This window comes from Pseudomonas sp. FP1154, assembly GCF_030687245.1.
GTDB classification, from domain to species: Bacteria; Pseudomonadota; Gammaproteobacteria; order Pseudomonadales; family Pseudomonadaceae; genus Aquipseudomonas; species Aquipseudomonas rhizophila.
Genome location: NZ_CP117465.1, coordinates 2,697,447 through 2,812,789, shown reverse-complemented (window position 1 = coordinate 2,812,789; position 115,343 = coordinate 2,697,447). Strand labels below are relative to the sequence as shown.

Annotated in this window: 94 protein-coding genes, 1 tRNA gene and 2 pseudogenes (2 of these 97 cut by a window edge); 55 read left to right on the top strand and 42 right to left on the bottom strand. The window is 60.9% G+C overall.

The annotated features are described in order from the left end of the window. The 3 genes from PSH91_RS12750 to pssA form a co-directional block, all read right to left on the bottom strand. A protein-coding gene (locus tag PSH91_RS12750; protein WP_305468385.1) for an AMP-binding protein crosses the window boundary here: on the bottom strand, positions 1-305 show its start. It extends 1,360 nt beyond the left edge of the window; 305 of the gene's 1,665 nt are visible here — the first part of the coding sequence; the start codon lies at positions 303-305; the stop codon falls past the left edge of the window. Positions 306-555: 250 nt separating this feature from the next. After that, complete coding sequence (locus tag PSH91_RS12745; RefSeq protein WP_047226499.1) at positions 556-1,572, bottom strand: AraC family transcriptional regulator; 1,017 nt, start codon at positions 1,570-1,572, stop codon at positions 556-558. A gap of 11 nt (positions 1,573-1,583) precedes the next feature. Next, positions 1,584-2,927, bottom strand: a complete 1,344-nt coding sequence (gene pssA, locus PSH91_RS12740; RefSeq protein ID WP_188251705.1) for a CDP-diacylglycerol--serine O-phosphatidyltransferase — start codon at positions 2,925-2,927, stop codon at positions 1,584-1,586. A 122-nt stretch (positions 2,928-3,049) separates the two neighbouring features. Between pssA and PSH91_RS12735 the strand changes: the two genes are divergently transcribed. The 3 genes from PSH91_RS12735 (at position 3,050) to PSH91_RS12725 (ending at position 4,828) form a co-directional block, all read left to right on the top strand. Further along, positions 3,050-3,619 (top strand): TetR/AcrR family transcriptional regulator, encoded by a 570-nt coding sequence (locus PSH91_RS12735; protein ID WP_160892677.1) that lies wholly within the window; start codon positions 3,050-3,052, stop codon positions 3,617-3,619. A gap of 54 nt (positions 3,620-3,673) precedes the next feature. After that, the gene (locus PSH91_RS12730) at positions 3,674-4,153 is read left to right on the top strand and encodes a nuclear transport factor 2 family protein (protein ID WP_047226502.1); all 480 of its coding nucleotides are present in this window, start codon (positions 3,674-3,676) and stop codon (positions 4,151-4,153) included. 273 nt (positions 4,154-4,426) lie between these two features. Continuing rightward, the gene (locus PSH91_RS12725) at positions 4,427-4,828 is read left to right on the top strand and encodes a hypothetical protein (RefSeq protein ID WP_076384918.1); all 402 of its coding nucleotides are present in this window, start codon (positions 4,427-4,429) and stop codon (positions 4,826-4,828) included. A gap of 33 nt (positions 4,829-4,861) precedes the next feature. Here the strand turns inward: PSH91_RS12725 and PSH91_RS12720 are convergent, their stop codons facing one another. The 4 genes from PSH91_RS12720 to PSH91_RS12705 form a co-directional block, all read right to left on the bottom strand. Further along, positions 4,862-7,285 carry a TonB-dependent receptor gene (locus tag PSH91_RS12720; RefSeq protein ID WP_305468382.1) on the bottom strand — a complete coding sequence of 808 codons (2,424 nt, stop codon included), beginning with the start codon at positions 7,283-7,285 and terminating at the stop codon, positions 4,862-4,864. 67 nt (positions 7,286-7,352) lie between these two features. After that, positions 7,353-8,297, bottom strand: a complete 945-nt coding sequence (locus tag PSH91_RS12715; protein ID WP_305468381.1) for a FecR domain-containing protein — start codon at positions 8,295-8,297, stop codon at positions 7,353-7,355. After that, positions 8,297-8,806, bottom strand: coding sequence for a sigma-70 family RNA polymerase sigma factor (locus PSH91_RS12710; protein ID WP_076384924.1), 510 nt, complete (start codon positions 8,804-8,806; stop codon positions 8,297-8,299). Before PSH91_RS12710 ends, PSH91_RS12715 begins: the two co-directional genes overlap by 1 nt. 185 nt (positions 8,807-8,991) lie before the next feature. Continuing rightward, positions 8,992-9,513, bottom strand: coding sequence for an SgcJ/EcaC family oxidoreductase (locus PSH91_RS12705; RefSeq protein ID WP_047226507.1), 522 nt, complete (start codon positions 9,511-9,513; stop codon positions 8,992-8,994). 167 nt (positions 9,514-9,680) lie between these two features. On the opposite strand from PSH91_RS12705, the gene PSH91_RS12700 reads away from it, so the two are divergent. The 4 genes from PSH91_RS12700 to PSH91_RS12685 are packed head-to-tail and all read left to right on the top strand — an operon-like array spanning position 9,681 to position 14,303. After that, positions 9,681-10,865 (top strand): sensor histidine kinase, encoded by a 1,185-nt coding sequence (locus tag PSH91_RS12700; protein ID WP_047226508.1) that lies wholly within the window; start codon positions 9,681-9,683, stop codon positions 10,863-10,865. Then, entirely contained in the window at positions 10,862-11,530 is a 669-nt protein-coding gene (locus PSH91_RS12695; protein WP_047226509.1) for a response regulator transcription factor, read from the top strand. Before PSH91_RS12700 ends, PSH91_RS12695 begins: the two co-directional genes overlap by 4 nt. Continuing rightward, entirely contained in the window at positions 11,527-13,839 is a 2,313-nt protein-coding gene (locus tag PSH91_RS12690) for an ATP-binding protein (protein WP_047226510.1), read from the top strand. Before PSH91_RS12695 ends, PSH91_RS12690 begins: the two co-directional genes overlap by 4 nt. After that, positions 13,836-14,303 (top strand): response regulator, encoded by a 468-nt coding sequence (locus PSH91_RS12685; protein ID WP_047226511.1) that lies wholly within the window; start codon positions 13,836-13,838, stop codon positions 14,301-14,303. Before PSH91_RS12690 ends, PSH91_RS12685 begins: the two co-directional genes overlap by 4 nt. 33 nt (positions 14,304-14,336) lie before the next feature. Here the strand turns inward: PSH91_RS12685 and PSH91_RS12680 are convergent, their stop codons facing one another. The 5 genes from PSH91_RS12680 to PSH91_RS12660 all read right to left on the bottom strand — a co-directional run bounded on the left by PSH91_RS12680 (position 14,337) and on the right by PSH91_RS12660 (position 20,953). Continuing rightward, positions 14,337-15,182 carry an energy transducer TonB gene (locus PSH91_RS12680; RefSeq protein ID WP_305468378.1) on the bottom strand — a complete coding sequence of 282 codons (846 nt, stop codon included), beginning with the start codon at positions 15,180-15,182 and terminating at the stop codon, positions 14,337-14,339. Beyond that, positions 15,179-15,625 carry a protein TolR gene (gene tolR / locus PSH91_RS12675; RefSeq protein ID WP_047226513.1) on the bottom strand — a complete coding sequence of 149 codons (447 nt, stop codon included), beginning with the start codon at positions 15,623-15,625 and terminating at the stop codon, positions 15,179-15,181. Before tolR ends, PSH91_RS12680 begins: the two co-directional genes overlap by 4 nt. A 13-nt stretch (positions 15,626-15,638) precedes the next feature. After that, the gene (gene tolQ, locus PSH91_RS12670) at positions 15,639-16,346 is read right to left on the bottom strand and encodes a protein TolQ (RefSeq protein ID WP_047226514.1); all 708 of its coding nucleotides are present in this window, start codon (positions 16,344-16,346) and stop codon (positions 15,639-15,641) included. Positions 16,347-16,410: 64 nt separating this feature from the next. Continuing rightward, entirely contained in the window at positions 16,411-18,348 is a 1,938-nt protein-coding gene (locus tag PSH91_RS12665; RefSeq protein WP_305468377.1) for a phytase, read from the bottom strand. An 82-nt stretch (positions 18,349-18,430) separates the two neighbouring features. Beyond that, positions 18,431-20,953: a TonB-dependent receptor gene (locus tag PSH91_RS12660; protein ID WP_288910758.1), complete on the bottom strand. Its 2,523-nt coding sequence runs from the start codon at positions 20,951-20,953 to the stop codon at positions 18,431-18,433. Positions 20,954-21,429: 476 nt separating this feature from the next. Here PSH91_RS12660 and PSH91_RS12655 point away from each other — a divergent pair, with 476 nt between their 5' ends. Both PSH91_RS12655 and PSH91_RS12650 read left to right on the top strand, forming a co-directional pair. Further along, complete coding sequence (locus tag PSH91_RS12655; RefSeq protein ID WP_160892667.1) at positions 21,430-22,341, top strand: GGDEF domain-containing protein; 912 nt, start codon at positions 21,430-21,432, stop codon at positions 22,339-22,341. 9 nt (positions 22,342-22,350) lie between these two features. Then, positions 22,351-23,388 carry an AraC family transcriptional regulator gene (locus tag PSH91_RS12650; protein ID WP_047226519.1) on the top strand — a complete coding sequence of 346 codons (1,038 nt, stop codon included), beginning with the start codon at positions 22,351-22,353 and terminating at the stop codon, positions 23,386-23,388. Between the two features lie 69 nt (positions 23,389-23,457). Here the strand turns inward: PSH91_RS12650 and PSH91_RS12645 are convergent, their stop codons facing one another. The 4 genes from PSH91_RS12645 to PSH91_RS12630 all read right to left on the bottom strand — a co-directional run bounded on the left by PSH91_RS12645 (position 23,458) and on the right by PSH91_RS12630 (position 28,069). After that, positions 23,458-23,898: a CBS domain-containing protein gene (locus PSH91_RS12645; RefSeq protein ID WP_274090412.1), complete on the bottom strand. Its 441-nt coding sequence runs from the start codon at positions 23,896-23,898 to the stop codon at positions 23,458-23,460. A gap of 81 nt (positions 23,899-23,979) precedes the next feature. After that, positions 23,980-24,366 carry a nitrite reductase small subunit NirD gene (gene nirD / locus PSH91_RS12640; protein ID WP_160892665.1) on the bottom strand — a complete coding sequence of 129 codons (387 nt, stop codon included), beginning with the start codon at positions 24,364-24,366 and terminating at the stop codon, positions 23,980-23,982. After that, positions 24,366-26,927: a nitrite reductase large subunit NirB gene (gene nirB, locus PSH91_RS12635; protein ID WP_107322504.1), complete on the bottom strand. Its 2,562-nt coding sequence runs from the start codon at positions 26,925-26,927 to the stop codon at positions 24,366-24,368. The genes nirD and nirB overlap by 1 nt, the downstream gene beginning before the upstream one ends. Positions 26,928-27,439: 512 nt before the next feature. Then, positions 27,440-28,069: a TetR/AcrR family transcriptional regulator gene (locus tag PSH91_RS12630; protein WP_305468373.1), complete on the bottom strand. Its 630-nt coding sequence runs from the start codon at positions 28,067-28,069 to the stop codon at positions 27,440-27,442. An 86-nt stretch (positions 28,070-28,155) separates the two neighbouring features. Between PSH91_RS12630 and PSH91_RS12625 the strand changes: the two genes are divergently transcribed. Continuing rightward, positions 28,156-28,788, top strand: a complete 633-nt coding sequence (locus PSH91_RS12625) for an NAD(P)H-dependent oxidoreductase (protein WP_305468372.1) — start codon at positions 28,156-28,158, stop codon at positions 28,786-28,788. Positions 28,789-28,794: 6 nt separating this feature from the next. Here the strand turns inward: PSH91_RS12625 and PSH91_RS12620 are convergent, their stop codons facing one another. Further along, complete coding sequence (locus PSH91_RS12620; protein ID WP_305468370.1) at positions 28,795-30,357, bottom strand: murein L,D-transpeptidase; 1,563 nt, start codon at positions 30,355-30,357, stop codon at positions 28,795-28,797. 180 nt (positions 30,358-30,537) lie between these two features. Between PSH91_RS12620 and PSH91_RS12615 the strand changes: the two genes are divergently transcribed. Together PSH91_RS12615 and PSH91_RS12610 are read left to right on the top strand one after the other, a co-directional pair. Further along, on the top strand, positions 30,538-31,200 hold the full coding sequence (locus PSH91_RS12615; protein ID WP_305468532.1) for a murein L,D-transpeptidase catalytic domain family protein: 663 nt from the start codon (positions 30,538-30,540) through the stop codon (positions 31,198-31,200). Between the two features lie 198 nt (positions 31,201-31,398). Beyond that, positions 31,399-32,353 (top strand): annotated as a pseudogene (locus PSH91_RS12610) (class I SAM-dependent methyltransferase). Positions 32,354-32,441: 88 nt separating this feature from the next. Here PSH91_RS12610 and PSH91_RS12605 read toward each other — a convergent pair. The 3 genes from PSH91_RS12605 to PSH91_RS12595 form a co-directional block, all read right to left on the bottom strand. Then, entirely contained in the window at positions 32,442-37,544 is a 5,103-nt protein-coding gene (locus tag PSH91_RS12605) for a dermonecrotic toxin domain-containing protein (RefSeq protein WP_305468369.1), read from the bottom strand. A gap of 180 nt (positions 37,545-37,724) precedes the next feature. Further along, the gene (locus PSH91_RS12600) at positions 37,725-38,327 is read right to left on the bottom strand and encodes a LysE family translocator (protein WP_076384952.1); all 603 of its coding nucleotides are present in this window, start codon (positions 38,325-38,327) and stop codon (positions 37,725-37,727) included. Between the two features lie 53 nt (positions 38,328-38,380). Further along, entirely contained in the window at positions 38,381-39,217 is an 837-nt protein-coding gene (locus tag PSH91_RS12595; RefSeq protein ID WP_076384954.1) for an AraC family transcriptional regulator, read from the bottom strand. A 216-nt stretch (positions 39,218-39,433) separates the two neighbouring features. On the opposite strand from PSH91_RS12595, the gene PSH91_RS12590 reads away from it, so the two are divergent. Together PSH91_RS12590 and PSH91_RS12585 are read left to right on the top strand one after the other, a co-directional pair. After that, positions 39,434-40,510 carry an aromatic ring-hydroxylating dioxygenase subunit alpha gene (locus PSH91_RS12590; protein ID WP_076384955.1) on the top strand — a complete coding sequence of 359 codons (1,077 nt, stop codon included), beginning with the start codon at positions 39,434-39,436 and terminating at the stop codon, positions 40,508-40,510. Continuing rightward, the gene (locus PSH91_RS12585; protein WP_076384957.1) at positions 40,507-41,457 is read left to right on the top strand and encodes a PDR/VanB family oxidoreductase; all 951 of its coding nucleotides are present in this window, start codon (positions 40,507-40,509) and stop codon (positions 41,455-41,457) included. Before PSH91_RS12590 ends, PSH91_RS12585 begins: the two co-directional genes overlap by 4 nt. A 127-nt stretch (positions 41,458-41,584) precedes the next feature. On the opposite strand, the gene PSH91_RS12580 is transcribed toward PSH91_RS12585, so the two are convergent. From PSH91_RS12580 to PSH91_RS12565, 4 genes are all read right to left on the bottom strand, one after another. Next, the gene (locus PSH91_RS12580; RefSeq protein ID WP_047226532.1) at positions 41,585-42,298 is read right to left on the bottom strand and encodes a GntR family transcriptional regulator; all 714 of its coding nucleotides are present in this window, start codon (positions 42,296-42,298) and stop codon (positions 41,585-41,587) included. 256 nt (positions 42,299-42,554) lie between these two features. After that, positions 42,555-44,423, bottom strand: coding sequence for a feruloyl-CoA synthase (locus PSH91_RS12575; RefSeq protein WP_305468368.1), 1,869 nt, complete (start codon positions 44,421-44,423; stop codon positions 42,555-42,557). A 142-nt stretch (positions 44,424-44,565) separates the two neighbouring features. Further along, positions 44,566-46,014, bottom strand: coding sequence for an aldehyde dehydrogenase (locus PSH91_RS12570; protein WP_047226533.1), 1,449 nt, complete (start codon positions 46,012-46,014; stop codon positions 44,566-44,568). A gap of 106 nt (positions 46,015-46,120) precedes the next feature. Further along, entirely contained in the window at positions 46,121-46,951 is an 831-nt protein-coding gene (locus tag PSH91_RS12565) for a p-hydroxycinnamoyl CoA hydratase/lyase (protein ID WP_003202420.1), read from the bottom strand. Positions 46,952-47,166: 215 nt separating this feature from the next. On the opposite strand from PSH91_RS12565, the gene PSH91_RS12560 reads away from it, so the two are divergent. The 9 genes from PSH91_RS12560 (at position 47,167) to PSH91_RS12520 (ending at position 54,042) form a co-directional block, all read left to right on the top strand. Then, complete coding sequence (locus tag PSH91_RS12560) at positions 47,167-47,655, top strand: MarR family winged helix-turn-helix transcriptional regulator (RefSeq protein ID WP_047226534.1); 489 nt, start codon at positions 47,167-47,169, stop codon at positions 47,653-47,655. 57 nt (positions 47,656-47,712) lie between these two features. Beyond that, the gene (gene pnuC, locus PSH91_RS12555; RefSeq protein WP_047226535.1) at positions 47,713-48,276 is read left to right on the top strand and encodes a nicotinamide riboside transporter PnuC; all 564 of its coding nucleotides are present in this window, start codon (positions 47,713-47,715) and stop codon (positions 48,274-48,276) included. Further along, positions 48,273-48,797, top strand: coding sequence for an AAA family ATPase (locus PSH91_RS12550; RefSeq protein WP_047226536.1), 525 nt, complete (start codon positions 48,273-48,275; stop codon positions 48,795-48,797). The genes pnuC and PSH91_RS12550 overlap by 4 nt, the downstream gene beginning before the upstream one ends. Positions 48,798-49,117: 320 nt before the next feature. After that, a complete protein-coding gene (locus PSH91_RS12545) occupies positions 49,118-49,567 on the top strand; it encodes a hypothetical protein (protein WP_076384961.1) in 450 nt (149 codons plus the stop codon). Between the two features lies 1 nt (position 49,568). After that, positions 49,569-50,147, top strand: a complete 579-nt coding sequence (locus PSH91_RS12540; RefSeq protein WP_139050352.1) for an adhesin — start codon at positions 49,569-49,571, stop codon at positions 50,145-50,147. Positions 50,148-50,210: 63 nt separating this feature from the next. Continuing rightward, on the top strand, positions 50,211-51,182 hold the full coding sequence (locus tag PSH91_RS12535) for a hypothetical protein (protein WP_047226539.1): 972 nt from the start codon (positions 50,211-50,213) through the stop codon (positions 51,180-51,182). A 65-nt stretch (positions 51,183-51,247) separates the two neighbouring features. Continuing rightward, positions 51,248-51,928, top strand: a complete 681-nt coding sequence (locus PSH91_RS12530) for a C39 family peptidase (protein ID WP_092397940.1) — start codon at positions 51,248-51,250, stop codon at positions 51,926-51,928. 58 nt (positions 51,929-51,986) lie between these two features. Continuing rightward, a complete protein-coding gene (locus PSH91_RS12525; protein ID WP_076384967.1) occupies positions 51,987-52,733 on the top strand; it encodes a hypothetical protein in 747 nt (248 codons plus the stop codon). 46 nt (positions 52,734-52,779) lie between these two features. After that, a complete protein-coding gene (locus tag PSH91_RS12520; RefSeq protein ID WP_047226542.1) occupies positions 52,780-54,042 on the top strand; it encodes a transporter in 1,263 nt (420 codons plus the stop codon). A gap of 119 nt (positions 54,043-54,161) precedes the next feature. Here the strand turns inward: PSH91_RS12520 and PSH91_RS12515 are convergent, their stop codons facing one another. Further along, positions 54,162-55,487 (bottom strand): sigma-54 dependent transcriptional regulator, encoded by a 1,326-nt coding sequence (locus tag PSH91_RS12515; protein WP_047226543.1) that lies wholly within the window; start codon positions 55,485-55,487, stop codon positions 54,162-54,164. A gap of 340 nt (positions 55,488-55,827) precedes the next feature. Here PSH91_RS12515 and PSH91_RS12510 point away from each other — a divergent pair, with 340 nt between their 5' ends. Together PSH91_RS12510 and PSH91_RS12505 are read left to right on the top strand one after the other, a co-directional pair. Further along, positions 55,828-56,094 carry a hypothetical protein gene (locus tag PSH91_RS12510; RefSeq protein ID WP_047226544.1) on the top strand — a complete coding sequence of 89 codons (267 nt, stop codon included), beginning with the start codon at positions 55,828-55,830 and terminating at the stop codon, positions 56,092-56,094. A gap of 187 nt (positions 56,095-56,281) precedes the next feature. Next, positions 56,282-57,571 (top strand): hypothetical protein, encoded by a 1,290-nt coding sequence (locus tag PSH91_RS12505; protein ID WP_076384971.1) that lies wholly within the window; start codon positions 56,282-56,284, stop codon positions 57,569-57,571. Between the two features lie 13 nt (positions 57,572-57,584). On the opposite strand, the pseudogene PSH91_RS12500 reads toward PSH91_RS12505, so the two are convergent. The 3 genes and pseudogenes from PSH91_RS12500 to gnd form a co-directional block, all read right to left on the bottom strand. After that, positions 57,585-58,404: pseudogene (locus PSH91_RS12500) on the bottom strand (HAD family hydrolase). Beyond that, positions 58,397-59,920 carry a glucose-6-phosphate dehydrogenase gene (zwf, locus tag PSH91_RS12495; protein ID WP_076384973.1) on the bottom strand — a complete coding sequence of 508 codons (1,524 nt, stop codon included), beginning with the start codon at positions 59,918-59,920 and terminating at the stop codon, positions 58,397-58,399. The pseudogene PSH91_RS12500 and the gene zwf overlap by 8 nt, the downstream one beginning before the upstream one ends. Next, positions 59,917-60,897 carry a phosphogluconate dehydrogenase (NAD(+)-dependent, decarboxylating) gene (gnd, locus tag PSH91_RS12490; protein ID WP_047226547.1) on the bottom strand — a complete coding sequence of 327 codons (981 nt, stop codon included), beginning with the start codon at positions 60,895-60,897 and terminating at the stop codon, positions 59,917-59,919. Before gnd ends, zwf begins: the two co-directional genes overlap by 4 nt. A 274-nt stretch (positions 60,898-61,171) precedes the next feature. Here gnd and PSH91_RS12485 point away from each other — a divergent pair, with 274 nt between their 5' ends. Together PSH91_RS12485 and PSH91_RS12480 are read left to right on the top strand one after the other, a co-directional pair. Then, positions 61,172-61,345: a DUF6026 family protein gene (locus tag PSH91_RS12485; RefSeq protein ID WP_171061379.1), complete on the top strand. Its 174-nt coding sequence runs from the start codon at positions 61,172-61,174 to the stop codon at positions 61,343-61,345. A gap of 347 nt (positions 61,346-61,692) precedes the next feature. Beyond that, positions 61,693-63,432, top strand: a complete 1,740-nt coding sequence (locus tag PSH91_RS12480) for a phosphoethanolamine transferase CptA (protein ID WP_107322513.1) — start codon at positions 61,693-61,695, stop codon at positions 63,430-63,432. Positions 63,433-63,468: 36 nt separating this feature from the next. Here PSH91_RS12480 and PSH91_RS12475 read toward each other — a convergent pair whose 3' ends face one another. The 4 genes from PSH91_RS12475 to PSH91_RS12460 form a co-directional block, all read right to left on the bottom strand. Then, a complete protein-coding gene (locus PSH91_RS12475) occupies positions 63,469-63,963 on the bottom strand; it encodes a GNAT family N-acetyltransferase (protein WP_047226549.1) in 495 nt (164 codons plus the stop codon). Positions 63,964-64,020: 57 nt separating this feature from the next. After that, positions 64,021-65,142 (bottom strand): cell division protein ZapE, encoded by a 1,122-nt coding sequence (zapE, locus tag PSH91_RS12470; protein ID WP_305468362.1) that lies wholly within the window; start codon positions 65,140-65,142, stop codon positions 64,021-64,023. Positions 65,143-65,293: 151 nt separating this feature from the next. Further along, positions 65,294-65,635, bottom strand: coding sequence for a nuclear transport factor 2 family protein (locus PSH91_RS12465; protein WP_047226551.1), 342 nt, complete (start codon positions 65,633-65,635; stop codon positions 65,294-65,296). A gap of 51 nt (positions 65,636-65,686) precedes the next feature. Beyond that, positions 65,687-66,403 (bottom strand): YafY family protein, encoded by a 717-nt coding sequence (locus PSH91_RS12460; RefSeq protein ID WP_047226552.1) that lies wholly within the window; start codon positions 66,401-66,403, stop codon positions 65,687-65,689. Positions 66,404-66,594: 191 nt separating this feature from the next. Here PSH91_RS12460 and PSH91_RS12455 point away from each other — a divergent pair, with 191 nt between their 5' ends. Next, positions 66,595-67,065: an LEA type 2 family protein gene (locus PSH91_RS12455; RefSeq protein WP_305468360.1), complete on the top strand. Its 471-nt coding sequence runs from the start codon at positions 66,595-66,597 to the stop codon at positions 67,063-67,065. Position 67,066: 1 nt separating this feature from the next. Here PSH91_RS12455 and PSH91_RS12450 read toward each other — a convergent pair whose 3' ends face one another. After that, positions 67,067-67,990 (bottom strand): carbon-nitrogen hydrolase family protein, encoded by a 924-nt coding sequence (locus tag PSH91_RS12450; protein ID WP_076386674.1) that lies wholly within the window; start codon positions 67,988-67,990, stop codon positions 67,067-67,069. Positions 67,991-68,084: 94 nt separating this feature from the next. Here PSH91_RS12450 and PSH91_RS12445 point away from each other — a divergent pair, with 94 nt between their 5' ends. Continuing rightward, complete coding sequence (locus tag PSH91_RS12445; protein ID WP_172833799.1) at positions 68,085-68,984, top strand: LysR family transcriptional regulator; 900 nt, start codon at positions 68,085-68,087, stop codon at positions 68,982-68,984. A 3-nt stretch (positions 68,985-68,987) separates the two neighbouring features. On the opposite strand, the gene PSH91_RS12440 is transcribed toward PSH91_RS12445, so the two are convergent. Beyond that, positions 68,988-69,242 carry a hypothetical protein gene (locus tag PSH91_RS12440; protein ID WP_076384979.1) on the bottom strand — a complete coding sequence of 85 codons (255 nt, stop codon included), beginning with the start codon at positions 69,240-69,242 and terminating at the stop codon, positions 68,988-68,990. 160 nt (positions 69,243-69,402) lie between these two features. Here PSH91_RS12440 and PSH91_RS12435 point away from each other — a divergent pair, with 160 nt between their 5' ends. Then, complete coding sequence (locus PSH91_RS12435) at positions 69,403-69,720, top strand: YqjD family protein (protein WP_047226556.1); 318 nt, start codon at positions 69,403-69,405, stop codon at positions 69,718-69,720. 104 nt (positions 69,721-69,824) lie between these two features. Here the strand turns inward: PSH91_RS12435 and PSH91_RS12430 are convergent, their stop codons facing one another. After that, the gene (locus PSH91_RS12430; RefSeq protein WP_076384981.1) at positions 69,825-70,856 is read right to left on the bottom strand and encodes an Ldh family oxidoreductase; all 1,032 of its coding nucleotides are present in this window, start codon (positions 70,854-70,856) and stop codon (positions 69,825-69,827) included. Positions 70,857-71,145: 289 nt separating this feature from the next. Here PSH91_RS12430 and PSH91_RS12425 point away from each other — a divergent pair, with 289 nt between their 5' ends. Together PSH91_RS12425 and PSH91_RS12420 are read left to right on the top strand one after the other, a co-directional pair. Continuing rightward, entirely contained in the window at positions 71,146-75,921 is a 4,776-nt protein-coding gene (locus PSH91_RS12425; RefSeq protein WP_305468358.1) for a dermonecrotic toxin domain-containing protein, read from the top strand. Between the two features lie 196 nt (positions 75,922-76,117). Continuing rightward, positions 76,118-77,119, top strand: coding sequence for a FecR family protein (locus tag PSH91_RS12420; RefSeq protein WP_305468357.1), 1,002 nt, complete (start codon positions 76,118-76,120; stop codon positions 77,117-77,119). A 49-nt stretch (positions 77,120-77,168) separates the two neighbouring features. Here PSH91_RS12420 and PSH91_RS12415 read toward each other — a convergent pair whose 3' ends face one another. Then, a complete protein-coding gene (locus tag PSH91_RS12415; RefSeq protein ID WP_107322517.1) occupies positions 77,169-79,517 on the bottom strand; it encodes an acylase in 2,349 nt (782 codons plus the stop codon). A 267-nt stretch (positions 79,518-79,784) separates the two neighbouring features. Here PSH91_RS12415 and PSH91_RS12410 point away from each other — a divergent pair, with 267 nt between their 5' ends. Further along, the gene (locus tag PSH91_RS12410) at positions 79,785-80,165 is read left to right on the top strand and encodes a fe2+ zn2+ uptake regulation protein (RefSeq protein WP_047226560.1); all 381 of its coding nucleotides are present in this window, start codon (positions 79,785-79,787) and stop codon (positions 80,163-80,165) included. 9 nt (positions 80,166-80,174) lie between these two features. Here PSH91_RS12410 and PSH91_RS12405 read toward each other — a convergent pair whose 3' ends face one another. After that, entirely contained in the window at positions 80,175-80,363 is a 189-nt protein-coding gene (locus tag PSH91_RS12405) for a hypothetical protein (RefSeq protein WP_047226561.1), read from the bottom strand. A gap of 308 nt (positions 80,364-80,671) precedes the next feature. On the opposite strand from PSH91_RS12405, the gene PSH91_RS12400 reads away from it, so the two are divergent. From PSH91_RS12400 to PSH91_RS12310, 19 genes are all read left to right on the top strand, one after another. Then, positions 80,672-81,907 (top strand): MFS transporter, encoded by a 1,236-nt coding sequence (locus PSH91_RS12400; protein WP_305468354.1) that lies wholly within the window; start codon positions 80,672-80,674, stop codon positions 81,905-81,907. 27 nt (positions 81,908-81,934) lie between these two features. After that, the gene (locus PSH91_RS12395) at positions 81,935-83,062 is read left to right on the top strand and encodes an acyl-protein synthase (protein WP_305468353.1); all 1,128 of its coding nucleotides are present in this window, start codon (positions 81,935-81,937) and stop codon (positions 83,060-83,062) included. Between the two features lies 1 nt (position 83,063). Next, a complete protein-coding gene (locus tag PSH91_RS12390) occupies positions 83,064-85,475 on the top strand; it encodes an acyl-CoA reductase (RefSeq protein ID WP_305468351.1) in 2,412 nt (803 codons plus the stop codon). Between the two features lie 52 nt (positions 85,476-85,527). Further along, positions 85,528-86,802 carry a phenylacetate--CoA ligase family protein gene (locus PSH91_RS12385; protein WP_305468350.1) on the top strand — a complete coding sequence of 425 codons (1,275 nt, stop codon included), beginning with the start codon at positions 85,528-85,530 and terminating at the stop codon, positions 86,800-86,802. Then, a complete protein-coding gene (locus tag PSH91_RS12380) occupies positions 86,799-87,743 on the top strand; it encodes a GNAT family N-acetyltransferase (protein ID WP_160892630.1) in 945 nt (314 codons plus the stop codon). The genes PSH91_RS12385 and PSH91_RS12380 overlap by 4 nt, the downstream gene beginning before the upstream one ends. A gap of 286 nt (positions 87,744-88,029) precedes the next feature. Beyond that, the gene (locus PSH91_RS12375) at positions 88,030-88,476 is read left to right on the top strand and encodes a DUF411 domain-containing protein (RefSeq protein WP_076385001.1); all 447 of its coding nucleotides are present in this window, start codon (positions 88,030-88,032) and stop codon (positions 88,474-88,476) included. Further along, positions 88,476-88,910 (top strand): YqaA family protein, encoded by a 435-nt coding sequence (locus PSH91_RS12370; protein ID WP_305468348.1) that lies wholly within the window; start codon positions 88,476-88,478, stop codon positions 88,908-88,910. Before PSH91_RS12375 ends, PSH91_RS12370 begins: the two co-directional genes overlap by 1 nt. Before the next feature lie 86 nt (positions 88,911-88,996). After that, a complete protein-coding gene (locus PSH91_RS12365) occupies positions 88,997-90,028 on the top strand; it encodes an alpha/beta fold hydrolase (RefSeq protein ID WP_281459269.1) in 1,032 nt (343 codons plus the stop codon). Positions 90,029-90,039: 11 nt separating this feature from the next. Further along, the gene (locus tag PSH91_RS12360; RefSeq protein WP_305468347.1) at positions 90,040-91,005 is read left to right on the top strand and encodes a D-2-hydroxyacid dehydrogenase family protein; all 966 of its coding nucleotides are present in this window, start codon (positions 90,040-90,042) and stop codon (positions 91,003-91,005) included. 577 nt (positions 91,006-91,582) lie between these two features. Continuing rightward, positions 91,583-93,154, top strand: coding sequence for a glycogen synthase GlgA (gene glgA / locus PSH91_RS12355; protein WP_305468346.1), 1,572 nt, complete (start codon positions 91,583-91,585; stop codon positions 93,152-93,154). Positions 93,155-93,161: 7 nt separating this feature from the next. Then, complete coding sequence (gene treZ / locus PSH91_RS12350) at positions 93,162-94,964, top strand: malto-oligosyltrehalose trehalohydrolase (RefSeq protein ID WP_305468344.1); 1,803 nt, start codon at positions 93,162-93,164, stop codon at positions 94,962-94,964. After that, a complete protein-coding gene (gene malQ, locus PSH91_RS12345) occupies positions 94,961-97,039 on the top strand; it encodes a 4-alpha-glucanotransferase (RefSeq protein WP_305468343.1) in 2,079 nt (692 codons plus the stop codon). Before treZ ends, malQ begins: the two co-directional genes overlap by 4 nt. Continuing rightward, entirely contained in the window at positions 97,036-99,822 is a 2,787-nt protein-coding gene (locus PSH91_RS12340) for a malto-oligosyltrehalose synthase (protein WP_305468342.1), read from the top strand. The genes malQ and PSH91_RS12340 overlap by 4 nt, the downstream gene beginning before the upstream one ends. 20 nt (positions 99,823-99,842) lie before the next feature. Next, on the top strand, positions 99,843-100,169 hold the full coding sequence (locus PSH91_RS12335) for a DUF2934 domain-containing protein (protein ID WP_107322529.1): 327 nt from the start codon (positions 99,843-99,845) through the stop codon (positions 100,167-100,169). A gap of 209 nt (positions 100,170-100,378) precedes the next feature. Beyond that, complete coding sequence (glgX, locus tag PSH91_RS12330; protein WP_047226577.1) at positions 100,379-102,538, top strand: glycogen debranching protein GlgX; 2,160 nt, start codon at positions 100,379-100,381, stop codon at positions 102,536-102,538. A 248-nt stretch (positions 102,539-102,786) separates the two neighbouring features. Continuing rightward, positions 102,787-103,551, top strand: coding sequence for a PIG-L deacetylase family protein (locus PSH91_RS12325; protein WP_305468341.1), 765 nt, complete (start codon positions 102,787-102,789; stop codon positions 103,549-103,551). 182 nt (positions 103,552-103,733) lie between these two features. Beyond that, complete coding sequence (locus tag PSH91_RS12320) at positions 103,734-104,534, top strand: endonuclease/exonuclease/phosphatase family protein (RefSeq protein ID WP_047226579.1); 801 nt, start codon at positions 103,734-103,736, stop codon at positions 104,532-104,534. Between the two features lie 347 nt (positions 104,535-104,881). After that, the gene (locus PSH91_RS12315) at positions 104,882-105,796 is read left to right on the top strand and encodes an autotransporter outer membrane beta-barrel domain-containing protein (RefSeq protein ID WP_305468339.1); all 915 of its coding nucleotides are present in this window, start codon (positions 104,882-104,884) and stop codon (positions 105,794-105,796) included. Positions 105,797-106,017: 221 nt separating this feature from the next. Next, positions 106,018-107,643 (top strand): NADP-dependent glyceraldehyde-3-phosphate dehydrogenase, encoded by a 1,626-nt coding sequence (locus PSH91_RS12310; RefSeq protein ID WP_047226581.1) that lies wholly within the window; start codon positions 106,018-106,020, stop codon positions 107,641-107,643. Positions 107,644-107,661: 18 nt separating this feature from the next. Here PSH91_RS12310 and PSH91_RS12305 read toward each other — a convergent pair whose 3' ends face one another. Then, complete coding sequence (locus PSH91_RS12305) at positions 107,662-108,555, bottom strand: DMT family transporter (RefSeq protein ID WP_305468337.1); 894 nt, start codon at positions 108,553-108,555, stop codon at positions 107,662-107,664. A 134-nt stretch (positions 108,556-108,689) separates the two neighbouring features. Between PSH91_RS12305 and PSH91_RS12300 the strand changes: the two genes are divergently transcribed. After that, positions 108,690-109,127 (top strand): Lrp/AsnC family transcriptional regulator, encoded by a 438-nt coding sequence (locus tag PSH91_RS12300; protein ID WP_076385016.1) that lies wholly within the window; start codon positions 108,690-108,692, stop codon positions 109,125-109,127. A gap of 41 nt (positions 109,128-109,168) precedes the next feature. Here the strand turns inward: PSH91_RS12300 and PSH91_RS12295 are convergent, their stop codons facing one another. Both PSH91_RS12295 and PSH91_RS12290 read right to left on the bottom strand, forming a co-directional pair. After that, a complete protein-coding gene (locus PSH91_RS12295; protein WP_160892614.1) occupies positions 109,169-110,512 on the bottom strand; it encodes a hypothetical protein in 1,344 nt (447 codons plus the stop codon). A 403-nt stretch (positions 110,513-110,915) separates the two neighbouring features. Further along, positions 110,916-111,587 (bottom strand): Bax inhibitor-1/YccA family protein, encoded by a 672-nt coding sequence (locus tag PSH91_RS12290; RefSeq protein WP_039588756.1) that lies wholly within the window; start codon positions 111,585-111,587, stop codon positions 110,916-110,918. A gap of 124 nt (positions 111,588-111,711) precedes the next feature. On the opposite strand from PSH91_RS12290, the gene PSH91_RS12285 reads away from it, so the two are divergent. Then, a tRNA-Ser gene (locus PSH91_RS12285) sits at positions 111,712-111,799 on the top strand. A 111-nt stretch (positions 111,800-111,910) separates the two neighbouring features. Here the strand turns inward: PSH91_RS12285 and PSH91_RS12280 are convergent. Next, positions 111,911-112,828 (bottom strand): LysR family transcriptional regulator, encoded by a 918-nt coding sequence (locus PSH91_RS12280; RefSeq protein ID WP_274090387.1) that lies wholly within the window; start codon positions 112,826-112,828, stop codon positions 111,911-111,913. 100 nt (positions 112,829-112,928) lie between these two features. Further along, positions 112,929-114,128 (bottom strand): MFS transporter, encoded by a 1,200-nt coding sequence (locus tag PSH91_RS12275; protein ID WP_160892612.1) that lies wholly within the window; start codon positions 114,126-114,128, stop codon positions 112,929-112,931. Positions 114,129-114,426: 298 nt separating this feature from the next. Between PSH91_RS12275 and PSH91_RS12270 the strand changes: the two genes are divergently transcribed. Then, positions 114,427-115,343: the 5' portion of a cytochrome c gene (locus tag PSH91_RS12270; RefSeq protein ID WP_160892610.1), read on the top strand. 364 nt of this gene lie beyond the right edge of the window; 917 of the gene's 1,281 nt are visible here — the first part of the coding sequence; its start codon is at positions 114,427-114,429; its stop codon lies off the right edge, out of view.

The following is a 115,343-nucleotide window of genomic DNA, read 5'->3' as shown; positions in this document are numbered from 1 at the left end:
GTGGCGAGTACCACGATCAGCAATTCAGCGGTACGTGGCAGCAGGCCGGCCACCTTGTCACCCTTGCCCACGCCTTGAGCCAGGAGGAAATTGGCAAAACGCGCGGCGTTGTCCTGCAGGTCACGGTAAGTCCAGGTCGCGTCGTTGCCGTCGCGCCCCTCCCAGAACAAGGCAATACGCCCCGGCAACGCATGCCGGTCGCAACACTCGACACAGGCGTTCAATGCCTCGAGCGAGCCGTGCAGTGCGGTGTTGACGGTGTGCAGGTAATCGAACTGTGACGTGGCGGACGAGTAATCGCGCATGACCAGAATCCCTCTGTACTTTTTATTGGTTGGGGGAACCGTAAACAGCAGGGAAATACTCGCGCCGAAGGGCTTGGGCGGCAATGGTCAAAGCCATCAAGTTGCTTGACTGGTTTGGCCATGGTTGGGTGATGTGGCGTCTGGGAGGCCGTTATCGCGAGCAGACTCGCTCCCACCGGGGCAATGCGAACCTTATGTGGGAGCAAGGCTTGCCCGCGATAGCGCAAGCCCAGTCAACCCACATCCCAAATCAGCCAGGATCGTTGAGAATCAGGCTGCGATAATGTCCCGGATTGGACCCGGACCACTTGCGAAACGCCTTGTAGAAGGAGCTGGCATCGGCAAATCCCAGGCGCGCGGCGATTTCCACGAAGCTGATGGAAGGTTCGGCCAGCCAGTTGATGGCCAACTCCTTGCGCACACTGTCCTTGAGCCCTTGATACGTCTGGCCCTCCTCCGCCAAGCGGCGGCGCAGGGTCGAGGCCGAAACGCACAACTGCTGGGCCAGAGCCTCGGTCTCCGGCCACTGCTCGGGTGGCAATTGGCGCAGGTCGTGTCTGATGCGGCTGGCGAGGCTTTGCGGGTCGCGATATTTGACCAGGATGTTGGCCGGTGCCTGGGCCAGAAAGCGGTTGAGTTCCTCGGCGCTGCGTCGGATGGGCAGGTCCAGGCATTCGGCGGAGAAGATCATCCGGGTGCGGGGCCGGTCAAAGCGCAGGTTCCGGGAGAACATCACACGATAGTCGTCGCAGAAGTCCGGTTCCGGGCAACGCAACTCGATGGAAAGAATCGGAATACGCCGCCCGGCCAGCCAACAGGCCACGCCATGAACAATCATCCAGTAGGTAAAATAGGTGAAGGCCCGTCGCGGATCCTGATCGTCCTCCAGCAGGACGATTTCCGCCAGGCTCTGCTGGCGGACCCATTGGGCCGGCAACTGTTCGAACATCAGCGAGAGGAACCCCAGCCCCGCCGTCAGGCCGCTCGCCAGCGTGGGTTGGGCCATGGCGCACTGGCAGAGAAACGCCAGGCTACCCGACTTGAGCTTGCGCGGGTCCATGCCAAAAAACTCGTCATCCAGGCGTCGGGCGAGCAAACGCCAGAGCCGCGCATAAGCATGGGCCGGGACCCGCGCCTGGGAGTCGTCGAGCAACGCAGGGTCTATGCCGACCTTGCTCAGAACCTCATCGGTGGCCGCTCCGGGAGCGCAGCTTTGCAGCAGCGCCTCACGTACCAACTGGATGGAGATGGTGTCTTTTTCCGACATGGCACGAGCTTTCACAGGATCCGGTAAAGCAGCCGCTCGATCCGCACCCGGCTGACCCGTTTCAGAAACCTGGCGACTGCGGCGGGATAGTCCGGCAGGGTTTCCAGGTCCAGATATCGATCGATGCGCCGGGTGTGTTGGTAAATCTGCTCAAGCTCGGCCTGACGCGGCCCCAGCAGTTCGCCCTTGGGGTCATCCAGCAACAAAGCGTTTTCCAGGTCCAGGCGAAACGCCCGTGGATTGAGGTTATTGCCGGTCAGCAAGGTGTAGCGCTCGTCGATCCACATGCCCTTGAGGTGATAGGTATTGTCACCGTCACGCCACAGGTGCAGGTTCAGTTGGCCGCTGTCGATGTAACGCTGATGCCGCTTGGCGAAGCGGCGCAGGCTGATTTCGTAGAGATAGGGCAGCGCGGCGATGATCTTGAACGGCTCGCTGGGCGGCATGTAGAAGTCGTTGGCGGTTTTGTCGCCGACGATAATGTCGATCCTGACCCCGCGAGCCAGCGCGCGATTGATTTCCCGGGTCACCCCCAGGGGCAGATTGAAATACGGCGTGCAGATGGTCAGTTGCCGGCGACTGCTGGCAATCAACTCGCCAATTACCCGGCTCAACGGATTGTTCTTGCCCACGCCCAGCAACGGGCTCACCGACAGGCCGCTCTTGTCGAGGTTGCCGGCCTGCGTGTCATACGCGGCGTACTTGAGCCGGCTGCGCAGATCGCCGATGTCCTTGCGCAGGCTGCGAGTGCTGGGCAGGTTCGGCAAATCCAGACGATGCACGGCGCTGGAGGCAATCAAGCCATGCTGTACCAGGTGCTGCATCGAGTCGGCCAGAGCCTCGTTGCGCAACAGGTGGTAGCGGTCGTAGCGGTATTTGTCGAATTTGTGCAGGTAGACGTTATTGAGGCTGGCACCGCTGTAAAGCACGCAGTCGTCGATCACGAAGCCTTTGAGGTGCAGCACGCCGAACAACTCGCGGGTCTGCACCGGCACGCCGTAGATCGGCACTTCGCTGGCGTGAGTGCGGGTCTGCTCCTGATACCACGCCGAATTGCCCGGCTGCTTCTTGGCGCCGATCAGCCCGCGCTGGGCCCGCAGCCAATCCACCACCACGACCACGTCCAGTTCCGGACGCTTGGCCTTGGCGGCGTGCAAGGCATCGAGGATTTCCTGCCCGGCCTCGTCCTCTTGCAGGTACAGGGCGACGATGTAGATGCGCTGGGTGGCCTGGGCGATTTGCTCCAGCAGGCAACGGCGGAACTCGGCGGCGCCATCGAGGATGGTCACGGCATCGGCGGTCAGTGCAAAGCTGCGCAGCTTAGGCAGCAAGGGGCGTTTGAAAAGCGACGGCATAGGGCTCGCAAAAGGTCGAATCCGAAGAGTGGTTGAGCTTACACCATCGATGGGTTCGGGTCTTCAGGGCGTCATGAAAAAACAATTTGACCAAGGAGAACGATCGTTCTACTGTTAGCGCCATGAACGAAATCAATAGCAATGAGACCCGAGACATTATTCTCGATGTCGCCGAAAAGTTAATCTATAAAAGTGGCATCGCGGCCACCGGCATGGATCGGCTGGTGAAAACCGCCGGCGTCTCCAGAAAGAGCATTTATCGCTACTTTGCCAACAAGGACGATCTGATCGTGGCCGCACTCCAGCGGCGCGACGAACGCTGGATGCACTGGTTCAGCAGTGAGGTCGACAAGGCCCCTACTCCGCGCGCCCGGCTGCTCAACCTGTTTACCGTGCTCAAAACCTGGTTCGACAGCGAAGGTTTCCGTGGCTGTGCGTTCATCAACACCAGTGGCGAAACCGGCGACCCACAGAACCCGGTCCGCCAGGTCGCCAAACTGCATAAACAGAAGTTGCTCGACTATGTAACCCGGCTGTGCACAGAACAAGGCGTCGAGAGCCCGGATGCCTTGGCCCGGCAGTTACTGATCCTGATCGATGGCGCCATTACCGTCGCACTGGTCATGGGCGATCACAGCGCCGCCGACCAGGCCCAAAACATACTGAAGTCCTTATTGGCTGAAACTGAATAACCCGTTCCCGTAAACCGCTGTGCCACTTGCTCGATCACTCACTGGAGATCTGCCATGTCATCCACTGCTGAAGTTCGTCCGCCGCTGCCGCCTTTCACCCGTGAATCGGCCATTGAAAAAGTCCGTCTGGCCGAAGACGGCTGGAACTCCCGCGACCCACAACGGGTGTCCCTGGCCTATACGCTGGACACTCAATGGCGCAACCGTGCCGAATTCGCCCATAACCGCGAAGAGGCCAAGGCCTTCCTGACCCGTAAATGGGCCAAGGAACTGGACTACCGGCTGATCAAGGAACTGTGGGCCTTCACCGGTAACCGTATCGCCGTGCGCTACGCCTACGAATGGCACGACGATTCGGGCAACTGGTTCCGTTCCTACGGCAATGAAAACTGGGAGTTTGACGAGCAAGGGTTGATGTCCAACCGCTACGCCTGCATCAACGACATGCCGATCCAGGAAAGCGAACGCAAATTCCATTGGCCGCTGGGTCGCCGGCCGGATGATCATCCGGGGCTGTCTGACTTGGGGCTGTAGGCGCACGGCATTTGTATAAGCAACAGAAACCTTGTGGGAGCGGGCTTGCTCGCGAAGGCGGTGCGTCAGCAGGTAGCAATGCTGGACGAACAACCGTCTTCGCGAGCAAGCCCGCTCCCACATTGCTACTGCGGGCTCGGCCCAGCGCCCGCTCGCAACGGCGCTAGACAAGCGGCCACTCACCAGGGTTGACCGGCATGCCGTCAGGCATCACATTGCCTGGACCGCCGATACACTCAGAGGCGATTTGCTCGTTGCTGACCTGTGGAGCCCATGACCGCGTCGATTCCGATCCGTCCCCCCTGCCCGCCTGGTATCTGTGACTGCGGGCGTGATGCGTTGCTGCAAACCCCGGGCAGTGACCTGCGCATTCTTTGCTTGAACCGTCAGGAAGAAAAACGCCTGCTCGAACGGCTGGAAAATATCCAGAGCCTGGACGAACTCCAACGGTTGCAGCAGCGTATGTACGAGAACCTCGGAATCCGCCTGAGCGTCGAACCCGGCTACAACGAAGTGCGCACCATGCGCGGCATCGCCATCGAGTTCCAGGAGCAGCCCGGCCTGTGCCGCAAGATTCGTCAGTCGATCCCCACCGCCATTCGACGCGGGTTGGAAAAACGTCCCGAAATCGCCTGGCGACTGCTGGATGCCCACGACCTGTTCCGTGACACCTGAGAAACAGCTTCATCCCTGAAGCTGCACATCGGTCTAGAAGTCCACGGTGGCCGAAAGCAGGTAAGTGCGCGGCGTTGCCAGGGTCAAGCCTGCCTCGCTGTCATCCGAGGCGCCGGCTGAACTCCAGTAGCGCTTGTCCGCGACGTTCTCGACATTGGCACGCAGGGTGATGTTCTTCTGGTCCACCTTGAACGCGTAGCGCGCGCCTACATCCACACGCTCCCAGGAATCGATTTCCTTGGTGTTGGACTGGTCCAGGTACTGCGAGCTGGAATGGATGGCGCGGCTGGTCAGGGTCAGGCCCTGCACGGTCGGCACATCCCACTCGGCGCCCAGGTTGACATTGTATTTGGGCGTGGCCGGTGCCCGATTACCATCAAAGGCGCCATCGGTGGTATCGGTCAAATCGCTGTCGATGTACATGACCCCGCCGAGCAAACGCAACCCCTTGAGCGGCTCACCGAACACGCTCATCTCAACCCCGGTGTTCTCGCGTTTGCCGTTCGGGCCGAAGACACGCGTCGTGGCATCGGTGGCGTAGGCAGGCTGCTTGATCCGGAAGACGGCGGCGGTGACGGCGAGCGCACCCGCGTCATATTTGGCTCCCACCTCGACCTGACGACTGATGAACGGCGGGAATATTTCGTCCTCGTTGATCGAGGTCGATGGCGCGATCTTGCCCTGGCTCAAACCTTCCATGTAGTTGGCATACAACGACAGCTTATCGGTTGCCTTGAACAGGATTCCGCCCGACGGCGACATCTTTTCCTCGTCGTACGCGGTGGCGCCTTTGACGTTATCCGTCCAGTCGTCAACCTTGATCCGCTGCCAGCGGGTGCCGAGGGTCAGCAGCAGCCGGTCATCGAAGAAACCCAGAGTGTCGGACAGCGCCACGCCGGTGGAGCGGTTTTCGGTATAGACCTTGCTGTCCTGGCGCGTGGGGTCGCTCGGAGTCGGCGTTTGCACCGGGTCATACAGGTTGCTCGGGGACGAAGCATAACGAGCGCCGCCATTGGTGAAATCCATGTAGAAGTAGCTGGCGGCCAGGTTGATCTCATGGCTCACCGGGCCGGTATGGAACCAGTTGCGCACCCCGGCCGTGGCCGTGCGGACATTTTCATCGCGGGTAAAGTCGCGGGGTTGAACGCTGAAATCGCCAGCGTCGTTGCTGACCGAAACGTTGTGCCGCAGGAAGTCATGATCACTTTTGCGCGCCCCTGCACTGCCGTACAACATCACGGAATCGTTGACATCGTATTGCGCGTTCACCGCGCCGAAAGTGTCCTTGGTGCGCGCCTTGCTCCAGCGCTGAGCGTAGTTGCGGCGCACATCGCTGGCGTGCGGGACCTGTGCGTTGGCCCCTACCAGCACGCGCTCCTGCGGCGCGTCGGTATCGCGCTCGGTGCGCCCGATATCCGTCGAGAGGCGTAGACGCTCGCCACGAAAATCCAGGCCCAGCACGGCCATGTCACGGTCGACACTCTGGTGATCCCATTCAGTGTCGCCGGACTGCTTCACGCCGTTGAAACGAACGCCGAACTGGTTGTCTTCACCAAAACGCCGGGCGACATCCACAGCGCCGCCGAGCTGGTTGTTGGAGGCGTAGCTGCCCGTGAACGAAGTGATGGGTTTGTCGGTGGCCCGCTTGGGCACCACATTGATCCCGCCACCCACGCTGCCACGTGGCGAGACGCCGTTGATGAGCTGGGTCGGGCCCTTGATGATGTCGACGCGGTCGGCCATCTCCATGTCGATCGAATAGGTCGGCAGGATGCCGTAGAGACCGTTGTAGTCGACATCACTGTTGAACAGGCTGAAACCGCGAATGGTGAACTGCTCGAAACGCCCGCCTGCCGGATTGGTGGCGCGAACCGAAGGGTCGCTGGCAATCAGGTCGCCCAGGGTCCGAGCCTGCTGGTTCTTGACCACTTCGCTGGTATAGGTGGTCATGCTGAACGGGGTTTCCATGAAGTCTCGCGACCCGAGCAAGCCTTGCGAGCCGCGGCGCGCGACCTGGCCACCGGCATAAGGCTCGCCCTGCGCCAGGCTCGTGGCCCCCATGATCGAGGTGGGCGCCAGTTGCAAGCTGCTGCCTTCCGGCGCCGGGGTCAGGATGTAAGCCTGCTCGCCCACCGGCTGCAGTTGCAGACCCGAGCCCTGCAACAGCCGGGCAAAGCCCTCCTCCACGGCATACTCCCCCGACAGACCGGGGCTGTTATGCCCGCTCACCAGGGCCGGGTCGACCGACAGGTTGACCCCCGCCAGGCCGGCGAACCGGGTCAGCGCGGCGCTGAGGCTGCCGGCCGGCACCTGATAGCTGCGTCGGGCAGCTTCTTCGGCTTGGCTGGAGGACATGAACAATGGGCTGGCGCTCAGGCTGAGCACGAGGCTCAGGTTCAACAGCGGACGCCAGCCGGCAAGGGCCGGGCGAAAACGCAAAGGTACTACTGCGGACATTGGGGGGAGCTCTCGTTTTTGTTCAGTTGCCTTGAATGACAAGCGAGACAAAAAAAGGGGACAGGCGTCAGACAGTATTTTTGCGCAGCGTCAATGTGACCCAGTATCGGGTGCGCGTTTGCACGTGCAGCGGCAGGCTGGCCGAGAGCAACGCGAGGATTCGATCGGTGTTTTCCAGACGGAAGCTGCCGGTCACCCGCAGCGACTCCAGGGCGGGGTCCCAACGCAAAAAACCTGAGCGATAACGGCCCAGTTCACGGAGAAAATCCCCCAACGGCTGGTTCTGCGCCACAAGTACACCGTCACGCCAACCCAACTGCGCTACGTCGAACGCCCCCACCGGTCCGGCGCCCGAGGCCAAGAGGTTGACCTGCTCGCCTTCCTTCAGTGTCAGCATTGGCCCGCGCAACGGTTGCAGTTGCACCGAACCACTGAGGACCGACACCCGGCAACTGCGCTCATTCAGGCGTACGCAGACCTCGCTACGGCTGACGGAGATCAGGCCGAACGGTGCCTGAATGGCCAATGGCGCAGGCCCCTGGACATTGAGGGCCATCTCCCCTTGCACCAGCACCAGGCGTCGAGCCTTGAGGTCCAGGTCCAGGGCGCTGTCGGTATTCAACTGCAAGGCGCTGCCGTCGGCCAGCGACCAGCGCCGCTGTTCGCCCGTGGCCGTGTGCAGGTCGGCGCGCCAGACCTCCAGCGGCAGCTCTCGCCCCAGCCACCAGGCCGTGGGCACCAACGCGGCGACGCCGAGCGCACGCTTGAGCACCGCCCGACGGGGCAATGCCGGGCGATCCAGGGTCGCCATACCCAATGAAGTCGGCACCCCGGCGAAACGCTGGCGCAATCGCTGGGCTTTTTGCCAGGCGGCCTCGTGGTGGGCGCTGCTGTCGCGCCAGCGTTGCAGCGCGGCGCAATCGAAGTCATCCCCGCCAGACTCCATCATGGCAAGCCAGCGAGCCGCCGCCCGGGCGACTTCGCGAGCTTCAGGCGAAGGGGCCTGGCGCATCAAAACTCCACCAACAGGCAATGCTCATAAGCCTGGGCCATATAGCGCTTGATGGTGCGCTCCGACACCTGCATGCGCTCGGCGATTTCACGGTAGCCCAGGCCTTCGAGCTGGCTCCACAAAAAAGCCCGCCGCACCAGAGCCGGCAGGCCATCGAGCAATTCATCCAGGGCTTGCAACGTTTCCAGCAGCAGCCAGCGCTGCTCCGGGGACGGTACGCACGCTGGCGGCAAGCTCGCCAAGGCGTCGAGGTAAGCCTGCTCCAGGTTGCGGCGCGCGTAAAAGTTGCTCAACAGACGCTTGCCGACTGTCAGCAGATAAGCGCGGGGTTCGTGCAGATCGGCCAATGGCTGAGCGCTGGACAGTACCCGCAGGAACGTGTCCTGGCGCAGGTCCGCGGCATCCCAGGCATTGCCCATGCGTCGTCTCAACCAGCCTTCCAGCCAGCCACCGTGGTCTCGGTACAGCGCGTGCAAGGAACGCTCCGTTGGCGTAGCTGCATCAGACATGTCAAGAAGCCTTGTGCAAGGAATACATTAAATGAGAGTGATTCTAATTAATGTTCCCACACGAATCCAACTTCTTTATCGAACCGCTCTGTTAATGACACTGGCCTATCGTTTTTTGCCAGCCTGCCAAACGGGTGGTTCGCCCCCCAACGCAGCCAGGGACGAACTCATTTGTTCAAACGGCCTCAGTGGCTGGCATGCAGTTGCTTCTGGACTTGCGGCATGGCCGAGGAGTGGTGGTTAAGGATCTTCCACTGACCGTCAATGCGTTCATAGATAAAGGTGTAGCGCGCCTGAACCTCGCGCTTGGAGCCGTCGGCGTTGGTCAGGGCAAAGGTATAGACACCACTGTCCATCGCCGCGTCAGGTCCCAGGTGACGGATTTCCCGGTAGTTGATCTGCCCCACCGGCTTGCCGGCCAGGAAGTGTTCAAAGTAATCCTGAATCAGTGCCGCCGTGTTGCGCACCTGGTTGGATACGGTGGGCTGCAATATCGCATCCGGCGCATACAGGCTGGTTACTGCAGCAGCGTTGCCGGTTTTGAGGGCCGCGTTCCAGCGGTCGAACAATGCGGCGATTTCACGGTCATTCTGATTCTGTGGCTGCTCGGCTACGGTGCGATAAACGTATGGCGTTGTTTCAAGTGCCAGGGCCAAGGGTGTGGTCAGCATGAAAAAAGCGGCAGCGGCGAAGGTTTTCAGTTTCATCGTAACGTTCCTGTGGGTTTCAATGAGCCGACTTTGCCGGGCCTGGCGGCCTTCGCCATCGGCCAACCGGTGCCGATTGCCTATGCCGTTCGGCAGATAGGCCCGGTGCTGATGACACGCTCTAATACCGCCACGCCGACCGGTCCCATCCACGCTGGAGCCCTATCATGCAAAGCCCACCCCATGACCCCGGCAGTGCCCTGGCCATCCGAACCCAATATCGCCAGTCGCAAAGTCGTGCCGCACGCCTGCGCCTGCTGTTGGGCACCGGCCATGAACTGACGCAATTGCCCCTGTCGGCGATGCGCCAGCGCGCAGTGCAACGAGCGTGCGCATTCATGGCCATGGATCATGGCCTGCTGCTGGAGTGGGCAGCGGACACCACGTTTCGCACCATCGCCAGCCATGGCAGCCAAGAACGGCTCGATCTGCTTGCCAACCTGGCTCAGCCGCCGTCAGCCGAGCCACAATGGCTGGAGTACCCTGGCAGCGCCCTGCCCCAGGTCTTGCGCGTTCCGTTGCGTGGCTCCGACGGTGTGGTGTTCGGGGCTTTATTGCTGGGCAACGGCGTAGCCCTCGGCACGCCGGACAACGAGGATATTGAGTCACTGCAATTGCTGGCGACCCTGCTGGCTGCCCATTTGGAGAACAGTCGTCTGCTCGAAGCGTTGCAGGCCCGCGAACGCACCATGTCCGAGCTGGTCCATCGACTGTTCAGCGCCCAGGAAGACGAACGCAAGCGTGTGGCCTACGACCTGCATGATGGCCTGGCACAGAACCTGGCCGGCCTGCATCAGCGCCTGCAGGGGTTCGCCGGTCGCTGCCCGCCTCTGCCGCCGGCCCTGGCGAACGACTTGCAGGCCATCCTCGATCTCGCCCGGGGTTGTGTCGGCGAAGGCCGGCAGTTGATCGGCGGTCTGCGTCCCCATGCGCTGGATGACTTCGGTCTGTACAAAGCCGTCGACAAGGAAGCCGACCGCCTGCGGGATGCAGGCCTGTCGGTGGACTGGGCCGAGCACAGCGCCGCTCGCCTGCCGGGCAACACCGAAATCGCCTTGTTCCGCATTGCCCAGGAAGGCATCAACAACATTCTCAAGCACGCCCGGGCCAGCCATGTACGCCTGGGATTGATGGTGAGCGACGACCGGGCCTCGCTGCGGGTCGAAGACAATGGCCGTGGTTTTGCTCTGGAACAACCCATCGAGACCAATGGCACCTGCCATCTGGGCCTGGCGGCCATGCAGGAACGTGCCAGCCTGCTGGGCGGCCACCTGAGCTGTTTCAGCCAGCCCGATGGTGGCACCCGTTTGCTGGCCAGCGTCCCCCTACCCACCCACGGAACACACTCATGACGTCCCCTTTACGCCTGCTTTTGGCCGATGATCACGAAGTGACCCGCACCGGTTTTATCAGCATGCTGGCCGGCAGCCCGGGGTTCGAAGTCGTCGGCCAGGCCAGCGACGGCCAGGAAGCCCTCGATCTGTGCGAGCGGCTGCAACCGGACATCGCCATTCTCGACATTCGCATGCCGGTGCTCAATGGTCTGGGGGCGGCGCGTATCCTGCAGCAGCGCCAGCCGGGGATCAAAGTGGTGATCTTCACCATGGACGACAGCCCTGATCACCTTGAAGCCGCCATCGGCGCGGGCGCGGTCGGTTATCTGCTCAAGGATGCCAGCCGCGATGAAGTGCTGGACGCCCTCAAACGGGTCGCCCAGGGCGAAGAGGCCCTGAACAGTTCGGTCAGTGCGCGCCTGCTGCGGCGCATGGCCGAGCGCGGTGCCAGTGGCGCTACCCCGGTCCAGGCCCTGACAGCCCGCGAGCGTCAGGTGCTGGGGCTGGTGGCCGGCGGCTTCAGCAACCGTGAAATCGGCGAAAAACTCGGCATCGCCCCCGGCACCGCCAAGGCCCACGTGGAGCGCGTCATCGGCAAGTTGGGAGCCGCCGATCGAACCCAGGCCGCCGTGCGCGGTGTTGCCCTGGGGTTGGTGGCACAACCCAGCGGGCAATGGCCATGAGATTCCTCGCCGCCCGCCGCTGGGCCAACCTGCCATTGCGGGGCAAGGCATTGGTGGTCATTTCCCTGCCCCTGGTGGTGCTGTTGCTGTCGCTGGTGCTGATCTACATCACCGAACGCCAGACCGCCCGGGCCGAAGAAGACGTGCGCCGGGTGCTGCTGGTCCAGGGCGATATCCAGACGGTGCATACCCTGCTGGCCGAAGCCGCAGCCAGCGTGCGCGGTTACCTGCTGACCCGGCGCGAAGACTTCCTGCCCAGCTACGAACAGGCCACGCCGCTGATCAAGGCCGCGTTGCAACGGTTGGACCACAACATCCGCGATGCCCGGATGCGTGAGCGCCTCAAGACCATCACCCCACTGATCGCAGAAAAACTCGATGGGCTGGATGCCTTGCGCAACGGCAAGGCCGATGACACAGCGGCCATCACGACGATTCTGATCGAAAACAAACACGTCCTGGACGTGCTGCGCGAGCAGATCAACGCCATGCGTATACGTGAGGACGCCCTGCTCGCCGACCGCAGTGCCGCCGCCTCGGCCACGCGCATGCGCCTGTTGTTCGCCACGCTACTGGCGGCGCTGTGCGGGCTGCTTGGCGCCATCGTGGCGGTGCTGTTCCTGTCCAAGGGCATTGTCGCCCGCGTGCAACAGGTGCAAGGCAACGCTCAGCGCCTGGCCTTGGGTCAACCGTTGCTGCCGCAACCGCCGGAGCAGGACGAAATCGGCCAGTTGGGCACTCGTCTGGTAGAGGCCGGGCAGTTGCTTGCCGAACGCGAGCGGGCTCTGCGGGATAACGAAGAACGCTTGCGACTGATCATCGATGGGGTGAAGGACTACGGCATCTTTGCGCTGGACGCTCAAGGCCATGTCATTACCTGGAACGCCGGCGCCGAACGGATCAAGGGTTACACCGAACAGGAAATCCTCGGCCGGCATTTTTCGTTGTTCTATCTGAGCGAAGAATGCCCGGCGCACCCGGACATGGCGCTGCACGAAGCGGCCCGTGACGGTCATTACATGGAAGAAGGCTGGCGCTGTCGCAAGGACGGCAGCCGCTTCTGGGCCAGTGTGGTCATCACTGCCCAGTACGACAGTACCGGCACCCTGCGCGGGTTTTCCAAGATCACCCGCGACATCACTGACCGCCGCGCCGCCGAGATCGCCCTGCGCACCGCCCGTGAAGAAGCCGAAAGCGCCAGCCGCGCCAAGAGCGAATTTCTTTCGCGCATGAGCCACGAACTGCGCACCCCCCTGAACGCCATACTCGGCTTCGCGCAACTGCTGGACATGGACTCCAGCGCCGGCCAGCGCCCACAGGTCAGTCACATCCTGCGCGCCGGTCAGCATCTGCTGGCGTTGATCAACGAGGTGCTGGACATTGCCCGGATCGAGGCCGGTCGTCTGCCGCTGAACATTGAGCCGATTGCCTTGACGACGGTGTTGCATGAAGCCCTGACGCTGGTTTCCCCCATGGCGGCCGACGCCGGGATTCAGTTGGCCGAGCTGGCGCCGTTACCCGACAGCAGCGGTGTGCTGGCCGACCGTCAACGCCTGGTGCAGGTGCTGCTCAATCTATTGTCCAACGCCATCAAGTACAACCGGCCCGGCGGTGAAGTGCGCATTGAGGTGACCACCCAGGGGCCGCGAGTCAGCATTGCTGTCAGCGACACCGGGCATGGCATTGCCCCTGAGCAGCTTGACCGGTTGTTCAAGCCGTTCGAGCGCCTGGGTGCCGATCCACAGGTCGAGGGCACCGGTCTTGGGCTGTCCTTGAGCAAGAGCCTGCTGGAAATGATGCAAGGCAGCCTGCAGGTCCACAGCGAGCCGGGGCAAGGTTGTTGTTTTACCCTGCAATTGCCCGGTGCCCGGGTGGAACACGCCCGCTTGCCCCCCATCGTCGCGCTGAAGGCACCGCGTCCGTCAGTCGAATATCACGGCAAGATACTGTGCATCGAAGACAACCTGTCGAGCCTGGCGCTGATCGAGACCCTGATGCAGCGACGTCCGGGTATTCAACTGCTGTCGAGCATGCAAGGCCAGTTGGGCCTGGACCTGGCTCGCCAGCACGCCCCGCAGTTGATCCTGCTGGACGTGACCCTGCCGGACCTGACAGGCCTGGAGGTGCTGCGCCGCTTGCGGCAATCGGCGGCTACGGCGTCCACACCGGTACTGATGATCACCGCCGATGCCAGCGACCTGACCCACCGTGCCCTGCACGAAGCCGGGGCCACAGCGATCCTGACCAAACCCATTCATATCCAGGCCTTTCTCGGCCACCTTGAACGTTATTTACCGGAGCCCGCATGAATCGCGATTTGCGCATCCTGATCGTTGACGATCAGCGCCCCAACCTGGACCTGATGGAGCAGTTGCTGGCTCGCGAAGGGCTGCACAACGTACTGAGCAGCACCGAGCCTTTGCGCACCCTCGACCTGTTCAACAGTTTTGAGCCTGACCTGGTGATCCTGGACCTGCACATGCCGGCATTCGATGGCTTCGCCGTGCTGGAGCAGCTCAACCGGCGCATCCCGGCAAACGACTACCTGCCGATCCTGGTGCTGACCGCCGACGCCACCCGCGACACCCGCCTGCGCGCCCTGGCGCTGGGCGCCCGGGACTTCATCAGCAAACCCCTGGATGCGCTGGAAACCATGCTGCGCATCTGGAATCTGCTGGAAACACGGGCGCTCTATAAGGCGTTGCGCGAGCTGGTTCCATCGCAGCAGATCGAACTGTTGCGCCAGCACCGGCCGGCCGCCGGCGCGGTTTAGTCCGATTACGCCGGGCCGCAACAGGCTCGGGTTCTATTCGATGCGGTAGTGAAAGGTATTGCGCACCGCCGGCACTGTCACGGCCTGGCCGTCGACGATCCGCGGCTGATAACGGAAGGTCTGGGCCGCAGTCAGCGAGGGTCGGATGAACAACGGATGGCAGCCATCCAGCACCTTGGGGTTGTCGATTCGCCCGTCCGGCTTGACGCTGTACTCCACCGTGCAATCGCCTTCCAACCCTTTGTCCAAAGCCCGTTGCGGATAATCCGGGGCCTCTTTGCTCAGGGGTTGATAGTGGCGACTGTCGGCGGAGGCCAGACGCGCCTGTTCGGCTTGGCGTTGCCGGGCGAGCGCCTGGGCCTGTTGAGCCGCTTGGCGCTGTCGTTCGGCGGCCTGTTGCTCGGCTTCCTGCTGACGTCGCTGGTTCTCCTGACGCTCGCGCTGCTGCTGGGCATGTTGCTCGGCCTGCCGCTGGGCCTGTTGCTCGCGCTTTTGCTCCTCGACCCGTTTGCGCGCCAGGGTTGCCTGCTCCAGTTTCTGCGCTTGGAGCCTTGGATCAACCGCAGGTTTGCTCGGCGCCGGGCGTGGCGCTTGCACGGGAGCCGGCGTGGCTTCGACCGGTTCTGGGGCGACCTCTGCCACGGCGGTCGGCGCAGGCGCTTCAGGCACCGGCAGCGGTGGCAACATCACCAATTGCGTGCGCAGCACCCGGGGCGCTTCGACGGTCGGTTTCTCTACGGTCCAGCCCAGCACCAGCAATGCCGCGACAACCGCGTGCAAGGCCACGGCGAGTCCCGCTGCCAGGCTGTTCCTCCAGAAACCACTGCCGGACACCGTGGGTAAACCCAAGGATGGACTGTGCATGATCATCGCCGTCATCGGGGTGCCTCGGTCACCAGGCCAAGGTTGCTCACTCCGCCCTGCTGCAAGGCGGCCATGGCGGCCACGACACGACCGTAGTCGGCGTGGTCGTCGGCACGGATATACACCTGGGTATCGCTGCGCTCGGCGACAACCTGGGCCACTTTGGCGCGCATCTGATCCAGGTCCACGGCGCTGTCGGTCTGGCTTTGGGTGTCCAGTTCAGCACCCAGGTTCCAGTAGTAACCGCCCTCGGCCTTAACAGACAGGGTCAGGATCTGTTGGCGGCTATCGTTGGCCAATGCCTGGCTGGCGACCTTGGGCAGCTCGATTTTCACGCCTTGGGTCAGCATGGGTGCCGTGACCATGAAGATCACCAGCAGCACCAGCATCACATCGATGTAAGGCACCACGTTCATTTCGGCCTTGGGCCCGTGCTTGCGTTGCGGCTTGACTAGCATCTGCCCTCTCCTCTCAAGCGGCCGCGGCCAGGTTCACCGGGGCGCCGTGCAGCTTGCGATGCAGGCGTGCCTGCAGCTCGTTGCCGAACGCGTAGTAGCGTGTCAGCAAGGTCTGGCCGCGGGCGGAAAAGCGGTTGTAGGCGATCACCGCGGGAATCGCCGCGAACAGGCCGATGGCGGTGGCGATCAACGCCTCGGCGATGCCCGGCGCCACGGTGGAGAGGCTGGCCTGTTGCACCTGGGACAACCCCAGGAAGGCATTCATGATCCCCCAGACCGTGCCGAACAAACCGATGTAAGGGCTGACCGAACCGACCGTGGCGAGAAACTGCAAGCCTTTCTCCAACTGCACCTCCTGCTCGCTGATTGCCACTTGCAGCGAACGCTCCACCCCTTCAAGCACCACCTGTGGGCTGCCGGAGGGCACGTTGAGCTGGGTGAAAGCCTGGAAGCCGGCGTGAAAGATCGGCTCCACGCCGCCCTCTTCCTCGCGCACCTGGGCGGTCTCGCGCAGCAGCGCTGGCAAATCGCTGGTGCTGCGAAAACGCTGCATGAAACCCTTGAACTGGCGCTCGGTGCGGCGCAGCACGGCGCTGCGCTGGATGATCAGGTACCAGCTCAGCAGCGAGGCCAGCAGCAGTGTGAGCATAACGGCCTTGACCAGAAGACTCGCATCGCTGATCAGGCCCCAGATTGTCATATGTTCCAGCGTGGCTTGCATGGGTAGAGCTCCTGTCTGGCTGCTATTCGATGAAATGTTCATGACCGGTTGATGACAGCGCCGCTCAAGGCAGGCGCAAGGCTTTCGCGACTTCGTTCCAGGGCACGAACTTGAAGTTCTGGGTCTGCTCGGGCATCCGTTTGCGGCCGTCCTGGACCACCAGCATGCCGTCGCTCCAGGGACCGCCAAGGTTGGCCGAAGTGACTTCCAGGCCATCGGTTTCCGAGGCGCCGTCGATGCCCGCGGCGCCGTTCAGGCCGACACGGAACGCACCGCGCACGGCATAAGGCGGTTCGGCATCAAGTAGCACATAGCTGTCGTTGCCCTGGCTTGAGATCACCAGGTAATCGTGGCCGGCGCCTTGGTACAGGGCGATGCCCTCGACGTCGGCATGCAACTGAGGTCCGACCTTGATCACGTTGTCCAATGTCGCCGGTCGGTCGGCCCGGGCATCCACCGCCCAGACTCCGACGTCTTCTTCACCGAGAAACAGCCGCTGGCGCCGGTCATCGGCGACGCAACCTTCAGGCTGGCTGTCGACGCTGAACTGGCGCACCAACTCACCTTTCACCACACCGTCCGGGGCGCTGAGGCGGTACTGCAAATAGCGCCCGTCCTTGCCATTGGCGAAGGCATACAGTTCGCCCTCAACCGGCTGGAACAGGCAGATGCCGTAGATTTCCTTGAGTGGCGTGGGGATCTCGCCGGCCTCGCGCAGTTCGCCGCTGACCCGGTCGATGCTGAACAGGCTGAGACTGTTGCGGTCGCGGTTGCTGGCGACTGCCAGATCGACGGTTTGCGTGCCCAGCTTGAAGTTGCCGCGCACATCGACGTTGTTGAGGCGGCCCACCGCCAGCTCCTGCAGCAGCTTGCCGTGCAGGTCATACGTCAGCAGGCCTTGCTTCTTGTTGGTGCCTAGCACCCGGCTCAAGGCAGGTGTCGTGGGATGAACCCAGATCGCCGGATCATCCGCCGCGTCGCCCTGGCGCGCCACCGGCTCGCTCTGGCCAACGGCAGCCACTGTAGGCAGCACCGGCGGCAGGGACACAGGGGTGGGTTGCCAATTGATTTGGCCCTGATACAGGCGTGCGCTGTCATCGTCGCGCAACAACAGTTCAAGGCCGTTTTTCGTCGCCCGTACCGCCAGATTTTCCGGCTCGTTCAGGCCCGGCAGCGCCAGACGGGCTGTCGAGGTCCAGCCCTGGCCGTCTTGCTGATACAGATGCAGCTGTCGCGCTTGTGGGTCCAGGCCCAGCAACCCGCCTGGTAACGCCGCCAGGTCCCCAGCAGCCTGCTGGATGTCACCGAACGGCGTGCGCATCGCCACGGGTACACGCACGGCATCGGCCTCGGAGGATGCCGGGTAGGCCCACCAGCCGACTTGTTCCTCGTTGACGAACAGTTGATTGGCGCTGTCTTGCACCTGACAGGTCTGGGCATCGGGCGGCAGTGGCAAGCCGCGTACGCGCTGTGCACTGGCGCTCAGGTGCTCGCCGTTGCCCACCAGCCATTGCTCCCCCTTGCCTTCTTCACCCACCAGAAACACAAACAGGTTGCTCGCTTCATCGCGGTACAGGCACAGCCCGTTCACCGGGAAATCTCGCGCAGGAAGGTACAGCGGCGTCCCCCACTGACGTTTATCCGGATCGAGGCTGACCAACAGTGCTTGCTGACGAGTGCTGTCGAGGCTGGCCACCAGAACGTTCGCCCCGAGGGCACGGCTGTCGAGACCTTCGAAGGAGCCCTCCAGGCGTGACAGTTCGCGGCCTTGGGCATCCAGCAACAGCAAGCCTTCACGGGCGCTGGCCAGTCGTTCGCTGGTCCAATGGCCGGGCACGAATCCCAGGGCATTGATCGAGCGTTCCTGTGCCTGAGGCCAGGGTTGCAGCTTCAGGGTTGGGGAAGCCGCCAACGCTGGAACGCTTGCCAGGCTGATGAGCATTGCCAACAGGTACTGCTTGGGTAAAAACAAAGCTGTGTTCAACGGAAAAATCCTTGTCATTGAGCCGGGTTCAAACGGGTCTTTTGTCCACCTGCAGGGCGAGGGGATTTTTCCCCTCGCCCTGACGGATCGGCGTCGCGATCTAGAAATGGGTGAAGGTCAGCCCCAGCTTGTAGGTCGGGCCGTATTCTTCGTATTGACCGTTGTAGGCGCGGTGGCCGGTGTAGACGAAATACGACTCGTCGGTGAGGTTCTGGGCTTCCAGGCTCACTTGCAGGTTTTTGGTCAGGGAGTAGCGGGCGCTGAAGTCGACAAAGGTCTGGGCGTCAACGTGCAGGTCATGGTCGCGGTCGCTGATGGACGCCAGCTCATACAGGTAGGCCGACTTGTAATTGGCCGACAGGCGCAAGCTCAGCTTGTCGTTTTCCCAGCCCAGCATCAGGTTACCCACGGTGTCCGACTGGTTCGGCAGGTCGATGCTGCGCTTGCGTTGTGTTCCGCTGGCCTGATCGAACCCTTCGATCTCGGCGTCCGAGCGACTGAAGGTGGTGTTGGCCCCCAGAAGCAATCCATTCCAGGGGGCTGGCAGCCAGTCGAATTTTTGTGAGTAGGCCAGTTCCAGGCCATAGAGCTTGGCGCTGTCACCATTGGCAAAGCTATGGGCTTCGGAGAAGTCGGCCCAGGCGCCCGTGCCCGCCAGGTCGGTGTTGTAGACGAAGTTCTTGATGTCTTTGTAGAACACGAAAGCCGACACAGTGCCGGCCCGGCCCATGAAATGTTCAATGCCCAGGTCCAGGTTGCTCGACTCCAGGGGTTTGAGGTCCGGGTTGCCGAAGGTCGCCTCGTCATCGTCAATGACAAAACCCGGGGCCAGTTGCCCGAAGGTCGGGCGCACCACGGACTTGGTCCAGGCCGCACGCACCTGGGTGTTCTTGTCCAACTGGTAACGCGCGTGCAGGCCCGGCAGCCAGTGGTGATATTTGCGCCGGGTTTGGGTGTCGGTGAACACGCCGTCGGTAACGCCGCTGCCTTTGGCTTCGAACTCCGTGCCTTCATAACGCATGCCGGCGATCAAGCGCCAATCGTCGATGTCCACCGTGTTCATCAGGTAGGCGGCGTTGATGTCTTCGCTCATCTGGAAGTCATTGACCCGCGACTCTTGCGCATCAAAGAAGGCGTCGCGGTCCAGACCACCCAACAATTGTTCAATGGCTCCGGCACTGATGCCTGGACCGTAACGGCCGAGACTGTAATCCACGTTGCCCTTCTGGAATTGTCCGAGGTTCAACTGCTCGTCGGTGAACCCCAGGTCGCCGAAATCCTCATAGACCCAGGCGTCGAGGTCGTTGTCCTTGTCGCGGCGGCTGACTTTGCCGCCGAATTTGACCTGGGAGGCGTAGCCACTGACGTCATAGTCTCTGGCCAGGTCCAGGCGCAGGTTTTTCTCGGTGTCGGTGGTGTTCTGCTGTTCCCAGTCCACCTTGTCCAGGCTGAAGTTGGCCGGATCATAGAACCCCGAACCAATGATCGGCCGCGGCTTGTCGTTGCCGTAGAAGCCCCCCTCGAAACTATCGATGCCTTCGAATGTGGCACCGGCGATATGACCGGGGCTGTCCTCGCTGGACTTGCTGTAGCCGCCCTGGCCGCTGAGAGTCCAGAGACCGAACATGCGCTCCCCGCCCAGTACATAGGATTGGATCTCCTGGGTTTCTTCACGCTGCTTGATCTTGCGCTCGCCTTCTGCGGCACCCAGCTCGCCGGCCGCTTGTGGATCCTCGAAAGCCAGGCTGGCGGCATTGCGGGTTTCGCTGTCTTTGTAACGACTGTAAAGCGTGCGCAGGTAGTAGCTGCTCAGATCATCAGGCTTGTAGTCGAAGTTCAGCCCGCCGCCGGCGCGCTCCCGACGGATGTCATAGTCGCGTTGTTCGAACTCTTCCAGTCGTGAGCCTTGCTCGAAATCCCAGGCGCCGCCGGTTTCAACGTTGTCCGAGCCAAAATCGCGCTTCTGCCAGCTCAGCGCTGCTGCAACGCCGAAGTTATCGATGCCGTCGCCCAGGCTGAAACGGTCGCTGATAGCGCCAGAGAATTTCGGACTCGTCTGGCCGGTATTCTTGTCGTAGCTGGCTTCGCTGCTGCCGGTGTAGAACAAGCCCTTGTGGTCGAACGCCGAGAGGCTTTTCACGTCGACCGTGCCGCCCAGTGAGTTGGCGTCCATATCCGGCGTCAGGGTCTTGATCACCGACAGCGACTGCACCAGCTCCGCGGGCAGCACGTCCAGGGCAACGGCCCGGCGCTCGCTTTCCGGTGCCGGTACCAGCGTGCCGTTGATGGTCACGCTGTTGAGGTCTGGCCCCAGGCCCCGCACGCTGACAAAACGACCTTCGCCCTGGTCACGTTCGACGCTGATGCCCGGCAGGCGCTGAACGGCTTCGGCGACGTTTTCATCCGGCAACTGCGCCACGCCGTCGGCATGCACCACGCTCTTGATGCTGTCGGCGCTGCGCTGCTCCTTCAGGGCCTGATCGATGCTGGCCGCCTGACCGACCACTTGGACGTGTTCAGTGGTCGTCTGCTCGGCAGCGCTCAGCCGTTCACTGGCAATGGCCATCGCCAACGCGGTGAACGTAAAACCGACGAGCCCGGCAGTGCTTGTGCGGTGATGCATGGTGGTCTCCCCCAGGAATCCGAAAATCCGCCAGGCAACGGCCCGGCAACTGGGAGGGCACGCTAGGGGTGGGGGGTGACGGTTCTGTGACAGCGTTTGCCCGCAGGGCCTAAAACACACTGATGTGAGGGGGTTGGCGGACCAGAATGAGCTGAAATGACCTGTTTCCGAGCCGCACAGGCCTTCAGCAGCCGATCACTTTTTGCGAAACGTCGCTCCACACCGCTGTGGGAGCAAAGCTTGCTCGCGATGCAGGCGCCTCGACCCCCTGAAAAACCGCGTCGTCTTCGTCGCGAGCAAGCTTTGCTCCCACAAAATCCCCTCGCCACAATGAGATAAGGGCGATCTCATGCATAAAAATCCGGACAACCAATGAGCTGATTCGACCTCCCCCACCCATTCACCCACCGTCACCGCACTGTCACATCCATCTGCTGTGCTGAGCCGCATTCCGCTTCTGGCAAAGGATTCCGGCCATGTTCTCCGTGCTGCGCCCGCACCGCCTCAAACTCACCCTGCTTCTGCTGGCGGCCAACCTCGGGCTGATGCTCCACCTGGCCAACGGTGAGCTCAAACCGCTGAGTGAGTGGGTCTGGCTGGATATCCTTGGCGAAGGCGGCTCGGCCTTGCTGGCGCTGGTCTGGCTCGGCCTGGTGCTCAAGAGTCGCCCGGCCGGTCGGGTGACCAACTACCTCGTATGGGGCCTGGGTTGCATCTTTTTTTCCTGGTGGATCGACAGCCTCGACGAGTTCATCCGTTTGCCCGACAGCATCACCTGGGACCACTGGCTGGAGTCCGGGCCGATGCCGGTGGGCATGATTCTGCTGACCCTCGGCATCTATCACTGGCACCGGGAACAACTGGCGATCAACGGACAAATGGAGAAGCGTGAACGGTTGTTCCGCGAGCACCGCCTGTTCGACAAACTCACGCCGCTGGGAGGCGCGGACTTTTTCAGACATGAACTGACGAGCAGCCTGGAGGACAGCCGACGCCGCCAGCAGCCCTTGTCATTGCTGGCCCTGGACCTGGACAACTTCACCGCCATCAATCAGCGCTTCGGTCACGGCGAGGGTGATGCGGTGCTGCAAGCCGTCAGCCAGTTGCTGGTGCTGAACCTGCGCCGTCAGGATCTGCTTTGTCGCCTGGCCGGTGATCGCTTTGTGGTCCTGCTGCCCGACACAGGCGAGAGCCAGGCCCGGTATCTGGCCGCAGAACTGGCCCACGCGGTTGGCAGCCTGGCCCACAAGACCCGGCAACACGGCGAGCGCTTGCAACTGGCCGCCAGCACCGCCGTGGTGATGGCATTTGACGAGTCGCCGGAGGCCTTGCTCAAACGCCTCAACCTGACGCTGGCCCGATCCCGTTCCACGTTGAAAAGCGCCTGAGGCCGGCCCATGACCCTCAAGACCTGCTGGTATGAAACCGACAGCCGCTTCATTCCGGGGCACTATCAGCCTGCCGCGCTGATCGATCTGGCACTGTCGCGTGACATCGACAGCCACCGCCTGCTGCGTGGCACAGGGCTGTTCCACGACGATATCCTCGCTGGCCAGAGCCGCATCAGCCCGCAACAGTTTCTTGGCCTGATCGACAACAGCCGACGCCTGCTCGATGCCAGTGACAGCAGTTTCCTGTTTGGCCAGCGGCTGCTGCCGGGACATTACGGGCCAGCCAGTCATGCGCTACGCCACGCGCAGAATCTGCATCAGGCCCTGGAAACCCTGATTGACCAGCAAGCACTGCTCAGCCCCCTGGCCGCGCCGCGCCTGTTGTTGGACGAGCACTATGCCTACATCCATTGGCTGGACAGTTGCGGTGCGGATGAACAATGGCGCTTCATACTGGAAGCCAGCATGACTTCGATGGTTGCCATGAGTGCATGGCTGAGCGGCGAACGCCTGCCCTGGCAATGCAGCTTTCGCCATGAGGAGCCGCGTTACGTCGAACAGTACTGGGTGCACCTGGGTGAGCAGACGCAATTCAATCGGCCGCTGGACCTGATGCGCCTGCCCCGCCACTGCCTGGCCCAGCCCTGGCCCAACGTGTCGGCCACCGCCGGCCAGGTGGCGCGGATCGAAGCCCGAGACCAACTCGATCAACTGGGTTTCGCGGCAAGCTTTCTGGACTGCGTCTACGACTACCTGCACAGCCATGTGCAGCAGACGCCCAGCCTGGAACAGATCGCCCAGGCTTTCGCCATGAGCCCGGCGACGCTCAAGCGCAAGCTGCACAAGCACCATACCGGGTTCCAGCAACAGGTGGACCGGGTGCACACCCATGTGGCGTTGTACTTGTACCAGGTCAAGGGGTTCAGCAACGAGGAAGTGGCGCAGTACCTGAACTTCAACGACACAGCGAATTTTCGCCGCTCGTTCAAGCGCTGGACCGGCAGTACGCCGAATCTGATCCGGCAGTTGCTGATGTTGGGGTGAGGAAATTTAGCGAAACTTCGCAGCATTGTGGGAGCAAGGCTTGCTCCCACAGATAAATTCCCTGTGGGTTCAGTGCCCGCGAATGTAATGCTCCAGCTGCCGGATCAAATCCGCCTGCTCGACAATCGCCTCTTTCACCAGATCGCCAATGGACAACAACCCCATCAACTGGCCGTTATCCAGCACCGGCAAGTGTCGCAGGTGGCTGTCGGTCATGACTTCCATGCAGCGGTCGATGCTCTGCTGGCTATCGGCGGTGACCACGGGAGCACTCATGACGGTGCGTACCGAAGTGCCCACCGAGGAGCGTCCCTGCAACACCAGCTTGCGCGCATAGTCACGCTCGCTGAACACGCCAACCACCTGACCGTGTTCGATCACCGGCAACGCGCCGACGTTTTTCTCGGCCATGATCTGCAGCGCTTCGAGCACGGTCTGCTCCGGCGCGATGCTGTGAACCTGCTGGTTCTGCACAGTCTTGAGTCTTACCAGTTGAGCGGCTGTTTTCATTGTTGATTCCCAACTTCAGTTAAAGGCAAGCCAATGCACTTAAATTGCCTGATTCGTTGTGGCGCCGGGGTCAGAGGCGGATCAGTCTTCGCCAATCTCCACCACATCACCATTCAGGCGCACCGGCCACACCCGCAGACGCTGCTCCGGGTATTCCAGGCAATGGCCGTCTTCCAGGCGGAAATGCTGTTTGTACAGGGGCGATGCGATCACCAGTTCACCCTTGATGCTGCCCAACAGCCCCCGACCGATCACGTTCGCCCCGGACTTGGGGTCGCGGTTGTCGATGGCGTACAGCGGTTTGTCCTGCTGTTCGGGCAGGTACAACAGCGCCACCTGGCTGCCGTCGTGCCAGGCGACCACGCCGGAGTTGGGCACCAGATCCTCGCGGCTGCACAGGGCACGCCATTGCACGGGACTTTGGGCCGCGTTGCGGGTGGGGATACGAACGACGTTTGACTGGCTCATCAGAGCACCTCCTCGGTAACGGGAATCAGGTGAAGCTCGTGGGCGTGAACCGGCCGGCGCTGGCCGCGTTCCCTGACGAAATGAACATCCGGATCACCGCGACCGTCGTTGACGAAGGTGCGGAAGCGCTTGAGCTTGTCCGGGTCTTTGAGGGCGTTGGCCCACTCGCATTCATAACGATCGACCACCAGTTGCATCTGGGCTTCGAGTTCGGCCCCCAGGCCCAGGCTGTCTTCGATGATGACGTCCTTGAGGTAGTCCAGGCCGCCTTCCAGGCTTTCGCGCCAGACCGATGTACGCTGCAACTTGTCGGCGGTGCGGATGTAGAACATCAGGAAGCGGTCGATGTAGCGGATCAGGGTCGCGTCATCCAGGTCGGTGGCGAACAGCTCGGCGTGACGCGGGCGCATGCCGCCGTTACCGGCCACGTAGAGGTTCCAGCCCTTCTCGGTGGCGATCACGCCGACGTCCTTGCTCTGGGCCTCGGCGCACTCGCGGGTGCAACCGGACACCGCGAACTTGAGCTTATGGGGCGAACGCAAACCCTTGTAGCGATCCTCAATGGTCAGGGCCATTTGCACACTGTCCTGCACGCCGTAGCGGCACCAGGTGCTGCCCACGCAGGACTTCACCGTGCGGGTCGACTTGCCGTAGGCGTGCCCGGTTTCGAAACCCGCTTCGATCAGTTCGGCCCAGATATCCGGCAACTGGTGCAACTGGGCGCCGAACAGGTCGATACGCTGGCCGCCGGTGATCTTGGTGTAGAGGTCGTATTTCTTGGCGACCACGCCGATGGCAATCAGCTTGTCGGCGGTGATTTCGCCCCCGGCGATGCGTGGCACCACCGAATAGGTGCCGTTTTTCTGCATGTTGGCCATGAAGGTGTCGTTGGTGTCCTGCAACGGCACCAGGGACGGGTCCATGATCGGCTGGTTCCAGCACGACGCCAGGATCGAGCCCACCGCCGGTTTGCACAAGTCGCAACCGGTGTGCCCGCGGCCGTGCTTGGCCAGTAGCTCGTCGAAGCTGATGATGCCTTCAACCCGCACCAAGGCATAAAGCTCCTGGCGGGTATAGGCGAAGTGTTCGCACAGGCTCTTGTCGACACTGACGCCGCGAGCAATCAGTTCGTGCTCGAACACCTGCTTGACCAGGGCGGCGCAACCCCCGCAACCGGTGCCGGCCTTGGTATCGCATTTCAGTTGCCCAAGGTCGGTGCAGCCGCTGTCGATGGCCGCACAGATCGAGCCTTTGGTGACGTTGTGACACGAGCAGATGGTCGCCGCCGCAGGCAGTGCTGCCGGGCCCAACGTGGGTGCACCTTCGGAACTCGGCAGGATCAGGCCGGCAGCCTCCTTGGGCAACGCGATGCCGTTCTGCATGTATTGCAGCAGGGTGTCGTAGTAGCTGTTGTCGCCCACCAGGACCGCGCCGATCACTCGTTTGCCGTCAGCGTCCACCACCAGTCTCCGGTAGCTGGCGCTGGTTTGATCGATGAACTGGAAGCTGCGCGAACCCGGTGTATTGCCGTGGGCATCGCCGATGGAACCTACGTCCACCCCCAGCAACTTGAGCTTGGTGGACATGTCCGCGCCAGTGAACGGCTCGGCGCTTTCACCGCACAAGCGAGCCGCGACGTTGCGGGCCATCTGGTAACCCGGAGCGACCAGGCCGAAGATGCTGCCGTTCCAGGCTGCGCATTCGCCGATGGCGTAGATGTCCGGGTCACTGCTCAGGCAATGGTCATCGATCACCACGCCACCGCGCGGGCCGATCTGCAGAGCGCACTGGCGAGCGAGGGCATCCTGGGCGCGGATGCCGGCAGAAAACACGATCAGGTCGGTTTCCAGGAAATCGTCATCGCCGAAGTTCATCCGATAACGGTACTGTTCACCGGCGCTGATGGACTGAGTGCCCTTGGACAGATGCACGCCGACGCCCAGTTTCTCGATGCGCGCCTTGAGGGCCAGACCGCCCTGCTCATCCAGTTGTACCGGCATCAATCGCGGGGCGAATTCCACCACATGGGCTTCCAGGCCGAGGGTCTTGAGGGCATTGGCCGCTTCCAGGCCCAGCAGACCACCACCGACCACCACACCCCGGCGGGCGTTGCTTGCGGCGGCACGAATGGCGTCCAGGTCTTGCAGGGTGCGATAGACCAGGCAGGAATCGCCTTCGGCGCCCTGGATCGGTGGCACGAACGGGTAAGAGCCGGTAGCGAGCACCAGTTTGTCGTAGCTGATGCGAGCCTGGGCAGTGACCACCTGGCGCGCCTCGCGATCAATTTCCAGCACCGGCACGCCCAGGTGCAGCGTGACGCCAGGGGTCTGGTACAACGAGGCTTGCCCAAGCGCCAGGGACTCGGCGTCACGGCCAGAGAAATACTCCGACAGATGCACGCGATCATAGGCGCGCATCGGTTCTTCGCTGAACACATGCAGGTGGTAATGATTGAGGGCACCGCGCTCGATCAGTTGCTCGACGCAGTGATGGCCGACCATGCCATTGCCGATCACGATCAGTGTTTGCAGCTTGTTCAGGGAAGCAACGTTGGAATTCATAAAAGCACCCGACAAAAGCCCATCACGGTTTTGAAAGCAAAAAAAAAGACGCCTGAAACCTTGCGGTTCCAGGCGTCTTTGCCTGTTCTGTGCGGTATCGATCCGGCGACTGCGCCCCGATCTACCGTTATCCCCGGCCTGCTGGCTCTCGATCTTCGTTGACCGACAGGGTTGCCCACTTGATGTATTTACAGTGGGCCTGAACAGCCTCTTGCAGCGAGCGTGCCAAGCCTTTGACTGGCCCCTTGATTCATACACCCAGCGCTGCTTGCAACCCTCGAAATGCCCTGTGGGAGCGGGCTTGCCCGCGAAAAAGCCTGCCCGGCCACCTTATGCAAGCAGGCGCCCGTCAGAAGCTTTCCATGCGCGGACAATTGCCTTGCCATGGTGCGATTCACCGCCTGTAGCTTCATAAAAGTGCAGTGACTGGGCTGACGCCATCGCGAGCAGGCTCGCTCCCACAAGGGGGCTCGGGCCATTGTGGGAGTGAGCCTGCTCGCGATGGGGAAGGTTCAGGTTGCGCCGATGCGGGCGGCTCTATCCACCATCGCCACGATGGTCACAAAGAGCTCTTGCTTGGCCTCGGCGGCGCTGACTTCCCCGGTGGCAGCGGCATTGGACAGGGCTTCTGCCGCGCCCAGCATCGCCCGCAGACTCGCCTGGGTGATGGCCCGTGTACCGGCGAACGGTTCCAGGACGGCTCGGCACTTGTCCAGGAAAATCGCCTCATATTCGCGCTTGATGCGCTCCAGTTCTGGCGAACTGGTCAGCGCCGCGATCACCCCCGGGATCTCCCGGCCTTGCAGCAGGACGCATTCGACAAACGAAGCAGCAATCACCTCCGCGCGGCTTTGCAGTGTCGGTTCGCTCGCTTCCAGGGCGGCGTCCATGAGCGCCGTCTGACGGGCATCGAAATCCTGATAGAGCGCCGCCAACAGCCCGGATCGAGTGGTGAAGTGGTCATACACGATGGGTTTGGTTACCCCCGCCTGTTCGGCGAGGCGGGCCAGGGTCAGCGCTTCGCTGCCCTCCTCTCGCACCAGCCGCCAGGCGACATCCAACAGCTGCCGTTGCCGATCCTCGCGAGACAAGCGTCGACGGGGAGCAGCAGAAGATCGCGAATTTTCATCAAGGCTTGACATGCTAACTTTACCAACCGTAACTTACTAAAGGTAACTTAACCAAGCATACCTGCTTGATACCGGTCATTGCCATGAGGAGTTTTGCCATGCATGCACTCATCGTTGTCGCTCATCACGATCCCCATTCCCTTACCCACGGCCTCGCGAAAAAAATCGCCCAAGGCCTGAGCCAAGCCAATCCCGTCGATACGTTCGAGATCGCCGACCTGGCCGCCGAAGGCTTCGATCCGCGGTTCAGTTTCGCCGATCACGCGGTACACCACCGCGAGGCCTCACCGCCCATGGACGTTTTGGCCGAACAAGCCAGAATCGACCGCGCAGATGCGCTGGTGCTGGTGTATCCCATTTACTGGTGGTCGATGCCAGCATTGCTCAAAGGGTGGATCGACCGGGTGTTTTCCAACGGCTGGGCGTTCGATTTCAGCCTCGATAAACCCTTTATCAAAAAACTGCAGCGTTTGCAGGTGCATCTGGTGGCCCTGGGCGGGGCTGATGAGGGTACGTTCCTGCGCCACGGTTATGGCCAGGCGATGACCGCGCAAATCGACCACGGCATCTTTGATTACTGCGGCGCCCGGGTGGTCAGTTCCCAACGTTTGCTCGACTCGGAAACCCTCGAACCGGCGCTTCACCTGGCCACTGCCTATGACCTTGGCCGGCGGCTGTTTCCGCAGCGCGAGGAGACTGCACAGGTTCAAGCCAGCAGCGAGTGCGCCTGACCGCCATCAGAGCACGCTGCCCTTGGCGGCGGAGAGGAGCTGATCACGCTTGTAGATATCCGGGATGTACACCGCCTGCCCCTGGCTGTCGGCTTGCACTGTCCAGTAGCCCAACAGAATCGGCACCGGCCTGGCCAGCCTGAACTCATGAGTCAGCCCGCTGGCCAGCAGCGTGTCGGTGCGCAGACGTTCAGCCGGGCTCACCAACCAGTCGCGCAACTGCATGGCCTGTTCGACTCGCACACACCCCGAACTGAACGCCCGCGGTTCCTTGCTGAACAGTGACTGGCTGGGCGTGTCATGCAGGTACACGGAAAACGGATTGGGGAAGCGGATCGCCATTTTACCCAGTGGGTTTTGCGGACCGGGGTCCTGGCGCAGCATGAGGCCGCCGGGATGCTCCCAATCGATGTCCTGGGCCAGTAACGGCAAGCCATCGCGATCGATCACCCTCAGGTTGTGTCGACTCAAGAACTCTGGGTCGCGACGAATCTCAGGCAGTTTGTCTTCACGCATGATAGTCGGGGGGATGGTCCAGGTCGGGTTGAGTGTCAGTCGTGTCACTCGGGACTTGAGCAATGGGGTTTCCCGGTCCACGCGGCCCACTTGGGTGCGGGTTTGCCAGACCGCTGCGCCGTCCTGGTAGACCGTCAACCGGGCCGCCGCCACATTGACCAATACGCTGTCCGGCTCCAGGTCCCGGGCCAGCCAGCGCATGCGCTCCAGATTGACGCGCAACTGCTCGCGCCGCATGAACGGGCTGATGTTCAGCTCCGTCACCGTCCATGGCCCCACTACCCCATCGGCTTGCAGCGAATGGTGAAGCTGGAAGCTTTTCATCGCCGCTACCAGGTCGGGGTTGTAGTGATCGTCGATGATCACGGGGGGTGCGCTGAAATAGCCTTCGCTGAACAATCGCTGGGCCAGGGCCGGTACGCGGGCGTCCCGCTTGTCCGGGTGCAACAAGGGGCCGCCGGGCACCGGTTGCCATTCGGGCAAGGGCTGTTGCCGTTGCCGGGCGTAAAGTTCACGCAAGTTGCGATACAGCGCCAGGCTCGGCCGGGCCTGCTCAAAGGCCTCGTCCAAGTCGTGCAGGCCCGACCCGGCAATGGCCAACACCTCGGCCTGACGATCCTGTGGCAGCGGGTCGGCCTTCCATACCGGCTCCAGGCGGTCCTGAGGCAGGTATCCGAAACGCAGCTCATACAGCGCTTGCAAGTAGCGCTGACTGATGGCGATGTCTACACAATGGGGGTTTTGGGCGGTTCCTTCTGCGGGCAAGCTGTAGCGTGCCGGGTCCAGTCCGTCGTCGGCCAGTTGCTGCAACTGTGCCTGCAACGCCATCCGTCGCTCATCGTCCGACCAGACGTCCTGGCCTGCGTTTTGCTCGTAGAACGCCTGCAAACTCATCATCGTCGGAAAGTCGACGCCTGCGGCCAGCTCGGGACAGTTGATCGACAGCTGGGCCAAGGTGGTTTGCACCAATGCCGGATCGCTTTGCTCGGCTGTTGCGACCAATGGCGCAGTGAGCAATAAAAGGCTCAGGTAACATGCGGACTTTTTGAACAACTGCTTTACTCCAATCCATGGCCGTCCCGTTGACGGTCAACTTTGCGACAGGTACGACCCGCCATCATGCAAACAAACCAAATCGGACGGGATGCCGCAAACGAACACCACCGTGGGAATTTTCCATCTTCAGCAAGCCTCTTGCGCCGACTCTGCCTGGTCATCACCGGCCTTGGCGTGATGTGCAGCCCGGCGCTGGCCGACAAAGGAAATTCTCAGCCGCTTTACAACAGCCTCACCCACGCGGCGCCGGAACTCAATCCCCAAGCGCTCAAAAGTGCCTTGAGCGCCATGCAATGCGCTGTCGCCAACGGCGCTCGCCCAGCCCGCCACCTAGCGGTCATCGACTACTCGCAACCTTCCACGGCCCGTCGCCTGTGGATCTTCGACCTGCGCCAGAAGAAGCTGGTATTGCGCGATCTGGTGGCCCACGGGCAAAAATCCGGGGAAAACTTCGCCACGCAGTTCTCCAATCGCCTGGGCAGTTTCCAGTCGAGCCTGGGACTGTTTCGCACTCAGGAAAGTTATCATGGCGCCCATGGATACTCGTTGCGCATGGACGGTCTGGAGCCGGGCTTCAATGACCTGGCCCGCGACCGCGCGATCGTGATCCACGCCGCCGATTATGTGAACCCGCTGTGGAGCGTGCGTCAGGGGCGCATCGGCCGCAGCCTGGGCTGCCCTGCCGTCCGCCCGCAGGTGGCGCGCAAGGTGATCGACAAACTTAAGGACGGGCAATTCATGTTTTCCTGGTACCCGGACCCGAGCTGGCTCAAGCGTTCGGCCTACCTCAACTGTCAGCCGCAACAGGTTGCGAGCATTTTGGCTACTAGCGGCAGTTAGGTAGCACCTTTGTGGCGAGGGGATTTATCCCCGCTGGGCTGCGAAACAGCCCCAATGCAGCAGACTCCATCTTCCTGGCACACCGAGTTGGCAGGCAGGGCTGCTTTGCAGCCAGCGGGGATAAATCCCCTCGCCACAGATTGCACCTGCTGAAAGGCTGGTTAAAATGCCGGCCTTTCGCATTGCTGGCCTTGTCCGATGAACCCTGAAGCCCTTCAAACCCTGCAGACCCATTTACTGACGGCCCTGACCTCGGTGCCGGAAGAAACCCGGCGCCTGTTCCATGGCCGCGGTCGCTGCTGGCCGGGGTTGGAGCAGATCACCGTCGACTGGCTGCAAGGGGTGATGCTGGTTTCGTTGTTCAAGCAGCCTGAGCCGACGCAGTTGGACAATCTGATGTCCACGCTGCTCGCCCTCACCGTTACCCCGGCCTGGCAACAGAGCAAGGCCCATACGCTGGCCGTGCAACACCGTTACCTTCCCGACAGCCTTACCCAGTGGCTGGTGGGTGAGGCTCTGGACGAATGGACCTTGGTCGAAGGCGGCTTGCGCTATCGGATCGACCTGGGCAAGAAGCAGAACAACGGTCTTTTCCTCGACATGCGCTACGGCCGCGACTGGGTTCGCGCCAACGCCAGCGGCAAGCGAGTGTTGAATCTGTTCGCCTACACCTGCGGTTTTTCCGTGGCAGCCATCGCCGGCGGTGCACAGCATGTGGTCAACCTGGACATGTCGCGCGCGGCCTTGAGTCGTGGCCGCGACAACCATCGCCTGAACGGCCATGACCTGAGCCAGGTGAGTTTTCTTGGCCACGACTTGTTCAAGTCATGGGGCAAGGTGATCAACAGCGGCCCTTATGACCTGGTCATCATCGATCCCCCCCACCTTTCAGAAAGGCAGCTTCCTGCTGACCAAGGACTATCAGCGAGTCCTGCGGCGCTTGCCGGAACTGTTGTGCGCCACTGGCACGGTCCTGGCCTGCAGCAACGACCCCGCCACCGGCCCGGACTTCCTCATCGACGGCGTCACCCGCGAAGCGCCTGGCCTGAAGTTCGTGGAACGCCTGGCCAATCCCCCGGAGTTTCCCGACGCGGATATGGAGTGCGGCTTGAAGGCATTGGTGTTCACCCGCGACGATGGCTGCGCCGTGTAACGATGCCTGATGCGCCCCTTTGCAAGGGCGCTGTGGCGAGGAGATTTACGCCCTCGCCACAGCTTCGCGGCAGGTGTGCCGGCACAGGTTATTGCGGTCGCAGCGACCACCAAGGGGTGACCAGGCCAGTGGTTATCCGATGCACCATGGCCTCGACTTCCCGGCTCTTGACCGAACGGTAGATCGCCATGGTGCGCCGCAATTGGTCTTCGGTGAGCGTCACCGGCTCGCCTGCGGCCCAGTTCACATCTGCTACGGCCTCGAGCCTCACCCGATACCACATCGTCCCGGTGGGCTGGGTGATTGACTCCAGGGCGCTGGGCAGGTCGGCGTCCGGTTGCGCCAGGTTATCCAGCAATACCTGCGGCCAATGGGAGGGATCCACCGGCTCGCTGAAGGCATCCACCAGGTTTTCCTCCACCGTGTCCCAGATGGCCAGGCCGTCGAGCCAATCGCGAGACATCAACCCCAGATACGGGCGCCAGGCCAGTTCCCCTACGCGGGGCGTTTGATCATTGCTGTTGAATGTGTCCTGTGCGTCACTGAGCCAGTTGATGAAACCCTCACGGGTCATCGCGGCCCGGCGTTGCACAAGCTCGGGATATCGGCCGCTTAACACCTGGCCCCAATAGTCATAATGGTTGGTCAGAAACCTCGCAAAGTGTATGCCCTGGGGTTCGAGGCGAGCACGCTGAACCGAACCGAACATGAGGAAATGCAGCTCCAGCTCGGCAACGTCTGGTGTTTGCCTGTCCAGAACCCGTGCTTGCAAGCGGGTACGCAGTTGGGCCAATTGCTGGTCGAAATCTGCGATACGGCCCGACAGCTCGGTATAAAGGTCGGGGTAGCCAGTGTAGTACTGCAGGATACCGGCAGCCCTCTGACGATCTCCCAGGGCCAGGCCGCCTGGTTGATCGGCGTCTGCGTCACGGATGGCGCCGCAGAACCAATCGATGAAGCGGCGCCCTCCGGCATCGTCGCGAGCCACTTCCAATGCACTCTTGAGGTCGGGGAAGTCACGGAGCCAGTCATCGACGGTGTAGCGAAAGGCCTCGGGGTCCAATGCGCGAAGGGCGCGGATCTGGGCGCTGGGCAGTGGATTATCTTCGAGCCAGAGCCCAAGGGTGTTCGTCTTCGGCATGTTGCCAAGGGCAGGAATCAGATCATCCTGGATGTTGCTGATGCGATTGCCCTTGAGGTCGAGGAAGATCGGATCGGATGAAGGCCTGGCCAACAGCGCCAGGGCCAATGCCGGTACCCGATCGAGCCCCGCGTTGGCCAGTTCCAGCTCCTTGAGGTGCGCAAGCTCCGGCAGATCGGGTAATTCCCGACAGTTGTTACCGCTCAAGCGCAGGTCCTCCAGGGCCGTGGCGGCACGCAAGAATGCACTGCCCTGTTCATCCAGGCGAAGGCCACAACGAACCAGGTCCAGCGCTTGCAATCCTGGTAAAGCGGTGATGGCCTCCAGCTCCTGGGGGGTGAAATGCAAGTTGTCGGACCAGACCAGTTCACGCAGGGACGGCAACTCAGCCAGGCGGCCGATGGCCGCGACCATATTGGCACTGGCCACGGGGTCCGAGCCACTGCTCACCTCGGACAGCTGCAGCTCTCGCAAACCAGTAGCACGGTCGGCGCCGATCAAGGGGGCAAAGGTGTCCGCATTCATATTGAGCGGATTTCTGCCCAATGACAGCTCCTCCAGAGAGCGAAACTCACCCGCCGCTACCGGCACGGCGGTGAGCTCATTGCCATGCAGGCGCAGCGTATCGATATTGGGAAACAACCTCAGGAAATTCGAAGGGTCTTCGCTCAGCCCCAGATGAGCCAACGTCAGCTCTTCAATATGCTCGAAACGTGCGCTGATGGGAGGAAGCCGGCCGATGTTCAACCCCGACAGACGTAGAGTCAGCTCGCTATCCTCCCTGCGCGGATCCGGCTCACGGCGCCAGGCGCGACGGATCTCCTGCGCCACCTCCCTGCGCATGGCGATGGTATCTGCACGGGTATATTCGCTCTCGACGGGGTGATGAACCCCCTCATGGACCTCCCACTGACGCAGGCCTTCGTCCAGCGTTGCCCAATCGTTGCTCAACCGGGTCACCAGGGTGTCCAGGCTGATGCCTTCGCGCCTGGCCTGATCGGCCAGGCTACGCTGAAGCCTGGCCAGCGATTCCCCGGCATAGTAGGGAAACAGGCGTTCAAGACGCCCTTCCACACGGTGGCGCCAGCCCTGCAAAGGAAGTTTCCCGCGCCCACTGAGCGGATAACCCAGGCGTCCGTTCTGCCATTGCAGGGCAGCTGCGTCGTTGCCCGTGCGTTTGAGCGACAGGTACGTACGCAGCCTCTGGCGATCGCCAAGGGCTTGCTCCATCAGCACCTTGCGAAGGGTGGTCGACGCCCAGATGTTCAAGCCGAGCGCGTTGCGGGCCTCATCCGGCATCGCTCTGAGCAGCGCCTCTTCGAGGCTCGAATCCCCAGCCAGCTCATTTCCCCTTTCGTCGAAGGGATGGTATTTCCCGCCGTCCTGGCGGATGACTTTCAAGGGGCCGTTCTCTCCCACCTCGAGCGGAGCCAACAACTTGTCCGACAACAGCCGCAGGTGCAACCGGCCTTGCAGTTGCGGCGCATTGCCAAGTAGGCCCATGACAATGCGATCCCGGTCCGCGCTGCTTTCACCCCGCTCAAGATCGCGCAAGGCTCGAGTCAGGCGCAGCTCAGTCAGGGCTTCTACGCATTGTTTACCCAGGCGTCCCGTCACCCGGCCTGCTTGCAGCCGCACCCGGTCCTGGCCCTGAGACTGCCGGGCAAGCTCGTTGGCGATGGATTCAGGCAGCCCGGAAAAAGCCCGAACTATCGGAGCGGCCAACGGATCGAGCCGGGTGGACGAGGCCATGCCAGCAGTCACCTGCGTAACATTGCGCTCAAGATAATCGGCCCAGCGGCCGGCCAACAACCGACTGCTTTCCACCGGGCGCAGGCCGATAGAACTCTGCCCCAGCAGCACGCGCTGTTCGTCCGCGCGAAGACCGGCCAGGATACGCTCCGCCCAGGCATGATGCTCCAGGTCCGCTTTGTCCAGATCGAGAAAACGCATGGTGGCCCTGTCGCCCACGGAGTGAACCTGCTCGCCATCGTGCAAGCGCAGCGTCATGTCCGCAGGCCAACCGGGCAAATCCACAAGGGTTTGGGTGACCTGAATGTGCGCGCTCCCGGGTGCTTCACCCGCGCGCAAGCGTCCAACGGTCTGCTGCACCCATTGCCAGTTGCGTGCCTCAGCGAGGGCATCGGCGAATATGGCCGGCATTGGCTGCCCGCCTACTTGCAGGTAGCGCAGATGCGCCTCGCTGATACCGACCTGCTGCTGTACGGCCAGGAGCATAGCGTCGTCCAGCTCGGCGGGCGTCTCGACAAAGTTGCGCAGCAACTCCAGATTGCTTCGCTGCAAGGGATTGCGGTGTGCCCATTGCCAGCCGCGCGCGCGGCTCCACTCCAGAGGCGGGGTCACGCCTCGGTGACCGGCAGGCAGGCGCAGCCCCAGGGCCTCGCCGGTGCCTTGCACCTCGAAATAACGACCATCGATCCGCACCCATGCCTCGTCTGGCGTACGCCAGACACCCCAGGCGTCCTGCTCGGCCTCCACAGGCGGCAAGCGTCGCGCCTGGAAGGGCGTGACATCGCCATTCCACAGCCGCGTCGTGCCGTCATGCACGGGCATGGGTTCAACAGCCCCGCCGATGAAACCCAGATAGGCACCTTGGGCGACCCCGAACAGCACGTTGAAGATGTGATTGATGCCTTCTTGCGCGTGGCCTTCGTTGAGCGCCTGGATACCTTCAAAGAACTCATACACCAGGCGCACCCCGCCCACCGCCGCCGCAGCCATCCCCATGGGAGCGCAGAACGGAATGAAGCTGACAGCCAGCATCAATGAACGCTCGGCAAGGCCTTCCCAATACTCCAGGCGTGCCAGCAATGCCTGCCAGTCCTGGTCCCGGGTCGAGATCATCAGCGCCGAGGCATTGCTCAGGGTGTGGGTGCGCCATTCGTGATAGCGATCATTCCAGTGATCCTCGCGAACATCGCTAAGGGTCCAGGGGACGTGGGGAACAGGCACGCGAATGCGCCGGGGATTACCCTCCTCGCCAAGCTCGCCTTCACGCCAACCCACAATACGCGCGTGGATTTCCTGGAAAAGGTTGAGGTTGTCTTTTATCTCCCACTCCACTTGGTCATGCAGGGCCTCACCTAAGCGGGCCTGCAAGCGTACCGGCAGGTAACGCATCAGGCTCTGGCGGTAACTGCGTTTGCGCACCAGTTCGGTCAGCTTTGCGGCCATGGCCTGCAGGCTGGGAAATTGCCTGATCGGGGCCACTACGTCATAGGGCAGGTGCAAGACGACCGGGCGAACGCCTTTTGCGTCCCCTTTCAGCCCCCAATACACCCGTGCGCCGAACAACGGCGCAGACAGCACCTCCAGGCCCTTGACCTCACACGCCAGGGAAGCCACCGGACGATCTTCGAGCCGCACCCCGACATAGGCCAACAATCGCTCGCCGGTCTCGTCCAGGCGTCCATCCAGCTTCGCCTCGTACGCGTCATAGGCGAGCAGACTGCGCGCGTAGGCCATATAGGCGTCAGCCACGACAGGAACCTCGTCGCCGATAGGCGGCAGGCGTTGCTTGAGCAGACGCTGGTAGGCACCGCCCACATCCACCTGCCGACAGACTCGGGCAAAACTGGCAGGGGTCGTGGGCAATGCCGTGGTGTCTGACGGCGCGCCCCAACGGTAAAACTCTCCAGGCTTGCCCTTGATGAAAAGCTCGCCGGTTTTATCGAAAGAACTGCCGGTGGCCGCATCAGCAGGAGGAAAGTTGCGCATGGCGGCCTCCACCACCGACAGAGAGGGGCCGAAGTGCTCGCGCCTGACCCTTGCCCGCCGGACTGCGTCGCAAACACTGCCGCGGCCATTGATCGGGCGCCAGGCCTGCATGGGTGGCTGAGCCTGTAGCAAATTGAGTGTGAAGGGTTCCGGCGCTGGCAGGTCGATAAGCAGTGCGTTCAGCGCATCGCTGTCGCGCTGCAATTGCTGGGCAAGGACCTTGAAACGCTCTTGGCGGTGGCGCGAAGCTTGTTTCAACCAGGCCGGTAGCCTGGCCTGGATGAAATCGATATGGGAATCGACAGTGGACATGATGGACCTCCTTCCTTGGGGTCGATTAAGCATCTGAAATTTTGAAATACGCTAAGCCGGGGCGTGGGCGATCCTCTCCAAAATGAGCTTGTTTTTAAACCGCCCAACCGTTGCAAGGGGTTGCAGGTTCCATGGCCAGTCGCTGACAGGTCTGCATCAAATGCTTGCGCCTGATCAGGATCACACCACCAACGTCAACCACGCCGACATCAGCAACAACACCGCCATGATCCGATTGAACCGCCCCATGGCCACGGTGGATCGGCAGAATCTGGCGGCGCCGAGGCCCAGATACGCCCAGGCGGTCATGCATGGGATCGAAATCGCGAAGAACGCCAGGGACAGCCAGAGCACCCGCACGGTGCGGTCGGCCTCGGTGCCGGCGAAGACGCTGACCACCGCCAATGCCATCATCCAGGTCTTGGGATTGACCAACTGCAAACCGGCCGCCCCCGCCAAGCCAAGACGCAGCCCCTCAATGGGTCGTTCAGGGTCGATGGCCTGGACTGGCGTGCTGAATATTTGCCAGGCCATCCAGCTCAACCAGGCAATTCCGGCCCATGACAGCAAAGTCTGGAGCGTTGCATGACGGGCCAGCACATCGCCCAATCCGGTGCCCACCAACAACACCAACAAGGCTGCGGCGGCGCAGGCGCCGAGGATGATTGGCAAGGTGGTCGCCAGGCCAAAGCGCGAGCTGTGGCTCAGCACCAGGATATTGGTCGGGCCCGGGGTGATGGAGGCAACAAAGGCGAACAAGGCGAACGGCAGCAACTGGTCCATGGAGCAACATCTCGGTGAATGATCGTAGCCTGATCATCCCCACCCAACCGCGCTCAGTCTGGAACGTTTGAGCAACGCTTGCGGTAGTCCGCCGGGCTCAGGCGATAGGCGCGCTGGAACCAGCGACCCAAATGACTCTGGTCGGCAAAACCGAGTATCGCCGCCACCGCCACCGCGCTTTCGCCACGGGCCAGCAAGCGCCGGGCCCGGGCCAGGCGTAACTGGATCAGATAGGCATGGGGGGCGAGACCGAACGCGGCCTTGAAGGCCCGGGTCAGGCGAAAACGGTCCACCCCGGTGACCCGTGCCAGGTCATCCAGCCCGATGTCTTCACTCAGATGACTGTGCAGATAATCACGGGCCTGCTGCGCCACCAATGGCAGGCGCGGATCGGGATTGATCCGCGCACGCCAGTGCAGGTGCTGGGTCAGGTTGGCCAGCAAGGTGTCGAGGGCCGTCTGGCGCACGATGCGCATCTCCTGCTGATGCAAACTCTGGAACGCCATGGCCGTGGCGCTCGCCAGCCGCGCATCGTCGGCCAGGGTGGCGGCAAATCCCAGCTGTGCATTATCCGGAGCCACGTCGAACAACGACCGCAGTTCGCGCTCCAGCCACTGTGGCTCGAGGTACAACGTGCGATAGGTGAAACCGCTGGCGTGGGGCGCGTTGCCGTCATGCAACTCCCCAGGCTCGAGCAGAAACACCTTGCCCGGCGTGCTGTTGTGCTGCTGGCGGCGACAATGGAACTGCTGCACGCCCTGTTCGGTCACGCCCACCAGATAGGCGTCGTGCCAATGGGGATCGTAGGCATGCCCCTCGAAATGCGCGCGCACGGTCTCGATGCCGGACGTGGGGTCCTGCTTGAGATCGATCCAGTTGCGCGTTGTCATGGGCAGTCTCGTTTTTGTGTATCAGCACGAGCAGGTTAACCGCTGGCGGCGAGGGAGTCTGGAAGATTTGTGCAGTTTTGTTTTCGCCGAAACGAAGCAAATGGATCCATTAAAGACTGCCAACCGTCTACCAGGACACCAAAAATATTGACAACCGAAATAGTTAAGAGAGTTAATGGATCCATAAGCACAACAACATCCGCCCGGAGATCCGTCATGTATCCCAAGAACACCTGGTACGTTGCCTGCACCCCCGATGAAATCGCTGACAAACCTCTGGGCCGCCAGATCTGCGGCGAGAAGATGGTTTTCTACCGTGGGCATGAAGGCAAGGTCGCGGCTGTCGAGGACTTCTGCCCCCATCGCGGCGCCCCGCTCTCTTTGGGTTATGTCGAAAACGGTAACCTGGTGTGCGGCTATCACGGGCTGGTGATGGGGTGCGACGGCAAGACCGTCGAAATGCCCGGGCAACGGGTCCGGGGATTCCCTTGCAACAAGACGTTTGCGGTGCAGGAGCGTCATGGGTTTATCTGGGTCTGGCCCGGTGACCAGGCCTTGGCTGACCCGACGCTGATCCATCATCTTGAATGGGCCGAAAATGACGAGTGGGCTTACGGCGGCGGCCTGTTCCATATCCAGTGCGATTACCGCCTGATGATCGACAACCTGATGGACCTGACCCACGAAACCTACGTGCACGCCTCCAGCATCGGCCAGAAGGAAATCGACGAGGCGCCGCCGGTGACCACGGTCGAAGGTGACGAAGTGGTCACCGCCCGGCACATGGAAAACATCATGGCCCCGCCCTTCTGGCGCATGGCCTTGCGCGGCAACAACCTGGCCGACGACGTGCCGGTGGACCGCTGGCAGATCTGCCGTTTCACCCCGCCCAGCCACGTCCTGATCGAAGTCGGCGTGGCCCATGCCGGCAACGGCGGGTATCACGCCGCGCCGCAGTTCAAGGCGTCCAGCATCGTGGTGGACTTCATCACCCCGGAAACCGAGACATCCATCTGGTACTTCTGGGGCATGGCCCGGCATTTCCAGCCCCAGGACGAAGCACTGACCGCCAGCATTCGCGAAGGCCAGGGCAAGATTTTCAGCGAAGACCTGGAAATGCTCGAACGCCAGCAGCGCAACCTGCTGGATCACCCGCAACGCAGCCTGCTCAAGCTCAATATCGATGCCGGCGGCGTGCAGTCGCGTCGAGTGCTGGATCGTTGGATTGCCCGTGAGCGCGAGCCACAAGCGGGATTGATTGCCAGCACCCATCAGGGAGAGCAGCGAGCATGATTGAAGTCCAGGTCACGGCGCGACACAACGAAGCCCAGGACATTTGCAGCTACGAGCTGACGAGTGTCGACGGCCAGCCTTTACCGGCGTTCACCGCCGGTGCCCATATCGACGTACACCTGCCCAACGGCATGATTCGTCAGTACTCGCTGTGCAATCATCCCGAGGAACGGCATCGCTACCTCATCGGGGTGCTCAAGGATGCCGCGTCCCGAGGCGGTTCGCGCAATTTGCATGAACAGATTCTGCCAGGCGCGCGCTTGCTGATCAGCGAACCGCGCAACCTGTTCCCCCTCGCCCCCGAGGCTCGACGCAGCCTGCTGTTTGCCGGCGGTATCGGTATTACGCCGATCCTGTGCATGGCCGAACACCTGGCCCAGAGCGGTGCGGCGTTCGAACTGCATTACTGTGCCAGGTCCAGGGAGCGTGCAGCCTTTATCGAACGCTTGCGCCAATCGCCTTATGCCGACCGGGTGTTTCTGCACTTCGATGAAGAGCCTGCAACCATGCTGGACGCTGCCAGGGTCCTGGCCGCCCCCAGTGAGGATCTGCACCTCTATGTGTGCGGTCCCGGTGGCTTCATGCAGCATGTCCTCGACACCGCCAAGGTTCAGGGCTGGCGGGAAAGCTGTGTGCACCGCGAGTACTTTGCCGCTGCGCCCACCGACACCCGCGCGGACGGCAGCTTCTCGGTGAAAGTCGCCAGCAGCGGCCAGGTCTTCGAAGTACCCGCCGACCGAAGCGTGGTCCAGGTGCTGGAAAGCCATGGTATCGAGATTCCGATCTCCTGCGAACAGGGCGTGTGCGGCACCTGCCTGACGCGTGTGCTGGAAGGTGTGCCGGAGCACCGGGACATGTTTTTGACCGAGGCCGAACAGGCTTGCAACGACCAGTTCACGCCGTGCTGCTCCCGCTCGAAGACGCCACTTTTGGTGTTGGATATCTGACCAATACCCTGTGGGAGAGCTTTGTGGGAGCAAAGCTTGCTCGCGATGGCGGCGACTCAGTCAGCATTGCTATCGGCTGACAGACGGCTATCGCAAGCAAGCTTAGCTCCCCCAGCCGTATGCGCGCTCACTGCGACCGAACAATCACCTTCATCCGCTCATCAGCCAACGTCGAGCCGAACACCTCGGCATAACGCAAAGTCGCATTGGCATGTTCGCGCATGATTGCCTCGGCGCGGGCTCCCTGGCGATGGATCAGCGCATCGAACACCGAGTGGTGCTGCATGTGGGCGTAGTTGAAGCGGCGAAATTCACCGGCCATGTTCTGACGATCCACCGCCAGGGCGGTGACTGAGGCAAATGGCAGGTGATCGTTGCGAGCCAGGGCATCGGCAATCGCCGGGTTATGGCTGCCCTCGACGATCACCTGATGAAAGCGCATGTTCAAGTCGTGATAGACCTCAAGGTCATCCTCGGTCACATAGCCCTTGGCAAACAGTTCGTCGCCCTGCACCAGGCATTGTTCAAGTGCCGCTCGCCCCTCTTCGGATAAGCCACGCTCGGCCGTTTGCCGCGCGGCCAGGCCTTCGAGCACACCACGCACCTCCACGGCCCCGGCGATTTCCTCGGCACTGACCGAGCGCACCTGGAATCCGCGACCACCGAAGCGCACCAGCAGCCCTTCCTGCTCCAGGGTACGAAACGCCATGCGCACCGGCATTCGCGAAACACCGAACAACTCAGCCGTGGGAATTTCCATCAAGCGCTCACCGCCCGCCAGCTCGCCTGAGGCGATCATCCTGCGCAATGCGACCAGCACCGTTTGGCCGGGCTTACTCATCCAGGTTCTTCCAGAGAAAACAGAGTCGCCATAGTAGAAGGCTTGGGACGGTGTGTCACGGCGGGGGTATGGAGCGAACGCAAGAGCAATCGAGCGCAGGAAAATCAGCGGGGCAGGCAGACCGCCATCGCGAGCAGGCTCGCTCCCACAATGGGTCCGCCATAGATCCTTGTGGGAGCGAGCCTGCTCGCGATGGCGGCAGACCAGACAACATTGATGGCAAGCCTTGCTGTCACGGATTTTGGGTCTGGACCGACTAGTTCGCCCGCAGGATCGACAGATCTTCGCCGCAATACAGCGCCTCGACTTTCGCCGCGCGCCATTGCAACACCGCCCGTTGGTTGATCGAGCCCTTGTCGGTGATTTCACCACGATCGATGGAGGGCGGCTCATCGAGCAAGGCAATCCACTCTACGCGGCTGGCGTTGCCGCTCGCCTCGCGGTTAAGACGTTGCAGCCAATCGGCAAACCACTGGCGTACCGGTGGGCTGGCCAAGACCTCGGCATCGCTGGCGCTCGGGGACAGGCCTGACAAGCGCCGGCATTCAGCCAGCCGTGGGAACACCAGCGCGCCCAGGCACTCGCGATCCGGCGCGGTCACCACCAGGTCCTGGACATACGGGGTCCCCTCCAGCACCGCCCGGTTACGCAGCGGCCCGACACTGACAAACACCCCAGAGGACAGCTTGAAGTCCTCGGCTATCCGTCCGTCAAACATCAGGCCCAATTGCGGGTCATGGGGATCGGCCAACTTGATCGCATCGCCCGAACAGTAAAAACCGTCTTCGTCGAACACCTCAGCGGTCTGCTGCGGCGAGCGCCAGTAGCCGGGCATGATGTGCGGTCCGCGGAAGCGCCCTTCGAACTTGCCGTCCACCGGCACCAGCCGCACCTCGCAGCCGGGTGCCGGCAAGCCGATGTAACCGGCCATGGACAACGGCCCGGTGGTAAAAGTGCAGGACGGCGACGCCTCCGTCATGCCCAGCCCGGCCATCATGCGAATGCGTTCGCCGCAATGCTGTTCGGCGATCTTGTCGAGCCGGTCCCAAGTACTTTGGGACAGACCCGCTGCCGCAAAAAAGAACAGACTGATGCGCTCGAAGAACCGCTCGCGCAACTCGCCGTCCTGCTCCAGGGCACTGACCAACTCTTCCCAACCTTTGGGCACGGTCAGGTACGCAGTGGGAGAAATCTCCTTGAGGTTGCGCAAGGTTTCGGCGAAGCCCTGGGCGGTGGGCTTGCCGTCGTCCAGGTAAAACGTGCCGCCGTTGTACAACACGATGCCGACGTTGTGACTGCCACCGAATGTGTGGTTCCACGGCAACCAATCCACCAATACCGGCGGCGCTTCACCGAACACCGGAAAGGTCTGCAACAGCATTTGCTGATTGGCGCAGAGCATGCGTTGGGTCGTGATCACAGCCTTGGGCAGCTTGGTGGAGCCCGAGGTGAAGAGAAACTTGGCAATGCTGTCCGGTCCGGTGGCGGCAAAGGCGCGCTCGGCCTCAATACCACCGGGTTGCGCCAGCAGGCTGGCAAAGCTTGCCCTGGACCTTGCGGCCATTTCCCCACGTACCGTGATCAAGGGAATGTCCGCCGGCAACACCGCATTGATCGCCCGCTCAAACGGCGCGGCCTCGCTGACAAACACCAGCCCCGGCTGCAACAAATCGCAAACGTGCCGCAGCTTGGCGAAATCCTGGGACAGCAACGAATAGGCCGGCGACACCGGGCAATAGGGAATCCCAGCGTACATCGCGCCAAGGGCCATTTGCAGGTGCTCGATGTCATTACCCGATAGCAGCGCCAGGGGCTTTTCGGCTGACAGGCCATAGTTCAACAAACCTTGAGCGATGGCCCGCACGCTGTCGAGCATCTGGGCATAGCTGACTCGACGCCAGTCCCCGCCCGCCTGGCGGGCTGCAATAAAGGTCTGTTGCGGGCGCACCTCGGCCCAATGCACCAGGCGATCAAGCAAGCGCGTCGGCAACGCAGCCAACGGCTCCAGGGAGCGCATGTGCAGGATGCCCTGCTCTTCTCTGACTTCAACGGCTGGATGACCAATCGACACCTGGCGATAGCGCCCGGGGCCGGCTCGGGAGGACGATCTGAACTCAACACTCACGTACATTTCCTCCATCAAGGCACGCCGAACCCGCGCGAAGCGAGCGGAGCGTGGCAGCATCTGGCTGCGGCCTTGTTATTGTTATGTCTGGCCTGCATCGGGCCGGCGATGTCCACGCGCCGCCGCCCGCATGCGACGGATATCAGATCGGGTAATGCCGGGCGCCGTTCTGCATCGTCACCCAGCGCAACTGGGTGAAATGCTCAATGGACGCCTTGCCGCCAAAACTGCCGTAACCGCTGGACTTGACCCCACCGAAGGGCATCTGCGCCTCGTCGTGCACGGTCGGACCATTGATGTGACAGATGCCCGACTCGACCCGTTGGGCCAAAGCCAACGCCCGAGTGGTATCGCGGCTGAAAATGGCTGCCGAAAGGCCGAACTCGGAGTCGTTGGCCAGGCGCAACAAGGCTTCGTCGCCTTCACCACGCAGCAACACGGCCACCGGACCGAAAGACTCTTCGCGGTACAGGCGCATGTCTGGAGTGACGCCGTCGAGCAAGGTCGGCTGCAGAATGCTGCCGTCCAGTTGCCCTCCCGCCACCAGCGTCGCGCCTTTAGCCAAGGCATCGTCGATCAACCCCTTGATACGCTGGCCGGCACTGACGTCTACCAGCGAACCCAATACCGAATCACCGGCCGCAGGATCACCGGCACGCAAGGTGGCGATCTTGGCGCTCAGCCGGGAAACAAAGGCATCGGCCACGCTGGCATCGACGATCAGCCGCTCGGTGGACATGCAAATCTGCCCCTGATTGAAGTACGCCCCGAAGGCGGCGGCTTCTACCGCTGCATCCAAGTCAGCGTCATCCAGCACCAGCAACGGCGCCTTGCCGCCCAGTTCCAGTAATGCCGGCTTGAGGTGGCGCGCCGATAGTTCGCCAACGATGCGCCCGACATGGGTCGAGCCGGTGAAATTGACACGGCGTACCGCAGGGTTGGCGATCAGCCGCGCGACAATGGCCGGCGCATCTGCCGGGGCATTGCAGATGACATTGACCACGCCATCGCCCAGTCCGGCGTCCTGCAATACCTGGCCAATCAAGCGGTGCACCGCCGGGCTGATTTCAGAAGCCTTGAGCACCACGGTGTTGCCGCAGGCCAGAGGCATGGCGATGGCGCGGGTGGCGAGAATCACCGGGGCATTCCACGGCGCGATACCCAGCACCACGCCGCAAGGCTGACGCAAGGCCATGGCAAAACTGCCGGGCACATCCGAAGGAATGATTTCGCCGTTGATCTGGGTGGTCATGGACGCGGCTTCGCGCAGCATATTCGCCGCCAGATGCACGTTGAAACCGTACCAGTTGGCCATGGCGCCCGTCTCGCCGGCAGCGGCGATGAACTCGCCAGTGCGCGCCTGCAATTGCTCGGCGGCACGCAGCAGACGCGTGCGTCGCTCATTGGGCGCCAGCGCTGCCCAGACGGGAAACGCAGCTTGCGCGGCGGCCACGGCGGCGTCGGCATCCTCCAGCGTGGCAGCCGCCACACGGGAGACCACTTCACCGGTTACCGGATTGCAACGCTCGAAAGTCCGACCGTCACGGGCGGGGCACGACTGGCCGCCGATCAACAGGGGCACGTCCAGCATGGTGATTCCTCTTTATTGTCTTTATAGGGAACACATTCACAGTAGCGCCAAGGGCTTTTGAACAACAGCCTGCGGGCGCAGGATAGACACCCGCCGCGCCGTCGTCTCAGCGCTTGTAGGTCTGCAACCCCGGCTTGATGCTCTTGTCGTCGAGGAACTGCTTCATCCCCTGCTCGCGACCACCCTCGGTGTCGAGCAGGCGCGACTGATCGAGCTTGGCATACAGGTAATCCTCATTCTGCTCCCAGGTCAGTTCGCGGCAGCGTTTGAACCCGTGCTTGGCTGCTCGCAACACCACCGGGTTTTTCTCCAGCAGGTTACGCGCCAGCTCAACGGTGACTTCGCGCAGTTGCGCCAGGGGCACGCTTTCGTTGACCAGTCCCATCTCGGCGGCTTTCTGCCCGCCAAAGGTTTTGCCGGTCATGATGTAGTACAGCGACTGGCGATGGCCCACGGTATCAGCCATGGCCTTGCTGACCAGATTACCGGGCGGGATGCCCCAGTTGATTTCCGAAAGGCCGAAGGTCGCCTCGTCAGCGCAGATCGCCAGGTCACACGCCACCAGCGGGCTGAAGCCGCCACCGAAGCACCAGCCATTGACCATCGCAATGGTCGGCTTGGCGTACATGCGCAGCAGTTTCCATTGCCACTGGGAGGCTTCGCGACGGATTTTTTCTTGCAGGATTTCAGGCCCGGCATCTACTTCGCGGAAATACTCCTTGAGGTCCATGCCGGCCGTCCAGGCATCACCGGCCCCGGTCAGCACCAGTACACCGGCGGCCGGGTCCTGCTCCAGGGTTTCCAGCACGTCGATCATCTCGCGATTGAGCGTTGGACTCATGGCGTTGCGTTTTTCTGGACGATTGAGGGTGACCCAGGCAATGCCTTCCTCGATATCGACCTTGACCGTTTTCCAGCGACCTTCGTAATTGCTCATGGCGGGCGTGCTCTCTTGTTCTTGGCTGAAGATGAGCAAAAATTAAACTCGAAAACTAGTTATGTCAATTAACTATTAATCCATTTATCTGTATTTTCCCAACGGACAGGACAAAGCGACAAATCCCGATTTCGATATCCACCATAGCCATCGCGCTTCAACCTCGGCAAAATGGATAGCCTTGTTAATCACTCACCTTGAGGATGCTCCCTCCGATGGCCAAGTCTTCCAAGCTTGCCGAACCCGCCGAGCCCCAGGCCAGCGGTACCGACGCACAGGCCCCGCTGGACTCCGCGCTGGATGATCTGATCGGTTACGCCCTGCGTCGCGCCCAGTTGAAACTGTTCCAGAACCTGATCGGTCGACTCGCCATCCACGATCTGCGGCCCGCCCAATTTTCGGCCCTGGCGATCATCGACCAGAACCCCGGCCTGATGCAGACCGATCTGGCCAAGGCCCTGTCGATCGAACCGCCGCAAGTCGTGCCCCTGTTGAACAAGCTGGAAAGCCGGGCACTGGCCGTGCGGGTGCGGTGCAAGCCCGACAAACGCTCCTACGGGATATTCCTGAGCAAAACCGGCGAAACCCTGCTCAAGGAACTCAAGCAAATCGCCGCACAGAGCGACCTGGACTCCACCTCAACGCTTGACGGTGCCGAGCGCGAAGAATTGCTGCGCCTGCTCAAGAAGGTTTACCAGGCATAGAAAAACGGGCGCCAGCGTTTACAATCGCCGCCTTCTCCTACTACCCAAGGAATCGCCATGTCCGGGCTTGAACTGTTTGCCGCAGCCCTCGGCGTGATTGCTGTCTGGTTGACCGTCAAGCAGAACCCCTGGTGCTGGCCGATCGGCCTGGTCATGGTGCTGCTCTATAGCTGGATCTTCTTCGAAGTGAAGCTGTACTCGGACATGTTGCTGCAGTGTGTCTACGCCGTACTGCAACTCTATGGCTGGTACCAATGGACTCGTGCGGGGCAGCATCATGAGGGGCGACAAATCACCCGTCTGGGCGCGCCTTCAGTATTGCGTGGCCTGGCGGTCGGCGCGGCAGGCAGCCTGATGCTGGGTGCTGCCATGGCGCACTGGACCGACGCCGCCCAGCCCTGGCTCGACGCTGCACTCACCGGCTTCAGTCTCGTGGCGCAGTGGTGGATGGCGCAAAAACGCGTGCAATGCTGGCCGTTGTGGATCGCCCTGGACATCATCTTCGTGGGCTTGTTCATCTACAAGGACCTGTACCTGACCGCTGCGCTCTACGCTTTGTTCACGCTGTTGGCCGTACAAGGCTGGCGCGAATGGCGCGCCGACCCGGTCCTGCGCACATGAAGGTGATGGTACTCACCGGTCCGGAGTCCAGTGGCAAGAGCTGGCTGGCGGCGCAGTTGCAGGAGCACTTCGGCGGCTTGCGGGTGGACGAATACGTTCGCCACTTCATGGAACAGAATCCGCGTGAGACCCGCCTGTCGGACATCACCGATATCGCCGCAGGACAGTTGGCCTGGGAAGACGCGGCCCGCGCCGGTAAACCACCGTTGTTGATCCTCGACACCCACCTGTTGAGCAACATCCTCTGGAGCCAAACCCTGTTCGGCGACTGCCCAAGCTGGCTGGAGCCGGCCTTGCTGGCCCGCCATTACGACTTGCACCTGCTGCTGAGCCCGCAACAGGTCGAATGGACGGGCGACGGCCTGCGCTGCCAACCCGAACTGGAAGACCGAATGAGGTTTTTCGAGGCTATCGAGCAATGGCTGGTTCGGCATCAGCAACCCTTCCAGGTTATTGAAGGCGATTGGGCGCAACGTCGGGAACGGGTGTTTGCAACCGTGACTCGACTGCTCCAAGCCTGATTTACCCCTCTGTTTGTACCACTCTTGAAACACCCCAGTCGTGGCAAACCCGGCTCCAGAGCACTTCGATGGTTTTTCCAGTGCCTTTGTCAGGTTCTTGAAACACCTGCTTGCGAAGCCTTGAACCAGAGCCAAGCGATAGCGCCCGGCCATTAGCCTCTATCGGCCTGTCTCACGGATGAAACAGGTGCTGGGCGAAACTCCCCTTAAATATAGCAACCCATTGAATTTGATAGATTTTTTATAACCGGCACAACACCTGCTCTTCCTCCTTCGCAACGCTGGACCAAGGCCAGCCCACCGAAGAAGGAATCGATGCCGTGGGGACTTTCAATAGAAGCTTGACCTGCCTGCTGTTGATCGGCTGCGCCGCTGGCGCGACGTTCAGCCTCCCTGTGCAGGCCGAGGGCAACGGCGTCATTGTGCTCACCCGTGACGTACAGCCCGTTCATATCGGTCGCAACGGTGGCAAAGACCCCTACCCGAGCACCGTCAACGCCAACCCATCTGATCGAGTCAATCAAGCGACCGCCAGCATCGAGCTGAGCGACGGCGAATTCGCCAGCGTCGCCAGCGGCTCGTCGATCCGCAACGCCGTGAACCCGAACAACACCGGCGTACAAGGTCTGAACATCGTGACCAACCCCAACGGCTTGCCGGGCATGCGCGCCGGTCACGGTGGCGGCAACGGTGGTGCCATCTCCGGCACGATCAACCGCTCGCTGAGTTCAGGGCTGGCCCCGCTGGGCCGGCTGGCCGGAGGTCAGTGACATGAAGCCAACCCTGTTTCTGCTTGCCCTGCTCGGCTCGTCCACCGCGTTCGCCGATCCGGGCGCGGCGGTGATCAGCAATGCCAATCTGCAGGATTCCGGCAGCCGCTATACCGGCAACTTCAACGTCAACCAGGCCGCTGGCGATCAGACCCAGCAGACCAACACCCGGGCCATCGCCATCGGCACTCACGCCCAGGCCACCACTGTCGTGCGTCAACGACTGGACACCGCGGCCGACCCGTCGATGAACGCAACGGCCCGCATCGGCGGCAGCTCATTTAGCAACGGCAACGGAGTACTGGGCGTGAACCAGTCCGCCGGCGCCAACAACCAGATGGCCAATGTCATGCGGGTGGGCATCAGTGCCCGGCCGCAGAGCATCGACGATAGCGCCCTTTCTCAACAGAACGTGGCGTTGTTACCAAACTCAGGAGCAACTGGCACCCCAACCGGCAGTCGCCAGGTCGTCACCAGCGATCAGGCCTTCACCGGCAGCCGAGGGGTTATCCAGGTGAACCAGAGTGCCGGGGTGGGGAACCGCATGGCTAACACCCTGAGCATCCGGGTCGCTGACTGACCCGAAAAACGTGGGCATAAGAAAGTACTGACACTTAACCAACGACACGCAAGGAGAAACACCATGAAACCAACAATGGCACTTAAACCATTGGTTTTCGCTCTCGCCGCTGTCATGGCAATGGCTGCACAGGCTGATGGAAACGGACGTGGCAACGGGCATGGCAATCACGGTCCGCAAGGTCCGTCGTTTGAACAACTGCTTTCGATCACCGCCGGGGCTAGCGCGACCGTGATGGATGAGCAGAACAGCGACGGCAACGTGGTGACCAACCAGGCCACCCGCAACACGGCTGAAGCCGCTGACTCGCTCAATGGCAGCAACGGCAATATGGGCGCCAACATCGCCGCCGGCGATGGCAACCAGCAGGACAATGCCGCCGCCATCGCCACCGCTGACGAAGCATTCATCTTCGGCTCGGCGGTCGCGACCTCCAGCGCCATGCAGGTCAATAACAATAACTACGTCAAAAACAACTCGACCCGAAACAACGCCTCGCTCACCAATGCGGGCAACAATGGCTCCGGCAACATCGGCATCAACGTGACGGCCGGCAACTTCAACCAACAGAAAAACAACCTGGCCATCGCTGTATCGGGCGGACGTGTCGCAGAGGCCGCAGCCTCGGCTGATCAGTCTTCCACAGGCCTTGTGGTCGACAACAAGGGCGTACGGACCTACAAGACCGACACCCTCACCAGCACCTATGCCGCTTCCGGCACCTTCAAGGCCAAAGGCACCGGCACCGTTGAAGACGACGACCATGGCGGCTGGGGCAACAGAGGCGGCTACGGCGGCGGTCACGATGACGACAAGTTCAAGTTCTCCGCCGTGGGCACTTTCGAACTGGCCGGCAGCAACACTCAACAAGTGCTGACCCGCGATGGCTGGAAAAACCCTGTCATCAACAACGCGACCATGACCAACTCCATGAACGGCTTCTCCGGTAACGGCGGCGCCAACGTGTCGGCGGGCGTGGGCAACCAGCAAAGCAACTCGCTGTCCATTTCGGCCGGTTGCAGGGCTTGCATGTAAGCGCGATCGAAACGAAGCCCCGGAAACGGGGCTTCTTTCCCAGGTGTGCATAAGGCGTATCGATCATGCGAGCGGCAGCCCTTTCTCTGCTCCTTTGTCTGGCCGGCGTGGCTGAAGCTGCGCAGATGCCGGTCGCCGCCCTGCCCGGCGGCATGCTGGTCTACAAGCCAGTACAGAGTGTGCGCGAGCGCAAATTCAGTGACATCGTCGAACAGAAAACCGATTTCAGTTGCGGCGCCGCCGCGCTGGCCACGGTACTGCGCCAGGCCTATTGGCTTGACGTGGATGAAGAGCACGTCATCAAGGGCATGCTGGTCAAAGCCGACCATGACCTGGTCCGCACCCAGGGATTTTCCATGCTCGATATGAAGCGCTACGTGGAAAGCATCGGCATGCGCGCCAGGGGCTACCGGATACCGCCGGAAAAGCTCGAGGCAGTGACAATTCCGGTGGTGGTCCTGATGGACATCCGTGGCTACAAGCACTTCGTGGTATTGCAGCGAGCCGACCAGCAATGGGTTTATATCGCCGACCCCGTACTGGGGCACAAGCGCTACGCCCATGACGATTTCGTCAAAGGCTGGAACGGCATCGTGTTTGCCATCGTCGGCCCGGGTTACGACAAGACCAACGCACTGCGCACCCCTCCGCAACCGCTAACGGCGCGTAACAAACTGGACGGGTTCAACCCGGTCAAAGATGCAGAGCTGATGGATTTTGGTTTCATACAGAGCGACTTTTTCTAATCGCCGACCAATCGCCAACCATAAGTACAAAAGGAGCAGGAAGCTCCGGGAGCAGCACATGAAAACTTCACGTTGGCTGGCGTTTGCCAGCCTTGCCGCGGCTGTGTCGGGCCATGCCCACGCCGGATTCAAACCCATCGAAGTCAAGGATCAGGAGCTTGCCGAACTGCGTGGACGCTATGTCATGCCCGGTCGGGTCATCAGCTTCGGCATCGTCATGAGCAGCACCTGGCGCAACGCCAGTGGCGACCTGATCGGCGCGAGCAGTTCCATGCAAATCCAGGCGGCCACCGTCAAACCCCAGTTCTATGTTTCAACGATCAAGCAGACCGGCAATGGCCAGGCCCCGCAACAGGGCAGCGGCAACATTGTCGGTGGCGCGGGCCTGGCCGGTGGCCAGGGCGTGACCCAGAGCGTGCGCGCCGCGGGCGATGGCAATTCCGCCTACAACAACGTCAGCATCAACGTCAGGGAAAGCAACCAGGCACCCGCACTGGTGCCTGCTCAAGGCCAGCTGCTGAGCAAAGGCCAAACCATCAGCGGCAGCAACGCCGCCGGCAGTGTCGCGGTTACCGCCACCGGCAGCGGCGTGCAGATGGCGATCCAGGCCAACCACAACCAGGGTAGTTCTCTGCAACAAGTCGCCCAGGGCGGCTTGCTGCAAAACACTCGCTTGCTGGGTAACAGCAACCTGGTCAACAACATGACGCAACTCAACGTGGTGTTGAACAACAACGGCCTTAGCGCCGGAGCTTTGGACTGCAACCTGACCCAGCTGCGCGGACTGCGCAATCTCGGATATTGAACTACGCTGCCTTGCGACCACTGGGCAAATAGGGACGGCATATTTCATGTATCGATCCGTATCGTTGCGCGCTGTGATGTGCGTAAGCACCCTTTTACCGGCGCCCCTGCTGCAAGCAGCACCGGACGCCGACATTCAAGCACTGAAGCAGGAGCTTCTCGAGCTCAGACAACGATACGAGGTCCAGCAAAGAGCCCTGGCGGTACTCGAGCAGCGAGTCCGCCAGGTCGAAGATCAACCCGCTGCTCCCGCGCCCAAGCGCCTGGCCAAATCCCCAGCCGACATGAAAGGCAACCAGACTGCGGCTGGCGGCAGCGGTTACGGGCAGTCCCTGGCCGATGATTCACAGCCCGCCCAGAGTGTCTCCAACCTCTATGACGAGGCCAGCGGCTTTTTTGGCGGTGGCAAGTTCAGCTTCGAAACCGGCGTGACCTATTCGCGCTACGACACACGACAATTGATTCTGAACGGCTTCCTGGCCCTGGACTCGATTTTCCTGGGCAACATCAACCTGGACAGGATCAAGGCCGACACCTGGACCCTGGACCTCACCGGCCGTTACAACTTCGACAATCGCTGGCAGTTCGACCTCAACGTACCGGTGGTCTACCGCGAATCCACCTATCAGTCCGGCGGTGCCAACCAAGGGGCAGCTGGGGTGACCAGCGAAGAAACCGTTACCCGCGATCCCACCATCGGTGACGTCAACTTCGGCATCGCCTACAAATTCATGGACGAATCGATCAACAGCCCGGACGCGGTGCTCACTCTGCGCGTCAAGGCGCCAACCGGCGAAGAGCCGTTCGGCATCAAGCTGCGCCAGTCCCAGGCCAACACCAACCTGTTTGTGCCTGAAGACCTGCCCACCGGCAACGGCGTATGGTCGATCACACCCGGGATCTCGCTGGTCAAGACCTTCGATCCGGCCGTGCTGTTCGGCAGCCTCTCCTACACCCATAACTTCGAAGAGTCCTTCGACGACATAAGCTCCACCGTCAACCAGAGGATACCGGGCAAGGTGCGGATCGGCGACAGCTTCCAGATCGGCGCGGGCATTGCCTTCGCGCTGAACGAGAAGATGAGTATGTCGTTCTCGGTTTCCGACCTCATACAAAAGAAAAGCAAGCTCAAACAGGACGGCGGGGATTGGGAATCGGTGGTTTCCAGCGACGCCAATGCCGGCTACTTCAACATCGGCATGACCGTAGCCGCCAGCGACAACCTGACCATCGTCCCCAACCTGTCCATCGGTCTGACCGACGATGCACCGGACTTCACCTTTAGCCTGAAATTCCCGTATTACTTCTAACGCAGTGCCCTGTGGGAGCGAGCCTGCTCGCGGTAGTGGTAGATCAGTGACCTGTTGGTGACTGACACACCGCTACCGCGAGCAGGCTCGCCCCCACATCGAATAGGGCAAGGCTTGATTCAGCGGATTTGATGCTTGTGCAGAAGCCGGTAGAACGTCGGTCGGGATATGCCCAGCACGCGGGCAGCAACACTCAGGTTGTCACTGTGCCGGTTAAGCACATCGCTCAACGCCTGGCGCTCAGCACGGGTCTTGTAGTCTTCAAGGGTGCCCATCGGCGCCACCGGCCCTTGATGACCTGTCAGGCCAAGGTCCATCGCTTCGATCTGCCGCCCCTCGGCCAACACCAGGCCGCGACGTACCCGGTTGGCCAGCTCACGCACATTGCCCGGCCAGTCATGCTTGCCCATGGCCACCAACGCGTCTTCACTGAAACTGCGAGGCCGGCGACCGGTTTCCTGACTGTAGAAATGCGAGAAGTGGCTGGCCAGCATCGACAAATCGCCATGGCGTTCACGCAACGGCGCCATCAGCACCTGCAGCACGTTCAAGCGATAATACAGGTCTTCACGAAACAGCTTGTGCTCGATGGCTGCTTCCAGATCCACATGGGTGGCGGCCAAAATCCGCACATCGACGGCGATCGGCTGGCTGCCTCCGACCCGCTCGATGTGTTTCTCCTGCAGGAAACGCAACAGATTGGCCTGTAGCTCCAACGGCAGGTCGCCAATTTCATCCAGAAACAGGGTGCCGCCGTGAGCTGCTTCGATCCGCCCGATCTTGCGCTGATGGGCACCCGTGAAAGCGCCTTTCTCGTGCCCGAACAATTCCGACTGGATCAAGTGCTCCGGTATCGCGCCACAATTGATGGCAATGAACGGTTTGTTGCGCCGATGGGATTGGCGATGCAGCGTGCGCGCCACCAACTCCTTGCCGGTGCCGCTTTCACCGCGAATCAACACGGGCGATTCGGCAGGTGCCAGTTTGCTCAACAATTTGCGCAGCTCCCGAATGGGTTTGCTGTCGCCCAGTAATTCATGTTCGGGCTCATTGATGTGAATCGAGCCCTGTCCGCGCAAACGCGCCATGCCAAAGGCGCGGCCCAGAGTCACCTGAACCCGGGACACGTCGAATGGCAAGGTATGAAAATCAAAAAACCACTCGCAGACAAAGTCCCCCACATTCTTCAGACGCAATACTTCCTGATTCAGCACGGCGATCCACTCGGTGCCGCTGCGGCTGATCAACTCCTTGACCGCCTCCGGCCGTTCCAGATGAAAAGGTTGAAGTCGCAACAGGCCCACATCGCACGTTCGATCGCCCGCATGTTCAAGGGAACAGCTCTCCACGTCCCAGCCAATGGTGCGTAATCCGGGCAACAGGCGATGGCAATCATCGCAGGGATCAACCACGAGCAGACGACGCGACGTACTGGCTTCGATCATGACTGATCCTTGGCGCCAAAATAAGGAATATGAGGAAAAACAGTCGTTTGGCGAACCTGCATGTAACAGTAGCAAGAAGTTGACACCTGCTTGTATCAATTGATTATCGAGTTCGCTTTAAAGTGGTTATAAGCGCGCGTTTCGTTAGTTGTCGCCCGCTTGAATCTTTCATCAAGCTTTCAAACAAAAGTCCAAAAGCCGGGTCTGAAAGAAAATCGAAATTTATTTAAGGAATGTGTGACCTGCCCCCCCTTACAAGACATCAGTACAAGTAACCAGCCGCCCGGTACGCCCAACCGACGGCACATCATTTGATTGGGCATACTTAAGAGATAACGCCATGAACGCCCCGCTCCGTATCAACGAAGCTCTTTTGATTGCCGACCGCGCCTTTCGTCCTTTTCAATGCGTGGCCTGGGCTCCACAAGACGGTAATGGTGAACTGAGCCTGACCGTCATTGACCGCACCAATACTCATATTGGCCGCACTCAGATTCCAAGCAGTGCCTACACCGACCCGGCCCAACTGGCTGACTGCTTGAAACAGGCCCGTGCCGAGTTGAGCCAGGAAGGCTACACCCTGCAATCCTGGTCCATGCCTGAGTAAATCCTTAGCGGTAATCCTGATGATGGATTGCAGGCTTTGCACTGGATCGAAAAGCCAGTGTTCTGGCACGATTCGCTGCTGTTTCTGCAGAGTCTGATAGTTGTGCATTGTCACATTCAGGGATTGAATGTTGCCCTCATGCAGTCGTCGCCCCTCCGGGCTTATCGACACGCAAGGAGAGGCATGCATGCTCGATCAAACCGCGTTTGCAATGCCGACGGCCGCAGCCTGTGCCGGCCAACTCGACCCAGGCTTTGCCGATAACGGTAAAGCCTGGGTGCATTTTACCGGTAGCTTCGGGAGCCGGACCACGGGCCTGACGGTCGATCATGCCGGAAGGATCCTGGTGGCAGCCCGGATCGAAACGACCGAAGGCAGCCGGTTCGGGCTTGCACGGCTCAACCACGACGGTTCGGCTGACGCGAGCTTCGGACACCATGGCTATGTGATCGGCTCTTTTGAGCGCGGCTTCGAAGCCACCGCAGGCAAGGTGATGGAATTACCCGACGGCCGTATCCTGCTGTCCGGTCTGCACTACGAAAACACCGACCGCACCCTGCCCGCCATCGCGCTGTTCGATCAGCAGGGCCGCGCCGTTCAAAGCTTCGGCAGCGCCGGGCGGCAGGTCATACGGCTGTGCGGCAATCTTTCCCAAGGTCTGCGCGACACCTGGCTCCCACCCGGCGTACCGGGTCTTGAAGCCTGCGACATGCGGGTGCAGGCCGATGGCCGGATCCTCATCCTCGCCAATCATCATTACCAATTATCTGACCATGTCGGCATCCTGATCCGGCTCCTGCCCGACGGCGCATTGGACACTTCGTTCAACAACCGCGGCTTTGTGATGGTCCGGCATCTGTTGAAAAACACTTGGCTGGGTTGTGTGGCGCTTCAGGCCGACGGCAGCATCGTGGTCGGCGGAGTGATTGACTTGCCCCAACAAGGTTTGATGGCCCGCTATGATCCCAGCGGCACACTTGATGACAGCTTTGGCGAGGACGGTTTCCTGTCCATCACGACCCAGCAGCACAGCGTGATGGTCAGCCAGATCGTCCAACTTCCAGACGGTGATCTGCAAGCACTGGGCAGCAGCCGCGACCCGATGCATTGCCTGTCGCTAAGAGTGGGCAGGGACGGCAAACCGGACCCTCGCTGCAATCAAGGACAGTGTCAGTTCCTGAAATTTGGCAACAGCGCCAGTCAGTGGACGGCGGCCCAGCTTCAAGCAGACGCAAAGCTGGTGACCGCTGGGGCCACCATCGGCGGTATCGAAACTGACTTCGTTCTGGCCCGGCACTTGCCGGACGCCAGCCTCGATCCGGATTTCGGTGAGGGCAGAGGTTGGGTCCGCACTCGGCTGGGCTACAGCCTCGACACCGCCACATCCCTGGCTCTGCAGGCAGACGGGAAGATCCTGGTGGGCGGCTATTCTCTGCATGGCAAGTATCGAGCAGTGGTGGTGCGGTACCGGCCCTGAGGATTTGCTTGGTTCATCGAGCCAGAATGAATCGCTCGATTGCCAGCGCCGCGCCGTCTTCGGTGTTGGCTGCGGTGATGACATCGGCCTGACGCTGAATCGCCTCCTCCGCCTGCCCCATGGCAATCGACAACCCCGCACGGTGAAACATCGCCGGATCGTTGCCACCGTCGCCCATGGCGGCGGTCTGTTCCAACGGCACCCCCAGGAACGCTGCCAGGGTCGCCAGCGCTTCACCCTTGTTTGCCCGCATCGCCGTCACATCCAGATAGATCGGTTGCGAACGCGAGACCTGAGCCTGGCCCTTGAGCAGCGGATGCAAGCGCGCCTCCAGATCAACCAGTAGCTGCGTATTGGCGCTGGTGGCGACGATCTTGTCGATACGTTCCAGGTAAGGCTCGAAACTCTCGACTTGCACCGGCGGATAGCCAAGCCCACGTGTCTCCACCGGCACCATCGGACCGTTGGCGTCGCGCACCAGCCAGTCACCGTCGGCAAACACCCAGACCTCGATATCAGGCTGGTCGGCGTACAAGGCCAGCGTCGCCAAAGCCGCCTCAGGTGGCAGGTAGTGCACGGCGAGGAAACTGCCGTCCGGGTGGACCAGCGTACCGCCATTGAACGCGGCGGTAGGCAGGTCCACGCCCAAGGCTTCGATCTGCTGCAACATCGCCCGGGGCGGCCGCCCGGTGGCGAGGCTGAACATCACGCCCGCCTCGCGCAGCGAGCGAACGGCCTCGATAGTGCGCTGGTTGAGACTGTGGTCGGGCAGCAACAGCGTGCCGTCCATGTCACTGAGTAAACCGGATGGGGTGTTTCACCTGATCACTCATCGAGCGCATGCCAAACGCGGCCATCGCGTGTCAGCAGGTCATCTGCGGCCGACGGACCATCTTCACCGGCCTTGTAGAACTGGACCGTCGCGTCCTGTTGCCAGGCATCGAGGAACGGCTGGACCACACGCCAGCCGTTTTCAATGTTGTCGGCACGCTGGAACAAGGTCTGATCGCCGGTCAGGCAGTCGTAGATCAAGGTTTCGTAGCCCGTGGACGGTTGCATTTCGAAGAAGTCCTTGTAGGCAAATCCCAGCTCAATATTCGCCATGTCGAGGGTTGGCCCCGGCCGCTTGGCCAGCAGGTCGAACCACATGCCTTCATTGGGCTGGATCTGGATTCTCAAGTACGTAGGTTGCAGTTCATCGACTTCAGTATCGCGAAACTGCGCGTAAGGCGCCGGTTTGAAGCAGATGACAATTTCCGTGTCCCGCACACTCATGCGTTTGCCTGTGCGCAGGTAAAACGGCACCCCGACCCAACGCCAGTTATCGATCATCACCTTGAGGGCGACGTAGGTTTCGGTATTGCTGTCGGGTGCGACATTCGCTTCCTCGCGGTAACCATTGACCGGTCTGTCGCCGACGTGGCCTGCGGTGTACTGGCCACGCACCGAGTTGGCGCGGGCCTGCTCCACCGACCAGGGGCGAATGGCCCCGACCACCTTGGCCTTCTCACCACGCACCGCATCGGCGCCAAAGGCGGCCGGCGGTTCCATGGCCACCATCGCCAGCAACTGGAACAAGTGGTTGGGCACCATGTCCCGCAGGGCGCCGGTGTGTTCATAGAAACTGCCACGGGTTTCCACGCCAACGGTTTCTGCGGCGGTGATTTGTACGTGGTCGATGTAGTGATTGTTCCAGAAGGCCTCGAACAGGCTGTTGGAAAAACGGCTGACCAGAATGTTCTGCACCGTTTCCTTGCCTAGGTAATGGTCGATCCGGTAGATCTGTTTTTCGCTCATGACTTTGAGCAGGCAGGCATTGAGCGCTTCGGCGGTTTGCAGGTCGGAACCGAACGGTTTCTCGATCACCACACGCCGGAAGGCATCATCCTGTTCCTGAAGCAGCCCAGCCGCGCCAAGGCGGCGGACCACTTCACTGAAAAAGCGCGGCGCGGTCGCCAGATAGAAAACCGCGTTGCCGGTGCCACTGGCGGCGATTTTCGCCGCCAGTGCTTGGTAGGTGCTGTCGTCGAGGAAGTCACCCTGAACATAACTGATGCCCCGAGCCAGGCTGGCCCACAGCACCGGGTCGAGCGCCCGGTCGGCATCGCCGCCCTTGCTCGCCGCCTGGTGACGGATGAAATCCTCGAGTTTCCTGGCGAAGTCCACATCACTGATAGCATTATGGTCGACGCCAATGATCTGCAGGCCATCCCCCAGCAGCCCGTCGCGACTGAGGTGGTACAGCGCCGGCATCAGCAGACGCTTGACCAGATCACCATGGGCGCCGAACAGAAACAGCGTGGTCGGCGGCGCGGGTTCTGCCTTGGATTTCCTGCCGATCGAGGTCATTTTTTCGGCGTCTCCACGTGACCACCGAAGCCAAAGCGCATGGCCGAGAGCATCTTGTCACCGTAGGTGCTCTGCTGGCGCGAGCGGAAACGGGCGAACAATGAACTGGAGAGCACCGGCACCGGCACCGCTTGCTCAATGGCCGCTTCGATGGTCCAGCGCCCTTCACCACTGTCGGCAACCTCACCAGAGAAGCCGTCCAGCTTCGGATCGCTGGCCAAGGCGTCGGCGGTCAAATCCAGCAGCCAGGACGACACCACACTGCCGCGACGCCAGACTTCGGCGATATCGGCCACGTTCAAGTCAAATCGCTGCTCAGGTGGCAGGCTTTCGCTGGATTTGGTCTTGAGGATGTCAAAGCCCTCGGCGAAGGCCTGCATCATTCCGTATTCAATGCCGTTGTGGATCATCTTCACGAAATGCCCCGAACCGGCTGGGCCCGCGTGGATGTAGCCGCGTTCAGCGCGATCATCGTCGGACTTGCGGTCGCGGGTGCGCGGGATATCGCCCATCCCTGGCGCCAGGCTGTCAAACAAGGGGTCCAGGCGCTTCACCACTTCGGCGTCACCCCCAATCATCATGCAATAACCGCGTTCCAGGCCCCAGACGCCGCCGGAAGTGCCGACGTCGATATAATTCAGGCCCTTGACCGACAACGCCTGCGCGCGACGGATGTCATCCTTGTAGTACGTGTTACCGCCATCAATGATGACGTCGCCCGGCTCCAGCAACTCGCTGAGAACGTTAATCGTGTCTTCGGTGGGTGCGCCGGCAGGCAACATGACCCAGACAGCCCGTGGTTTTTCCAGACCGGCCACCAGTTGCGGCAGATCCGCGACGCCCGTTGCGCCCTCCTGGCTCAGGTTTTCGACAAAGGCGGCATTGCGATCGTAGACGACGGTGGTATGCCCATTGAGCATCAGGCGCCGCGCAATATTGCCGCCCATGCGGCCCAGTCCAATGATCCCGAGTTGCATGTGCTGATGCTCCCTACTACAAATAAAGGTGTGTCAAAGGTTTAGCTCAATCGACGAGTGGAGGTTAGTCCAGAGCATTGCTGCATAGTTTCCGGGTAATTCGAGCGATCACAAGGGATAACGCTCCAGATCCGGCCAAAGACACAGCGACCATGAAAAATAAAAAAGTTCCAATCACAAGCAAAAGAAATCAGAATCGGCGCCGATAGTAGAGGTGTCGACCAAATACTGGCGACATCTCTATAGTTGATGTACGCCATTTGCGAGGTGAGCAATGGACTCCGTAGTTACCGCACGTCCTCCCCAAACCCTTTACGTGACCATTCGTCGCGACGAATTACGCCTGCTCAAAGAAGAGCGTGATCTGCTGCTTGATGAGGTGACGCAATTGCGCATGCAGTTGCAACACTCCCAGCTGTCCCATCAGAGCCAGGCCCTGGCTCGGTAACCCCCGAGCAGAGGCGCGGCGCCGGAAGTGGCACTGGATAAACCGGTGTCATTTCCATGTGTACCCATTCGTGCCAAGGGCATGTGTTCTTGCCGCAACACGTAGCGGCCAGCCCCTGAGTGCGCGGTTTCAGTGCGTGAGGTTGCAACGCGAACACCGGAAATAAACCTCCTCGCCACAAAAAACGCCTTCGCCACAGCCCCCCGACATTCGTTTTGTAACCAAATATCTAACAAACTTTTCACACCCCCATCGCGATACTCCCGGCCTTTTAGGTAGTTCGGCGCATGTCTGTGGGCATCCATTGGGTGCCAGCGGCTTTGTCGACAGGAAGGCTGGAGCGCTTGATGAGTTTGTTCAAACGCAGCACAACGACTGCGAAAAGTTTTGACTGGGCCGGGTTTGGCTGGTTATTTCTGTTTTTCTGGTATTTCTCGGGCATTACCCAACTGCTCATACTGGTGACCGACACCTCTGGGTTCACCGGGTTTCGCCAGGCATTCGTGATGAGCGCGCTGTGGCTTGCGCCCATGCTGCTCTTTCCTGCCCGGACCCGTTTACTTGCTGCGCTGATCGGCGTGGTCCTGTGGGCTTGCTCCATGGCCAGCCTGGGCTACTTCTTCATCTATCAGCAGGAGTTTTCCCAGAGCGTCATCTTCATCATGTTCGAATCGAACGTGTCCGAAGCCGGCGAGTACATGACGCAGTATTTTGCCTGGTGGATGGTGGCGGCCTTCCTGGCCCATACCGCCGTCGGATATTGGCTCTGGACACGTCTGCGCCCGGTGTACCTGCCCCGCGGCCAAGCCATGGTCGCGGCGACTGCGATTGTGGTGGCAGTTGCCGGCTATCCGCTGGTCAAGCACACCCTGCGTGCAGGTACATTTGCCGGTGGCCTGGAGAAATTCGAAAGTCGCATCGAGCCGGCCGTGCCGTGGCAGATGCTGGTTGCTTACCGGCGCTATGGCGAACAACTGGAAAACATGCAGGGCATGCTTCACAGCGCCAGCAAGATCGCCCCCCTGGGCCACCTGAAGGACGCCATGGCCGACCAGCCCGCCACTCTGGTGCTGGTCATCGGCGAGTCCACCAACCGCCAGCGCATGAGCCTGTACGGTTACCCAAGGAAAACCACGCCGGAACTGGACAAGCTCAAGGACCAGCTCTCGGTTTTCGACAATGTCATCACCCCGCGCCCCTACACCATCGAAGCGCTGCAGCAGGTGCTGACGTTCGCCGATGAACAGAACCCAGACCTTTACCTGAGCACACCGTCCCTGGTGAGCATGATGAAGCAGGCCGGTTACAAGACCTTCTGGATCACTAACCAGCAGACCATGACCAAGCGCAACACCATGCTCACGACCTTCTCTCAACAAGCCGATGCGCAGGTATACCTGAACAACAACCGCAACCAGAACGCGGCGCAATACGACGGCGATGTGATCGCCCCGTTCAACCAGGCCCTGGCAGACAGCGCTGCGCGCAAACTGATCGTGGTGCACCTGCTCGGCACCCACATGAGCTATCAATACCGGTATCCGCCCAGCTTCAAGACGTTCACCGACCGCCAGGGCGTACCGGCGGGGGTACGTGACGACCAGGTCCCGACCTACAACAGTTACGACAACGCGGTGCTGTACAACGACTTCGTAGTGTCCAGCCTGATCAAGGACTACGCCAAAACCGACCCCAACGGCTTTTTGCTGTACCTGTCGGACCATGGCGAAGACGTGTTCGATTCGCCGGGCCACAGCACGCTTGGCCGCAACGAAGGCAAGCCGACCGCGCCGATGTACACCGTTCCGTTCATCGCCTGGGCCTCGCCCAAGTGGCGTGAAACTCATGACTGGAACTTCAGCGCTGACCTGTCACGCCCCTACAGCAGCGCTCACTTGATCCACACCTGGGCAGACCTGGCCGGTTTGAGTTTTGATGAACTGGACCGCAGTAAAAGCCTGGTGAGCGATGACTTCAAGGCCCGCCCGCTGTTGATCGGCAACCCTTATGAACACCAGCGCAAAGCCTTGATCGACTTCAGCCTGATGCAGCCCAAGGCGCCTGCGGTGCGGGTCGTGCAAAAATAACCGCACCGCCCTCGCCCGCTACCACAGGGGCGGCCTCTACAGGGGCTTTGTCCAGAACAGCATACGGCCATGGGCCGGGTCGAACATGCCAGGGGCAAAGCCAAACCTGGTATAGCTGGCCTGGGCGATGGCATTGCCTTCAAGCACTTCCAGGGTGATTTTGCAGCAACCCCGCTGGCGGGCGATATCCTCGACCTTCTGCAGCATCTTCTGGCTCAACCCCAACCCGCGGAACGGCTTCATCACCACAACATCGTGGACATTGACCAGCGGTCTGCAGGCGAATGTCGAAAAACCTTCGAAGCAATTGACCAGGCCCGCTGGTTCGCCGTTGACGAAAGCCAGTACGCTGAAGGCATGCGGGCGCTTGGCCAGTTCCTCGGGTAGATGCAGCAGCACTTCCGGCGGCAGCGACTGACCACCGCCCATTGGATCTTCGGCATAGCCGTTCAGCACATAACAGATTGCTTCGGCGTGGACTGCATTGGTGTAGCTGGCTTGCAATACAAGAATGTCCCTGGTTTCTTCCACGGCGTTCCATCTCACTTCGGTAGTACCGGCGGCTCCGGTGCCGTCGGCGGGATACGGTCAGGCGGACTGACCAAAACGCTGCATTTGCATTTCCTGCAGGCGACTGAGCGTACGACGAAACGGGAATTGCAGATAGCCCTCGGTGTACAACCGGTCCATCGGCACCTGTGCCGAAAGGTACAACGGCACCTTGCGGTCGTAGCATTCATCGACCAGGGCGATGAAACGCCGCACACCGTCATCATGGATGGACAACTGCGGCAACTCACGATCACCAGCCTCTACCCTTTCAACCCCGTCTTCGGTTCCACGGGCAATGCGTCCCTCGCGCTGCTCGGCGCTCAGACTCGGTACGTCGCTGATCAGGATGGCCTTGAAACGGTCGCACAGCGCCATGAAATCCATGGCTGAGAACGGCTGCTCACACATATCCGCGTAACGACTCCAAAGCACCGTATCGCTGGCCCGCACGGGCTGAAGCAGACGATGACCGACTTCAATCGGCAAACTGTTGGGCGCCTGTCCTGCGGTCAACTGGGCAAAAACTGCCTCCAACGGATCGGGTTGCCCGCCGTCGCGTAGCCAGTAGCGCTGCTGCAATGCTCCCGGATGCTGGCGATGATCTTGCCATCCGTTCACCGGCACGACCCGCATGTGCTGCTTGATCGCCGTGATGGTGGGCAGGAATCGCTCGCGGTTGTGGCCGTTGGCATAAAGCTCCTCGGGCGGCAGGTTGGAGGTGCTGACCACCACCATGCCCCGCTCGAACATGACCTGAAACAGACGACCCAGAATAATGGCATCGCCAATGTCGGTGACGAACAACTCGTCGAAACACAACACCCTGACCTCTTGGCTCAGTTCTGCAGCCAATGCCTGCAAAGGGTCCGGCGTGCCCGTAAGCTGGAACGAGCGCTGATGCACCCAGGCCATGAAATGATGGAAATGCTGACGACGGGCCGGCACCCTCAGGCTTTCGTAGAAACGGTCCATCAACCAGGTCTTGCCGCGGCCGACCGGGCCCCAGAGATAAACGCCCTGGATCGACTTGCGCCCCTCGTGCAGTGCCTGGTGGCACTCTTGCAGAGCCATGATGGCCAGTTCCTGGGCTTCATCCTGGACAAAGCCATGGTGTTCGATGGCATGCTGCCAGGCGCTCAAGGGGGAGTCGAAAGTCATACGGCCCGGATCCGGAAAACGAGGTCGGGGAGTATGCCATGTCGGCGGCTTTGAGTGAGTGATCTCACCTGCCTGTGAATCCAAGCAAAACCCTGTGGCGAGGGCGATTTGTCCCCTCCCCACAGGTGTTGACGATCCAACGTGCAAACATCTAGATCGAGATATCCAGCCGACTGATCTTCCCCTGCTCGTCGAGCCGGAAGGTGTAGCGCAACTCCAGCGGGCTGCCGGGGAAAGTTCCGGAGATCAGGTTATGCACCAGCACCTTGCCGGTGCGTTGCTGCACATTGAGCACCTCGACCCGAGGCTGTAAACGCCGGGCGGTGTCTTCCATCCATTGAGCGATGGCCTGGGTGCCGGCGCGGTGCTGGCCTTCATCGAACACGTTGGCATCCTCGGCGAAAAAACGCGTCACCGCCGAACTGTCACGGGCATTGGCGGCTGCAATGTAGCCGGCAATGGCCGGGGCCAGGGAAGAGACGGGATTGGACATGGTAGGGCTCCTTGTTTTATCGATCTGACACCATGCTAGAACAGCCTTGTGTCAGTTTTTGTCAGGAGTGAAACGCCCCATTTCGTCCAGTTCCATCAGCTTGAACCAGGCGCGCAACAAGTCGCTGCGCCGGCCAGGATAGCGCTCGCCCTGCTCGGTGGCAGAAGCAATCCGGTCAGTGCGAAAGGTCCGATAGGCGCCGCGTAGTTCACACCAGGCAACCACTACCCGCGCCTCATTGAAAAAACCCAGGGCCAACGGCCAGATCAGGCGCTGGCTGGGGGTTTTGTTCACGTCGGCGTAATCGATATGCAGCTTGGCTTGGGCGCGAATGGCCTGGCGGTACACATTCAGCTCCACCGTATTCTGTGGATAGCCATAGCCAGGAGGCCCGGGCAATACCGTGGGGTTGCGCAGGGCATCCCGGACGTCAGGCGCCAGCACTGCGGCCACCTTGGCCAAAGCGTCGGCAGCAGCCTTGCCCAGCACCTCGTCGCCACGCTGATCAACGTAGCGCAGCCCCAGCACAATGGCTTCGATTTCATCAGCCGTGAACATCAATGGCGGCAGGAACAGGCCGCTGCGCAACACATAGCCAATGCCCGCCTCGCCCTGGATCGGCGCCCCCAGGGCCGAGAGTTCGGCGATATCGCGGTAGAGCGTGCGCTCGGACACTTTCAACTCGGCCGCCAATGTCGCAGCGGTAACCGGGCAGCGCTTGCCTCGCAAGACTTGCAATAATGTGAGCAGTCGAGTGGTACGCGACACGATGGGCGATCCGGAAAAAAGATTGACGCAGATTAGCAGAGCCTGCTGTCAGAAACTGTCAGGAGCCATGAGCCCTGTCTGGATTGAACTGGACGGGAAACCGCGTGATGTGCGGTGGTTTGAGAGAAATGTGGGTTATCGTGCTCAACAGCTCGCCCGTTTGCCCTACCTATTATCGTGAGAGTTTATCCATGCGCAGAGCCCTCGGTGTGTCCCTTTTCCTGATGTTGCTCAGCCTGAGCGCCTGCGCCCTCTTCCCGCACCGCGATCCGCTGAACATCACCGTGGTGGGCATCGAACCGTTGCCCAGCCAGGAGCTGGAGATGCGCTTTGCCGTGAAACTGCGATTGCAGAACCCTAACGAAACCGCCATCGATTACAACGGTGTCGCGCTCGACCTCGAGGTTAATGGCCGGACACTGGCATCGGGGGTCTGCGATCAGACCGGATCCATCCCACGGTTCTCCGAGGCGGTACTGAGCGTGCCAGTGAGCATCTCGGCTTTCTCCGTGCTGCGCCAGACGCTGGGCCTGAGCCAGACCCAAAGCCTGGACAACCTGCCTTACGTACTCAAAGGCAAACTGGCCGGTGGACTGTTCGGCACCCTGCGCTTCGTGGACCGCGGCACCCTGGACTTGCCGGGTACCGCGGCCACTTGGTAAATCAGCGAGTAAAACGCACGCCGGGTTTGGCCCGCTCGTCCACCACCAGTTCGAACACATCGGGCCTGGCGTAATGGCCGACCACGTCATAGTCGTAGCGCGCCGGTACCAGTTCATCGGTATCGATTTCGGCGGTCAACAACCCGCTTGTGCCTTTAAGCGGACCGGCCAGGACGTCCCCCATGGGGCCGACAATCACACTGCCGCCGGCAATCAGGGGACGCTCGGCAGGCCAGTTCGCCACTTCAATGCCCAGCGCCTGAGGCGAGGCCTGAACCTGACAGGCGCTGACCACGAAGCAACGACCTTCGTGGGCGATATGACGCATGGTCACCTGCCACATCTCCCGCTCATCCACCGTCGGCGCACACCAGACCTGCACCCCTTTGGCGTACATCGCGGTGCGCAACAGCGGCATCATGTTCTCCCAACACACCGCAGCGCCTACACGACCGACCTGGCTGTCGATCACCGGTAAAGTCGAGCCGTCGCCCTTACCCCAAATCAGACGCTCAGTGCCAGTGGGCATCAGCTTGCGATGCTTGGCCACCAGGCCGGCATCGGGCTCGAAATACAGGGCGGTGCAGTACAAGGTACTGCCGTCACGCTCAATGACACCCACTACCAGACTTGCCCCCGTGCGCGCCGAAAACCCGGCCAAGGCCTCGGTTTCACTGCCCGGCACGTCGATGGCGTTGGCAAAATAACGAGCAAAGGCCTCGCGTCCTTCGGGCAACCGGTACCCCAACTGTGTACCGAAGCTTTCTCCCTTCGGATACCCACCCAGCAGCGCTTCGGGCATCACCACCAAGCGTGCTCCGGCCTGGCGTACGGCATCTTCATAGGTAAGGATCTGCGCCAGGGTGTCAGCTTTGCCTCCGGGCAACGAGCCGATCTGCAGGGCAGCCACAATGGATTTGGGCATGGTTTTCAACTCCTCGATCATCTGGGGTTGCTGATTTTCAGGTGCCAGACGATCATGAATAAAGCCCCATACGCTGCTAAATGATATGAGTGTTATGAATATCGCGGATGTCGACCTTAATCTGCTCAAGACCTTCGAAGCCCTGCACGATGAATCCAGCGCCAGCCGCGCCGCGCTACGCCTGGGCGTGACCCAGTCGGCCATCAGCGCGGCGCTGCGCAGGCTTCGAAACCTGTATGACGATCAATTGTTTGTGCGCACTGGCCGCGGCCTGGCGCCGACCTTACGGGCCAATCAGCTCAAACCGGTGATCAGCGACGCACTGAATAAATGTCGCCAGAGCCTGGCGATGGTTGACCCCGATGCCAGTCATTACGAAGGTCGCTCGGTCATCGTCGGGTTGTCCGATGATTTCGAAATTGCCCATGGCCGGCGCTTGATCGAGGACGTGGCACGACGGGCGCCGGGGCTGCGATTGATTTTTCGCCAGACCCATAGCCAGATCGTCGGCCGGGCGCTGATGGAGCGCAGTTTCGATCTGGCGATCACGGCGGGAGGGTTTACCGAACGCTTGCTCAGCCGTCAGGTACTGGGCGAAGGCGACTACGCCTGTCTCGTCGACCCGGCCAGCCTGACGCAGGACCAGCAGACGCTGACCCTGGAGGCGTTCGTGGCCCGTGAGCATCTGCTCGTGTCTTCCGGTGGGTTCATCGGCATCACCGACGAAGGGTTGGCCGGCCTTGGCCTGAGCCGGCGGGTGTGTGCCTCGACCACCCACTTTGCCGCCCTGCCGTTCCTGCTCAAGGGCAGCCAGGCCGTGGCGACCATTCCGCTGCATGCCGCCGCGGCGATCGCCTCCCTCAGTGGCCTGGCGTTGCTGCCCTGCCCGCTGGACCTGCCCCGCTACCCGATCGAACTGGGCTGGCGAACCCATACGCAGATGGACCCGGCCGTGGTCAAGGTGCGTGAGGCTATCATCGCGACCTTTGCCTGAGGTTTATTTGTTGGCTGCCATCAGACGATTGACTTCACTGCGCACCATGTTGGCGTACTCAGGCGGCGACATGCCGTCCAGTTCGGCACGTACCCATTCGGACCACTTGCCCTTGCGCTTGGAACGCTCGCCGAACAACCGGGCCGCGTCACCCTTGGCCTTGCCCAGATTGTTTTGCCACAGTTCAAAAAGTCGGGACTTTTCGTCTTCCAGTGCCGCGCGCTCGGCCAGGGGCTTGTCAGCCAGATTGAAACTCATGGGAATTACCTGTTGCGTAAATATGCGCCATCTTACACCTTGAAGAGGCGCGTCTTAACCACGTTTTATGATCCACAGTGCTGCCGCTGCCAGACGCTGCAACTTTTGCTCAAGGGCAGCACTCCATTGTTCACTGCCATCATCAGCAAGGAGTACCTCAATGGCTCGCAAAAGCACGCTGCAAGGGAATGGAGAGCAAATCAAGGATCAAGCCTTCAGTGAACTGAAGGCTTTGATTGAGGAATCGGAAAAGCTGCTCAAAAGCAGCGCCTCACTGGTCGGCGAAGACGCTGAAAACCTGCGCGACCAGATCTCGCAGAAGCTGCAACAAGCCCTGGATTCGGTTGCCAGCGCACGGGAGCGGACCCGGCCGATGGTCGATGCCACCGAAGTCTATATCGGCGGACATCCATGGCAGACCGTGGCCATTTCCGCAGGCTTCGGCCTGGTGGTGGGGTTGTTGCTCGGACGCCGTTAAGCCCTTGGCAAAAACCTGTTTGAATGATCACTGATAGTGTGGCGAGGAGATTTATTTCCTCGCCACAGATGCGTGAACCGCCAGAGCCTCATCCGAAGCCGGCTTTACAAACCCGCCAACTCCCGCAACTGCGCCAATGTCTGCCCGTCCAGTGCGATCCCCCGCTCATTGGATTTGCTGCGCTCGTTGTGTCGACGATCACCCGGCAGCCGTCGCAACCCGACACCATGCATCTGCCTGACCAGCTCCTGGCTGCGCTCGGCGAAGTTCTGCCCGGCGGCCTTGCTCGGGTCGATCACGATCAACAACTGACCGGTCCAGGGTGTCTTGGCCCCAGGATGGTTGTGCCAATCGAACTCGAAGGAAAAGTTGCCACCGGTCAGGGCGGCCGCCAGCAGCTCGACCATCATCGACAACGCCGAGCCCTTGTGTCCGCCAAAAGGCAGGAGCGCCCCGCCTTCGAGAATCGCCTTCGGATCGCAGGTCGGCTGACCGAGGCTGTCCACCCCCATTCCTGGCGGTAACGATTCGCCCTTGCGTGCAGCAATCTGCACATCACCGTGGGCAATCGCGCTGGTGGCCAGGTCGAAGACAATCGGCTCACCATCGGCCCGTGGCGCAGCGAAGGCAATGGGATTGGTACCAAAGAGTGGACGGTCAGCACCGTGAGGCACCACGCACGTCATGCTGTTGACCACGCTCAATGCCACGAGACCTTCATAGGCAAACGGCTCGACATCCGGCCACAGGGCAGCGAAGTGATGGGAGTTGCGGATCGCCAACACTGCAATCCCGGCGCTGCGGGCCTTGGCCACCAGCAACGGACGTGCGGCGGCCAGGGCCGGCTGGGCGAAGCCGTTACCAGCGTCCACCCGTACAAACCCTGATGCCACATCTTCGACCGTGGGTACTGCCTGACCATTGACCCAACCACTTTTCAGCGTCGAGACATAACCGGGAATGCGAAACACCCCATGACTGTGGGCGCCATCACGTTCGGCTCCGGCGCAGTTTTCGGCCAGGGCCCGGGCGACCTCGGCCGACGTGCCGTGTCGCAGGAATATTTTCTCCAGCAAGCTCACCAAAGCGGAAAAAGACAGGGTGCTTGAACCGGCATGATCGGATAGCGCAGACATCTGAAGCTCCAGAGTGATTGTTGGAGGTAGCAACAGCGTAAGGGGAACCAGCCGGCTGATTAAACACCGCTTCACTGTCGGAGCAAAGCTTGCTCGTGCCGGATTACGCTGATCACCGCGCTTGCGTGCGGTAACTATGTACCACCTTGGCTCATTGATCGTTGCCTAGTCTGGCCGCTCATCCACCAAACGTGCCGCCTCGCGGCGCCTTGAGCGAGAAGCAACGATGATCACTGCAACTACGCCGTTATTATTTCCCGAGGTATTGGCCGCCAATAACCTGGAGGACTTGAACGCCCCCCACGGATTGACCCAGGCCGACCTCGACTGGCTGCACCACGTGTCCCTGTCCAGCCATACGCTGCGCGCCGCACAGACGCCCCCCATGTCTGCCGAAACGATTCGCTTGCAGGTCGACGCAAACGCGCCGATCCCGCTGGCCGGCTGCCTTGTGCTCAAAGCGCTGACAGACGCAGACGCAGCGCAGACCCAGCCTGCGTTCCTCTACACGCCCTACGGCGGAATCAGAAAATTCGACAGCCCCGAAGCTCTCGAAGAGAAGATGGAAGCAATGCTGGACAGTCCAGCCGAGCGTGACGATCTTTTTCGGCTGTTATCGATTTCCCAGCGCGCCGAACTCAACAGCACCTCCGCGATCAGAACGACCCGGCAACGTATCGACGGTGACGTCTTCAACACCCTGGTCGAGTCCATCGAGTTCGCTCAAAGCCTCAACGCCCGAACAATGGTGGATGAACTGATCAAGTTACCCTCCCTCAGTACGATGCTTGACGCGATCTTGAATGAGGTGCTGTCCAACTTTGATCATCGACAGACCCGCGTAACCATGAGCACGTGGAGTAGCGTGGGGAGTCAGAAGGCAAGCCAGTTGACCAGAAGCATGACACTCAGCGAGGCGGTCCTGGCCTACTTCCACAGCCAGGGTCGGCCCGCCGGGCAAGACGTTGACTTCATTCATCCAGGCATCACCGTATCACCGCAAAACAAGCGTCAATGGGAGAGCGTGTTGAAGGTGACCGCCAGCAACCTGATCCCCAGCCTTGCCCACTGTATCGACGCTTATTGGGACGCCACCGGTCCGTTCAATACCTCGCGCCGGCGCTTTCTTTCCCAAGTTCTCAGCGATGCGCTACAAGCCACGATTCTGATCAAGCGGGAGAAAAGACAACTCACCGAGGCACACGCCCAGGAACTGCTGCGGCTGTACAGGCCATCTCGCCCGGACGAACCGCTGCTGTTTATCGAAACCCTGCGTCTTTGGGAATATGAGCCGCTCTACGTAGAGCTGGCGGGTTCTTTGATGATCAGCGCCAAGGGACACTATCTCTATACCCCCAGTCACGGCCTTGAGAAAGTCGACAACTACCTGGGTTTCAAGGATGCGCTGCTCAATACCCCCACCGGCGCAGGGCGAAAGGAAGAACTCTACAGTCTGCTCAGCCTGGAGGAGCGCAACCGCTTCCTGCGCTTTGACGATCCCCAGGTGTCAGGTAAGGCGGTGACGTGGCCGGTATTCGAGTCTCTGGCTGATGCGATCATCGGCAAACAGTCGAAAAACCTTCATTTCGCAATGGAGATGTCCCGCCAGGGGGACGTGGACGTCCACGCGCTCGTTGACAAGGCCCTGGACATACGCAGCCTGATCGGCAAAAACCTGCTGACGCAAAAAACCGCTGGACACTGGGGCACGCAGCCGGTTTTTTACGGGGACCTGCGCCCGTCCAATTTCATGGCTGATCAACTGGAGAGGAAGATCAAGAGCTACGCCAGTGTCGAAGAGGCCTTGAATGCCGAACTGAGCCGATTGCCACTCTCCAGCGACACCTCGCTGCGTCACGCATTGAAAGGCCTTCTTCCTAAACTGACCAACGTCTTTTCCCTGGGAATACGTGCAGAAGCCGAACTCAGAGAACTCAACGCAACCCTGTCTCCCGCCGCGCGCGACCTTATCGCCGCGGTCTTTGCCTTTGATGCCGAATATCCGGACCGCACTCAACGCATCGGGGTAAAGGGCTTCCGGCCCGATGTCTATTCGCTGAGGCTGGCATGTACCGAGGACGGCAAAACCGTCTCCTTGCCGCTGGCCAATTGTTTCCTGCTGACCGAACGCGGCGGGCTGGATACGCCTCATTCCGGCCTGGCAATTCTCTGGACACCGGCCGATGGTTTACAAGTGTTTGCCTCAGTCGAACTTGCCACCCAGCAATTGAATCGCCACCTGCTCGACTCACGAAAGCGCTCTGGTCTGCTCGCCAACCTCTGGCCCGCCCAACGCAAGCCCCATGGACGCTATCAACTGGATGTGTTTGAGCTGATCGAAGACAACGTGCTGCTCAATCGGATGAAGTCGTTCAACGCACTGTTCGAGGCCCAATACAGGTATCTGAGCACGCTAAAGAGCGGGGACTGGCAACTGACAGGGCCTGAACGGGTAAAAAGCCTGGGCACATTGCTTGAAAAGGCCGCGCCTACCAATCTGACACACGCCACACGTATCGCCCAGGCGATCCGCTTGCAACAGAAACTCCCCGCCTGGCTTGGCGCCGCACCACTTGAAGAACAGCGCCTACAGATTGACCTGCTTGAGCAATACAGAAGCAGTGTCGACGATGACGAGGATTATCTGGACGGTATCGAGCCCCTGCATACCTATGTGAGCAAAAAGCTCAAAGCGCTCATGGATGCGCGTTTCGCCGTAAAAGACCTGGATCCCGCCACCCTGTTGATCACCCCGAACCATGCGTTGGCGGGGCCCGCCAGCAGCTTGACCGAGTTCGCCCTCAATCATGCCGACTTCACTCAAAAGACAGGCTTCAGGGTGTCCTCGACCTCCGGGCGCGCGTTGCCCGACAGCCTGAACGAGACGGCTGTCAGACAAATGCTGCTGTCGTTGGACATACCCTCTGCCTATAAAAAGATCGTACTGGACGAACTCTCCACTACCTCGACCGATGGCCAGAAAAGAAAGCAGCGATTTCGCCGGCAGTTGCCCTGGCAACTGTTGCAACATGCCCACGCACTGCATCTACAACAGCACCTTTCTCCCACAGGGTTTGACTTGATTCGCCAGGTACTGGACATGCCGGATGCCATCGCACGCCAGGCAGTGGACGGCGCCAGCGCGTTGATTCGTCCACTGGAGCTGATCAAAACCCGGGGAGCTGCAGCGATCAAGGCACTGGGGCTCTACCTGATCGGATCAAGCACCGATGATACTGCCCCCCATGTGCTGTATTCCCCCTACCATGCGGGCCACAACTTCACCGAGTTCAAGGACCAGGCCAGCCTCATTGCAGCCTTCAACACGCCGGGCGCGTTGCAGGACCTGCTGATTCGTCGACTTCCCGAAAGCCAGCAAGCCACGTTCAAGAACCTGTTCGCCGCCACGGTCGGTTCTCTATCGGAAATCACCCTGGCTTCCAATCCGATCAAGACCAACCTGTTCGATGTATTGTTCAACGACAATACAACCCTGTTATCGGACATGCTGAGCGCACAAACAGAAAAAAACCGCCAGTTTGACTGGGAAACGGCCCTGCATTTGTTCAGCGCCGGCGTCAAACTGGTGGGGCGGCAGTTGCAAGGCAAACTGACGTTTATCGAAACGCTTTGGGAAAGTTACCAAGACTTCAAGGCCTCTTCTGAATCCCTGCAGCAGCATGACTGGAAAGCAGGCTTGCACGACTTCATCGCCGGCGCGGCAGAGATGGTCTCACTTGGCTTCCTGAATCGCGACGACACCTTCGGCCTGCTCGACCCGATAAGTCCCGGCACGCAGAACGCCTCCATGGCGACCCCGCCCCGCTGGAAAGACATCGCCTCCACCGCCCCGACGCGCACCAACCTGCGGGCCTTCGAAGCCACGGAGGTGAGCCTGCACAACCTGCAGAAGAACCGGATCGACGGAACCTACAGGGCCCCAGGGTCCGACAAGCTTTACGCACCTGTTGCCGGCATGGTTTTTCAGGTGGCCAAAGCCAATCAGGTCTGGCGCGTGGTCCATGAACAGGGAGAGGGCCCAATACTGAGGCAGTCGCCTGATAACCAGCAATGGACCGTAGACCCACAACGGCAGACCATTCGCTACGGCAAAGTGATGTCAACGCTGGCCAATTCCTACAGCGACTACAAGGCTTCAACGTCGCTCAACATTGAGGCTCGGGGCATGGCGCAAATACGCCGCAAATACCCGGCTTACGCAAACATGATCGAGCAGGCCCTGGAGGTGGCCAGGTATTACTCATTCAACGCCCTGCATAATCTGGATCAGATCAAACATCAGGTCCCGCCGGGCTCTCGGCTGGATACCTTCCTGAAGACGTTTTTTGGGGTGAGGACAGTCGACGCCAGCCTGATCAAGAAAATACACACCGCCGTCTCGCCGCTGTGCCGAGCATTGGCCGACCCGTCCTGGGAAACCCGCAACGCCAAGCGCCTTGTAATCGGCCGTTTGAAATACATGGACGATAAAGCCACTGCATTCGTGCTCGAACCGGAAACGGCAGGAAGAATCTATCTGACCCAGTATTTCTTCGAGGTCGGATTGGATTGGTACAAGGACGCGGTCCCGGATTCCTTCAATGTCGATGCCCACGCCCAGGCCGCGGTGCTTATCCACGAAGTTTCTCATCAGCTTTTCGACACGCTCGATATTGTCTATCTGGACGCGGCACTGCCGTTTCTGGACCTGATTTCCAATGCCACTCAGTTCGGACATTCAAAATACAATTATCAAAAGGACCAGCAACGCAACGGGCTGTCGTTGACCACGCCACGATCCAAACTGTTCATGGGCTGGGACAGTGCAGCCGGCGGGCTCAAGAGCCTGGAGCTTTTCCCCGAGCATCGGGATATGGCCCGGGAAATCCTGAAGATGACCGGCGCCAGGAGCATGAGCGAGGCGCGCAGTATCTTTCTGGATCCAGGTTCACCGACAGCACGCATCGACGTGATCTTGCGAAACGCCGACTCCATGACGCTACTCATCTGTGAGCTGGGTCGACAGCTGGACTCCCCACCCTTGAGTCCCGCTGCCACGTTTTAAACGGCCTCTGCGAACGCTGCGCGCGGACGGGTCTTGATCTTTTTTTCACGAGATGTATGCCACGCTATAACCACGACATACCGGTGTTCGAGCCTTTGACCGGAAAAAACAGGCTCATTTTGATGTGCAAACGCCATGATGGCGGTTCTCGACAGGTCATGCCGAAGGTTAGAATGCGGCAAACCAGGAAGAGTCAATGACCGAACATACACTCTCGGAAGCCGAATACGACGCCATTACCGATGCGGCCGCGCATTGGTGCATGCGTTTGCACGCCGTCGACTGCACCGACGCCGAACGGCAGGCATTCAAACAATGGCACGATGCCGATCCCCTGCACGCTTTCGAATACCAAGCCATGCTGGAGATCTGGGCCGTGGCCGATCATCTTCCGCGTGTCGAAGCGGCACCATCTCCCGCGCCAATACCGCGACCTCGGTCCCGCTGGAGTCGGATGGCTGTCGCAGCCGCGGTGCTTGTGCTGGGCGTGCCCCTGGCCGCCTACACGGGCTGGAACCTGGGCTGGGTTGCCAACTCCTACGAACGATTCGAAGCGGATGCAAGCGTGCGTCACATCACCCTGGGTGACGGCAGCCAGGTAGAACTGAACCTGGGCAGTGAACTGGTATTTGCCAATTACAAGAATGAGCGTCGGGTGACGCTGAAAAAGGGCGAGGCGTTTTTCGACGTCAGCCATGACACACAACACCCGTTCGTTGTACGGGCCGGCCAGGGCCAGGTGCGCGTGACCGGCACTCGCTTCAATGTATGGATGTATCAGGATCAGGTTCGGGTGACGCTGGTGGAGGGCTCGGTATGGGTGACCAGCAACCAGGCACTTGCCGGTAACGGCTCGCAGCTGTCGCCGGGCATGCAGGCCAGCTACAAAGCAGGCGACTACCAACCGCAAATCCGTGAAGTCGATGCCAACGACAGCTCGCTGGCGTGGCGCAACGGCAAGCTGGTGCTGGACAACCTTGCCCTCAGCGATGCGCTCCCGCTGATCAATCGTTATCTCGAGCATCCCGTCATGCTGGCCGACAACAGCACGGGCGCCCTGCGTATCGGTGGTATCTACAACCTCAACGAAGTGAAGAACCTGGTGCCTTCGTTGCCCAAAGTCCTGCCGGTTTACCTGACGCAGAACAAGGACGGCAATCCAGTCCTCAACTCCATCGGTCAACGGCCGTCCAACTGAAAAAGCCGCGACCTGATCAGGTCGCGGCTTTTGTGTAAAACAACAGCGATCAGTGCGCGGCCACCCTGCCCGCCTCATCACGCTCACGGATGATCACCGCCTGATAGTGCGGATCGGCTTTGATCTGCTGTTCGGTGAACGGTAGCGCACTCCATTGCTTCTTTGAGAATGCCTGGGTCTGGTCGGCCGAATACGGCGATGCCGGGTCGCTGGAAATGGAAAATGCCAACAGACCTTCAGCCCGAGGTCCTTTGCCATCAAAACTCACCACTTGCAGATAGCTGGTGCCGCTGACCACTTCCCGTTTGCCGTTGGCCCCTGGCACGCTCTGAATCGCGTTATAGATCCCCAGCTCACCGGGGCCGCCGTGGATTGGCGTCTGCCGGCTGCCACTGCTGGCAACCTGGATGTCCTGCCAGCGGCTATCCTTCGGCAATCCGGCGGCCTTCACAGAGGCCTGCGAGGCCAGCATGGCTTGACGCACAGCCTTGTGCACCGGGGCACGCTCAATCGCCAGGCCGTTTGGAGTATGTCGCGGGTCTTGCGGATCGAACGGGACACGCCATGAATCAGGCACCCCCTGCAACTGCGCCATGATGCGCTGGAAATGAATGAAGCCCAATCCGCTGTCCAGGCCAGCGGTTCGATCCCAGACCCTGAGATCGTTGCACACCTGGGTCAACGTCACGGCATCGGCCCCCAGGTCACCGGCACAAAAGCCCAGCAGGTCGGGCATCACCTGATCAGCAAGGTAGACTTGGTCGTCCATGACCATGCGCTGCAAGTCATCGACCTTCACCGGCCCGTCCTTGGCCAGTTGACCCAGCCGCTGCAGAGCAAAACGCGCACGCAGGCCCAGCGGTTGGTCTTGCTGGCTGATCAAGGGCGAATAACCGGACAAGGGTTGTGAAGGGTTGACCATCCAGGCCGAATCGTTGGAATTTTGCACATAATCGCGGCGCAACAACTGCGGTAGCTTGTCGGCGGCGTAAATGCCTTTTTGCACGGCCTCGGGATCGATATCCCAGGCGCATTCGCCGCGTGAGCCGTCCAGTACGATGAGTTGCAGCCCTGCCCGCGGGTCGCTGCAGCGGGCCAACTTGTCGGCATCGACGTTCGGTACCACCGACACGTTCATGTAGAGACTTTGCCCCTGATCGTCCACCGCCAGGGTGTTGACCCATGGAATACCGTGGATCTCATGGACCGCACTCTGCAAGTCCGTGAGCGTGACGGCTTTGTTCATGGCGTACCACTGGGCGAGCACCCGATCATTTTCCCGGTTCGCATCGCGCAAGCTGTAGGCGAACTTGTCATCCCAGTCCAGCCGGCCGGGCCATTGCACGATCGGACCGAACTGCGAGCCGTAGACCACCCGCGAAACGCTCTGCACCTGGCCATCGGGTTGTTTGATGTCCACCGTCACCGTCTGTTGGCTCATCGGTACGGATTGACCATCGAGCAGGTAGCGGGTCGGGTCTTTCGGGTCGAGTTGCAGACGGTACAGCGTGAAATGTTTGGAGGTGTCGACGGTGTGGGTCCAGGCCAGGTGCTGGCTGAAACCGATGTTGATCACGGGCAAGCCTGGCAGGGCCGCGCCCATGACGTCCAGTTTGCCGGGAATGGTCAGGTGCATCTGGTAAAAACGCATGCCCCCCAGCCATGGGAAGTGCGGGTTCGCCAGCAACATTCCACGCCCGTTGAAGGAGCGCTCACTGCCGATGGCGACCGCGTTACTACCACGCTCCAGGGCGAAACGCTGCTGCCGGGTCGCAGCGCCTGCGAAACCTGTCCTCGGCTCGCCAGCGTCCGCCGTCGCTTGTGGCGGCTGAGCGCCCGCCAGGGCTTCGGCGAACTGGCCGACGCCACCTTCCACCAACAGGCGCCGGGTCAGTTTGACCAGGTCCAGCGCGGTGATCGGCCGCACCCACTCACTGGCACATTGCTCGGGCAGGCCGATGGCCTTGCGTTCGGCCAGCGCGCGGTTGAAACCCGCCACATAGCCTTCGACCAGTTGCTGTACTTGAGGCGTCTGGGCTTGCCAGAAACCGGAAACGGCTTGCGGCGTGTTGAGCCAGTTGAAAAATACATCGCTGACGCGGTTCTCCCGCTGTTCGAGCGTGACCTGCTCCGGGCCGAAGTAGCGCGAGCGTTGACCATTGACCGTGACGATCTCATTGGCCAGCAGGCATAAATTATCCTCAGCGTACGCATACCCGATGCCGTAGCCCAACCCGCGCTCATCCTGAGCCCGGATATGTGGCACGCCAAAACTGGTGCGGCGGATCTCGGCACTGGCCTGTTCTTTATCACTTTGAGCGCTGGCGACGCAGCTGAACCCCAGGCTCACTGCGAAAAACACACCTGCGAGACCAAACCTCGATAACTGCCCGGACATTCTCACGTTCACTCCTGATCCAATACTTTCTAAAACCAGGACGGCTGCCTGGGAGTTCACATACCGCGTGCCTGGCCGGAATGTGCCTCCCTTGAAAACGAATGGGATGAAAAAAAATTAATGGCCTGGCACCGCCTGACTACGGGCGTTTGATCGCCTCCAGACAAATTTTTCAGCTTTTTGCCTTCATGATTGGCCGCGTTCGTTCGTCCTATTACAGGAGAGTATCCGTGACCTTTTCTGAACAGGCTGGTAAGGAGTTTTTGCATGCATGACGCGCGTCAGCCCATGGAGGGCAAGCCCAGGTCGACCGGCGTTCCGGCGACAGCCACTCACAACCTGTTCGACAGGCCGGCAGAACGAGGTAGCAATGAACACATCAGGCTTTTGCTCAAGAGCTTCGGCCTCAGAACCAGCCTGATTCGCCTCAAGGTCATCGATGCATTGCTCAAGGCCGCCGATGAAAACCGCAGCCTGGGTGTGCGGGGCGTACACAGTCAACTGCTGGGGCTGGACATTCCATTGTCCTTCCTCAGCGTGCGCGAGGTGTTGAAGCGCCTGTGCAGCGAGGGTGTCGTCACCCTTAACCCCGATAAGACCTACAGTTTGCACCGCAAGGCCATGCACGTGCTCCAGGGCGGGGAGTGACGCCTGCGCTCAGGGCTTGACCTTGCGTCGCATCACGCCGTTGATCACGACCACGATGACCGCGACGGCAATCGCGATGTATTGAAACAGCTGCTCGCTGATCATGCCGTTGTTCTGCATCCAGGTCAGTCCCAGCATGATCGCCAGAACCACGAGGACCACCAGAATCGAGTATTTCAAACGTTGCGATTGAGTCATTGCCAATTTCCTGAATGTATCCGCTCTGTATCCCCGTGCTTGCCAGCCCCATACCGTGTTTTGGAAATAGCGGGCAGCAGACGGGGTCTCATGGTACAGCTGAACGGGCGTACTCACGTAACCGAAGCCCATCAGATTAATTACCTGCATCACCACAGAAGTCCGCCCCTGGCGGACTTTTGTCTTACAGAATTAACTCATATTTCTGCCACAAACAAAGGGGAAGACTTCTTTCGGCCCTGAATTCCCCCAACGTATTCTCGAATAAGAGGCGCTTACCTCCTTACCGAAAATCGACGTTGGAAATCATGCAAACCTTGCTGGCAACTCTTTCGCCAATACGATTGACAGGTTTTTGCCTGGCTATCGCTCTTTTCGAACTATTGACTTATCTGGCCAGCGACCTGGTCATGCCGGCCATGCTCGCGGTGACCCGGGAACTGGATGCGCCCGCGGATCAAATCCCCTACGCCTTCAATCTGTATCTATTGGGCGGTGTTCTGCTACCGTGGCTGATCGGTCCGTTATCCGATCGCTATGGGCGTCGTGCATTCATGCTCGTCGGTTGTGCCGGTTTTGTCCTGGCTTGCGCGGCGATCACCCTGGTCACCCACATGCAGGGATTCAACGGGCTTCGTTTGATCCAGGGTATGGGGCTGGGTTTCGTGATCGCGGTCAGCTACCCGGCCATACAGGAAGTATTCAACGAGTCGGACGCTGTGAAGGTCATGGCGTTGCTGGGCAATCTCGCCCTCCTCTCGCCCTTGCTGGGGCCGCTGCTGGGTGGCTTGCTGCTGCAATGGCTGTCCTGGCGCGAGCTGTTCATGTTGCTGGCAGGCCTGGGGGCAGTGAGCTGGCTGGCCTTATGGACATTCATGCCCCGAAGCCCCGGTCTGGCGCACTCCTGCCCCCGGCAACCGGCCCTGGAGCCGTTCGAACTGCGCACACTCATCAGGCGCTATGGCGCGCTGCTGGGTCACTCCGGCTTCATGGCCGCGTGCGTGGCGCTGGGGTTGATGAGCCTGCCGCTGATTGCCTGGATCGGTCTGTCCCCCCTGCTGCTGATCCAGGACCAGGGCCTGTCGCCCCTGGTCTATGGCCTGTGGCAAATCCCGGTGTTCTCGGGCGTGATCCTTGGCAATCTCCTGCTCAATCACCTGGTGGAGCGGGTGGGCGTGCGCGGGGTATTGCGCTACAGCCTGTGGCCCTTTTCTACCGGCCTCATCGCACTGGTGATCGCCAGCCCGTTCAACCTTGGCGTACCCGCGCTGGTCAGCGGCCTGGCGCTCTACGCCCTGGGGCTGGGCATGGGCAACGCGGCCTTGTATCGATTGGCGCTGTTCGCCAGCGACGACAGTAAAGGGCTGGTCTCGGCCATGGTCGGGATGATTTCCATCGCAGTGATGAGCACCGCCGGCTCACTGCTCGCGCTGCTGGGCGCCGGAACAAGCCTGAACGCCTTTGCCTTGATGGTCGGCATTGCCGGGCTCAGCTGCCTTGTGGCGCTGCGTCTGTTCCTGTCGCAACCGGCCGCTCACGTCTGAAAATCCCCTCCCTGAGGAACGTTACCCATGATTCATTTTCCCCACGCCGATGCGCTGTGTGCATTGGCGCAGCCTTACGATCCCGATTCGGTACCTGCTGGTCTGTTTGATCGGGCCATGGCCCAGATCAGCCTGTTCCATTGCCACCACACCCCCGGCTACGAACACTGGCTCAACGCCAACGGCCTGGCGGTAGAGGATCTGGAGCATTTGACTGACTGGTCGCGCTTGCCGCCCATCTACGCCAATTACTTCAAACAGCGCTTGTTGCTCAGCCCCACCGGCGAGAACGCGCTAGAGCTGACATCCTCCGGCACCAGCGGCCAGAAAAGCCGCATGCGCTACGACGAGCGCAGCATGGCCGCGGCCCAGGGCATGGTGGCGCGCATCTTTGAACATTACGGCTGGTTCACGCCGGATTCGCCCTGCAACTACCTGTTGTTCAGTCACGAACCGGAGAAGGTCAATCACGTCGGCACCGCTCATACGGACCAGTTCTTGCGCAGCTTCGCACCGGCCAATCGGATTTTTCATGCGCTGCGGCGCACCGGAAAAGGTCATGAGTTCGATGTCTTTGGCGCGATCCGGACCCTTCAGGAGTTCGCCGAAGAGGGCCTGCCGGTGCGGATCTTTGGCTTCCCGGCGCTGCTGTGTCATGCGCTTGAGCGCATGCGTGAAACCGCGACGCCGAACCTCAAACTTGCCCCCGACTCCCTGGTATTTCTGGGAGGCGGCTGGAAAAAACAGGCCGCCCAGGAGATCCCCCGTCACGAGGTCTATGAACACATCACCCGGCAACTGGGCATTGAGGCGCACCGCTGCCGCGACGGTTACGGTGCCGTCGAGCACGCCGTGCCGTACATCGAATGTGCGCATCACAGGTTTCATGTGCCGGTCTATTCGAAAGCTTTCATACGTCACCCCTCGAACTTCAGTGTCCAGCCCTTCGGCGAGGCGGGATTGTTGTCATTCGTCTCGCCTTACATCTCTTCCAGTCCCGCCCATGCCGTGGTGATGAGCGATCTGGCGACCCTGCATCCGGCCAATTGTGAGTGCGGCCTGAACACCCAATGGTTCGAGCTGCACGGTCGGGCCGGCACCAGTGCCAGCCGAAGCTGCGCCATGGCCGCTTCCGAATTGATCAAGGAGAATTGATATGTATCTCATCAATGGCCAACTGCGCGCTGATCTGCCCCTCGATACAGCCCTTGAACGCCTGCAGACGCAACTGCCTGCTCTTCTGGACGCACCGCCCCCCAGTGATAGCGTGCTCGATTGTGCGCAGGCGTTCGCACAGATGCTGCGGGCCCCAGAACAAACTCCGTTCCTGGACGACGACCAGCGCCAGGCACTGATCGCCTTCTGCGAACGCAAGCATTTGAGCCGCAAACTCGAACGGGAGCTGGGGGCGGACGCGCGCTCGCTGCGCCGAATCGACTATAGCGATGGCCCTTTCGAAAGCTGGCAACCCCTGGGGCTGGTGGTGCATGTCACCCCCGGCAATGCTCCGCTGCTGGGGTTCTTCGCGGCACTGGAAAGCCTGCTGGCGGGCAACGTCAACTGGCTGCGACCCAGCACGCGCGATGCAGACCTGACGGCGCGGGTGCTGGCGACGTTCCTCGATTGCGACCCAAGCGGCCAGTTGCGCGATTACGTTGCGGTGCTGCCAGTGCCCTACCACGAGTGCCGGCGTCTCTTCGCGCTGGCCCAGGGCGTCAGCGCCTGGGGTGGCGAGACAGCACTCAAGGCCATGCGTGACCAGCTTCCAAGCGGCTGCCGCTGGATCGATTGGGGACATCGCATCAGCTTCGCCTATGTCACGCCGCAAGCCGTCAACGAGCAGGCGCTGGACAGTCTGGTGGATGAGGTCTGCCGCCTCGATCAGCAAGCCTGTTCCAGTCCCCAGTGGCTGTTGGTGGACAGCGACGAGCCGGCTCAGATGCTGGCACTGGGTGACGCCCTGGCTGACGCATTTGAACGACGCGCCGGACAATGGCCAGCGTTGGAAACCAGTGCAGCCGAAGCGTGCGAGATCACCACCCGCACGGCACTTGCCCGACTCGACCACAGCTTTGCAGGACAAACCGGCCAGATTTGGGAAGGCCACGGCTGGCGCATTATTTGGGAGCATCACCGCGACCTGTTGCCATCGCCACTGTTTCGCACGCTTTTGTTACGACCGGTGCCCCACGGGCTGATCACCGAAACCCTGCTGCCCTGGCGAAACGTGTTGCAGAGCTGCGCGCTGATCTGTGAACCGCAACGGGCGCCTGAACTGGCACGTCGCGTCTTGGCCGCCGGCGTGACCCGCATCTCGGCAACCGCAGACATCCAGCAAGGCTACGAGGGCGAGCCTCACGACGGCGTCTACGCGCTGCAACGATTGAGTCGTCGGGTATCGGTCGGTCTTGAACCAGAGGTCGCCAGTCATCGTGTGACACTGGACGCCCCGCCGACCACGACACCCATTTCACCCTCGACGCCGATCATGGACAAAGCGGCATTCCTGGCGCTGCCTGCCGCACCCCAGGCCCAGTTGTTCTTCCGCTCAGGTGGTAGCAGCGGCGCACCGGTGCTGTCGCCCTACAGCTACCGCGATTTTGATCGCCACATGCGGGCCGCCGCCGATGGACTGCGCGCGGCCGGTCTGGATCCGGCGAAGGATCGGGTGATGAATCTGTTTTATGGCGGCAACCTCTACGGTGGCTTCTTCAGCTTCTCGAAAATACTGGAGCACATGAACGCCGTGCATTACCCCATGGGTGCGACGTCAGATGCGGACTTTGAAGAGATCGCACGGATGATCGTCGCTCACAAGGTCAATACCCTGGTTGGCATGCCAAGTACCTTGCAGCGCCTGTTTTCCAGCCAGCGAGAAACCCTTCAAGGCTACGGCGGCGTGCGCAAAGTCATGCTGGGCGGCGAGCACCTGGGGCCAGGCTGCCGTCAGTTGCTTGAGGACTGCGGTGTGACAAGTATTCGCTCAGCCATCTATGGCAGCGTCGACGCGGGTCCCCTTGGCCATGCCTGCACTGCCAGCGGCGAGGGTGTATTCCACCTCATGGAGGACATTCAACACCTGGAGATCGTCCAGCTGGAACTGGACGCTCCGGTCGCGTCGGGGGAAACCGGACGGCTGCTGTTCACTTCGCGCAGACGCCAAGCGCAGCCCCTTCACCGCTACGAAGTTGGTGATTGCGGGCGCTGGCTCACCGCTCCCTGCCCGTGTGGCCTGGAGTCACCCCGGTTCGAGTTGCGCCAGCGCCACGGCGCCCTGATACGCATCGTGACGTACCTGATCAATACCCACGAGCTGGCTGAGCAGGCACAAACGGCCATTCAGATCGTACTCGATTACCACAGCAGCGGCTGCGAACGCCTGTTGATTCGCGCCGATGGCGATGCACAAACGGTCCGGAGCCAGGTCATGGGCCTCGAACTGCTGTCCACGCTGGTGGAGTCCGAAATGCTCGTACTGGACGTGCAATCCTGTCCGGCGACAAGTTTCGAACATAACAAACACAGCGGCAAAGTACCGCTGGTGATTGATCGCAGAATCACCGCTTGATTGTTTTCCCGTGTAATTGAATAAGCGGACGTTAGAGTCCGAGAGAACCCTGATGAGCACCTCTTTACCATTCGAACAATGGCTCGCCCATATTCGTACGCATTCAACGTTCTACCGCAAGTCTTTACGGCATTTACCCGCGCAGAATTGCGCTCTGGAGGATTTCCCCATTGTCGACGTCGCTGACTATTGGGCCGGCAGTCATGACCTGGACCATTGGGACGTACTGACCGGCAAAGTCGAAGACGCACTGATCTACAAAACCGGTGGCACGACCAGTCAGGGAAAGCTGTCTGTGTACACCCACGCTGAATGGCAGCGGATGCTCGAATGCTTCGGTCAGAGCCTGGCAGCACAACTGAGGGCTGGTGATCGAATCGCCAACCTGTTCTTTTCCGGAGACCTGTACGCCAGTTTCCTGTTCATTCATGGCGCCCTTGGCAAAGTCGATGTAGCCATCACCGAATTCCCGTTCACCGGGGCGGTGGATCTCGACGTGCTGACCGAGGCGGTGACCGGCCACCGCATCAATGTGCTGGCCGGCGTGCCTGCGCACCTGCTGGCGTTTGCCGACCATTTGGATCAACAGGGGCGAACGCTGCCCGGCATCACCACCGTGCTGTTCGGCGGAGAAAATCTGTTCGACAGCCAGTTGCCTGCGTTGCAGCGCGCCTTCCCACAGGCACGCTTCGCCTCCATCGGCTATGCCAGCGTCGACGCCGGGCTGGTGGGCGCCAGCGCACCGGACTGCAACCTGGGCGAGCACCGCGTATTCGGCGAACAGATACGGGTGGAGATCATCGATGAACTGAGCGGTGAGGTCATCCAGGCGTGCGATCGGCCCGGCAATCTGGTGGTGACCAACCTCACCCGAACCCTGATGCCCATCGTGCGGTATCCAGTGGGCGACCGAGCGTGCTGGCGCGAGCCGGTTGGCACCCCGCGACGCAAGTTCGCGCTTCAGGGCCGCAGCGCGAAAAGCCAGCGAGTGCGGGTAGGCGTTTTCTCACTGTTTTCGCAGGAAATCAGCGACATCATCCGCAGCATTGGCGGTGACCTTCAGTGGCAATTGATCATCGAGCACGCACAGAACAACGACCGCGTGTTGCTCAAATGGGTGCCTGGAGGGCAAACCCAGGCTTGCCAGTCACTCTCCAACACATTGAAAGCTGCCTTGACCAAACAGTATCCGGGTATCGACCAACTCGACCTGCACGTCCAGGCCTGCGGCCTGCAAGCGTTGGAACGCCATCCACGCTCTGGCAAGCACCTGTCGATCATCGACCGCCGCACCTATGCTCCGTTGACAGCGAGGCACGCCGGATGAGCAGCGTGGTCATCCGAGCGTTCAGGCCCACGGATGGCGTCGGAACCAGCGAATTGTTCCGCCGGGTTTACGGCGATCACTACGTCTCACCAGACGTCTACCTGCCACACATGATTGGCCTGCACAACCTGCTGAACCGTTGGCACTCCATGGTCGCCGTGGAGGATGAGCGCGTGGTCGGTCATGCCGCATTGTGTCGGCAGACGGCCGATGGTGAAGACGCGGAACTGGCCCTGATCGCGGTGGACCCCGCGGTGCAGGGCGGCCAGATTGCGACGCGCCTGGGGCAGCAATTACTCGACAGCTGCCAGGACCTCGGACTTGCCAGGCTGTCGATCAAGCAAGTCACCAGCCATTGCTACAGCCAGCGTCTGGCACAACGCCTGGGGTTCCATGACACCGGGCTGCTGCCTGACCATGTGCCCTCACCTTTCGCCACGGTCCACGCCGAAACCATCGTGGTCGGCAGCCAAGTGGTCAGCGGCCATCGCCGCCCGCTGCCGCACCTCAAATGGCCCGCGGCATGCCAATGGCTGACGCAACCCTTGGCATCGCTGTTTGGTACCTCGCTCGAGGCGCCCTTGCCTTCGGTACAGCCTTTTCAAATCCGACAGCTGCCCGGAAGAATCGACATTGTGGCCGGGTACATAGGCCTTCGCCTGGCCGGGCAACTGCTGCGCTTGCCGGCCCATTGGTCACTTTCAGTGCGACTCGGACTGCGTCAGCAATTTGCCGACGATTACCAACGATTGATGGACGCCGGATTCATCTTCACCGGGATCATGCCTGCCGAAGGCGACCCCGGCTGGCAGGCGCTGTTTCACCGTGGCGCCCTGGATCGCCCGCTCACCTTGCATTCGGAGCCGATGCAACGGCTCCACGAACAAGTGCAAGCCCAAGGGCACATCTGGAGGAGTGCCCAGGCAGGTTCGGCGGCTTGAAGATGAGTTGGCGCTAAAGCGCCCCAGGCTGTTTGCGCATGACCCTGTGGGAGCGAACCTGCTCGCAATGACGGCGGCAAGGTCGACACTGGCCAAGCTGAACCACCGCGATCGCGAGCAGGCTCGCTCCCGCAGGGTTCTGCGGTGGCGGGTGAATTTGCTCCGAACTTCGAATCAGCATCGCCCCCAACCTGACAACTCTGTAATCCGCCCCTCAGCCCACTGTCAGCTCACGCTCGCTACTCTGTTATCCTCCTCCCAAACTGTTCGACACGAGACTGTCCCCATGGCCAATCCCCTGCACCTGCTCGCCCTGAGCGCGTTTTTTGTCACCACCCTGGCCCAGGCCGCCGAACCGATCACCATTGACGTACACCGCGATGCCAATTGCGGTTGCTGTAAAAAATGGATTTCACATCTGCAAGAAAACGGCTTCAAGGTCAACGACCATGTTGAAACCGACATGAGTTCAGTCAAACAACGCCTGGGTGTTGCGCCAAACCTGCGCTCCTGCCACACCGCCCAGATCAATGGCAAATTCGTTGAGGGGCATGTCCCGGCCGACCAGGTCCTGGCGTTGAGCAAACGGAACGACCTGCTCGGTGTGGCCGCGCCCGGCATGCCCATGGGTTCGCCCGGTATGGAAACGGACGGCATGAGTGATGCGTATCAGGTGATCGGCCTGAAAAGCGACGGGACGCAAACCGTGGTGGCGGATTACCCGGCCCACTGATGGGCGAGGCTTACATCGGCTTGTTCCTGGCGGCATTCGGTGCCGCCACCTTGTTACCGCTGCAATCCGAAGCACTGCTGGTTGGGCTGTTGCTCAGCGAACGCTATGAAACCTGGCTGTTGCTGGGGGTCGCCACTGTGGGCAACGTACTGGGCTCGCTGGTGAACTGGTGGCTGGGCATACGCCTGGAGCAGTTCAAGGATCGGCGCTGGTTTCCGGTCAGTCCGGCGCATCTGGACAAGGCCCGCGTGCATTATCAGCGTTATGGGCGTTGGTCGCTGCTGCTCAGTTGGATGCCCATCATCGGCGATCCACTGACCTTGGTGGCGGGCGTGATGGGCGAGCCGTGGCGGCGCTTTGTGTTGATCGTGACCCTGGCCAAAGGGTTGCGTTATGGCGCACTCGCCCTCGCGACCCTGGGCTGGATGGGTTGAACGTTCGCGACTTTGGGTTGCCTGTGGTTAATGTCGCCATAATCGGGCCACGCCAGGATCGGCCGGATGCCCAAAGGAGATTGCCCATGTCGCGTTCCACTGCTCGCTGGTTACCCAGCCTGTTTCTGACGGCCGCCCTGCCGCTGTTCGCCCAGGCCGAAAACCCGCCTGAAGGCCCGGCCTATGGCCCGGAACTCCAAGGCTTCGAATACCCCTACACACTCAAGCACTTCCCCCTTCAGTCCCAGGGCCAATCGTTGCAAATGGGCTACATGGACGTGCCGGCCCAGGGCGAGGTCAATGGTCGCACCGTGGTGCTGATGCACGGCAAGAACTTTTGCGCCGCCACCTGGGGCGACTCGATCAAGACCCTCAGCGAGGCTGGTTACCGGGTCATCGCCCCGGATCAGATCGGTTTCTGTACGTCCAGCAAGCCCGCTCATTACCAGTACAGCTTCCACCAACTGGCAACCAACACACAGGCCCTGCTCAAGGCCCTCGGGGTGCAGAAAAGCATTGTGCTCGGCCACTCCACCGGTGGCATGCTCGCCACCCGTTATGCCTTGCAGTTTCCCGATCAGGTCGAGCGGCTGGCGATGGTCAACCCCATCGGCCTGGAGGACTGGAAAGCCCTCGGCGTGCCCTACCGTACCGTGGACCAGTGGTACGAGCGCGAACTGAAACTCAGTGCCGACGGTATCCGCAACTACGAGCGCACGACCTACTACGGTGGCCGCTGGAAACCGGAGTTCGAACGCTGGGTGGACATGCTGGCCGGGCTGAACAAGGGGCCGGGGCACACGCAAGTCGCGTGGAATTCGGCGCTGATCTACGACATGATCTTCACCCAGCCGGTCTACTACGAATTCAAGGACCTGAAAGTACCGACGCTGCTGCTGATCGGCACCTCCGACACCACCGCCATCGGCAGCGACATCGCGCCGCCGGCCGTGAAAGCCAAACTGGGCCGGTATGAAGTGCTGGGCAAGCAGGTGGCTCAATTGATTCCCCAGTCGACCCTGGTGGAGTTCGCCCATCTGGGGCATGCCCCACAGATGGAAGAGCCGGACCGGTTCCACCAGGCCTTGCTGGGCTGGCTGAACAAACCCATTCCCTGACGAGGTGTTCCATGGCGGTGCAAATAGCAGTCATCGATGATTGGCAGGACGTAGCGCGGGACGTGGTGGACTGGTCGGTGCTCGATAGCATCGGCCAGGTGACATTTATTCATGAGTACCCTGCCGAGCGCGACACCCTCGCCGCGCGCCTGCACCGCTTCGAAGTGATCTGCGTGATGCGTGAACGCACGCCATTCGACGAAGGCCTGCTGCGCCGCCTGCCCAACCTCAAGCTGTTGCTCACCGGCGGCATGCGCAATGCCGCCCTGGACCTCAAGACAGCCGCCGAACTGGGTATCCAGGTATGCGGCACCGAAAGCTACAAGCACGCAGCCCCCGAGCTGACCTGGGCGCTGATCATGGCCCTGACCCGCAACCTGATGCAGGAGGCCAATGCCTTGCGCGCCGGGCTATGGCAGCAAGGCTTGGGCGGCGACCTGCATGGCAAGACCCTGGCAATCCTCGGCCTGGGTAGCATCGGCACACGGGTAGCTCAGTTCGGCCAGGTCTTCGGCATGCGGGTGATTGCCTGGAGCCAGAACCTCACCGCTGAACGGGCCGCAGAAGTGGGTGTGACCTACGTGAGTAAACAGCAACTGTTCGAACAGGCTGACATTCTCTCGGTGCATCTGGTACTCAGCGAGCGCTCCCGCGGTTTGGTGGACGCCCAGGCGCTGGGCTGGATGAAACCCCAGGCGCTATTGGTCAATACCGCACGCGGTCCAATCGTCGATGAAGCCGCCCTGATCGACGCCCTGCGCGACAAACGCCTGGCCGGTGCCGCCCTGGACGTCTTCGCCGAGGAACCCCTGCCATCCGACCACCCGTTCCGATCCCTGGAAAATCTACTGGCCACACCGCACGTGGGTTACGTCACCCGGAACAATTATCAGAAGTTCTATTCCTTGATGATCGAAGACCTGCAAGCCTGGGCGGCCGGCAAACCGATCCGCCTGTTGACCCCCACTGGCGACTGAACACGTTTTAAGTGGGAGCAAGCCTGCTCCCACAGAAACAGCGTATTTCCGGGCCAACAATGGCCACTAAAATGCCTCTATTTCACCCGCCCCCTGATGGTGCATCGCGCCATTGCATCGCGCACGCCGATGAAACACCCCCATTCCCCATACACCCATTACGTTTCCAGAAACTGCACTTCGTCGGTGCGTATCCCCCTTTGTCGTGTAAGACATTGCCGCCAACAAAGCTGATTGTCGGACAATTCGACGAAGCGCGCCGCACCGCTCTAGGTTCTGACCTAGACTGCCAAACCGGGGAGAAAACCGACCGGTCGTCCAGACGAAAAAAAGTGGAAACTTTTCGCAACGGCGACGGGTCAGGTTAGAGGTAGGGCAACAACGGCTGGTGCAGTCCTTGCAAGTCCTTGAAGCAGCCCCCTTCACCTGATTCGCTTAACCGCATTGGGCAGCTAACCGCATTGGGCAGCGCTTTGCTTACCTTGCGTAGCGCTTGTGCGCCTGGCCGCAGGATTCGGCCAATGAAACAACAGCTCTGGCGCTTGCCGGAAACAGATCGAGAAAATGGGAGAAAGTTATGATCAGTGCTGCCTTGGAACCACAGCAAGTCCGTTCTCAACTTCCGCTGGCGACTGACTCGCCGACGGCACCGGTGCTGGCCACCGGCGGCAAGGCACTGCTCCCGGTCGTCAGGCAGAATCCCAATCGCAAGAAGGTATTGTTCGTAACCTCGGAAATTGCCGACCTGGTCAAAACCGGCGGCCTGGGCGATGTTTCTTCCGCCCTGCCCCGGGCCATGGCCGGCCTGCATGACGTGCGAGTGCTGATCCCCGGTTACCCGCAGGTGATGAACAGCGGCAACCCGATCCACATCATCGGTGAACTGGGCGGCCACGCCGCGCTGCCGCCCTGCAAGATCGGGCGCATGGACATGGCCGACGGCCTGGTGATCTACGTACTGATCTGTCCGGAACTCTTTGCCCGTGAAGGCTCACCCTACGGGGCCAACAACGGTCGCGACTGGCCCGACAACCACATTCGCTTCGCCCGGTTGGGCCTGGCCGCAGCTGATATCGCCGCCAACCTCGCCCAAATCCACTGGTGCCCCGATCTGGTCCACGCCCATGACTGGCCGGCCGGTCTGGCGCCGGCCTATATGCACTGGCGTGGGCAACGCACGCCTACCCTGTTCACCATTCACAACCTGGCATACCAGGGCGTAGTGAGCCTGGCCTCATGCCCGGAGCTGGGTATCCCGGAGCACGCGCTGCAGCAGGAAGGCATGGAGTTCTACGGCAAGTTGTCGTTTCTCAAGGCCGGCATGGCCTACTCCAGTCATATCACCACGGTCAGCGCCACCTACGCCCAGGAAATCACTTCCCCGGCATTCGGTTGCGGGCTCGACGGTTTTCTTGCGGCTAAAACACAACAAGGCCTGCTCAGCGGCATTCCCAATGGCATCGATGAGAGTTGGGACGCGGCCACCGATACGCACTTGTTCCGCCAGTTCGCCATGGGTGACTGGGAAGGCAAAGCCGTGAACGCGGCTCATGTACGCGATCTGTTTGGTCTAGACGACTCCAGCGGCCCGCTGTTCGCCGTGGTTTCGCGTCTGGTGTACCAGAAAGGCCTGGACCTGACCGAAGCCGTCGCCGAGTTCATCGTCGAATCCGGGGGCCAGATCGCGATCATCGGTCGCGGCGAACCGGAGGAAGAGCAAGCCATGCGTGAACTGGCGCTGCGTTTTCCCGGACATATTGGTGTACGCATCGGCTTCAACGAAACCGACGCGCGGCGGATGTTCGCCGGCAGCGACTTTCTGCTGATGCCTTCACGCTACGAGCCCTGCGGCTTGAGCCAGATGTACGCCCAGCGCTTCGGCTCGCTGCCGGTGGCACGCAATACCGGCGGGCTGGCGGACACCATCGAAGACGGCATCACCGGCTTCCTGTTCGATGAGTCCACCGCCGAAAGTTACAAACAGGCATTGAGCCGGGCCTTCAAGGTCTTCGAGTTCCCTGACCTGCTCAACGCGATGCGCTGCCGGGCCATGTCAGCGCCATTCAACTGGTGCAAGGCCGTGGAACCCTACGCCGAACTCTATGAACAGCTAGTGGCCAAGTCACTGGGTAAATCGGCCAGACAATGAGGTAACAATGCCGTCAAGGACGCCTGAAACCTGGACCCATGGCGCGGTCATGCTCGATGCCGAGCACACCCGCTTCGCCCTCTGGGCCCCGGATGCTTTTTTTGTGAGTGTCGAGCTCGACACTGGAGATTCAATACCGCTACTGCCCCAGGCCGATGGCTGGTTCATGATCCAGACCCGTTGCCCCGCCGGCACTCGTTATCGCTACAACATCGACGGCGAACTGGAGGTTCCCGACCCGGCGTCCCGCGCCCAGGCCGGTGACATTGACCGCCACAGCGTGGTGGTCGACCCTCATGCTTACCGATGGCGCCATACCCAATGGTCCGGGCGCCCCTGGCATGAAGCTGTGATCTATGAGTTGCACGTCGGCGCCCTCGGTGGTTTCCAAGGCGTCGAACAGCACCTGGCGCGCCTGGCTGGATTAGGGGTAACCGCCATCGAACTGATGCCGCTGTCGCAGTTTCCCGGTGACCGTAACTGGGGCTACGACGGCGTCCTGCCCTACGCTCCCCAGGCCTCCTACGGCACGCCGGAACAGCTCAAGCACTTGATCGACAGCGCCCACGGCCACGGGCTGGCGGTGATTGTGGACGTGGTCTACAACCATTTCGGCCCCGACGGCAATTATCTGCACCGTTACGCAAAAGGTTTTTTCCGCGAAGACAAGCACACCCCCTGGGGCGCGGCAATTGACTTCCGGCGCCGCGAGGTGCGGGACTTCTTTATCGACAATGCGCTGATGTGGTTGCTGGAATACCGTTTCGACGGCCTGCGCCTGGACGCCGTACATGCGATCGAAGATCCGGATTTTCTCCAGGAACTGGCCGCCAGGGTGCGCGAACAGGTAGATCCGGTTCGGCATGTCTGGTTGACCGTGGAGAACGAACACAACCAGGCCGGCCTGCTGGAGCACGGCTATGACGCCCAGTGGAACGATGACGGGCACAACGCCCTGCACGTGCTGCTGACCGGCGAAACCGACGCCTATTATGCTGACTATGCCCAAGAGCCGACGGAACAATTGGCACGCTGCCTCAGCCAGGGCTTTGTCTTCCAGGGCCATATCAACCGCCACGGCGAGCCCCGGGGCGAACCCAGCGGTCACCTGCCCCCCAGCGCCTTCGTGCTGTTTCTGCAGAACCACGATCAGATTGGCAACCGGGCTCTGGGTGAACGCCTGCACCAACTGGCCCCGCCTCAGGCCCTGCAAGCGGCGACGGTCTTGTTGCTGTTGTCGCCGATGATTCCGCTTCTGTTCATGGGCGATGAAGTAGCCGCCCGGCAACCCTTCCTGTTTTTCACCAGCCATCACGGCGAGCTGGCGGAGCTGGTTCGTGAAGGTCGGCGCAACGAGTTCAAGGCGTTCAGTGCCTTTGCCGATCCCGAAAAGCGTGAACGCATCCCGGACCCTAACGCGGCTGATACCTTCGAGGTGTCGAGGCCTGAGCTGGAGGCGCAGCACGCTGAGCAACTAGCCAGTGAAACACTCTATCGACAACTGCTGAAAATCCGCCGTGAAGTGATCGTCCCGCGCTTGCCCGGAGCCCAGGCCTTGGACGCCGAAGTGCTGGGCCATGGCGCAGTCAGCGCACGCTGGCGCATGGGCGACGGCAGCGTGTTGCGCATTGACCTGAACCTCAGCGATCAGCCGGTCAAGCATACCGCTCAAGAAGAGGCCGAGATTCTTTTCGAACATCCGCAGCACGCCATGGGTCTGTTGCAGCAAGGGGCCCTGGCGCCCTACAGCGCGCTGGTCAGTCTGACGCACGCGGCAAACTTGCCCAACATCACTGGAGAGCGCCTATGAGCGATGCGCAACTGGAAATTCTCGCCGGCCGAGCGGGCCTGGCGGTGGACTGGATCGACGCCAACGGCCGGGCGCAGAAAGTCTCGCCCGCCGTCTTGCGTTCAGTCCTCATCGGTCTGGGCCATCCAGCCGGGACCGCCCAGGAAATCGACGCCAGCCTGCTGCAATTGCAGCAGGACCAACAGAATCATCAATTGCCACCGCTGATCACCGCCGATGTCGGCGCCAGCGTGGATCTGAGCCGCTACTTCGAAGCCGCCACGCCCTGCGAAATCCAGCTCGAGGACGGTGCCACACTGAACCTGAAACTCGACGCCGACGCCAGGTTGCCGGGGATGGTCCCGGTGGGTTACCAGCACGTCAGCATCCAGGACCAGCATTTCACCCTGGCGGTCGCGCCAGCACATTGCTATAGCGTAGCCGATGCCGTGGATAATCCGACGCCCCGCGCCTGGGGCCTGAGCGCGCAGTTATATGCGCTGCGCCGCCCCGGCGACGGAGGCTTCGGTGACACCCAGGCCCTGGAGGAGTTGGTACGGGTCGCCGGCGAGCGCGGTGCCGACGCCCTGGCGATCAGCCCGATGCACGCGATGTTCAGCAGCGACACCGGCCGTTACAGCCCCTATTCACCGTCCAGCCGGCTCTTCCTCAACAGTCTCTATGCCGCGCCGGGCACCGTTCTCGGCGAACGCGCGCTACGCGCGGCCATTGACGCCACCGGTTTGACCAACCAACTGCGCAACCTGGAAGAACAACCGCTGGTGGATTGGCCCGTGGCGGCCCAGGCCAAGCAGAAAGTCCTGCGCGCCCTGTACGACGGCTTCAGCCAGGGCGAGCATCCATTGCATGAGGATTTCAGCAGTTTCCGCCACACCAGCGGCGAACCCCTGGAGAATCATTGCCGCTTCGAAGCCCTGCAGGCCGAACGTGCGGCTCGGGGAGAGAGCCTGGACTGGCGCCATTGGCCCGAAGAATGGCGCAACCCGCGTAGTTCGACGCTGGCGCATTTTGCCGAGGAGAACGCCGACGAAATCGGCTTCTACGCGTTTTGCCAGTGGCTGATCACCCGGTGCCTGGAGCGCGTCCAGAGCGCGGCGAAATCCAGCGGCATGGGCATTGGCCTGATCGCTGACCTGGCAGTAGGCGCCGATGGTGGAGGCAGCCAGGCCTGGAGTCGGCAGGATGAACTGCTCGCCTCGTTGACCGTGGGCGCACCGCCGGACATCCTCAACCGCTCCGGCCAAGGCTGGGGCATCTCGGCATTCTCGCCAGAGGGGTTGGTACGCAATGGTTTTCGCGCGTTCATTGAGATGCTACGGGCCAACTTCGCCCACGCCGGCGGCTTGCGCATCGATCATGTGATGGGCTTGCAGCGCCTGTGGGTGATCCCCAACGACGCCCCGCCCAGCGATGGCGCCTACCTTTATTATCCGGTGGACGACCTGCTGCGTCTGCTGGCCCTTGAATCCCATCGCCATCAAGCCATCGTCCTGGGCGAAGACCTCGGCACCGTGCCCGAGGGCCTTCGCGAGAAGCTCAGCGCCCGGTCGATCCTCGGCATGCGCGTGCTGTTGTTCGAACAGGACAACACCCACTTCAAACCCATCCTCGACTGGCCGGACAATGCCCTGGCCACGACCAGTACCCATGACTTGCCGACCCTCAATGGCTGGTGGCACGGTCATGATATCGACTGGAACGCCCGGTTGGACCTGATCGACTCCCACACCGAGATGGACTGGCGCAAACACCGCGAACGTGAACGCGAAGGCCTGAGCAACGTGTTGAATCAGGACCCGCAGAACTTTCGTGAAGAACACCAGGATACCGACGAGATACTCGACGCCAGTGTGCGTTTCCTCGGACACACCCGTGCGCCGCTGGTGTTGCTGCCGCTCGAAGACGCCCTGGGCATCGACGAGCAGGCCAACCTGCCTGGCACCACCGATACCCACCCCAACTGGCGGCGTCGCCTGGCGTGTGACAGCCAGGTGCTGCTGGATGACCCGGGCGCCGCCCGGCGTCTGGAAATCCTCGCCTGCGCAAGGCTTCAGGCGAACGAGCGTGACCGATGAATCAGACGTTGATCCAACCATTGCGGGCGACCCTTCGCCTGCAATTTCATAAAGGCTTCACCTTGGACGATGCCATCCCCCAGGTGCCGTACTTCGCATCGTTGGGCATCAGCCATATTTACGCCTCGCCACTACTCAAAGCCCGCGCCGGCTCCATGCATGGCTACGATGTGGTCGATCCGACCCAGGTGAACCCGGAACTGGGCGGCGAAGCGGCGCTTCGACGCCTGGTCGCCAGCCTGCGTGAGCACCGGATGGGGTTGATCCTCGATGTCGTGTCCAACCACATGGCCGTCGGCGGCAATGACAATCCCTGGTGGCAGGACCTGCTGGAATGGGGACGTTTGAGCCCCTTCGGCGAGTTTTTCGATATCCAGTGGCATTCTCCCGACCCCTTGATGGAGGGCCAACTGTTGCTGCCGTTTTTAGGCAGCGACTACGGAGTGGCCTTGCAGGAAGGCACCCTGAAGTTACGCTTCGATGCCACACAAGGCAGCTTCCTGGCCGAGCATTACGAGCATCACTTCCCTATCTGCCCCATGCAGTACGGCGAATTACTCAAACCTGCCGAAACGCTGCCATCCGAACAGGCCGAATCCCTCAAGGCGTTGGCCGAGCGTTTTACCACGCTGAACTACCAGACCGACGCCCATACCCTGGCCCGACCGCTGCAGCAGCAATTGCAAGAGCTGGCCAGCCAGCCGGGCATTCAGGCCGCGATCGAAGATAATTTGCTCGCCTACGACTCCCGGCAACCCGAGGGGTTCGAGCGTCTGCATCAGTTGCTGGAGCGCCAGAGCTACCGGCTCGCCAGTTGGCGCACGGCGGCGGACGACATCAACTGGCGGCGCTTTTTCGACGTCAATGAGCTGGGTGGCCTGCGGGTCGAACGCCCTGCGGTGTTCGAAGCCACCCACGCCAAAATTTTCGAATTGATCGCCGAAGGATTAGTGGACGGCTTGCGGATCGACCACATCGACGGTCTTGCCGATCCTCGCGGCTACTGCCGCAAATTGCGCAGGCGTCTTGATTCGCTTTCGCCCTCGCGGCACCTGCCCATTTTCATTGAGAAAATCCTCGGCGATGGCGAGAGCCTGCGTCGGGACTGGAACATCGACGGCAGTACCGGTTACGAGTTCATGAACCAGATCTCGTTGCTGCAGCATGACCCGGCCGGTGCCGAACCCCTTGCCGAGTTCTGGAGTCGCCACAGCGAGCGACCGGCGCACTTCATCGAAGAAGCCCGTCTGGCCCGTCAACAGATTCTCAATGGTTCCCTGGCCGGAGACTTCGAAAGCGTCGCCCAGGCCCTGTTGCAAGTCGCGCGGGACGACGTGATGACCCGTGACCTGACCCTCGGCGCCATTCGCCGCGCGTTGCAGGAACTGATCGTGCACTTCCCGGTGTACCGCACCTACATCAACCCGCTCGGCCGCTCCAACGAAGACGATGTGTTTTTTCGTCAGGCCCTGGAAGACGCCCGACAAACCCTCAGCGAAGCCGACTGGCCGGTGCTCGACTACCTGGCCGACTGGCTCGGCGGCATGCCCTGGCGGGATCGCCCTCGGGGCGGTCAGCGCAAACGGCTGCGCCATGCTTGCGTGCGTTTCCAGCAACTGACCTCGCCAGCCGCCGCCAAGGCCGTGGAAGACACGGCGCTTTATCGTTCGGCAGTACTGCTGTCGCGCAATGACGTGGGCTACAACACCGAACGGTTCAGCGCCCCGCCGCAAGCGTTTCATGACGCCTGCCTCGAACGGCTGGAGCATTTCCCTGACAACCTGATGACCACCGCCACCCATGACCATAAGCGCGGTGAAGACACCAGGGCGCGGCTGGCGGTCATCAGCGAACGAGCTGATTGGTACATGGCGTGCGTGGACCAGTGGCGCATTCTTGCGCCATCGCTGCACAGCGACCCCGCCGCTCCTTCAGCCGGTGATGAATTGATTCTGTATCAGGCGCTACTGGGAAGTTGGCCGCTGGACCTGGATGTGCACGACCACACGGCACTGGCCGACTACAACGAGCGCATGTGGCAATGGCAACGCAAGGCTTTGCGCGAAGCCAAGTTGCAAAGCAGTTGGTCGGCCGTCAACGACGCTTATGAGCAGGCGACCCAACTGTTCCTGGAGCGGCTGTTGCTCGGTGATGAGGGGCTGCCTCTGCGCAACGCCATCGCCGAGGCGGTCCAGGTCATCGCCCCGGCGGGCGCCCTCAACAGTTTGGCGCAAACCTTGCTGCGCATGACTGTGCCTGGTGTACCGGACCTGTACCAGGGTAATGAGTTCTGGGATTTCAGCCTGGTGGATCCGGACAACCGCCGCCCGGTGGATTTCCTGGCGCGCCGCGAGGCGATGCAAGCACCAGGCACCCCAGCGCAACTGGTAAGCACCTGGCGCGATGGCAGGGTCAAGCAAGCGTTGATCGCCAGAACACTGGCCGTACGCACCGAACACTTGCAACTGTTCCAGCAAGGCCGCTATCAGCCATTGCAAGTGGTTGGCGCGCAGGCCAAACGGGTCCTGGCCTTTATGCGTGAGCATGAGCAACAACGGGCAATCATAGTGGTACCGATCCATGCAGCTCGCCTGCTGGAAAACGGTGCCGTGCCGCTGGTGGCTGCATCGGACTGGGGCGACACCCGCGTATCACTACCGTTTGCCCGTGGGGATGAAAAACTGAAGGGACTTTTTTCCAGCGCGGCAGTCACACCCCAAAGGGAGCTGATGGTCAGCGACGCGCTGGGGGATTTCCCGGTCAATGTCTTTATCCAATCTTGAGTTCAGTCAGGAGCACTGCGATGAGTACCGACGATAAACGCATTCGTGAATTCGCCTATCAGATCTGGGAATCCGAGGGTAAGCCTGCCGGGCAGGAAAAACGCCACTGGGAGATGGCTCGCAAACTTGCCGAGGCCGAAGCCCTGGCACCGAGCAAACCCGCCAAGGCCGCCGGTAAACCAGCGGCGAGCAAGCCTGCCGCGACCAAGAGCACCGCAGCCAAGCCTGCCACGAAAAGCACTACGCCCAAGGCCAAGCCTGCAGCTAAACCTGCCGCTGTCAGCACCGCGGCGGAAAAACCTGTGGAGAAAAAGCCACGAGCGCCGCGCAAGCCGCCGGCTAACTGATCCATACCTGACATCCGCCTCAAGGGCATGCGCCCCCGTGCTGACAAGGGCGCGTGCTGACGCCACACCAGGCCGACGCCTGGATGCGCGGTGTCGATCAATGGTGCCGCTAGGCGGCACAGCGGGAGCAAGCTGCCTCGCCACAGTGAAAAGAATAGATTTTAAGTGAACAGCATTGCCGTATCTGTCTGTCTTTTGCAGGAGCAACTATGACCCATCCAAAAAACACTACGCCGCCGCCCGTTATCGAGGCTTCGCGGATTCGTGAAGGGCTACCTTTCCCGCTGGGTGCGACGTGGGATGGCCTGGGGGTCAATTTCGCGCTGTTCTCAGCGAACGCCACCAAGGTTGAACTGTGCATTTTCGATGATACCGGCGAAGTCGAGCTCGAGCGTATCGAGCTGCCGGAGTACACCGACGAGATTTACCACGGCTATCTGCCTGACGCCCATCCGGGGATGATCTATGGCTACCGGGTCTATGGCGCTTACGACCCGGAGAATGGCCACCGCTTCAACCCCAACAAACTGCTGATCGACCCCTACGCCAAGCAACTGGTCGGCGAGCTGAAGTGGTCCGAGGCACTGTTTGGCTACACCATCGGCCACCCGGACGGCGACCTGAGTTTCGATGAACGCGACAGCGCGCCCTTCGTACCCAAATGCAAAGTCATCGACCCAGCCCACACCTGGGGCAACGACCAGCGTGTCAGTGTGCCGTGGGACAAGACCATCCTGTATGAAACCCATGTTCGCGGTATCAGCATGCGCCACCCCTCTGTCCCGGAAAACCTGCGAGGCACCTTCGCCGGATTGATGGTGGACGATGTGCTCGAACACATCCGCAAGCTGGGTGTTTCATCGGTGGAGCTGCTGCCCGTCCACGCGTTCGTCAATGACCAGCACCTGCTGCACAAGGGCATGACCAACTACTGGGGCTACAACAGCATTGCCTTCTTCGCCCCGGACCCGCGTTACCTGGCCAGCGGCAAAATCGCCGAATTCAAGGAGATGGTTGCGCACCTGCACGAGGCCAACCTGGAAGTCATCCTCGACGTGGTCTACAACCACACCGCTGAAGGCAACGAGCAAGGCCCTACCCTGTCCATGCGCGGCATCGACAATGCCTCGTACTACCGGCTGATGCCGGATGACAAACGCTACTACATCAACGATTCCGGCACCGGCAACACCCTGGACCTGAGTCACCCGTGCGTGCTGCAGATGGTCACCGACTCCCTGCGCTACTGGGCCACGGAGATGCACGTCGACGGCTTCCGTTTCGACCTGGCGACTATTCTGGGTCGATACCACGATGGCTTCGACGAGCGCCACAGTTTCCTCGTCGCCTGTCGCCAGGACCCAGTGTTGCGCCAGGTGAAAATGATCGCCGAGCCGTGGGATTGCGGCCCTGGTGGTTATCAGGTGGGTGGGTTCCCGCCAGGCTGGGTGGAGTGGAACGACAAATTCCGCGACACGGTGCGCGCATTCTGGAAAGGCGACGACGGCCAACTCGCCGACTTTGCCAGCCGCATGACGGCCTCCGGCGAGATGTTCAACCAGCGCGGTCGTCGCCCATACGCCTCGGTGAACTTCGTAACCGCCCATGACGGTTTTACCCTGCACGACCTGGTGTCGTACAACGACAAACACAATGAAGCCAACGACGAAAACAATCAGGACGGCAGCAACAACAATCTGTCCTGGAACCATGGCGTCGAAGGCCCGACAGACGATCCTGAGATCAATGAACTGCGTCAGCGACAGATGCGCAACTTCTTTGCGACCTTGCTGCTGGCCCAGGGCACGCCGATGATCGTCGCTGGCGATGAGTTCGCTCGGACCCAACACGGCAACAACAACGCCTATTGCCAGGACAGCGAGATCGGCTGGGTCAATTGGGACCTCAGTGAGGATGGCGAGGCGCTGCTCAAGTTCGTCAAGCGTCTGATCAAACTGCGCCTGACCTACCCGATCCTGCGGCGCGGGCGGTTCCTGGTGGGCAATTACAACGAAGACCTGGGCGTCAAGGATGTCACCTGGCTGGCCCCCGATGGCAGCGAGATGACCACCGAGCAATGGCACGACGGCCACGGTCGGTGCCTGGGCATGCTGATGGACGGGCGCGCCCAGGAAACCGGTATTCGTCGCAAGGGTGGCAACGCGACCCTGCTTCTGGTGGTCAATGCCCATCACGACATCGTCAACTTCCGCCTGCCGGAAGTGCCCGAAGGCAGTTTCTGGACATGCATGGTCGACACTAACCAGCCGAAGGTGCGTGGCCAGGAGCGTTTCGATTTTGACTACGAATACTCCGTCACCGGCCGCTCGCTGTTGTTGTTCGAATTGCAACGTGAGGAGGAGGAATAAACCTTCGATAAACGGGTGAAAAAACACAACCGCAGGGACGCGGTTTGTTCACCGGCTCAGTCCCCGCGCAGAAAAACAGCATTCGCAACAACATGGGGCGCGACGAATCGCCCAACATGATCAATACTTGGCGAGCGGTAGATTCCAGGATCGGAACATCGCCGCTCGCAGTCAGGCCCTGGTGGGCACCACCGGGCAATCGGCCCGGTGCATGGCTGAAAGATTGAATACAAACAGGGACGTCTCTCATGAAACTCGCTTCTCGCTTGCCAGGTCGACAGCATCCGCAAATATGGAACAGTGCCCCCCAGCTGGCCGACATTCCCATCATCAGTACCCAGACCCTCATTCCCGCTGGCGCACGCGCCGTCATCCTTGCTCCGCATCCGGGTGATGAGGTCGGTGCCTGTGGCGGTCTGCTCCAGTTGCTGAGCAATCTGGGTCATCCCATCTTGCTGATCTCGGTCACCGACGGCAGCATCAGCCATCCCGGCTCACCGCTGTGGACCGATGAGCGCCAGCATGCCTACCGCCCCCATCCCCAGGAAAGCGTGGACGCCCTGCATCGCCTTGGGGTACCGGCCCGTGGCATGCAGTGGGTGCGCGGTGGTTTCCCGGAAAAAACCCTCGCCGGCCATGAGGCCCAACTGAGCGCTTTCATCGCTCGGTACTTGAAGCCGGGCGACGTTGTGTTCAGTACCTGGCGCAAGGATGGTGACAGCGACCATGATGCCGTTGGCCGCGCCGGGGCCCTGGCCGCCGAAAGCATCGAGGCAGTGTTCATTGAGCTGCCGGTGTGGGCCTGGCACTGGCCGGTCCGTGAGCAAAACAAGATCCCTTGGCACCGGGCCCGCAAGCTGCGCCTGGATATCTGGACCACCGCCCGCAAACGGCACGCCATGCACGCCTACGCCAGCCAACTCAACGGCGAGCCCGCCAGCGGCATCGCACCGTTGGTGCCACGGGTCATTCTTGATCGCATGGGTTTGCCCTATGAAATTGTGTTCATCTGACCACCGCCAATCCAGTGTGAGGGATGTCACAAAAGCGATGCCCCCTACCCTGTGGGAGCGAGCCTGCTCGCGATAACGGTGGCTTAGCGGGTGACGTGATTGACCTGGCAACGGGGAAAAATCCGGAACTGCGGCAGCCACCATAAGTCGCATGAACAGGTACGTCTGATTCAGGAGTGAACGTGACTGGCGATCCCAACCGGCAAGCCGCCGAATCAACGCCTTTGGACACGCCCGCGGCGGTCCATCGGCTACGGGTTCTGACGGTCAATACCCACAAGGGTTTTACCGCCCTCAACCGTCGTTTCATACTGCCCGAGCTGCGTGAAGCGGTACGCAGCACCGGTGCCGACCTGGTGTTCCTGCAGGAAGTGCTGGGGGAACACGACCGCCACGCTTCGCGCTACGAGAACTGGCCGCCAATGTCCCAGTACGAGTTCCTCGCCGACAGCATGTGGAGCGATTTTGCGTATGGCCGTAACGCGGTGTATCCCGATGGCCATCATGGCAATGCATTGCTCTCCAAATACCCGATCCGTGAGTTTCGAAACCTCGACGTTTCCATTACCGGTCCCGAGCGGCGCGGACTGCTGCATTGCGTGCTGGACGTACCCGGTCATGCCGAGGTCCACGGAATCTGCGTGCACCTGAGCCTTCTGGAAAGCCATCGCCAGTTGCAGCTCAAATTGCTCTGCCAATTGCTGGATTCGTTGCCCGAAGACGCCCCGGTGATCATCGCCGGTGATTTCAACGATTGGCAGTTGCGCGGCAATACCGCCCTCGCTCGTCGCCAATACCTGCACGAAGCCTTCGAGCACCACCACGGTCGTCCGGCGAGGACCTACCCGGCGCGTTTCCCCCTGCTGCGTCTGGACCGCATTTACCTGCGCAACGCCACCAGCCATGCCCCGCAAATCCTGGGCAGCAAACCCTGGACACACCTGAGCGATCACCTGCCGCTTTGCGTGGAAGTGCATTTGTGAGGCCAAACACTGCGCGACACCCGGCGTACGAATCAAATGGTGAGTCGATGAACCAGAGGGGTTGAAACGGTTGATTGACGTCAATTCACCGATCTAGATAACCGAAAAAAATCAGTTATTTATTGGCACTGATTTCAGTTTGCCATTCATCGTTCATTTTCTTGACGCGACGGCACCGGTCTTCTTGACTACAACGTACTACCCCCGGAAATACAGTCAGGGGCAAGCCTCGGAACCCCGCTACAGCGGACGGCCCGAGGTTTGCCTCAATCCATTCGGTCGCCCCTCGTTCGGGGTAGGAGAGACGCCATAAGCGAGAAACGCATGCGATTGCAAGGCAGGCCCCCATGAAAACTTCCCTCCGTCCACAAGAGATCACTACCACTTTCTACACAGTCTCGACTTCGTTGTTACTGTGTTCGTCCATGGAGGTATGGGCCTGGCCCGCCGAGCAGACGTCGCAACCCTGGTATGACCGAACACAGTCCGACAGCCAGGGCGCCGCCTCCATAAACACTGACCCCACCTCCAGCAAGAGTCCCGCCCTCTTCACCTTGCGAAACGACAGCGGCCATACCCAACGCGTGGGCCTGATCAGTGGACAGAACCAGGTCATCACCCGCGTCAATGGCACGCTGGTGACACCGGCCATGGCCGAGCCCGGCAAAGAAGCACTGAACCTGCAAGGCACCCATCTGGGCGCGTACTGGAGCCTGACCGGTCCGGCAGGCTGGCATGTGGATCTGAGTGCCAGCGGCGGGCGCGTCAACGGTTACAGCCGCACCGAGCAAGGCCAGCGTCAGGCCGCTGAAGGCAATGCCGTCACGTTGTCGGTCGAAGGCGGTTTTCCCATCGGTATCAGCGACCATTGGGTGGTTGAACCCCAGGCGCAACTGATCAACCAGCGCATCACCCTTGACAACCCCAATGCCGAGAACGGCTCCGGCAACGAACTGAGCACCTGGAGCGGGCGCGTCGGGGCACGCCTCAAAGGGACGTATCAGGTCAACGGCCTGGGCGTGGAACCCTACGTGCGCACCAACCTTTGGCACACGGTCCAGAGTGCCGACACCTTGACCCTGGACAAAGTCGACAAGATCAGCAGCAGCCGCAAATCTTCCACCGTCGAGGTAGGGCTGGGGTTGGTGGCGCGGGTTACACCGGTGGTGAGCCTCTACATCAGCGCTGACTACAGCAGCGACGTCGACGACAACGACCTCAACGGGCTGATCGGCAGCCTGGGGGTACGGATGCGTTGGTAAACCAGCGCTTCAGGGCGGGTCGCAGCCATGTGTTGGCGACTCGCCATGCCAACCGACAATGAGTCCAGCCTGCCCGCCTCCACACCTGCCTGACGCCGATAAAATCCTGTCCCTCGCCCCCCGGCACTTAAAACGCACCGCCATTTAGGCGTATAACCCTAAAAGCGATTTACGCCTGAAAGCCGTCAGCCCATGGCTCATTTCATTGATGGAGTAACGACATGACCCAAGCCAACCTCTTCGCCAACCTGTTTCCCAGCGCTGCCGATATTCCGCAGGCCTACCGCCTCGAGGGACAGATCGAGCAGCGCGAATACCTGATCGATGGCGTGCTGCAAACCTGGCAAGGGCCACTGGCAGTTGTTCGCAGCCCGGTGTACCTGGCAGGCCCGCAGGGGGACGAACAAGTGATACTGGGCAGCACGCCGCTGCTGGATGCACAGACCGCGCTCACCGCCCTGGACGCAGCCGTCCGCGCGTATGACCGCGGCCAGGGCCAGTGGCCAACGATGCGTGTTGCAGAACGCATCCGCCATGTGGAGGCGTTCCTGGCGCGCATGCGCGAACAACGCGAGGCGGTGGTCAAGTTGCTGATGTGGGAAATCGGCAAGAATCTCAAGGACTCCCAAAAAGAATTCGACCGCACCTGCGATTACATCGTTGACACCATCAACGCCCTCAAGGAGCTGGACCGCCGCTCCAGCCGTTTCGAGCTGGAACAGGATACGCTCGGGCAGATCCGCCGCGTGCCGCTGGGCGTGGCCTTGTGCATGGGCCCCTACAACTATCCGCTGAACGAAACCTTCACCACGTTGATTCCGGCATTGATCATGGGCAATACCGTGGTGTTCAAGCCGGCCAAACTCGGCGTACTGCTGGTGCGGCCGCTGCTGGAAGCATTTCGCGACAGCTTCCCGGCCGGTGTGATCAATGTGATCTACGGCAGTGGCCGGGAAACCGTCAGCGCGCTAATGGCCAGCGGCAAGATCGACATCTTTGCCTTCATCGGCACCAACAAAGCTGCAAGCGATCTGAAAAAACTCCATCCGCGCCCGCACCGTTTGCGTGCCGCCCTGGGCCTGGACGCAAAGAACCCGGGCCTGGTGCTGCCGGATGTGGATCTGGACAACGCCGTCAGCGAGGCGCTGACCGGCTCGCTGTCTTTCAATGGCCAGCGCTGCACGGCATTGAAGATCCTGTTTGTCCACGAAGACCTGGCACCGGCATTCATCGAGAAATTCAACGCCGGGCTGGCCGCCCTGAAACCTGGCATGCCGTGGGAAGATGGCGTGGCACTGACACCGTTGCCCGAAGCGGGCAAGGTCGATTATCTGCAGGCGCTGGTGGCCGATGCCGCCGCCAAAGGTGCGCAGGTGACGAATGAACACGGTGGCGAATCCCGCGGTTCGTTCTTCTATCCGGCCGTGCTCTATCCGGTGAACACTGCAATGCGGGTCTACCACGAAGAACAGTTTGGCCCGGTCGTCCCCATCGTGCCGTACCGCGACCTCAATACCGTGGTCGATTACGTGCTCGAGTCCGATTTCGGCCAACAGTTGAGCATCTTCGGCAACAACCCGGCCGAAGTCGGCAAACTGGTGGACATCTTCGCCAACCAGGTCGGACGCATCAACATCAACGCCCAATGTCAGCGTGGCCCGGACACGTTCCCGTTCAACGGCCGGAAAAACTCGGCCGAGGGCACGTTGTCGGTCCACGATGCGCTGCGCACCTTTTCGATCCGCACGCTGGTGGCGACCAAGTTCCAGGACAGCAACAAGGCGCTGATCAGCGACATCATCCGCGGGCGGGACTCTAACTTCCTGACCACCGACTACATCTTCTGACCCGCGCCGAACGATGGGCTATGGCAGGGCTGGACGGCGCACCTTGATGCCCCAGCCCTGCTGCATGCCGGCGGCCGCCAGCAGGATCGCTGCCACACCCAGCCACTGCAGCAACTCGAGGCGATGACCGAAGGCGAACCAGTCGACGAAAATCGCCGCGATCGGATAGATGAACGACAATGCGCCGGTCAATGCGGTGGGTAGCCGTTGAATCGCGCTGTATAGCAACACATACATCACGCCGGTATGAACCATGCCCAGGGTTACCAGGCTAGCCCAGGCCTCGGGCTGCTGCGGCAACGCCGAAAAGTTCGCCCAGGGTGCCAACAGCAACACACCGGTGCTGACCTGAATCAGCGCGATCAAGTGCGGCGGTGTCCCGGTCAGATGCTTGATGATCAACGCCGCAATGGCGTACAGCAAGGCAGCGCCCAGCGCCAGGGCGATACCCGTCAGATAGTCGCCGCCACCCTGCCCTTGCTCACCGTGGGCGCTGACGATGGCCAACATGCCGAGAAACGACACCGCCAGCCAGAACAGCTTTTGGGCGGTGATTTTTTCCCCCAGCAACAACGCCGCCAATCCCACCAGCATGAACGGCTGAACGTTGTACACCGCCGTACCGATGGCAATCGACGCGCGGGAGTACGAAGCAAACAGCAGCACCCAGTTGCCCACGATCGCCACGCCACTGAGCACCGCCAGCAGGAAGGTGGTGCGCGTCAGGAGACCCGGACGCAAGAATCCGAAACCGGCGCAAATCAGCAGCAAGGTCGCAGCACCGAACACGCAGCGCCAGAACACCACGTCCAGCACTGGCACACCGGAAACCAGCACGAACCAGCCGATGGTTCCGGAAATCAACATGGCGGCGGTCATTTCCAGCGAACCGCGACGTAAGGTCTTGTCCATCTTCAGGCTCCTTCAGCAAGTGGGCACAGTATGCCGAGCCAAAGGGGCGCTCCTCCATGGCACGAGAAAGGCTAAACTGGCTTTCGACCTTTTTTATCAAGGCAACTTCGAGCATTGGCCTAACGGAGTGAAAAATGACTGACGACATCGACCAGATCCTCATCAGCGCTCTGATGGAAGACTCCAGGCGTTCCCTCAAGGCCCTGGCAAACGTGAGCGGCCTGTCTTCCCCCAGCGTCGCCGAGCGCCTTCGAAGGCTCGAAGAGCGTGGCGTGCTCAGGGCATACACCGTTGAAGTGGACCCCAAGTGCTTCGGCTACCAGCTCCAGGCGATTGTGCGTATTCGCCCGTTACCGGGGCAGTTGCAGGAAGTGGAACGGCAGATCCAGGCCATCGCTGAATTTACCGAATGTGACAAGGTCACCGGCGATGACTGCTTCATCGCTCGGCTGCATGTGCGTTCGATGGAGCAACTGGACACGTTGCTGGACAAGCTCAATGTTCTGGCAGAAACCAACACCGCCATCGTCAAGAAGACTCCGGTCAAGCGGCGACTGCCACCCATGGCATGAACCTGACCCGGCCTCGGTGTCATCCGAGGCCGGGATTTATGTTACTCGAGGTCTTCCAGCTCAGGACTGCGCTGCACTTTTTGCACCTCATCCTGAGGCGCATTGCTTGCTTTCATCAATTTTAGCGGCACGATTTTTTCACAAGCATTCTTGCCATCGGCATAGACGCCACTGTGGTTACATTTCCAGTCATAGAAGTTGGCCAAGGCCGCGGACAATTGCAGGCTGTAGTCCGTGCTTTGGGTGCCCGGCGTAAAGGGTTGGCCGGCGGGGATGTTCTGGAACCATTTCATCCACTCTTCAGTACCCGGCGCTGGTGGGTTGGCCTGGAAAGTCGGGTTCATGATCGCCAGTTGCTGGTATTCAGCGGTCATGTGACAGCTCAGGCATGAAGCCTGCGGGTTGTCCACCGGCCCATTGAGGCGTCCGTTCCAACCCAGGTGGGTCGGCGGCAGTTCTTTGGTATTGGCATTGATTGCGGTCTGCTTCAACGCAGGGTTGATTTTGGTTTCTGTCGGGGTCGGATTGGTGAACTCGCTGCTGGTCACTTCAGGGTCGTTACCCCACATGATTCCGACCGGCACCAGGTTTTCCCAGTCGCCTTTGCTTTTATCGATGCCGTTGTACTGAAAGGTCCCGAAGAGCCATCCGGTCTCGCTGACACGCGAGTCACGCACGGCAATGTCCATCTGGATCAATGCGACTTTTTTCACGACGCGATCAGTGGATGTAAACGTGACGGCGGTGTAGGCATCCAGCAGCAAGGGATTGGCCAACGACGGCACCGAATTGACATCGATGTCCGCATACAACGCCTTACACACCACGGTGCCGTTGGGGAAGCTCTTGGGCTTTGAAGTGAAGCTCGGGTCAGGGTTCTGCGGATCTTTCCAGACCTGGCCGATGGTAAAGGCACCGATATCGTTATAGATCCCCACCGCATAAGTCTGACCGGACTCCAACTGTGTGTGAGCGAGCTGTTTAGGCTGAATCGGCGCCTCTCGAGTCAGCCCGTGGATGCCTTCACGCCCGCTCGGCCCGTAATGCTGCCAGGGCATGTGGTACCACTGGCGGACGGTGTTTTTCTGCACATTCCAGTTGGTCTCGGCGTTGCCCTCCAGACAGTATTGCTTGACGCCCTCCATATAGGCTCGCCAGGTTTCAAAATCATTGCTGCGTGTTGTTGGCAGAATCTTGAAGAACGCTGGCATCGACGCGGCGCCAGGGGCAGTGGTGGGATAGTTCTGGCTGAGCTGGAACGCAGGGCCGGAATATTCACTCTTGGGAGGGGCGAAGCCGAAATCAGGGAAGGTGCCGGCATTGGCCATGGACGACCCGCCGGCCAAGGTCATGAGTACAAGGATCTTTGCGTGGGACTTAATCATCGGTATCTCCTTATAGGGGCAACGCCTGCCAAATCATCGATCTCCTGATTGATGCGCAGGGCTTCCTTTGTTATTGGGCCAGGGCGCGTTGCCCCCGCCGGCTCACGGTTAACGCTCAGTGACGTGCGTACACCTCCTTGGCGCCTGAAAAACGGGCGCAATCAGACCTGGCTCGGATAGCCGAATGCGAACGATATTGGGGGGGAACGTGGCGAAGATTTCGCGCGGTGGTTGACCGGTTTACCTCATGCCGCCCCTGGCAATGCAATCCCTTGTCATAGTTGTAGATCAATTATTCAAAGGCGCCATCACGATTCGGCTTTTTTGCGGGCAATTGGCCATAACGAAAAATCGGGGACGAAAAAAAGCCCGCCGAAGCGGGCTTTTCATATCACGCATGCAATCAGTCGTCGCGACCCATCAGGCCGAACAGCTGCAACAGGCTGACGAACAGGTTGTAGATCGATACATACAGGCTGATGGTCGCCATGATGTAGTTGCGCTCGCCGCCGTGGATGATGGCGCTGGTCTGATACAGGATGCAGACCGACGAGAACAGCACGAAGCCGGCGCTGATTGCCAGTTGCAGGCCGCTGATCTGGAAGAAGAAGCTGGCAACTACCGCACCGAGCAACACGAAGAAGCCTGCGGTGATGAAACCGCTCAGGAAGCTCATGTCCTTGCGGGAGATCAGCACGTAGGCCGACAGACCACCGAACACCAGCGCGGTCATGGCGAATGCCGAGCTGACCACTTCGGCGCCACCCTGCATTCCCAGGTAGCGGTTGAGGATCGGGCCGAGCAGAAAGCCCATGAAGCCGGTCAGGGCGAAGGCCGAAACCAGGCCCCAGGCCGAATCGCGGAGCTTGTTGGTGAGGAAGAAAAGGCCGTAGAAACCGATCAGCACCACGAAGATGTTCGGGTAGCCGACGCGCATCTGTTGTGCAACGAAGGCCATCACACCGCTGAAAGCGAGCGTGAGTGCCAGCAGGCCATAAGTGTTGCGCAGGACGCGGCTAACCTCTAGCTGCTCAGCCTGCACGCTGTTGTTCACTGCGTAATCCTGTTCGCGCATGGCGACACTCCTCCGGTTTTGAAACATTCAGTGGCAAGGATGATAACAGACGCTCTGTAACAAGCTACGTAGAGAGTTTGACAGTGTGTTTCATTCGGGTATTATGGCGCCCGCAACGCAATACGGAGGTGTGGCCGAGTGGTTTAAGGCAACGGTCTTGAAAACCGTCGACTGTAACAGGTCCATGAGTTCGAATCCCATCGCCTCCGCCATCTTTATACGACAAAGCCCTGATTTTTCAGGGCTTTGTCGTTTCTGGCGCACACGGCTTCTGTTGCGCTACCCTGGTTCTCCCGCCAGAAAACCACGCACCTGAGTTGGCGCTATTGGTTATCCAATCGATCAGGCGCGAGGATCTCCTCAAGAAAATCGATGAACACATTGATCCGACTGGAGCCCCGGTGATTGGGTAAATACAGGGCATTGATACAGCTGCTCGCGCTGCCGGGATTGACTTCATAATGCTCCAGCAACCGTGCCAGCCGGCCGGCGGCGACGTCGTCACGTACCAGCCAGTCGGCCAACAGGGCCACTCCGCCGCCTGCGATCGCCGCTTCACGCAGGATATCGGCGTTGTTGCTTTGCAGGCGACCGTGGACGTTGAGCTGGATGCTTTCGTCCTCGCCCTGGAACGTCCAGTGGTGGTGCGAACCACCGTAATCGAAGCGCAGGCATTGTAGCTCCAGCAAATCACGGGGATGAGACGGCTCCGCGTGACGACTCAGATAGTCCGGGCTGGCCACCACCCAGCGCTGGAAGGCCCCTACCCGTTTGCTGACGATATCCTCACTGACCACCGACGATCCGAGACGCACCGACACATCGATCTGTTCGCTCAGCAGGTCGCTGACCTGATCGCTCAACGACACGCTGATTTCCAGTCCTGGATGACGAGCAAGCAATCGACCCAGATGCGGCGCGATGATTCGTCGACCAAACTCCACCGGGACGCTGATCCGTAGGCGTCCCTGGGCCTCGATGCCACGGTCGGCGACTACGGCATCGGCTTGATCAATGGCATCGAGAATGGCGACGGCCTTCTCGAAATAGGTTTGCCCAGCGACGGTAACGCTGGTGTTGCGAGTCGTACGGTTAAGAAGACTGGCGCCCAACTCATTTTCGAGTCCTGCCACCTGGCGTGTCACCGAAGATGTCGAGATGCCGAGTTTGCGTGCCGCGGCGGAATAACCACCACAACGCACGGTTTCAACAAACATCTTCAATGCCAGCAGCTTGTCCATAGGTGCAATCCGGTCGAAAAGGAACGCAGACGATTGTGCATCACTCGTCTCGCGCCGTCTTGTACGAACGTACCTCACACCTTTCACCGACGCCTGGCGCTCAGGCCTCTGCCTTACGTCCCAGAAACATTAGCAAAGCCAGAGCAGGCAACAATGCCACCGTCACGGCAGACAGGTTCCAGCCGAAATGTTCATACAGTGGGCTCGCCACCAACGAGCCCAAGGCACCACCCACGAAGATGCTGGTCATGTAAACCGCATTCAGGCGCGCGCGACTGTGCGGGTCGATGGCATACACCTCTCGTTGGCCCAGCACCATGTTCAGTTGCACGGCGAAATCCAGCAGCACTGCACACACCACCAGCCAGAGGTAACTGCTGCCAGGCAGCGCCGCGATCAATAGCGAGACGGGTGCCAACAGCAGTGCAGCCAGCGTCCCGCGGCGGCCATGCCCAGCATCGGCCAAGCGCCCGGCAATCGGTGCTGCCAATGCACCGACGGCTCCGACCAGCGCAAAAATCGCAACCTGCGCCTGACTGAACGCGTGGTTACGTACCAGCTCAATGGGCGCGAGGGTCCAGAAGAGGCTGAAGCTGGCGAACAATAAGCCCTGATACAACGAACGTTGCCGCAGAACCGGGTGGCGACGGGCAAGCGCAAACACCGAACCGATCAACGCCGGGTACGTGGCCTGATGAGTCGGCACACGCCGCGGCAGCGCAGTCGCCATAATCACGGCGATGACGGCCATCAGTGCCGCGGCGCTGAAAAACACCCCGCGCCAGCCGAACACTTCCACCAGCAGGCTCGACAGCGGACGTGACAGCAGAATGCCCAGCAACAGCCCGCTCATGATGTTGCCAACAACGCGCCCACGCGTTGCTTCCGGCGCCAGATGCGCCGCCAGCGGCACAAGAATCTGCACCGCCACTGAGGTAAGACCGATCAGCAGGGACAATATGAGGAACATCGACGGCGAATGCGTCAGACCGGCACACAACAGGGTCACGCTCGCGGCGAGGGTAAAACCCACGACAAGGCGTCGGTTTTCCATCAGGTCGGCCAGTGGCACCAGCAACAGCAGGCCCAACGCATAACCAAACTGTGTGAGCGAAACAATCAGACTGGCATTGGCGCTGGACAGGCCGATCTGCGGCGCGATCAGTTCGACAATTGGCTGAGCGTAATAAAGGTTGGCAACGACCGCGCCGCAGCAAAACGCCAGGAACGCGACCATCAGGCCAGAGAGTGAAGCAGATTGTTCGGCCTTGGCCGTTGCCGCCGGGTTACCCGTGAGCATGATGACACCTCGTTGAGTTCGAGAAAGTGGCGTCAAGGCTAAAGGCAGCGGTCGATCCGCAGAATCCACCCCATGAGCAATTGAGTGATGCGCCATATGCAACGCGCACTCGCCTTGCGCTTGGCGCAACAGGCTATTGCGCGATCCGCGGATACTCCAACAGCCACACCTTCCTTACCCTCGGCACTTGGCGCAGAGGTCTCTCCTCCGGCGCCCTTCCCAGGCTGACCGAGGAGCTGTTCATGACCCCCAACTCATCATCACTTGCGACCGCGCGTCTGCGGCACCGGGCATTTTCATGAAGGGCAGTTTCATCAGAGCCAGGCCGTTATGGATCAGCGCCGTGGTCCTGGCTTCGGTAGGCGCCATCGGGGCCGTGATGCTGATGTGGCGTCCGGCGATAGCCCCCATCGAGCGTCCGCGAACCTTCGATTCCGCACAATTGCAACGCGGTGCTCGCGTTGTCGAGGCGGGCGATTGTGCGGTGTGCCATACACGACCCGGGGGCCAATACATGGCGGGGGGCCTGCCGCTAAGAACGCCGTTTGGCACGCTCTACAGCACCAATATCACTGCGGATCCGCAGACCGGAATTGGCCAATGGTCGCTGCCGGCATTCGAGCGGGCGATGCGCGAAGGGATCTCACGCGATGGTCACTTCCTTTACCCGGCCTTTCCATATGTACATTACCGGCGCATGACCACAGACGACATCGCTGACGCCTATGCGTACTTGATGAGCGGCCCTGCCGTGGACTCACCGGCCATGCAAAACAACATGAACTTCCCGATGAACATCCGCCCGCTAGTCTCATTCTGGAATCTGCTGTTCCTGCACGCCAAGCCACTCACGCCAGTAGCACGACAATCTGAAGCCTGGAATCGCGGGCGTTATCTGGTCCAAGGGCCCGGCCACTGCGCAGGGTGTCATTCACCTCTGAACTTACTCGGTGCCCAGAAGAGCGGCGAAAGCCTGGCGGGCGGTTCCGTGGAGGGTTGGCAAGCGCCTTCGCTGCTCGGCATGGCTCGTCGTGCAAACGCATGGAGCACTGAGCAATTGGTGCGCTACCTTCGCGCGGAAATCGTGGAGGGGCATGGCACCGCGGCTGGACCGATGCGTGCGGTCAGTCTTGGCCTGGCACGCATGCCGGTGGCCGATGCAGAGGCGATTGCCGAGTACTTGCTGAGTCTGCCCGGCAGGGCTGTGATCAGGGA

What these genes read in the sequence shown, in the direction of transcription:
- PSH91_RS12745 (WP_047226499.1), bottom strand. Translation starts at nt 1,572, where the DNA reads ATGTCGGAAAAAGACACCATCTCCATCCAGTTGGTACGTGAGGCGCTG.
- pssA (WP_188251705.1), bottom strand. Translation starts at nt 2,927, where the DNA reads ATGCCGTCGCTTTTCAAACGCCCCTTGCTGCCTAAGCTGCGCAGCTTT.
- PSH91_RS12735 (WP_160892677.1), top strand. Translation starts at nt 3,050, where the DNA reads ATGAACGAAATCAATAGCAATGAGACCCGAGACATTATTCTCGATGTC.
- PSH91_RS12730 (WP_047226502.1), top strand. Translation starts at nt 3,674, where the DNA reads ATGTCATCCACTGCTGAAGTTCGTCCGCCGCTGCCGCCTTTCACCCGT.
- PSH91_RS12725 (WP_076384918.1), top strand. Translation starts at nt 4,427, where the DNA reads ATGACCGCGTCGATTCCGATCCGTCCCCCCTGCCCGCCTGGTATCTGT.
- PSH91_RS12720 (WP_305468382.1), bottom strand. Translation starts at nt 7,285, where the DNA reads ATGTCCGCAGTAGTACCTTTGCGTTTTCGCCCGGCCCTTGCCGGCTGG.
- PSH91_RS12715 (WP_305468381.1), bottom strand. Translation starts at nt 8,297, where the DNA reads ATGCGCCAGGCCCCTTCGCCTGAAGCTCGCGAAGTCGCCCGGGCGGCG.
- PSH91_RS12710 (WP_076384924.1), bottom strand. Translation starts at nt 8,806, where the DNA reads ATGTCTGATGCAGCTACGCCAACGGAGCGTTCCTTGCACGCGCTGTAC.
- PSH91_RS12705 (WP_047226507.1), bottom strand. Translation starts at nt 9,513, where the DNA reads ATGAAACTGAAAACCTTCGCCGCTGCCGCTTTTTTCATGCTGACCACA.
- PSH91_RS12700 (WP_047226508.1), top strand. Translation starts at nt 9,681, where the DNA reads ATGCAAAGCCCACCCCATGACCCCGGCAGTGCCCTGGCCATCCGAACC.
- PSH91_RS12695 (WP_047226509.1), top strand. Translation starts at nt 10,862, where the DNA reads ATGACGTCCCCTTTACGCCTGCTTTTGGCCGATGATCACGAAGTGACC.
- PSH91_RS12690 (WP_047226510.1), top strand. Translation starts at nt 11,527, where the DNA reads ATGAGATTCCTCGCCGCCCGCCGCTGGGCCAACCTGCCATTGCGGGGC.
- PSH91_RS12685 (WP_047226511.1), top strand. Translation starts at nt 13,836, where the DNA reads ATGAATCGCGATTTGCGCATCCTGATCGTTGACGATCAGCGCCCCAAC.
- PSH91_RS12680 (WP_305468378.1), bottom strand. Translation starts at nt 15,182, where the DNA reads ATGACGGCGATGATCATGCACAGTCCATCCTTGGGTTTACCCACGGTG.
- tolR (WP_047226513.1), bottom strand. Translation starts at nt 15,625, where the DNA reads ATGCTAGTCAAGCCGCAACGCAAGCACGGGCCCAAGGCCGAAATGAAC.
- tolQ (WP_047226514.1), bottom strand. Translation starts at nt 16,346, where the DNA reads ATGCAAGCCACGCTGGAACATATGACAATCTGGGGCCTGATCAGCGAT.
- PSH91_RS12665 (WP_305468377.1), bottom strand. Translation starts at nt 18,348, where the DNA reads ATGACAAGGATTTTTCCGTTGAACACAGCTTTGTTTTTACCCAAGCAG.
- PSH91_RS12660 (WP_288910758.1), bottom strand. Translation starts at nt 20,953, where the DNA reads ATGCATCACCGCACAAGCACTGCCGGGCTCGTCGGTTTTACGTTCACC.
- PSH91_RS12655 (WP_160892667.1), top strand. Translation starts at nt 21,430, where the DNA reads ATGTTCTCCGTGCTGCGCCCGCACCGCCTCAAACTCACCCTGCTTCTG.
- PSH91_RS12650 (WP_047226519.1), top strand. Translation starts at nt 22,351, where the DNA reads ATGACCCTCAAGACCTGCTGGTATGAAACCGACAGCCGCTTCATTCCG.
- PSH91_RS12645 (WP_274090412.1), bottom strand. Translation starts at nt 23,898, where the DNA reads ATGAAAACAGCCGCTCAACTGGTAAGACTCAAGACTGTGCAGAACCAG.
- nirD (WP_160892665.1), bottom strand. Translation starts at nt 24,366, where the DNA reads ATGAGCCAGTCAAACGTCGTTCGTATCCCCACCCGCAACGCGGCCCAA.
- nirB (WP_107322504.1), bottom strand. Translation starts at nt 26,927, where the DNA reads ATGAATTCCAACGTTGCTTCCCTGAACAAGCTGCAAACACTGATCGTG.
- PSH91_RS12630 (WP_305468373.1), bottom strand. Translation starts at nt 28,069, where the DNA reads ATGTCAAGCCTTGATGAAAATTCGCGATCTTCTGCTGCTCCCCGTCGA.
- PSH91_RS12625 (WP_305468372.1), top strand. Translation starts at nt 28,156, where the DNA reads ATGCATGCACTCATCGTTGTCGCTCATCACGATCCCCATTCCCTTACC.
- PSH91_RS12615 (WP_305468532.1), top strand. Translation starts at nt 30,538, where the DNA reads ATGTGCAGCCCGGCGCTGGCCGACAAAGGAAATTCTCAGCCGCTTTAC.
- PSH91_RS12605 (WP_305468369.1), bottom strand. Translation starts at nt 37,544, where the DNA reads ATGTCCACTGTCGATTCCCATATCGATTTCATCCAGGCCAGGCTACCG.
- PSH91_RS12600 (WP_076384952.1), bottom strand. Translation starts at nt 38,327, where the DNA reads ATGGACCAGTTGCTGCCGTTCGCCTTGTTCGCCTTTGTTGCCTCCATC.
- PSH91_RS12595 (WP_076384954.1), bottom strand. Translation starts at nt 39,217, where the DNA reads ATGACAACGCGCAACTGGATCGATCTCAAGCAGGACCCCACGTCCGGC.
- PSH91_RS12590 (WP_076384955.1), top strand. Translation starts at nt 39,434, where the DNA reads ATGTATCCCAAGAACACCTGGTACGTTGCCTGCACCCCCGATGAAATC.
- PSH91_RS12585 (WP_076384957.1), top strand. Translation starts at nt 40,507, where the DNA reads ATGATTGAAGTCCAGGTCACGGCGCGACACAACGAAGCCCAGGACATT.
- PSH91_RS12580 (WP_047226532.1), bottom strand. Translation starts at nt 42,298, where the DNA reads ATGAGTAAGCCCGGCCAAACGGTGCTGGTCGCATTGCGCAGGATGATC.
- PSH91_RS12570 (WP_047226533.1), bottom strand. Translation starts at nt 46,014, where the DNA reads ATGCTGGACGTGCCCCTGTTGATCGGCGGCCAGTCGTGCCCCGCCCGT.
- PSH91_RS12565 (WP_003202420.1), bottom strand. Translation starts at nt 46,951, where the DNA reads ATGAGCAATTACGAAGGTCGCTGGAAAACGGTCAAGGTCGATATCGAG.
- PSH91_RS12560 (WP_047226534.1), top strand. Translation starts at nt 47,167, where the DNA reads ATGGCCAAGTCTTCCAAGCTTGCCGAACCCGCCGAGCCCCAGGCCAGC.
- pnuC (WP_047226535.1), top strand. Translation starts at nt 47,713, where the DNA reads ATGTCCGGGCTTGAACTGTTTGCCGCAGCCCTCGGCGTGATTGCTGTC.
- PSH91_RS12550 (WP_047226536.1), top strand. Translation starts at nt 48,273, where the DNA reads ATGAAGGTGATGGTACTCACCGGTCCGGAGTCCAGTGGCAAGAGCTGG.
- PSH91_RS12540 (WP_139050352.1), top strand. Translation starts at nt 49,569, where the DNA reads ATGAAGCCAACCCTGTTTCTGCTTGCCCTGCTCGGCTCGTCCACCGCG.
- PSH91_RS12535 (WP_047226539.1), top strand. Translation starts at nt 50,211, where the DNA reads ATGAAACCAACAATGGCACTTAAACCATTGGTTTTCGCTCTCGCCGCT.
- PSH91_RS12530 (WP_092397940.1), top strand. Translation starts at nt 51,248, where the DNA reads ATGCGAGCGGCAGCCCTTTCTCTGCTCCTTTGTCTGGCCGGCGTGGCT.
- PSH91_RS12525 (WP_076384967.1), top strand. Translation starts at nt 51,987, where the DNA reads ATGAAAACTTCACGTTGGCTGGCGTTTGCCAGCCTTGCCGCGGCTGTG.
- PSH91_RS12520 (WP_047226542.1), top strand. Translation starts at nt 52,780, where the DNA reads ATGTATCGATCCGTATCGTTGCGCGCTGTGATGTGCGTAAGCACCCTT.
- PSH91_RS12515 (WP_047226543.1), bottom strand. Translation starts at nt 55,487, where the DNA reads ATGATCGAAGCCAGTACGTCGCGTCGTCTGCTCGTGGTTGATCCCTGC.
- PSH91_RS12510 (WP_047226544.1), top strand. Translation starts at nt 55,828, where the DNA reads ATGAACGCCCCGCTCCGTATCAACGAAGCTCTTTTGATTGCCGACCGC.
- PSH91_RS12505 (WP_076384971.1), top strand. Translation starts at nt 56,282, where the DNA reads ATGCTCGATCAAACCGCGTTTGCAATGCCGACGGCCGCAGCCTGTGCC.
- zwf (WP_076384973.1), bottom strand. Translation starts at nt 59,920, where the DNA reads ATGACCTCGATCGGCAGGAAATCCAAGGCAGAACCCGCGCCGCCGACC.
- gnd (WP_047226547.1), bottom strand. Translation starts at nt 60,897, where the DNA reads ATGCAACTCGGGATCATTGGACTGGGCCGCATGGGCGGCAATATTGCG.
- PSH91_RS12485 (WP_171061379.1), top strand. Translation starts at nt 61,172, where the DNA reads ATGGACTCCGTAGTTACCGCACGTCCTCCCCAAACCCTTTACGTGACC.
- PSH91_RS12480 (WP_107322513.1), top strand. Translation starts at nt 61,693, where the DNA reads ATGAGTTTGTTCAAACGCAGCACAACGACTGCGAAAAGTTTTGACTGG.
- zapE (WP_305468362.1), bottom strand. Translation starts at nt 65,142, where the DNA reads ATGACTTTCGACTCCCCCTTGAGCGCCTGGCAGCATGCCATCGAACAC.
- PSH91_RS12465 (WP_047226551.1), bottom strand. Translation starts at nt 65,635, where the DNA reads ATGTCCAATCCCGTCTCTTCCCTGGCCCCGGCCATTGCCGGCTACATT.
- PSH91_RS12455 (WP_305468360.1), top strand. Translation starts at nt 66,595, where the DNA reads ATGCGCAGAGCCCTCGGTGTGTCCCTTTTCCTGATGTTGCTCAGCCTG.
- PSH91_RS12450 (WP_076386674.1), bottom strand. Translation starts at nt 67,990, where the DNA reads ATGCCCAAATCCATTGTGGCTGCCCTGCAGATCGGCTCGTTGCCCGGA.
- PSH91_RS12445 (WP_172833799.1), top strand. Translation starts at nt 68,085, where the DNA reads ATGAATATCGCGGATGTCGACCTTAATCTGCTCAAGACCTTCGAAGCC.
- PSH91_RS12440 (WP_076384979.1), bottom strand. Translation starts at nt 69,242, where the DNA reads ATGAGTTTCAATCTGGCTGACAAGCCCCTGGCCGAGCGCGCGGCACTG.
- PSH91_RS12435 (WP_047226556.1), top strand. Translation starts at nt 69,403, where the DNA reads ATGGCTCGCAAAAGCACGCTGCAAGGGAATGGAGAGCAAATCAAGGAT.
- PSH91_RS12430 (WP_076384981.1), bottom strand. Translation starts at nt 70,856, where the DNA reads ATGTCTGCGCTATCCGATCATGCCGGTTCAAGCACCCTGTCTTTTTCC.
- PSH91_RS12420 (WP_305468357.1), top strand. Translation starts at nt 76,118, where the DNA reads ATGACCGAACATACACTCTCGGAAGCCGAATACGACGCCATTACCGAT.
- PSH91_RS12415 (WP_107322517.1), bottom strand. Translation starts at nt 79,517, where the DNA reads ATGTCCGGGCAGTTATCGAGGTTTGGTCTCGCAGGTGTGTTTTTCGCA.
- PSH91_RS12410 (WP_047226560.1), top strand. Translation starts at nt 79,785, where the DNA reads ATGCATGACGCGCGTCAGCCCATGGAGGGCAAGCCCAGGTCGACCGGC.
- PSH91_RS12405 (WP_047226561.1), bottom strand. Translation starts at nt 80,363, where the DNA reads ATGACTCAATCGCAACGTTTGAAATACTCGATTCTGGTGGTCCTCGTG.
- PSH91_RS12400 (WP_305468354.1), top strand. Translation starts at nt 80,672, where the DNA reads ATGCAAACCTTGCTGGCAACTCTTTCGCCAATACGATTGACAGGTTTT.
- PSH91_RS12395 (WP_305468353.1), top strand. Translation starts at nt 81,935, where the DNA reads ATGATTCATTTTCCCCACGCCGATGCGCTGTGTGCATTGGCGCAGCCT.
- PSH91_RS12390 (WP_305468351.1), top strand. Translation starts at nt 83,064, where the DNA reads ATGTATCTCATCAATGGCCAACTGCGCGCTGATCTGCCCCTCGATACA.
- PSH91_RS12385 (WP_305468350.1), top strand. Translation starts at nt 85,528, where the DNA reads ATGAGCACCTCTTTACCATTCGAACAATGGCTCGCCCATATTCGTACG.
- PSH91_RS12380 (WP_160892630.1), top strand. Translation starts at nt 86,799, where the DNA reads ATGAGCAGCGTGGTCATCCGAGCGTTCAGGCCCACGGATGGCGTCGGA.
- PSH91_RS12375 (WP_076385001.1), top strand. Translation starts at nt 88,030, where the DNA reads ATGGCCAATCCCCTGCACCTGCTCGCCCTGAGCGCGTTTTTTGTCACC.
- PSH91_RS12370 (WP_305468348.1), top strand. Translation starts at nt 88,476, where the DNA reads ATGGGCGAGGCTTACATCGGCTTGTTCCTGGCGGCATTCGGTGCCGCC.
- PSH91_RS12365 (WP_281459269.1), top strand. Translation starts at nt 88,997, where the DNA reads ATGTCGCGTTCCACTGCTCGCTGGTTACCCAGCCTGTTTCTGACGGCC.
- PSH91_RS12360 (WP_305468347.1), top strand. Translation starts at nt 90,040, where the DNA reads ATGGCGGTGCAAATAGCAGTCATCGATGATTGGCAGGACGTAGCGCGG.
- glgA (WP_305468346.1), top strand. Translation starts at nt 91,583, where the DNA reads ATGATCAGTGCTGCCTTGGAACCACAGCAAGTCCGTTCTCAACTTCCG.
- treZ (WP_305468344.1), top strand. Translation starts at nt 93,162, where the DNA reads ATGCCGTCAAGGACGCCTGAAACCTGGACCCATGGCGCGGTCATGCTC.
- malQ (WP_305468343.1), top strand. Translation starts at nt 94,961, where the DNA reads ATGAGCGATGCGCAACTGGAAATTCTCGCCGGCCGAGCGGGCCTGGCG.
- PSH91_RS12340 (WP_305468342.1), top strand. Translation starts at nt 97,036, where the DNA reads ATGAATCAGACGTTGATCCAACCATTGCGGGCGACCCTTCGCCTGCAA.
- PSH91_RS12335 (WP_107322529.1), top strand. Translation starts at nt 99,843, where the DNA reads ATGAGTACCGACGATAAACGCATTCGTGAATTCGCCTATCAGATCTGG.
- glgX (WP_047226577.1), top strand. Translation starts at nt 100,379, where the DNA reads ATGACCCATCCAAAAAACACTACGCCGCCGCCCGTTATCGAGGCTTCG.
- PSH91_RS12325 (WP_305468341.1), top strand. Translation starts at nt 102,787, where the DNA reads ATGAAACTCGCTTCTCGCTTGCCAGGTCGACAGCATCCGCAAATATGG.
- PSH91_RS12315 (WP_305468339.1), top strand. Translation starts at nt 104,882, where the DNA reads ATGAAAACTTCCCTCCGTCCACAAGAGATCACTACCACTTTCTACACA.
- PSH91_RS12310 (WP_047226581.1), top strand. Translation starts at nt 106,018, where the DNA reads ATGACCCAAGCCAACCTCTTCGCCAACCTGTTTCCCAGCGCTGCCGAT.
- PSH91_RS12305 (WP_305468337.1), bottom strand. Translation starts at nt 108,555, where the DNA reads ATGGACAAGACCTTACGTCGCGGTTCGCTGGAAATGACCGCCGCCATG.
- PSH91_RS12300 (WP_076385016.1), top strand. Translation starts at nt 108,690, where the DNA reads ATGACTGACGACATCGACCAGATCCTCATCAGCGCTCTGATGGAAGAC.
- PSH91_RS12295 (WP_160892614.1), bottom strand. Translation starts at nt 110,512, where the DNA reads ATGATTAAGTCCCACGCAAAGATCCTTGTACTCATGACCTTGGCCGGC.
- PSH91_RS12290 (WP_039588756.1), bottom strand. Translation starts at nt 111,587, where the DNA reads ATGCGCGAACAGGATTACGCAGTGAACAACAGCGTGCAGGCTGAGCAG.
- PSH91_RS12280 (WP_274090387.1), bottom strand. Translation starts at nt 112,828, where the DNA reads ATGGACAAGCTGCTGGCATTGAAGATGTTTGTTGAAACCGTGCGTTGT.
- PSH91_RS12275 (WP_160892612.1), bottom strand. Translation starts at nt 114,128, where the DNA reads ATGCTCACGGGTAACCCGGCGGCAACGGCCAAGGCCGAACAATCTGCT.